The sequence below is a fragment of the Polynucleobacter parvulilacunae genome (assembly GCF_018881715.1).
GTDB classification, from domain to species: Bacteria; Pseudomonadota; Gammaproteobacteria; order Burkholderiales; family Burkholderiaceae; genus Polynucleobacter; species Polynucleobacter parvulilacunae.
The window spans coordinates 57,672-169,836 of sequence record NZ_JACVPW010000013.1; the positions used below are offsets into that span (position 1 = coordinate 57,672).

Here is a 112,165-nt window from a genome sequence, read left to right on the forward strand (position 1 = left end):
GCGAGAGTGTAGCGGGCGATGCCTTAAATGACTTATCCGATGATGAGAGTCCGATTAAAAAGATTTGCGATGCTTTGCATGATGCCGGAGTGGAGGATGTCTTCCGTCACGCGATGTTATTTGATCCAGAGCTCTGCGATGACTGTGGTGCGCCGCTATTTCCAGATCGTTCTGGAGAAGCTGTACATGCTGAGATGCCTGATGATGCGCCATCACAGCAGCCTTTGTTTCACTAGAGAAAATAATGAAATAATAAAGAAACGATGAAGAAAAACTAAGTAATAAAAAAGCCGCAACTAAGCGGCTTTTTTATTTGATGCAATCTCAGAAATTAATTCTGGACAAATGGTTCTGCGCCTGCAAACAAATGTGGCAACTTGCCGGACTTCATTTCTGCTGTTTGGCAGAAATCAGCAAGACGTACACCTGCTTTGATGTTGAATAGCATTGCTTTATTGCCCAACACTACAAGGTCGTAACCAGAGTTCGTATTTTTATAACGCAAGCTGCCTGGCAATGAAGTTTGGCGCTCTAAATCATAAGACTTAGATTCCCAAGTTAAGCGAACATTTTCAGTAGAGCCGGTAGTTTTGAACTGCTTGCTTTCCTGACAGGTCCATGTAACTACTTCTTCATTAGCGCTAACATTTGCGGTGCCCAAAAGGCTTGCAAGTGCCAAGCTAATAGCGAGAAGGTTTTTCTTCATCTGTGTTGTCCTTATGAGAGCAAGTGCTTAACGCCAGCTTGCTCTTCGAGTAATTCATTCAATGTGTGTGTCATGCGCTCACGTGAGAATGCATCGATCTCTAAACCTTCGATCATTTTGTATTCGCCGTTTTCGCAAACCACTGGGAAGCCATAAATAACTTCAGCAGGAATCTCGTACTCACCTTTAGAAGGGATGCCCATCGTTACCCACTTGCCGTTAGTGCCAAGAACCCAGTCATGAATATGATCAATTGCTGCATTCGCTGCAGAAGCTGCAGAAGAAAGGCCGCGAGCTTCAATGATGGCTGCACCACGCTTACCAACAGTAGGAATGAATACATCTTTGTTCCATGCTGCATCGTTGATAGAGTCTTTTACTGACTTGCCATCGATTGTTGCGAAGCGATAGTCAGGGTACATAGTTGGGCTGTGGTTACCCCATACAACCAATTTCTCAATATCAGCAACAGGCTTGTTTAACTTGCTAGCCAATTGTGAGAGAGCGCGGTTGTGATCGAGACGCAACATTGCTGTGAAGTTCTTCGCAGGAATATCTGGAGCAGATTTCATCGCGATGTAAGCATTGGTGTTTGCTGGGTTACCAACAACCAATACTTTTACAGTCTTCTTAGCAACTGCATTCAATGCTTTGCCTTGAGCTGTGAAAATTTGTGCATTAGCGGAGAGTAAATCTTTACGCTCCATGCCAGGACCACGTGGGCGTGCACCAACCAAAAGGGCAACGTCGATGTCTTTAAATGCAGTCATTGGATCGGAGTGCGCTGTCATGCCAGCCAACAATGGGAATGCACAGTCTTCCAATTCCATCATCACGCCAGTTAAGGCCTTTTGCGCTTTTTCATCTGGAATTTCAAGTAATTGCAGGATTACGGGCTGATCTTTGCCCAAAAGGTCGCCATTGGCGATACGGAATAAAAGGGAATATCCGATTTGACCGGCTGCACCGGTTACGGCGACACGCATTGGGGCTTTTGCCATTACTAATAACTCCAGAAGAAGGTTAAGAGGGTTAAGAAGGTAAATTAATGAAAACTTTTCTATTATCCATTCAAGTGTAGGGACTTTAGCTTTACACTGTCAATGATGTCTTATATAAGACTAGAATTATCAAGAATTTTATCTAATTGACGCGGTCTGGAGTTAATTTGTCTGATGTGACTTTGCCTGTTGCCTCATTTAGCCCTCTGTATGAACAGATTAAGGCGATGATTTTGGCTAGTTTGCAAGCCTCGGAATGGCTTCCGGGGGAGGCTATTCCTAGTGAAATGGAGCTTGCAGCCCGTTATGCCGTCAGCCAAGGCACGGTCCGTAAGGCTATCGATGAGCTTGCTGCCCAAAACCTCCTAGTTCGTCGCCAGGGTAAGGGCACTTTTGTTGCCACCCATCAAGAGGACGACTGGCAATACCGTTTTTTACGATTAGCCCCGGATTCTGGTGAGAAATTCCACCTTACTAATCAATTTTTGACCTGCGAAACGACTAAAGCTACCCCTTATGTGGCCGAACTGCTTAAATTAAAGGCAGGTGACCCCATTATTCATATTGATCGTATTCAGAGTTTTGCGGGCAAACCTATTGTTTTTGAAGAGATTTTTCTGCCGGGTACCCGTTTTAAGGGCTTGGATCTTGAGGCGCTCAATGATTGGCATGGCCCTATGTATGCCTTTTATGAGGGGCAATACGCTACCCACATGGTGCGTGCAGAGGAAAAAATTAAGGCTGTTGCTGCTGATGAGGCTTTGGCCAAACACCTCCATCTAAAAGATGGGGCACCACTACTTTCTGTAGAGCGGGTGGCATTTACCTACGGGAATAAACCAGTAGAAATTCGGCACGCTAGGTATGACACTTTAGAGCAGCATTACGAGAACAAATTGAACTAACTTTAATAAACGCTAAATCAGTAAAAACCAGTAATTCACCCCTTTAAACGCTAAAAAATCCCCACCACCCCTAAGGTTTCCAATAGAATATGTTGCGATACAACAAAACCACACTGAACCTCCACCTAAAGATAGAGATTACCCATGGTTGATTCACAGCAAAACGTAAAAAAAGATAGACCGGTTTATAAAAATATTGGTCTTGCGCAATTGATTAAGTACCGCCTTCCTTGGGCCGGTAAAGTTTCAATTCTTCATCGTATTAGCGGAGCAGCACTGTTTTTAATGTTGCCTTTCTTGCTATATCTCTTGGATCAAAGTCTTGCTTCAGAAGTGAGCTATCAAAAGTTCCAGGCAATCACTGGTCACGTTCTAGTGAAAATTATTTGCCTTGGTTTGATCTGGTCCTTCTTGCACCATTTCTGCGCCGGTATTCGCTATCTCCTCTTGGATTTAGAGATCGGCGTTGAAAAGGTTGATGCAAACCGCTCAGCGATTTTTGTATTTTTCTTGGGTCTCGCTTTGACTGCGGTTGTTGGTCTCAAATTATTCGGCTTGTACTAAGCGCACATCATTTAAGGAAATTTCATGCCTATTTATCAAATTGGACCAAAGCGCTTAGTTGTAGGCGCGCACTACGGACTTAAAGAATGGATCATCCAACGCGTTACTGCGATTGTGATGGTGGTATTCACAGTTGTTTTGTTAGTTGACTATTGCGTTACCGGTAGCGCAACTTATGAAGGTTGGGCTGCTTTGTTTAGCAACCAATTCATGAAGTTATTGACGCTATTGGCATTCATTAGCTTGTTCTATCACGCATGGATTGGTATCCGTGACATCTGGATGGACTACATCAAGCCTGTCAGCATTCGTTTGACACTTCAAGTGTTGACCGTTCTGTATCTCGTAGCCTGTGCGGCCTATGCCGTTCAAATTTTGTGGAAAGTGTAATTCGATGACTGCGATTAAAAAATCATTGCCACGCCGCCGTTTTGATGCGGTGATTATTGGAGCAGGTGGTTCAGGTATGCGTGCATCATTGCAGTTGGCTGAAGCCGGCTTGAATGTTGCTGTGCTGACTAAAGTTTTCCCAACACGTTCACATACTGTTGCTGCACAAGGTGGTATCGGTGCTTCATTGGGCAATATGAGTGAAGACAATTGGCACTATCACTTTTACGACACCATTAAAGGTTCCGACTGGTTAGGTGACCAGGACGTGATCGAATTTATGTGCCGCGAAGCTCCAAAAGTTGTTTATGAGCTAGAGCACTTTGGTATGCCGTTTGACCGCAACCCAGATGGCACCATTTATCAGCGTCCATTTGGTGGCCACACTGCAAACTACGGTGAGAAGCCAGTACAACGTGCTTGTGCTGCTGCTGACCGTACTGGTCATGCAATGTTGCACACTTTGTATCAGCGCAACGTACGCGCAAAGACTAATTTCTTTGTTGAGTGGTTAGCCCTCGACTTAATTCGTGATGATACTGGTGACGTTGTTGGTGTTACCGCTCTCGAAATGGAAACAGGTCAGGTTTACATCTTGGAAGCCAAGATTGTGATGTTGGCTACTGGTGGTGCAGGCCGTATTTGGGATGCATCAACAAACGCATTTATTAATACCGGTGACGGTATGGGCTTAGCTGCTCGCGCAGGCATTCCATTGGAAGATATGGAATTCTGGCAATTCCACCCAACTGGCGTAGCTGGTGCGGGTGTGTTGTTGACAGAAGGTTGCCGCGGTGAAGGCGGTATCTTGCGCAATAAAGATGGTGAGCGTTTCATGGAACGTTATGCGCCAACACTAAAAGATTTGGCTCCACGCGATTTCGTATCTCGCTCAATGGACCAAGAGATTAAAGAAGGGCGCGGTTGTGGTCCTAACGGTGACTATGTTGTGCTCGATTTGACACACATTGGCGCCGACACCATCATGAAGCGTTTGCCTTCTGTTTATGAGATCGGCATTAACTTTGCTAACGTTGACGTTACTAAAGAGCCAATCCCAGTTGTGCCAACCATTCACTATCAGATGGGCGGTATTCCTACCAACATCAATGGTCAAGTAGTTGTACCCGCAAATGGTATTAATAATGAAATCGTGAATGGCTTGTATGCCATCGGCGAGTGCTCATGCGTATCAGTGCATGGTGCAAACCGTTTGGGCACTAACTCATTGCTCGACCTCTTAGTATTCGGTCGTGCAGCTGGTAATCATATTGTTGGTCTTGACCTTAAGAATCGCGAATTCAAACCATTGCCTGCCAATGCTGGTGAGCAAACATTGGAGCGTATTGCGAAGTTGGATAACTCTACTTCTGGTGAATACGCACAAGACGTTGCTAACGACATTCGTAAGTGCATGCAGAAATACGCTGGTGTATTCCGCAATCAAGAGTTGATGGACGAAGGTGTTCGTCAAATGGCTAAATTGACAGAGCGCGCTAAGCACTTATGGGTTAAAGACAAATCCGAAATTTTCAATACAGCCCGTATTGAAGCTTTGGAAGTGGCTAACTTGGTTGAGACTGCAAACGCAACCATGATTTCTGCAGCGGCTCGTAAAGAAAGTCGTGGCGCTCATTCACATGATGACCATCCTCATCGTGATGATGAGAACTGGATGAAGCATACCCTTTGGTATAGCGAGGGCAATAAGCTTGCTTACAAGCCGGTTATTTTGAAGCCTTTAACAGTTGACTCCTTCCCACCTAAAGAACGTACTTTCTAAGCGAAGAGAAATAGAAAATGAGTGATATCCGTATATTCGAAATTTACCGCTACGATCCAGATGTCGATGCAGCTCCACGCATGGAACGTTATGAGTTAGAACTCACTGGTGAGCGTATGTTGTTGGACGCTTTGATTTCCTTGAAGAAGCAAGACGAAACGATTTCTTATCGTCGTTCATGCCGTGAAGGTGTGTGCGGTTCAGATGCAATGAACATCAACGGTAAAAACGGTTTGGCTTGTTTGACCAATATGTTGACTTTGCCTAAGGTCATCACATTGCGCCCATTACCTGGCTTGCCAGTTGTGCGTGATTTGATCGTCGACATGACTTTGTTCTTCAAACAATATTTGTCTATCAAGCCTTACTTGGTAAACGACAATCCACCTCCTGAAAAAGAGCGTCTCCAGAGCCCTGAAGAGCGTGAAGAGTTGAATGGTTTGTATGAGTGCATCTTGTGCGCCTCATGCTCCACTTCATGCCCATCTTTCTGGTGGAATCCAGACAAGTTTGTTGGCCCAGCTGGTTTGTTACAGGCCTATCGCTTTATTGCCGATAGCCGTGACGAAGAAACTTCTCAGCGCTTGGATAACTTAGAAGATCCGTACCGCTTGTTCCGTTGCCACACCATCATGAATTGCGTGGACGTATGTCCTAAGCACTTGAATCCAACGAAGGCTATTGGCAAGATCAAGGAGTTGATGGTTCGTAGGGCAGTATGACCCTCGGCAATGCAGAGTTATATCGTTTAAAGAGTGATGCTCGCAGGGGCTTGCTAGAGAATGATTTAATTCTGCAGCGTTTCTTTGAGCGTTATGGCTCTCAGTTAAGCGCAGAAGATGGAAATGTTTTAAGCCAGTTATTAGCTTTAGATGACAACGACCTAATGGATTTGTTGATAGGTCGCAAAGATTCTGTGGAAAGTCTGGAGAAAGAGATGCAAACAGACTCTTTCAAGATAGTCTTACAAAGGCTGAGAGAGAAGTAATTCAGTCTTTTGGTGCAGTAAAGAAATAGATGCATGAATGAATAGTGTATTAATCATAATTTTGAATGACTAAGGATTAGAAATGATTGAATCGGACATCAAAGCAAAACTCTCGTTTTCGGATGGCACACCAGATATTGATCTGCCAATTTACAAGGGGACAGTAGGTCCTGATGTAATTGACATTCGCAAGCTCTATGGTCAGACCGGTAAGTTCACTTACGATTCAGGCTTCCTTTCTACTGCGTCATGCAATAGCAAAATCACTTATATCGATGGCGATAAAGGCGAGCTGCTCTATCGCGGTTATCCAATTGAAGATTTGGCAAACAACTGCGACTTCTTGGAAGTTTGCTACCTTTTGATCAATGGCGAATTGCCAAACGCGAAAGAGAAAAAAGACTTTGACGAAATGGTTATGCATCACACCATGGTCCATGAGCAAATGCAATTCTTCTTGCGCGGCTTCCGTCGTGATGCACATCCAATGTCTGTATTGACTGGCTTGGTTGGTGCAATGGCTGCCTTCTACCATGATGAGATTGATTACAGCGATCCGCATGCTCGTGAAGTTGCACAAATTCGTTTGATCGCAAAGATGCCTACATTAGTAGCGATGGCTTACAAGTATTCCGTAGGACAGCCATTTATCTACCCAGATAACTCTTTGTCATACACAGCAAACTTTATGCGCATGATGTTTGCAACACCATGTGAAGAGTACAAAGTAAACCCAGTATTGGTTCGTGCTTTGGATCGCATCTTCACATTGCATGCAGACCATGAGCAAAATGCCTCTACCTCTACAGTCCGTTTGTGCGGCTCTTCTGGCACAAATCCATTTGCTGCTATCTCTGCTGGTATTGCTTGCCTCTGGGGCCCTGCACACGGTGGCGCAAACGAAGCTTGTTTACAGATGTTGAATGAAATTCAAGCTCAAGGTGGTGTAGATAAGATTCATGAATTCATCGCCCAAGTAAAAGACAAGAACTCTAGCGTTCGCTTGATGGGCTTCGGTCACCGCGTTTACAAAAACTTTGACCCACGCGCTAAATTGATGCGTGAGACTTGCTATGAAGTGTTGAATGAACTTGGTCTCCAAGATGACCCATTGTTCAAGTTGGCGATGACTCTCGAGAAGATTGCTTTGGAAGACGACTACTTCGTAAGTCGCAAGCTCTATCCAAACGTAGACTTCTACTCAGGTATCGTTCAACGCGCTTTAGGCATCCCAACAGAAATGTTTACTTGTATTTTTGCTTTGGCAAGAACAGTAGGTTGGATCGCTCAGTGGGAAGAAATGATTACTGATCCTGAGTACAAGATTGGCCGTCCACGTCAGTTGTATGTTGGCGAAACAGCGCGCAAGGTTCCAAACATCACAGTTCGTAAATAAGGTAACCAAGGTCTCTCATGTCTCGTACGCTTTATGACAAATTGTGGGATGACCACGTTGTTTACTCAGAAGAAGATGGCACAGCTACGATCTATATTGATCGTCAGCTGTTGCACGAAGTAACTAGTCCGCAGGCCTTCGAAGGTTTAAATTTGGCTGGCCGCCCAGTTTGGCGTATCTCTGCCAATTTGGCCGTCTCAGATCACAACGTACCAACGACTGATCGTTCGGAAGGCATTACTGATCCAATCTCCAAGTTGCAAGTGGACACTTTGGATCAAAACTGCGATGCCTTTGGTATCACTCAATACAAGATGAACGATACCCGCCAAGGGATTGTTCACGTTATTGGACCAGAGCAGGGCGCAACGTTGCCTGGCATGACTGTGGTTTGCGGTGATTCTCATACTAGTACCCATGGCGCTTTTGGTGCCTTGGCGTTTGGTATTGGCACCTCTGAAGTGGAGCACGTATTAGCTACGCAAACTTTGCTCATGAAAAAGAGCAAGAACATGTTGGTAAAGGTTGATGGCCGTTTACAGCCTGGTTCAACTGCGAAAGATATCGTGCTTGCTGTGATCGGCAAGATTGGTACTGCGGGCGGCACTGGTTACACCATTGAGTTTGCTGGCGAAGCCATTCGCAACCTTTCGATGGAGGGTCGCATGACCCTTTGTAATATGGCGATTGAAGCTGGCGCACGTGCTGGTTTAGTTGCTGTAGATGAAACCACGATTGAATACATTCAAGGTCGTCCATACGCTCCTAAGGGTCCTGCGATGTTGCAAGCTTTGCAATATTGGAGAACTTTGCATTCGGATGCTGATGCGAAATTTGATGCTGTAGTTGAATTGCGTGCAGAAGAGATTGCTCCACAAGTGACGTGGGGAACTTCTCCTGAGATGGTGCTTGCAATTAGCGAGCGTGTTCCTGATCCAGAAAAAGAACGTGATCCTAACAAGCGCTCAGCAATGGAGCGTGCTTTGGAGTACATGAACCTCGTACCCAATACGCCATTGAGCAGTATCTCTGTAGATAAAGTATTTATTGGCTCATGCACTAACAGTCGCATTGAAGATATGCGTGCTGCCGCTAAGGTGGTAGATCGCTTAGGTAAAAAAGTTGCTGCTAATGTGAAGTTGGCATTGGTTGTGCCTGGTTCTGGTTTGGTAAAAGCCCAAGCAGAACGTGAAGGCTTGGATCGTATTTTCAAGGCTGCTGGCTTTGAATGGCGCGAGCCAGGTTGCTCCATGTGCTTAGCCATGAATGCAGACCGCCTTGAGCCAGGTGAGCGTTGTGCCTCAACATCGAATCGTAATTTCGAGGGTCGCCAAGGTAATGGTGGTCGTACGCATTTGGTAAGTCCGGCAATGGCTGCTGCTGCAGCGATCGAAGGCCACTTTGTTGATGTACGTAAGATTTCATAAGGAAACGAATCAATGAAATTTTCTTCACTCTCTTTAATTTCTAGGCTAGCAATTGTTGGCCTCGTTGGAGTCATTATTTCTGCATGTAGCAGCACCATGGAAGGTGTTGGTAAGGATTTGCAGAACATGGGAACTTCCATGGGCGGATCTAATACACAACAAAATAATCAATCTCAAACCAAGGGTAAAGACGTTGTCGTTACTCCTGTGAAGTAAATCAATAGAGCAAATAGAGTAAAAGTCGAATCATGGAAAAATTTACGGTATACAAAGGTTTAGTTGCTCCGCTTAATCGCGAGAACGTGGATACCGATGCCATTATTCCGAAACAATTTCTAAAATCGATTAAGAAGACTGGTTTTGGTCAAAACCTATTTGATGAGTGGCGCTACTTAGATCATGGTGAGCCTGGTCAAGATTGCAGTAATCGCCCCATCAACCCTGACTTTGTTCTCAATCAACCGCGCTATAAAGGTGCCGGCATTCTCTTGGCTCGTAAGAACTTTGGATGTGGCAGCTCACGTGAGCATGCTCCATGGGCATTGGATCAATTTGGCTTTAGAGCAGTGATTGCACCCAGTTTTGCAGACATCTTCTATAACAACTGCTTCAAAAACGGTGTTTTGCCGATTGTTTTGACTGAAATGCAGGTGGATCATCTTTTTAACGATACCCAAGCGTTTAACGGTTATCAACTCACTATCGATCTCGAGGCTCAGCAGGTAATTGCCCCTGATGGCACAGCCTACAGCTTTGAAGTAGCCCCTTTTAGAAAATATTGCCTACTCAATGGCTTAGACGATATTGGCTTAACTCTGCAACATGCAGATAAAATCAAGGCTTATGAAGCCGAGCGCATTCTGAAGATGCCTTGGCTTGCGACACAATTGCCGTAATTTCGTTGATTTAAAGGCCTTTCATGAAAATTGCAGTTCTCCCGGGCGATGGTATCGGCCCGGAAATCGTTGCTCAAGCCGTTCGAGTGCTCCAAGCGCTTGGCCCAAAGTTTGATTTAGAAGAAGCTCCGGTTGGGGGTGCTGCCTATGACGTTGCTGGCCATCCTTTGCCACCAGCCACTTTAGAGCTGGCTAAAAAAGCAGATGCTATTTTGTTTGGCGCAGTCGGTGACTGGAAATACGACACACTTGCGCGCGAACTTCGCCCTGAGCAAGCCATCCTGGGTTTACGTAAACACCTCGAGTTGTTTGCGAACTTCAGGCCCGCTATTTGTTATCCGGAATTGACTGCTGCATCGAGTCTTAAACCAGAAATTATTGGCGGTTTGGACATTTTGATTGTGCGTGAACTCAATGGCGACATCTACTTTGGTCAGCCACGCGGTATTCGTACTTCAGAGTTGCCACTATTCAAAGGTGCACGTGAAGGTTTCGACACCATGCATTACAGCGAGCCAGAAGTAGAGCGCATTGGTCACGTTGCTTTTGAGGCGGCACGTAAGCGCGGCAAGAAAGTTTGCAGCGTAGATAAAGCAAACGTATTGGAAACTTCACAACTTTGGCGTGAAGTAATGATTCGTATTTCTAAAGAATATCCAGATGTTGAGTTGTCCCATATGTATGTAGACAACGCGGCAATGCAATTGGTTAAAGCGCCTAAAGCGTTTGACGTGGTGGTGACTGGCAATCTCTTTGGCGATATCTTGTCTGATGAGGCGGCTATGTTAACTGGCTCTATTGGTATGTTGCCATCAGCCTCTTTGGATAAGAACAACAAGGGCTTATACGAGCCAAGCCACGGTTCAGCGCCTGATATCGCTGGTAAAGGCATCGCCAATCCATTGGCAACGATTTTGTCTGCTGCAATGATGTTGCGCTATTCCTTAGGAATGCCTGCTGAGGCGGACCGTATTGAAAAGGCGGTTCAGAAAGTATTGGCGCAAGGATTACGTACGGCCGACATTTATACCGAAGGCACAAAAAAAGTATCAACGGTTGAAATGGGCGATGCTGTAGTTGCAGCGCTTGCGTAAGACATTAAATAGAAATAAGTAGAAACAAAACAAGAAACAAAGCAAGAAACAAAATAAACACATTTACTAGATAGTTAAAGATCATGGCAAATTCACAAACACCTTTGGTTGGTTTAGTTGGCTGGCGCGGTATGGTTGGTAGCGTTCTTATGGAACGTATGCTCGCTGAGAAAGATTTTGATCTGATCGAGCCAGTATTCTTTAGTACCAGCCAGGCGGGTGGCGAAGTGCCGCTCCTCAATGGTAAAAAAGTAACGAAGAGCGAAAGCACTTTGCAAGATGCAAATGACATCAAAGCATTGTCACGTTGCGACATTATCTTGACTTGCCAAGGCGGTGATTACACCAATGACATCTTCCCTAAGCTGCGTGCAGCAGGGTGGAATGGTCACTGGATTGATGCAGCTAGTGCGTTACGCATGAAAGATGATGCGGTATTGGTATTAGATCCTGTTAATCGCCCGGTAATTGATAAAGCTTTGGCTGCTGGCGGTAAGAATTGGATCGGCGCTAATTGTACTGTGAGTTTGATGATGATGGCTATGGGTGGCTTGGTAAAGGCTGACATGGTTGAGTGGATCAGTGCGATGACTTACCAAGCGGCTTCTGGTGCTGGTGCTCAAAACATGCGCGAATTGCTCCTACAAATGGGCGCATTGCGTGACAGCGTAGCCACTGAATTAGCTGACCCATCTTCATGGATTTTGGATATTGACCGCAAAGTAACTGAGACATTGCGCTCTGCTGATTTTCCGAAAAAGAATTTCCGCAACACTGCACTAGCGGGTAGCTTGATTCCTTGGATCGACGTGCCTGTTGAGAATGGTCAAACTAAAGAAGAGTGGAAGGGTGGCGCTGAGTTCAATAAGATCTTAGGTCGTCCTGCTTTCCGTACGCCTGGAAGCATTCCAATTGATGGCTTGTGCGTGCGCGTTGGTGCTATGCGTTGCCATTCACAAGGTTTGACTGTCAAGCTCAAAAAAGATATTCCGCTCAAAGAGATCGAAGCTATCTTGGCTGCAGATAATCAATGGGTCAAAGTGGTTCCAAATGATCGCGAGACTACGGAGCGTGATTTGTCTCCAGCTGCTATCAGCGGAACATTGACTGTTCCTATTGGTCGTTTACACAAGATGGCGATGGGCCCAGAGTACTTAGGCGCTTTCACTGTTGGCGATCAACTCTTGTGGGGTGCTGCTGAGCCATTGCGCCGCATGTTGCGCATCTTGCTTGAGAAGTAATTTAGCCTTTATGTTTCGTATTAGCCAGCTGGGCTTAAAGCTTCTTTGCGTTGTACTGCTTGGCTGGTCTTCATTTGCTAGCGCCATTTCTTTGGGCGCTCCACAACTGCAATCGCGTCCCGGTGAGCCACTGCGTGTTGAGATCCCCATTCGGGTTGGGACTGACGAGCAGGGTGCTTTATCTAGTCTTAATGTGGCGATGCCGAATAAGGCAGCTTACGAGCGCTTAGGAATTTCTCAAAAGATTCTTGAACTCAACCCACAGGCAATGGTTTACCGCAATCGCCAAGAGAAACTCATGGTGTTGGTGGAGACAGTGAACTCTGTGCCGATGACCGACGATCCATTCTTGGATGTATTGGTAAACCTCAATTGGTCTAGTGGCAGTCTTACCAAAACATTCACATTGCTACTGGGTGATGTTCAGAAGGTCACAGTAAAGCCCGGACAAACATTGTCTGAAATTGCGGCCATCATGACCCCTCAATTGGATGGCGCCACTCTTGATCAAACCATGATGGCTTTATACAAAGCCAATCCTGATGCATTTGCCAGTGGCAGTATCAATCGTTTGGCTGCTGGTGCTGAGTTGTCTAAGCCAAGCCAAGCGCTATTACGCTCAATCAGTCCCGCAGAGGCAAGCCAGTTTGTTGCGGATGCTAATGAGCAATGGCGCCAAGAGCATGCAGAAAAGGACGGAGCCTCAGGCACATCCAAGTCTACAAATTCCAAAACAACTGAAGCATCACCTAAAGATCGCTTAAAGATTGGCTCAAGTGCTGACGGCAATGAACAAGAGCGTCGTTATACAGAAGAGTTAGTTGCCCAAGAGAAGATGTTGGAGCAAACCAAGGCTCGTGTTGCTGAATTGGAAAAGAATATTGCTGACCTGCAAAAGCTCTTAGACAAATCTAAAGAGAAAAAGGCGGTAGACAATAACTTTGGCCTAGGTGGCTTCGGACCAGCAATACTGGCTGTGACCCTAATTGGATTAACGGGTTTATTGCTCTGGGGTTTAGCTCGCAACGCGCGTCGCTCAGAAGTGCCGACATTCCAGACTACACACGATCATGCTGCTAAAGGGCTTGATAAAACTGAAAAGCCAGTTGCTGGAGCCCCATTTGAAATGCCGGCACGTGCAAAGGCGCTCTTTGATGGGATTGATCTTGATCTCTCCAAGCCCGCAAATGAAGCGCCGGCAGCAACCATTCCTGTAGCAACTACCCCTGTAGCCAATCATTTGGCTGATACCTTGCGTGTCAAACTAAATCTTGCGCGTGCCTACATCACAATTGAAGACTTCTCTGCAGCAAAAAAATCTTTGGATGAAGTGCTTCGCATCAGCAATTCGGTAGATCCAGCAATTACGATTGAAGCGCAAGGCTTGTTGGTAGAGATCTCGCACCGTAACGCCTGATCATGCGTATAGCCCTTGGCCTTCAATATGACGGCAGCTCTTATTCTGGCTGGCAAACGCAGGTCAATCACAACACAGTACAAGACGAGCTAGAAAAAGCGATATCTGCTTTTGTTGGTGAACAATCTTCTGCACAGCATCCTATTCATACGAATACCGCAGGCAGGACCGATACGGGGGTTCACGCCTTAGGGCAAGTAGTCCACTTTGATACCAATGTAGAGCGTGAAGACTTTTCATGGGTAAGGGGGGTGAACTCATTCTTGCCGTCATCGATTGTGGTGAATTGGGCTAAGCCCGTTTCCGATGAGTTCAGTGCACGTTTCTCTGCTTATGAGCGTGAATACATTTATGCCTTACAGGCAGGACCATGTCGTTCGCCGATGTCGCATTCTCGTGCTGGTTACTTAATGCTGCCGCCAAATCATTGGCTTGATGTTGAGGCAATGAAGAAGTCGGCCGAATGTTTAATTGGTGAGCATGATTTCAGTTCTTTCCGTTCATCGGAGTGTCAAAGTAAAACGCCGATTAAAACGCTTTACTCCATTGAGATTATTTCCGAGCAACCCTGGGTGTACTTTCGGATTCGGGGTAACGCCTTTTTGCATCACATGATTCGTAATGTGGTCGGTTGTTTTTTGCAAATTGGTCAGGGTAGACAAAAGCCCGAGTGGATGGCTGAAGTCTTGGGTGCTAAGAATAGGCAAATCGCTGCCCCTACCTTTATGGCGGATGGCTTGTATTTGGCCAAAATCACCTATCCAGAGGAATTTGCCATTCCCCAGCCTTGGCTGGAAAACTCCTGGCTGCCAGCTCAGGTCATTGGATAGCACAAGAAATAAAGGGCCTCAGGCCTTATCATTCATTTATGGGCTTACTGACATATTCTCCGGGTCGAACTAGGGTCAAAATCTGCGGATTAAAGACCTCAGCAGATATTGATTCTGCAGTTTCTGCAGGGGTGGATGCGGTTGGCTTTGTCTTTTACCCGCCAAGCGTGCGTGCTGTCAGCCCCAATATCGCTGCCCAGCTCATTTCTAGACTCCCAGCAGGGGTAGATGCCGTTGGCCTCGTCGTCAATGCCACAGATGAGCAATTTGCTGCTATTCGGGCTGCTGCCTCGATCACCTTATGGCAGTTTCATGGGGATGAGACCCCAGAGCGCTGTGCCCAGCTTGCTGCAGGCGAGCCTTGGATGAAGGCTGCCCGTGTAGGAGCCGCCTTCGCATTTGATGATTTTTCCCTACAATATGGGGATGCAAACGCTTTTCTGCTGGATGCCCTCGTTGAGGGATATGGTGGCGGAGGCGTTCCTTTTGATTGGCAAGGAATTCCACAGACATGGGTAAGCGAAAACGCGCCTCGGGTCGTTTTGAGTGGTGGATTGAACACGCACAACGTGGGCGAGGCCATAGCACGCCTACATCCTTGCGCGGTTGACGTCAGCAGTGGCGTAGAAAGCAGCAGGGGTGTTAAAGATCCTGCGCTCATGACTGAGTTTATAAAAGCAGTGCGCGCAGCAGATGCCAAAGCATCATCCCAATAATTTGCTGTAGATAAATCAAAAGAGGTAGCTATGTACGACAAGCCAGATGCACGAGGACACTTTGGTCCCTATGGTGGCGTGTTTGTTTCTGAGACATTGATGTTCGCATTAGATGAACTCAAAGAAGCATATGCAAAATATCAGAACGATCCAGAATTCATTGAAGAGTTTCATTACGAGCTCAAACACTTTGTAGGTAGACCATCTCCGGTTTATCACGCGAAGCGTTGGAGTGAAATGCTCGGTGGTGCGCAGATCTATCTCAAGCGTGAAGATTTAAATCACACTGGCGCACACAAGATCAATAACGTGATTGGCCAAGCCATGCTCGCTAAGCGCATGGGTAAGCCTCGCATCATTGCTGAGACAGGCGCTGGTCAACACGGTGTTGCTACTGCTACCATCTGTGCTCGCTTTGGCCTTGATTGCACGGTATACCAAGGCTCTGTTGACGTAGCTCGTCAAGCCCAAAACGTGTTCCGCATGAAGTTGTTGGGAGCCAAAGTGGTTCCAGTCGAGTCAGGCACTAAAACTTTGAAAGATGCACTCAATGAAGCAATGCGTGATTGGGTGACTAACGTCGATAACACTTTCTACATCATTGGTACTGTTGCAGGTCCTCATCCTTATCCAATGATGGTGCGAGATTTCCAAAGCGTAATTGGCGAAGAGTGCAAAGTGCAAATGCCAGAAATGACTGGTCGTCAACCGGATTATGTTTTAGCTTGCGTTGGTGGTGGTTCAAATGCAATGGGCATTTTCTATCCTTATATCGATTTCCCAGAAGTGAAGCTCATTGGTGTTGAAGCAGCAGGGCATGGTTTAGGAAGCGGCTTACATTCGGCAGCCCTTTGCGTTGGATCGCCTGGGGTATTGCACGGCAACCGTACTTATTTATTACAAGACAAGAATGGCCAGATCTCTGAGACGCATTCTGTTTCTGCTGGCATGGACTATCCAGGCGTTGGCCCTGAGCATGCTTGGTTAAAAGATTCTGGTCGCGCAGATTATGTTGCGATTACTGATGAAGAAGCGCTAAAAGCATTCCACGACTGCTGTCAGATTGAAGGCATCATTCCAGCACTGGAGTCCTCACACGCCATTGCCTATGCCTGCAAGCTTGCTAAGACCTTGCCAAAAGACAAGACCATCTTGGTTAACCTCTCAGGTCGTGGTGACAAGGACATGCATACCGTTGCGCAGGCAACGGGCTCAGAAGGCTGAGTAAAAAAATAAAACGAAAATAAGAATAAGAAAACAAAAATAGAAAAACCAATTAGCTATGTCAAAAATTACTGCGCTCTTCAAAGAGCTTAAAGCAACCGGTAAAAAAGGATTAATTCCTTTTATTACTGCAGGTGATCCAGATCCTAAGCAAACTGTTGAATTGATGCATGCATTAGTGCGTGGTGGTTCAAGCGTGATCGAATTGGGTGTGCCATTCTCCGATCCAATGGCCGACGGCCCTGTGATTCAAAGATCATCTGAACGCGCTTTAACGCACGGGGTAACTTTGCATTCTTGCTTAGAGATGGTGAAAGAATTTCGCAAGGAGGATGCCAACACGCCAGTTGTTCTGATGGGGTATGCAAATCCGGTTGAGCAAATGGGAGCAGAGCGTTTTGCAACCGAAGCAAAAGCCGCTGGTGTTGATGGTGTTCTTATTGTGGATTACCCACCAGAAGAGTGTGTAGATTTTGCTGCTCGCATGCGTGTTGCAGGCATTGATCCAATTTTCTTGTTGGCACCTACCTCATCACATGATCGTATTAAAGAGGCCGCCAAAATAGCTTCTGGTTATATCTATTATGTTTCGATGCGCGGTGTTACAGGAGCATCCAACCTCAATACCCAAGACGTGGCCAGCATCATCCCAAAAATCCGTGAAGAAACCGATATTCCGATTGCTGTGGGCTTTGGAATCAGCGATGCTGCTAGCGCTAAGGCCGTGTCTGCCAGTGCTGATGCTGTGGTGATTGGTAGCCGCATTATTCGTCTTTTGGAGGATGCGCCCCCTGGTCAGGCAGTACAATCACTGGAAACCTTCATTCGTGAGATTCGCGACGCATTGGATAGTTAAAACTAATGAGCTGGATAGATAAATTACTCCCACCCCAAATTCAACATACTGACCCTGCAAATCGCAAGTCAGTACCGGAGGGATTGTGGGTTAAGTGTCCAAGTTGTGAAACGGTGCTCTATAGCACTGACATTGAAGCGAATTTATCAGTATGTCCAAAATGCAGTCATCACATGCGTATTGGAGCGCGTCTGCGTTTAGATAGTTTGCTTGATGAAAAAGGTCGCTATGAAATTGGTGCAGATATCTATCCAACGGATCCACTGAAATTTAAAGACTCCAAAAAATATCCAGATCGGATCAAAGAAGCGAATGATGCTTCTGGTGAATCTGAAGCCTTGATTGTGATGGGTGGCAAGATTGAAGCCATTCCGGTAGTAGCTGCTTGTTTTGAATTTCAATACATGGGGGGCTCAATGGGCTCTGTAGTCGGTGAGCGTTTTGCTCGCGGCGTACAGGAAGCAATCAATAAGAAGTGCGCATTTATTTGCGTAACTGCCACTGGCGGTGCGCGTATGCAAGAGAGTTTGTTGTCTCTCTTTCAGATGGCTAAGACCAACTCGATGTTGACCTTGTTGGCCAAAAAAGGCTTGCCTTACATCAGCGTGCTTACTGACCCAACGATGGGTGGTATCTCTGCAAGCTTTGCCTTCATGGGTGATGTGGTGATGGCTGAACCAAAAGCCTTGATTGGTTTTGCTGGTCCACGCGTGATTGAGCAAACTGTTCGTGAAAAATTGCCAGAGGGATTCCAGCGTTCGGAGTTCTTGATGCAAAAGGGTGGTATCGACATGATTGTCGATCGTCGCCAGATGCGCGGTGAAATTGCCCGTTTGTTGGCGTTGCTGCAAAAGCTTCCTGAGCCTGCGATCGCGGGTAGCGCAGCCGTTTAAGCGCTTGAGCTCAGTACACCAAGCCCCCATTTTATTTTCTAGCCTAGAGGCTTGGCTTAGTCACCTCGAAACTGCTCACCCTGTTGGTATCGACATGGGGCTTGAGCGCATTAATCGTGTGAAGGCTGCACTCAATCTTCATTTCGATTGTCCGGTGATTACTGTCGCCGGTACAAACGGCAAAGGATCTACCTGCGCTTTCTTGGAAAGTATTCTCTTAGCCTCAGGCTATCGCGTCGGCTGTCACACATCTCCACACCTTCTTAAATTTAATGAGCGTGCTCGCATCAATGGTGAAGATGTTAATGACAACATCTTGCTTGAGCATTTTGCTGCTGTAGAAAATGCTCGTGTGAGTCTTATTGATGCACCAACCCTGACGTATTTTGAGTTCACCACTTTAGCCATCATGCATCTATTTGCTAAATCGAATTTAGATGCGGTTGTATTAGAGGTTGGTATGGGTGGCCGTCTTGATGCGGTCAATATAGTGGATGCAGATTGCGCCATCGTCACTAGTATCGATATTGATCATGCGGATTTTTTGGGAGGTACGCGCGAAGCCATTGGTCTAGAGAAAGCGGGCATTTTCCGTCCTGGACATATTGCGGTATGCGGTGATCCTATGCCGCCGCAATCACTCATTGACCATGCTGAGAAGCTGGGCTGTGATCTCTGGTTGCAGGGACGCGATTACAACTTCCAGGGTGACAAACAACAATGGGGTTGGGCAGGGCGTAAAAAACGCTTTAGCGGGCTTGGTTACCCAGCGCTTCGTGGCGCAAATCAGATTCTGAATGCCTCTGCTGTCATCGCCGCCTTAATGGCATTGCACCAGCGCCTGCCAGTTAGCGCCCAGGATATTCGCAATGGCTTTGCCTTGGTAGAGTTGCCAGGCCGTTTCCAGGTCTTACCAGGGCAGCCTACCGTTGTCTTAGATGTTGCCCACAACCCCCATGCTGCTGCTACCTTAGCTCAGGGGCTCGATAAGATGGGTTATCACCCTTACACCTATGCCATTTTTGGGGCTATGGCTGACAAGGATATAGAGGGCGTCATTAAACCCCTTCTGAATATCGTAGATTTCTGGTTTTGCACGGATTTGCCTACCCCTAGGGCTGCTTCTGCGCAGTTCCTTGCTCAGAAGCTTGAAAGCATGGGCGTTAAGCCAAAAAACGGGGCAGATGGCGGGATCGAAATCTTCGAAAACCCTGCTTTAGCGTATCAAAAAGCGCTTTCTCAGGCTGGTGAGGGTGATAGAATTGTCACCTTCGGATCCTTCTATACCGTTGCAGGCGTAATGACTTACCGAAACAACCAGGCCCACTGATCCATGATTCGTTTACCAAGCTTTTTTAAGCGAAAAACCCAGTCTGATGATCTTGAACTCGGTTCAAGGGGCGGTCGCACCGCCAAAAGAACGGCACCACGCAGTTTTCAGCGCGCAGCAGAAGCTGAAGAACTTGCCCTAACCGAAGATCCAGAACAACAAAGAGCGCGCCATCGTCTTATTGGTGCAGCCGTTTTAGTCCTCATTGCAGTCGTTGGTCTACCCCGAATTTTGGATAGCAAGCCAAAGTCAGCGCCAAACGATATTGCCGTCAATATTGTGACCAGCTTGCCTATCCCAGGAACAGAAACAAAGCCTGAAGAGAGGCCAAAGGCTGAGGTCGTGGCAGATTCAGCAAAAGAGGCCCCTAAAGCTGCAGTAACTCCTGAGGTAAAGACCGAATCAAAGCCAGAAGTGAAAGCTGAAGCCAAGGTGGAAAATAAGCCAACAGCTCCAGCAGCAAACAAGTCTGGCGCATTGGGCTTGGCGGCAGGTGAGGAGGTGGTTGCTGCAAGCACTCCTAAAGCAGATCCTAAGGTAGACACTAAGTCTAAGGCGGATGATGCCGTCAAACCTGCTGCATCAAACGGCTCAGGCAAATACGTTATTCAGATCGGCGCCTTTGCATCGGAAGAGCGCGCCAAGGGTTGGATCGCCAAACTAAAAGATCAAAAGATTCCTAACTATGTCTTAAATAAGACAGGCAGTGACGGCACAAAGTTGTATGTGCTACGTGCAGGACCATATACCGATAAAGATGCTGCAGAAGCGGCGGAAAAGAAAATTAAGGCGATGGGTCTTTCACCAAGACTCGTCGAATCCGGTAAGCAGTAATGGAATATTTATCCACCCTCAAGCTAACATCGGTGGATTACTTCACCCTAGTTGTGCTCTTGGTATCCGCCTTAGTAGGCATCTCACGCGGTTTATTTAAAGAGGTGCTTGCCTTAGCTTCTTGGTTTGCCGCAGCCTGGGTTGCATATCACTACAGTAATTACCTCTCAACAGAATGGTTGTCGACTTTTCATCTGGATGAGCTTCTTAGTCTGGGTGTTAGCTTCCTAATCCTCTTTGTCCTTACTCTGATAGTTTGCGGTTTATTTGGCGGGGTGGTGCAAAAAATTATTCTATCGGTTGGTCTGAGTTTGACTGACCGTTTTTTGGGTTTGATATTTGGTGTGATTCGTGGCGGCTTAATCGTAGTGGTACTTGCTACCTTAGCTGCACTCACACCTATTCCGCAAAGTATGGCTTGGAAGAATGCAATCACCAGGCCAGCAATTGATATGGCAACCGGTTTAATTAAAGGTTGGCTTCCTGCCGACTGGGCAAAGCAATTGGGTGATGCTATGCCTAAAGTTACCCCTACCATTACTCCTAAATTAACAATAGGAATCTAGAGATATGTGCGGCGTCGTCGGAACTGTTTCTCACTCACCAGTAAATCAACTTCTCTATGATGCTTTGTTGCTTTTGCAACATCGCGGTCAAGATGCTGCAGGTATTGCAACGATGAACGGTAATTCGTTCACGATGCATAAAGCCAACGGCTTAGTTAGAGACGTCTTTAGAACTCGCAATATGCGCAGCTTAGTAGGCAGCGCTGGTATCGGCCAAGTGCGTTACCCAACTGCTGGCTCTGCCAGCAGCGAAGAAGAGGCACAGCCGTTTTATGTAAGCGCACCATACGGCATCATCTTGGCTCATAACGGTAATCTGACCAATGCACCAAGTTTGCGTGTGGAGATGGCTTATCGTGATCGTCGTCACATCAACACCAGTTCAGACACCGAAGTATTGCTCAACGTTTTAGCTGACGAACTTCAAAAAGAAACGAATAGCGCGGCTCTAGATGAGGGCGCAATGTTTAATGCTGTGACTGGGGTTACTAATCGCGTTAAAGGTTCATATGCGGTTGTTTCTTTAATAGCAGGTTATGGTTTATTGGCTTTCCGTGATCAATACGGTATTCGTCCTCTGTGTATTGGCCGTATCGATACTCCTCAGGGTCCTGAGTGGATGATTGCATCAGAGTCCGTAGCGCTAGAGGGATTAGGCTTTACATTCGTACGTGACGTTAATCCAGGTGAAGCAACCTATATTGACTTGGATGGCAATTTTTATTCACGTCAGTGCGTGCCCAATGCAGTATTAACACCTTGTATTTTTGAATACGTTTACATGGCAAGACCAGACTCCACCATTGATGGCGTCACTGTCTACAACGTTCGCATGCGTATGGGTGATTACTTGGCTGAGAAGATTCGCAAAGAGACTGATGTCTCCGAGATCGATGTAGTCATGCCAATCCCAGACTCAAGCCGTCCAGCGGCAATGCAGGTGGCTAAGAACTTAGGTGTAGATTACCGCGAAGGCTTCTTTAAGAACCGATACATTGGCCGTACCTTCATCATGCCAGGACAGGCTGTTCGCAAGAAATCTGTTCGTCAGAAATTGAATGCGATGCGTATTGAGTTCAAAGATAAGACTGTCTTGATTGTGGATGACTCTATTGTTCGTGGAACCACTTCATTTGAGATCGTGCAGATGGCTCGTGAATCAGGCGCCAAGAAAGTAATCTTTGCATCTGCTGCGCCGCCTGTACGCTTCCCGAACGTTTACGGTATTGATATGCCAACTCGTAGCGAATTGGTTGCCTATGGCCGTACTGATGAAGAAATCAACAAGATGATTGGTGCCGATCAGTTGATTTATCAAAGTATTGAAGATATGAAGCAGGCGGTAAGGGATGTTAATCCTGATATTAAGAATTTTGAGGCCTCTTGCTTTGATGGCTTCTATGTAACTGGTGACATCACTGAGTCCTATTTAGACGCTTTGGAAGCTGCCAGAAATACCTCAGACGCTAAGGCGGATCGTCAGAAGGATTCCAGTGACTTTGCCCGCTCACAGCTCCATCTGCATTTGGCTACCGAAGACTAAAAAGCGACAGGAATTTGCCTCAATCGAGGCAAATCCCCATTTCGGTGTCAAAATAGCAGTATGAAGAGTAAAACCACACGCAAAAAACCCGATTTTTCTAAGCTAGCGCTCGAGACCTTGGCTGTCCGCGCTGGTACTCGTCGTACAGCAGAATACCAAGAGCACTCAGAGGCGATGTTCCTGACCTCTAGCTTCTGCTTTGATAGCGCAGAGTTGGCTGCCGATGGTTTTGCACATGCTGATCAAGGCTTCATCTATTCTCGCTTTACCAATCCTACAGTCAGCATGTTCCAAGACCGCTTGGCGGCCCTAGAGGGTGGTGAGGCATGTATTGCTACAGCATCAGGCATGTCAGCCATTTTGACAATGACGATGGCTCATCTACAAGCAGGTGACCATGTTGTTTGTTCGCGCTCCGTATTCGGTGCAACGATTCAGTTGTTTACGAATATCCTGGGTCGCTTCGGCATTACAACAACTTATGCTGATTTGGCAGATATCAAGTCATGGCAGGCTGCTATCCAACCAAATACCAAACTCTTTTATTTAGAGACGCCTTCCAATCCATTGACTGAGATTGCGGACATTAAAGCAATCTCCAAGATTGCTAAGAAGGCGGGCGCATTGTTTGCTGTTGATAACTGCTTCTGCACACCAGCATTGCAAAAACCATTGGCCCTTGGTGCTGATGTCGTCATTCATTCGGCAACCAAGTACTTGGATGGGCAGGGTCGCATGGTAGGTGGTGCAATTGTGGGTAGCAAAGACTTCATCATGGGAAAGGTATTCCCATACGTACGTACTGCTGGGCCAACGCTATCTGCATTTAATGCTTGGGTTTTCCTCAAGGGCTTGGAGACTTTGGAGCTTCGTATGAAGCAACAAAGCCAGAATGCACTCGCCTTAGCGCAATGGCTAGAGAAGCAGCCTGGTGTTGAGCGCGTTTACCATCCTGGCCTCAAATCACACCCTCAACATGCTTTGGCAATGCGTCAGCAAAAAGAGGGCGGAGCAATTTTGTCCTTCACCTTGAAGGGTGGTAAGAAAGCTGCATTCAAGCTCATTAATCAAACTAAGCTTTGCTCGATTACTGCAAACTTGGGTGATACTCGTACGACCATTACGCATCCAGCTACAACAACGCATTGCCGAGTAACCTCAGAGGCCCGCAAAGCCGCAGGTATCTCTGATGGCTTGGTGCGTATTGCGGTTGGTCTTGAAAATATCAATGACTTAAAGAGCGACCTCGTTGGTGGACTCAAAAAGTAATCAAGTTCATCAGGATAGGTCTATGAGTTTTGCGGATGCCACCCAGTTCTGGAATGAGCGCTTCGATAAAGAAGAGTTCATCTTTGGAAAAGAACCCAATGAGTATCTAGTTGAAAAAGCGAAGCAATACTTAAAGCCAAAAAATAAGGTCTTATGTATTGCTGATGGCGAAGGACGCAATGGTGTCTGGCTTGCTAAGCAAGGTATGCAAGTGGTTGGTTTTGATGCATCAGATATTGCGCTTACTAAGGCAAAGCAGTTTGCCAAAGACAATCAAGTAGAGGTTGATTACTCTTTCTCTGATACTGATAGCTATGCTTGGCATGAGAATACTTATGACGCAGTGATTGGCATCTTCATACAGTTCGCTGATCCAGCAATGCGCGCCAGAATCTTCCAGCAAGCATATAAAGCGACTAAGCCAGGCGGACTCTTTATCCTTCAGGGCTATACCCCTAAGCAGCTCGAATACAAAACTGGTGGTCCAAGCCTAATAGAGCATCTGTACACAGAAGAGTTGATTAGAGATCTTGCTAAAGAATTTGAGATCTTAGAACTCGTTAGCTACGAGAAAGAACTCTCTGAAGGTCCAAGACATACTGGTATGTCAGCAATACTGGGCTTGGTTTGCAGAAAATGAGTAGTTTCGTATGAAGACTATCGAAATAAAAAGTGCATGGCAGGGCAATAGCGATTGCAATGCGTGCTCTATTCGCAGCTCTGCGCTTTTTGCCGAATTAAATGAGGACGATTTTTCTAAAATCCATTCGCCGATTGATGATTTAAGGTATGAGGCTAATTCAGGTATATACACGCAGGGGGATTCTGCAGAACATTTGTATACCTTACGCGAAGGCTATATCAAGTTGTTGCATATCAATTCCGACGGCTCAAATAGAATAGTGCGACTAGTTATGCCTGGTGATTTGTTTGGTATGGAGGCTTTGTTAGGTGAGACTTATACGCATTCTGCTGCAGCACTATCCAATATCCACCTGTGCCGCATTCCAAAAGCGATTATTTCCAGCTTGGGTGAAGAGTCCCCACGCTTACATCGTCAAATTGTAAAAAAATGGGGTGAAGCCCTGACTCAGTCGGAGTCATGGTTTTCTGAAATTAATACCGGAAGAATTGAAGTGCGTTTAGCGAGATTTTTCTTGCGTGTGGCTAAGATCTCTGGGGATATGGCAGTTGCGCCACTCTTTAAGAGGGAGGATATGGGCTTGATGATGGACGTGAAGTTTGAAACTATCAGTAGGGCGCTTGCTTCTATGGCGGAACAGGGCTTAATTTCCAATATCGGAAAGTTAAGCATTCAAATTCCGAGCATAAAAAAACTTGAAAGCTTTTCTCAAGCGGGCTCTTAAAATTTAAATCAATGAAAAAGACCGCCATAGCGGTCTTTTTTGTTTTCTAATCTAACTTAGCTGAGAATAAATTCAGATTCTGAATTAAGCCTTCTTAGCGTAAGCAGAACACCAGCCTTTGCCAGAAACTTGCTTACCAGCAAACAATGAGCAACCGCCAGCAGCCGCATCCGCTTTGCCTTGGAACAATGCACAGTTGCTGCATTGTTGTCCGGCGGCATACTTAGCGTATTTGGCCTTATCGACAGTTGTTGCATTCGCCTTGTAGCCCAAAGCAGCGGCTTGCGGATCAGTTTCTGCAACCATTGCTTGAGCTTGAACTTTACCGTTCAATGCCAAAGTGCAAGCACCAGCAGCAGACAAAATCATAAATTGACGACGACTATTTTTCATAAAGACTCCAGTGTTCGGATGAATAAAAAGCTTAAATAACTAGCTATAAGGGATATTAAAGGGGATAACACCATCAACAATAGGGGTTTCTCAGTATTAAGTTTAGCAACTCTTGGGCTCACACTGTAGGAATATGCATAAATGCGTATATAAGCATTTAAATCAATGGTTTTACTCAAATTAATAAAAAAGAGGGGTTTTATGAAAAAGCTTTTTTCACTCGGCCTGATGTTGTTTTCAGGTATAGCCGCCGCACAAACCGCTGCGCCTGCCAGCCCAGAATTACTGCAGATTATTGATAAGTCCACTAACTTCGTTGTCAAAACCTCAAAGGGGCCGATTGAAATTACCCGCGTAATGACACCTTGTGCCAAAAATAAAGGATGGTTGCAGCCATTAATTCCAATCAAGGGTGTTGTGCCAGTTGATGAAATTGATGTTCTCAACGCCTTGAACGACAAAGATTCGCTTGTAGTTGATATGCGTGTAATTGATGACCGCGTCAAAGGAACTATTCCTGGCTCTATTGGCATTCCTTACACTGAAGTTGCAATGCGCATGGATGAATTGGGTTGCAAAAAGCCTGCAGCAGGATCAACTAAATGGGACTGCTCCAAAGCTAAGAAGGTTTATGCATTCTGTAATGGTCCAGTTTGTCCACAAAGCCCAATGGCAATGGCCGCTATGACTCGTGATGGTTTTCCTGCAACTAAGATCTACTACTATCGCGGTGGCATGTTGGACTGGGATGCGCTTGGCTTGACAACGGTAAAGGGTGAGTTTTAAGTCTTCCTTATTCCTTGATATTAAAAAGGGAGCCCAGGCTCCCTTTGTTTTTGTGAGGATAAAGACGAAGGTTATTTAACGCCTTTACCTATAAGTACACCGTCAACAACTGAGCCATACAGGTTTACGCCATCATCAGCATGGAATCTTTTGCGAGTTTTTTCAATATCCCCATCAATTATGCGTGGGTCTTGGGGGCGTTCATGCATATTTATAAAAGCAGCAACATCCCAGGACTCCACGTCGGTTAAGGTTTCGCCTCGACCTAAAGGCATATTGTGTTGTATGAATCCAGCCGCAGTATTGATGCGATGCATGCCTGCTCCCCAGTTATAAGAATTCTTACCCCAGAGTGGAGGGAAAACATAGGTTGCCCCAACCTTTTGTCCTTCACCGTTTGAACCATGGCAGATTTGACATTGCTTTTCATAAACTACTTTTCCACGAGCAATGTCATAACCACCTTTAGGGGGAGGAGGTTCGTCGAAGCCTCGCCCTGGGAGTGCTTTGCCAACAGGTGCACCAGTCGATAGCCAATATGAATAAGCCGTTAGGGCTAAGATAACTTCGCTATCAGCTGGCGGCGGAGTTCCGTTCATACTGAACGTGAAGCATCCTTGAAGTCTCTCGGCATAGGTATTCACTTTATTATTTTTCTTGCGGTAGGCTGGATACATAGGATACGCAGCCCACATTGGAGAAGAATTTGCAAGACGCCCTCTATCAATATGACAATTCACGCAATTCATCTCATTGCCAACGTATTGGGGTGCCAGTGCTTTTGTATTTACAAAGATAGCCTCTCCGCGCCGAACTAATTCGCCAAAGGCATTATTTTGTAATTCAGAGTCTGTTGGTGGTGTGAAGTATTGTGTTTTGCCAACCTTGTGGGTATTTGAGGGAATTTGGGATTGGTCCTCTAGTTTTGATTTATCCACTGCAAACGTAGTTGGCGAGCTAAGGAGTAGGCATAAGACTACTAAACTGCTAATTGAGATTTTCATAGATATATTTTTATTCATGCGATGTCTTTAAATTACCTAAGTCTGTGCTGGGATTCATCAAAAGGTTCTGTTGCATCGCCTAAATTTCCAAAGTACTCCGAAACTGCTTTTATTTGTGCATCAGTAAGGCTGGCGGCTATATGTTGCATTAACCCATTGGGATCGTTGCTTCTCGTAGGCGGCGCTCCCTTTTTATTGGCAGCAGTAGGTTTTTCTGCCTTCCACGCCTTAAGTTGATTTTCTAGGTACAAAGGGGATTGACCGGCTAATGGTGGAAAAGAATCACCAACACCAACGCCATCTGGCCCATGACATAAAGTACATTCAGGAATATTTTTACTCCATTCGCCACGCAGGGCAATCCAGGCGCCAGTACCGGGAACGGGCAGTCCAGCTTGTTTGGTGTTTACGTTAACTTTTGGCCGCTTAGAGTAGGCGTTAGCCACTGCAATAATTTCCTCGTTTGTTAGTGCGGAAGAAATACCTTGCATCAGAGGATTTTTTCGACTGCCTGACTTAAAGTCGTAAAGTTGCTTTTCAATATATGCCGCAGGTAATCCTGCGAGCCGCGGAAATCCCGCTGATGGCATGCCTTTGCCATCTGGGGCATGGCAACTAATACAGGGCATCGCAGCAGGATTTGCTCCACCATGAACCATGATCGCTTCGCCGTCTAAGGCAAACGAAAGAGTTGGCATGATCATGCATAAGTACGCGATGTACTTTGAGGTGCGTATAAATAGTGTAGATGTCATGTTCATTATCAAAATCAGAAAGACTCAATTGGTGGAATAGCGCGACCTATGTTGGGAATAAATCATCATTCCCAAGGATTTCAACGGACCTTGTAATTGTGCATGAGTTTATTTTCAATTTAGTATCTTGAGCCCTAAAAACAAACTAGATTTGATCTATGTCAAGTTGCCGATATGGGTTTACCCCATACTGAGTGGGTAAAGAGCAATTGGACTCATTGCGATCAAGATACTCAGGGCTATATGATGCGATTCTTTAAGACCATTATTTTTTGTGTTGCATTTAGCCATAGTTTTTTCTCCTTCGCAGTGGACAATTCGAGCTCAACAGAGTCTTCCATAAAGCGGGGTGAATATTTATCGCACCTTGGCGACTGTGTTGCATGTCATACCGAAAAGGGTGGCAAATTAATGGCCGGTGGCTTGGAGCTAAAAACACCTTTCGGAGCATTGTATTCAACAAACATTACGCCTGATAAAAAGACTGGAATTGGTGGGTATAGTTTTGAACAATTCGATAGGGTTATGAGAAGGGGTGTTACCGCTGACGGCCATAATTTATACCCCGCTATGCCGTACCCATCCTATTCAAGAATGTCTGTCGAGGATATGCAGTCACTCTATCAGTATCTAATGCATGGTGTATTGCCCGTAGAAAAAGTGAATATCCAAAGTCAGATGAAATGGCCATACAACATGCGTTGGGGCCTAAGCTTTTGGAACATTCTCTTTGGCGGCAGCAAGCCTTATCAGCCAGAGGCAAGTCAAACCCAACAATGGAATCGTGGCGCATATATTGTTCAAGGCATGGGTCATTGTGGATCGTGTCATACCCCTAGAGGCCTTTTGTTCCAAGAAAAGGCAATGAGTCAAGCCGGATCACATGGTAAGTATTTTTTGACTGGATCTACGGTTGATAGTTGGCATGCAGTGAATCTCCGTAATTTATGGACGCCATCAGAAATTGTAGCGTTCCTGAAAACTGGTAGAAATCAACATGCAACCGCATATGGAACAATGACTGAAGTCATTGGTTTAAGCACACAACATTTCACTGATGAAGATCTTACTGCAATTGCTGTATATCTTAAATCACTGAGTCTAGATGAGAGCAATCAGGCCCAGCCAATAATAGCTTTGGAAAAATCGCAGCTATATAAGTCTAAAAATGGTTTGGCTTATGTGCAATTTTGTTCCACCTGTCATCGCAATGACGGGAATGGGGTTTCAAAGATATTTCCTCCTTTGGCTGGTAACAAATCAATTCTTTCTGACGATCCAACTTCAGTAATTCACGTTGTTTTGAGCGGTTGGAAATCGGCGGCTACAAAAACAAACCATCGCATCGTTGGTATGCCCGAATATGGCTCACTCGGAGATGAGGAGTTGGCGCGAATTATTACCTTCATACGTTCTTCATGGGGGAATTCTGCATCTGAGGTTTCAGTTAATCAGGTTAAGGCAGTTCGGGCACAGCTAAATTTAACTTCACAAGATGGCTCTAAATTTGTAACGCCTCGATTTTCAAATATGCTAGAAAAATCAAACTCAGGGCAGCTAGTCTACGGTATGCGACTAATAGCAGAGACGGGCACTTTGCTTCCTGATCACGTTGGCAACAGCCTTAACTGCAGTAGCTGCCATACCAATGCTGGAACTGTAGCGAATGCATCCCCATTTATTGGTGTAGCGGCACAGTTTCCTGCTTATGCCCCACGTGCAGGGAAAATCATTGATCTTGAGGATCGAATTAATGGATGCTTTAAACGATCGATGAACGGTAAGGCGTTAGAAAAGGATTCGGTTGAAATGAAGGCAATGGTCGCCTACATGAAGTGGGTTAACGGGCCTTATAAAAAGGATGAGCAGATTCCAGGTAGAGGCATTGGGAAAATTGATAAAACGCTAATTCCAAATATTGAAAATGGCAAGGTTGTTTACCAAGCTCAATGTGCTGTTTGCCATGGGTCTAATGGAGAAGGCGTAAAACAATCTGATGGTCGGTATGTGTTTCCAATGGTGTGGGGTGATGAGTCCTTCAATTTAGGCGCTGGAATGGCGCGTACCTTTACTGCTGCGGCATTTATCAAGCAAAACATGCCGATGGGTCACAACACCAAATTTCCTTTAGGGCAGGGAGGTAGTTTAGGTGATCAGGAGGCTCTTGATGTTGCTGAGTACTTTGCTCATATGGCTCGCCCAGACTTTATTGGTAAGGATAAGGACTGGCCTAATGGCGGCAAGCCCAAAGATGCGCGCTATTAATTGGTGGCATCCATCTGTAATTGAGGGCCATTTATTGAAATCTTGATTGCAGATGTCCAAACCATATAGATCTGAATCTACTATTTATTGATGTGGATCAAATTTGCCCCCTGTTATCAGTCCTAGCGGGCTTGACATACCAATTCTAAGTAAATAATATATAACTTAATATATTATTAAAACCTTAAATGAGGTGGCTAAAAATGGTTAACAAAGTAGAGCGGGCTATACCGGCCCCTTATATGAATCCTTTATTGGCGGGAATCCTTCTCGGAATGGTTTTGTTGGCCACTTTTGTTGTTACAGGTCATGGGCTAGGAGCTACAGGCTTTACAACGCGCTTAACAGCCTGGTTTGGAATGTATATTGCTCCAGTTGCAACAAATGCAAACGATTACCTGGGTGGGATGGTTGAAGATGGCAAGCCACTAAATGCATGGATTACTTGGCAAGTCATTGGCGTAGCTCTTGGAGCGTTTATTTCTGCATTTTTTGCGCACAGAATTCAATTCAAGATGGACGGAGCAAAGTTTTTAGGTGGATCTAAGCGTCCATGGACAGCCCTTTGTGGGGGTGTGCTTGCAGGTTTTGGTGCAAGGATTGCGGCTGGCTGTACTAGTGGACTTGGTTTATCCGGTGCGGCGGTTCTGAGTTTGGCCGGCTTTACTTTCCTGGGAACATTCTTTGCGGTAGGTTTATTGACAAGCCGCTTCTTGAGAGAGGAGAAATAAGATGAGTGAAATTCTCTCTGGGCTTCTATTGGGTGGTGCTTTTGGCTATGTCTTGGAACGCGCCGGATTCGGCAATCCTAATAAGTTGACTGGCCAGTTTCGATTAACCGATTGGTCTGTATTTAAGGTGATGTTCACCGCGATTGTGTTTGCTGCTGTTGGCCTCTTAGTTTTGGAGCAGGTGGGCTTTGTAGATGCTGGTAATTTATTTATACCACCTGCATTTTTAGGCGCCGCTGCTCTTGGTGGAGCATTTGTTGGCGCAGGTTTTGCAATTGGTGGATATTGCCCTGGAACCTCAGTTGTCGGTTTGATGTCTGGACGGATTGATGCGGCCATATTTTTGCTCGGCTTATTGTTAGGGACCGTATTGTTTGCTGGTATCTATCCAAGTATTGAGTTCATGACGACTATGGGTGAATACGTAAAAGCGGATGCACTGTCTGATGCTTTCCACATATCGGTTTTATCAATTGATGTTGGTATGGTTATTGCGGCAGTCGGAGTATTTATCTTGGGTTCTTGGATGGAGAAGAGGTCCAGGGGTCCCGTTAGTTCCCAGGTTTAATTATTTAAAAGGAAAGTTATGTCCAAAAAATCAACAGTAGCTGCGTTAGCAATGGCTTTAGCTGGATTGGCGGCTGCACCATTGGCACATTCAGCAGATGCTCCTGCTAATCCATCAGGCGCAGAGCAGAAGAACCCCTGCAGTCCTAAAAAAGAGTCGGCAAATCCTTGTGGCCCTGCAAAGAAAAAAGCAGCTAACCCATGCGGCCCTGCAAATCCATGCGGCCCTAAAAAGCGTAAAGCTGCAGAGTAACTAAATAAATGCTTACTCAATCTAATCTTTGGTTGGCCGCGCAAGCGCTAGCAAATATTCAGATGCGATATGCCGAAACCGGGCGCACCTTGAATGAAGCTGCTTTATGTGGAGCCAAGGATTATATTGAGTGGCAGCACTATCCAAGTAATGATCTTGTGGATAAGCATAGTGGTTATGAGTTCTACTACCATGCGCATTCTGCAGATGAAATGCCCAATGGTGAGCATGGCCATTTTCATGTAATTAAGCGTGATGCAAAAAGCTTTCATCACCTCATTGGCATTTCTTTAGACCAGAAGGGTTTGCCAGTTCGCTTATTTACTACTAACCAGTGGGTCACCGGTGAAGAGATGGCGAATTCGGACGTTGTCATCAAATTCGCTAAAGAATTTCAAGTGACCATAAAAGGTCGCATGGCTCCAGTAAGCAATTGGATCAGCGCTTTGATTCAGTTATTTGCTGCAGAGATTGAAGGGTTGCTTTTGGAGCGAGATCAAAAGATTGCGCGACTAGCTGCAGAGAAGGGCAATCGTGAGCTGGTATTGAACTCAAAAAAGTATCATGTATTAACGGAATGCAAGATTGATTTGATGGGCCGTCTTTCAGACAATTTGTTAGCTGTAAATTCATAAGGGAGTAGAGATGAAAAAAATTCAATTGCTTTTAGCATTTGCCCTAACCGGCTTGGTGAGCCTAGTTCAGGCAATTACTTTGCCTGGTCCTGTAGTCAGTGCCGATTGGTTATCCAATAATCTATCTGATGTTCAGGTAATTGAAGTTAGAACAGATTTAGCAAGCTACCTCAGAAACCCTGAATTTGATACCGACAAAAAGACTGGAAAGAAGTTCCTGGTAGAAGTTGGCGGCCATATTACTAATTCCACTCTCTTGGATTTTAAGAGGGTGCGTGTAGAGCGTCTGGTTGATGGAAAAAAGATTAAGTTTCTGATTCCTGAAAAAGCAGATTTTGAGAAGTTGGTTCAATCTTTAGGCATCAACTCTGATAAGCCAATTGTGCTCGTGCCTATTGGGCAGGATATGTCAGATATCGACGAGGCATTAAGAACCTATTGGTCATTCAAGGTGTATGGCGAAGATCAAGTAGCTGTATTAGATGGCGGAATTGCTGGTTGGCTTGGTGAGGGGCGTGAATACGTAACTACTAATGCTCAAAAGGCAACTGGTAATTGGTCTGCAAAAGCATATCGCAAAGAATTAATCGCCAGTTCAGATGATGTAGCTGCTGCGTCCAAAGCAGGTAAGCCGCAATTATTGGATGCGCGTCAGCCTGCCCAATACTTGGGCCTTTCAAAACGTCCGGATGTATTAACCTTCGGCCATATTGCTGGTTCAAAGGAGCTGGCCCCTGAGTTATTGGCAAAGCCAAGCAATGGCGCACTGTATTTCTGGCAAAAGAATACCTACGATGCATTGATGGCAGCTAATGGTTTAAGTATTAAAGTGCCAACAATTGCCTATTGCAATACCGGCCACTTAGCGGCTGGTGGTTGGTTTGTTATGTCAGAGCTCGTAGGCAATAAATCTACTAAGTTATACGATGGCTCTTTGTATCTTTGGACGCTTGAAGGTCGCCCATTGGTCGGTGTTCCACTGAACTAAGAGCGCCCATCATGCCAGTACTTAAGGACAGTATCAATCTAGAGAGGATGCAGTCATCAGCAGACGATGCTTGTCGCTTGATGAAAGTACTCTCAAATAGAGATCGTATGTTGTTGTTATGCCAGATAAGTCAGGGAGAGCTGTGCGTTGGTGAGCTCGAGGAGTGTCTAGATATTCATCAGCCTACCTTATCTCAGCAACTCACCGTTCTTAGAAATGAAGAGCTGGTCCAAACCAGAAGAGATGGTAAGCAAATCTATTATTCACTTTCTAATCGGATTGCTTTGGAAGTGATGAATGTGCTTTATCAAAATTACTGCAGTAAATAACCAAAAGGGGTCTTAATATGAAATGCAATGTCGGTGGTGTTGATCGTATGTTACGTATGGTGGTTGGCTTAGTGTTAATTGGCCTAGCCGTAACCGGAACTGTTGGTGTATGGGGTTGGATTGGTGTTGTACCTCTCGCAACAGGCCTATTTAGATTTTGCCCAGCGTACCCACTCCTAGGAATCAATACTTGCGGTACTGATTCTTCATGTGGTGGCGGCGGTTGCTGTAAATAAGTTGACTATATAAAAAAGGGCAACTGAGGTTGCCCTTTTTTATACCCAAATTTAATTACCGCCACAGTAGTCCTATGAGTAATAGAAGGGAATACAGATGTATCGCCACTAAATTGTTCAAAATAAGTTTCTTCATTGCATCTTTTCGAACCATTACCCCTGATATTTGATTGGCGCAAAATATAAATACTGGAAGTGCAGACAAGGTAATCAACGTTTGAATTGGAATCCCATAAAAATAAATTCCAATTATTTGAAGGGTATAAGCTGCAATTGATATGCCTGTATACCAGGCACGCAATTCATGGGGGCTACTCTTTGCAGCAAGAGTTAACTTTTGCGCAAGCCGATCTGCCTCAATATCTGGGATCTGATTTATTAGTAGGATATTGGAGGCCATTAATCCATATGCGAGTCCAATCGGGATTATTTGGTATGTAATATTGGTTGTTTGCATAAAGGCGAATCCGATAACCACAAGCGACCATGCAATAGCTATAGATAACTCGCCGAGAACCCCCCTAGACATCAGCTGCAGTGGTGGTGCGGAGTATGTCCATGCGGCGGTCACTCCAATGAACCCCAGCGGTATCAAGAGCCATGTAGTTTGCGAGCAAATATATAAGCCAATGAAGACGCTAAGTGTGATTAGCGCAAAACCAAGCTGATATATTTCGCTTGGCTTTATTAAATGGTTTTGTATAAAGCGGCTGCCGCCAGTAAACGGTGAAATTCGATTGCGATTATTTTCATCGCTACCATTGAGGTGATCAAAGTAATCATTTATTAAATTCGCTCCAGCATGTATGCAGAGGGCTAAAGTCACAGCAAGCAGGTTGATTGCCATAGACTCTTTTCTAGAGCTTGGAATCGAAAGCCCAATAAGGCAGCCTAAAAGGGTAATTGTGAGAAATGCGGGCCGAGTTGCTAGAAATAACTTGAGGACCATACTCATGGCGATGTAGAGCTATGCAGATTAGTGACCAACAAATCGCCTAGGATCATTGATTGGTCGTAACGGCATGATGTGAATTTGATTGCCATCTAATTCAATATGCATTTGACTGCCAACTTCCATATTTAGTCTTTTCACTTCAGATGCCGATGCCACCCATTCAATTTTATGTGCGCTATTTTGAATTTGTAGTTGGATCACCGCAATTTGACCCAAGACACTAATCTCTGCGGCAATGGCAGGTGTGCTGGTCGGGGTTGGTGCGTTATGGACACTTAAACCATCTTGCGGAATCACCCAAGCCACTTGCGCATTTGGAGGAATTTTGCCTTTATCGGCCACGGCAAAGGTTTTATCGCAGCCATCCCAAGTGAGATTGCCTGCATTAAATATTCCATGAAATAAATTGCTGATGCCAACCAACTCGGCTACACGGGAGTTTCTGGGTCTTTGAAAGACTACTTGGGGCGCAGCCGTTTGCAAGCTGATGCCGTTATCAATCACTGTAATACGGTCGGCAAGCAAGTCGGCTTCACGCAAATCATGTGTAACTAACACAATCGGAATGTTTAAATCCTTGCGTAAATCGGCAAGAGTTTTATATAGACCTTGTCGCGTTGGCGCATCGACAGCGGAAAATGGCTCGTCTAACAACAAGATCTTTGGCTGTCGTGCCAATGCGCGAGCGAGGGCTACGCGTTGTTGTTGTCCGCCTGAGAGTTGGTGTGGAAAACGATGGGCAAGTTCAGCAACTCCCATACGACCAAGCCAGTCCTGAGCAATGGCTTTACGTTCAACCACCTTATGCGCAGAATTCTGCAAAGGGATGAGGACATTCTCAATCGCCGATAGATGCGGAAAGAGGGCGTATTGCTGAAATAGAAATCCGCAAGAACGTTGTGCGGGTGACAGGTTCTGCATTACTCCTACAAGTTCATTAGCCTCAAACCAGGTTTCACCATCACATTCAATTTTGCCAATCGTAGCTTGGCTAAGGCCGGCAATAGTTCTTAGAGTGCTAGTTTTGCCGCTACCAGATGGCCCCACAAGAGCATGTAATTGACCGGCCGCACATTCCAGGGTGATCTGAAGAGGGTTAGGAAGGGCTTGGCTTATTTTGAGTTTAAGCATCAGACCCTCCGTTGGCGCTGTTGGGGGACGCTTTTGCCAAAAACACCATATGAAAGGGCAATTGCAATCAGGGATATGCCGAGTAGCAATAAGGCCAGTGCGCCCGCGCCTGAGGTATCAAAACTTTGCACTTTGTCGTAGATCGCAATCGATGCCGTTTTGGTTTCGCCGGGGATCGCACCACCAACCATAAGGATGACTCCAAACTCGCCCAAGGTATGCGCAAACGTCAGTACAGCAGCGCTAGTGATGCCGCGCCACGCCAAAGGTAATTCAATCAGACGAAATATTTGCCAATTGGATAGACCGCTGACTTGTGCAGCCTCAATAATCTCTGGGTTGATAGCTTCAAATGCGCGCTGAATCGGCTGTATTGCAAAAGGCAGGCTAACGATAAGGGAGGCAATGAGGATTCCGGTAAAGGAAAACACCAGTGGAATGCCTAAAAAAGTCTTGCCGCCTAAGCCAACTAAAAGGTAATAGCCCAAAACCGTGGGGGGCAAAACGAGTGGCAGGGCTAGGGCAGCTTCTACCCAGGGTTTGCTTCTATTTAGGCCTAAGAGGCTATGGGCAACCCAAACTCCAAATGGAAGGATGAGGACCAGAGTCCAAAGCGCTAGCTTAAGCGAGAGAAGGATTGCATCCGTATCCATAGCTTGATTGTATTGCTAAGCAATATAGGGTATCTCACTATACCGATTTACCTGCTTAAAGGGTCAAATATATGCGTATACATGCATATATTAAAAGGCTGATGGAATTGAAAGCAAGGGTTCAAAAGGCGACAAAAAACTTATCTCCAAAACAGATGGAGAAGGTCTTTGCACATGTGGCTGCTTATTTCAATGTACTTTCTGAGCCGGCACGTTTACGCATCATGTATGCGGTCTGTAGCGGTGAAAAATCCGTCTCTGAGGTTGTGGAGATGTGTGGCACGAGTCAGGCCAATGTATCCAGACATTTATTAGCGCTTCATAAAGCTGGAATTTTAATGAGGCGAAAAGAGGGCATTATGGTTTATTACTCGATTGCGGATAGCGCAACCGTAGAGATGTGTCAGACAGTCTGTGCAAAGATTGCCGAAGGCATTCACTAAAAGTAGTTAATAAGTTTTGCAGTAAATCACTTTTCAAGTAGAGGTCAAATGACTAAGAAGCAAATTGAATTAAGTGCCGAGGATATCTCGGCGGTTGAGAAGCCGGCCAATAGAGCTCGCTTGGTGAAAGCGCCAGAGCACTTTATCTCTCAAGAGTTAATTGCTGATATCAATTCCAATGGTCTGGATGAAACGCGCCGTGGCTTCTTGCGTAAAGGGTTTTTATCGGCTATAGGTGGTGCGGCTGCTGGCTTGGCTGCCCCAATGGCTTTTGCTGCTGGAGAAGGTGATCCTGCCATTCTGGAGAAGCAAGAATGGCAGACCACTCTAGGTAAAAACGTTGCCACCATGCCATATGGCGTGCCATCAATTTATGAATCAAATCTCATTCGCCGTGAATCACCTGGATTAACGCGTGTATCTGCAGCATCTGTTGCATTTACTCCGTTGCAGGGTTTGTTTGGAACTATTACTCCAAATGGTTTGCACTTTGAGCGCCATCACCAGGGTTGGTACAACCTGAATCCTGAAACCCATCGCCTCATGGTGAACGGTTTGGTGAAGAACGCTCGCGTCTTTACGATGAATGATTTAATGAGATTGCCTTCAGTTTCTCGTACCCATTTCATTGAGTGCGGTGCTAATACTGGATTGGAGTGGGGTAACGTTGCGGTGCCAACCGTGCAATATACCCACGGCATGCTATCTTGCTGCGAATTCACAGGTGTACCTCTTAAGGTATTGCTTGAAGAATGCGGCGCAGATTTGAAAAAAGGCAAGTTCATGCTTGCCGAAGGTGGTGATGGTTCTGGTATGACTCGCACCATCAATTTAGAAAGCTGCTTGGACGATACGATTGTTGCTTGGAGTATGAATGGTGAGATGTTGCGTCCAGAAAATGGATTCCCATTGCGCCTAGTAGTTCCAGGCGTCCAGGGTGTTAGCTGGGTGAAGTGGTTGCGCCGTCTAGAAGTTGGCGATATGCCTTGGAACGCCAAGGACGAGGCGGTTCACTACATTGAACTCATGCCAGATGGCATGCATCGTCAATATGCATCCATTCAAGAGTGTAAATCTGTAATTACTACCCCTTCTGGCGGTCAGCAATTGCTAGACAAAGGTTTTTATAACGTGAGCGGCATGGCTTGGTCAGGTCGCGGCAAGATTAGGCGTGTAGACGTCTCATTTGATGGCGGCAATAACTGGCGTCAAGCGCGCCTGGAGACTCCGGTGCTCACTAAGTCAATTACCCGTTTCAATATCGATTGGGTGTGGGATGGTTCACCGGCAATACTGCAGTCAAGAGCGGTAGATGACACTGGCTACATTCAGCCTTCTATTAAGGTATTGCGTGATCTGCGCGGCAACCGCTCCATTTATCACAACAATGCAATTCAGTCCTGGAAATTGGATTCAAATGGTGAGGTGAGCAATGTACAAGTTGGATAAATTATTTGCTCGCTTGACTGTTGCTGGCTTGGCAGTCTTATCAATTCAATGTGCTTATGCGCAAAATACCCAGGGGTCTGTAAAGTTCCCTGGTATTGGTCGTAATGCCACGCCCGCCGAAGTCATGGCTTGGGATATCGATGTGCGTCCAGACTTTAAAGGCCTACCAAAAGGATCTGGCTCGGTAGAGCAGGGCCAAGCGATTTGGGAATCTAAATGCGCTAGTTGTCACGGTGTCTTTGGCGAGTCGAATGAGATCTTTACACCGATCGCTGGGGGAACAACTACTGATGACGTAAAGACCGGAAGAGTTGCTTCTTTGGCTGATCGTAAGCAGCCTCAGCGAACTACTTTGATGAAGGTGTCAACTGTATCAACATTGTGGGACTATATTTATCGTGCCATGCCTTGGAATGCGCCGAGATCACTTACCCCGGACAATACTTATGCGCTGGTGGCATATATTCTCAGCTTGGGTGAAATTGTTCCTGATGATTTTGTATTGAGTAATACCAATATTGCCGATGTACAGAAGAAGATGCCTAATCGCAATGGTATGACGCGCAATCATGGCTTTTGGAGTGTGAACGGTAAACCAGATGTGAATGGTTCGGCTTGCATGACTAATTGCGTGAAGTTTGTACAAATTGGTTCTACGCTTCCAGACTTCGCCAGAAATGCCCATGGCAATATTGCAGAGCAAAATCGCTTGTATGGGCCATATCGTGGCTCAGACTCAACCAAGCCGCCGCTTGCTAAGTTGCCTGGAACAACTGGCGAGGGATTGGCCCATGCGTCTGATACTCATGCCGCCTCTAATAAGGGACCTGCCGCGCTATTTAAGAATGAGAACTGTTCAGCATGTCACGCACCAAATGCCAAATTGGTTGGCCCATCCATTGCTGATATTGCAGCCAAATATCAGGGGCAGAGCGGTGCTTTGGATAAATTGATGGCTAAAGTTAAAAATGGTGGCTCTGGCGTATGGGGCTCAATTCCAATGCCGCCACAGTCGCAGTTATCTGATGAGGATCGCAAGGCCTTGGTTACCTGGGTGCTTTCTGGTGGTAAATAAATAAGGTGTATCGGTACTAACCAGCATGCTTTATTAGTTAGCAGGTAATATATTCACAGTAAATGATTATTAAAGGAGTTTTTATGAATCAGCAGCGACGCAGTTTATTGAAATATTCAGCGGTTTTCGGCTTAATGGCCTCTGCGGGTCTCATTAGTGTGGCCCAAGCGCAAGAGTGGAATAAGGCAGCATTTGAAGGCAAGAGCCTTGATGATGTATTTAAGATTCTAGGTGCAGGCAGTCCAGATAAGTCTGGCGCAGTTACTTTGAATGCCCCCGATATCGCAGAAAATGGTGCGGTAGTTCCGGTTGGTATTGTTACAACTCTCAAAGCAGAGCAAATGGCAATCTTGGTTGAGAAAAACCCAAGCGCCTTGGCTGCGCAGTTCTATATTCCTGCAGGTACTGAGCCTTTTGTTACTACTCGTATCAAGATGGGTCAAACCTCTAATGTGTATGCCTTGGTAAAGGCTGATGGCAAATGGAGTATGGCTGTTAAAGAAGTGAAAGTGACTTTAGGTGGTTGCGGCGGTTAATCAACCCCAATCCGAATAAAAACCATTAATTAATTACTAGATTACAAGAGGAATATATGTCTGATCCAATGCGCGTAAGAGCAGCCGAAAACGGCGGAATTGTGGATGTAAAAATTTTGATGAAGCATGATATGGAATCTGGTCAGCGCAAAGATGCTGCTGGTAAAGTCATTCCTGCCTGGCACATCACTACCATCAATGTCAAAGCAAACGGTAAAGATGTTTTGAATGGTCAGTTTGGCCCAGCAGTTTCTAAGGATCCATTCTTGAACTTCAAATACAAGGGCGCCAAAGGCGACAAGATTGTTGTGAGTTGGATGGATAATAAAGGCGACAAACGTACTGATGAAGCTACTGCTTCTTAATATCAATACGAAAATATATCTAAAAGGGTTACCTATGAAGACACGCATCTATTGTGGACTCTTGGCGGCGGGTTTTTTTGTCCTCCTACAGGGCTGTACCAGTCCCGGAAAAAATGAAGATAAACCTGTCGTTGGCGGTAGCGCAGCAACTCAAGAGATTGAAAAATATCGTGCGATGCTTGCTGATGGTAACCCTTCTGATTTATATGAGGCATCTGGTGAGGATATTTGGAAAAAGCCAATGGGGCCCAAAAATGCCTCACTTGAAAAGTGTGATTTGGGTATGGGGCCTGGTGTTGTTAAGGGTGCCTATACTCAATTACCAAAATACTTTAAAGACACAAACAAAGTTCAAGACCTTGAGTCACGCTTAATTACTTGTATGAGCAAAATGCAAGGTTATGACGCTAACGACATCATTAAGGCTGGTTTTGGCAAAGGTAAGCGTAAAGATATTGAGGCTGTAGTTGCTTACGTTGTTGCTGAATCAAAAGGTATGCCAATTAATGTTGTTGTTAAGCACCCTAAAGAAAAGCAAGCCTTTGAGATGGGTAAACAATCCTTCTTCTACCAAGGTGGCCCAATGGACTTCTCATGCGCCTCATGTCATGGCTCGGACGGTAAGCGTATTCGCTTGCAGGATCTGCCTAACATCACGACACAAAAAGGTGCGGCAGCAGGTTGGGGTTCATGGCCGGCTTACAGGGTTTCAAGCGGAACTTTTTGGACTATGCAACAGCGTTTAAATGACTGCTATCGTCAGCAGCGTTTCCCTGAGCCAATATATACCTCTGAAGATACCATTGCGGTTTCAATGTATATGGCTGTGACAGCCAAAGGTGGCACTATGACTGCACCAGGACTGAAGCGTTAATCGCTGGAGATAAATAATATGAAAAATAAATTATCCTTATTGGCGTTAGCGCTATTTATATCCGCCGGTGTTGCTCATGCTGCAACGCCTTTTGAAAGTATGATGTCCTCTAGTTTTGAGGCAAAAGGTCAAGCTGGTCTCGATCGTTTGGTGCAGGATTCTGCGCAGAAGTTTTGTTCTAACCCGGCCAACTTGGATGGTGGTGGCGATCCAAAGGTGAGGGAGAAGATTCAGAGCGAAAACATGGCTTCCATTAAGCAGCCATCTGACGGCAAGTACATTGGTAACTGGAAAAATGGGGAAAAGATTGCTCAAAGTGGTCGCGGAGCCACTTGGTCAGATAAAGCAGGTTCAGAAATAGGTGGTGGCTGCTACAACTGTCACCAGATCGACCCTAAAGAAATCTCCTATGGAAATATCGGCCCATCTTTAACTGGTTATGGAAAGTTGCGCGGTTACTCACAAGAAGTAGTTACCTATACCTGGAATCGTATCAATAATTCCAAGGCATACAACGCATGTAGCAATATGCCTCGGTTTGCACACTTCAAGCTCTTAAATGAGCAACAGATTCAGGATGTCATGGCATTGCTGCTGGATCCTGCTTCACCAGTTAATCAATAAAGTATAAAAACAGGCCGACAGGCCTGTTTTCACAAAAGGAATGTTATGTCTTTAAGTCGTCGCGATTTTCTACAGGCTTTAGCTATTGCATCTGCAGGTGGAATGAGTTTGCAATCAAACTTTGTTAACGCCCAAACTACTGCGCAAAAGTTTTATGACTTACCTAAATTTGGTAACGTCCACTTTTTGCATTTCACAGACTGCCATGCTCAGCTTTTACCAATTTATTTCCGTGAGCCCAATGTAAATCTTGGAATTGGTGCGCAGGAAGGTAAGACACCGCACTTGGTTGGTGAATATTTCTTAAAAGCGAATGGTATTGCACCGGGAACTCGTGATGCTCATGCGTTTACCTATTTAGATTATGTTGCTGCTGCACAGAACTACGGCAAGATGGGTGGTTTTGCTCATATGGCCACACTGATCAAGCAGATGAAAGTCAGTCGTCCTGGCGCCTTATTGCTTGATGGCGGAGACACATGGCAAGGCTCTGGCACTGCGCTTTGGACTAATGGTCAGGATATGGTTGATGCCGCCCTTGCCTTGGGTGTAGATGTCATGACGCCACATTGGGAGATGACGCTTGGTGAAAAGCGCGTTATGGAAATCGTTAATGGTGATTTCAAAGGCAAGGTTTCATTTGTAGCGCAAAACATTAAAACAGCAGATTTCGGCGACTCAGTATTTAATCCCTATGTCATGAAAGTCCAGAATGGCATTCAGGTTGCCATCATTGGACAAGCATTCCCGTATACGCCCATTGCAAATCCCCGCTACTTCACTCCTGATTGGACCTTTGGTATTCAGGAAGAGAATATGCAAAAGACTATTGATGAGGTTAGATCAAAAGGCGCAAAGGTAGTGGTGCTTCTATCTCACAACGGCATGGATGTAGATTTGAAAATGGCCTCCCGCGTACGCGGACTAGATGCTATTTTGGGTGGGCACACCCATGATGGTGTGCCTATTCCAGTTAAGGTAAAAAATGCTGGTGGTGTAACTCTCGTTACTAATGCAGGATCCAATAGCAAGTTCCTTGGCGTGCTCGATTTTGACGTGAAGGGCGGTAAGCCGGTAGATTTCCGCTACAAGCTATTCCCTATCTTCTCCAATATGATTCCGGCAGACTCAACAATGAACAAGTTGATTGCTAAAGTAAGGGCACCGTATGAGGCTAAGCTGAATGAGAAGTTAGCAACTACTGAAGGTCTCTTATATCGTCGAGGTAACTTCAACGGGAGTTTCGATCAGCTCATCTTGGATGGATTAATGGCGCAGAAGAATGCAGAGATTGCTTTCTCACCAGGCTTCCGCTGGGGAACAAGCTTATTACCTGGTCAAGCAATTACTCGCGAGAACTTGTTGGATCAAACCGCGATCACCTATCCATACACAACCGTTACTAATATGAGTGGCGAAACCATTAAAACCATTCTTGAGGATGTGGCTGATAACTTGTTTAATCCAGATCCGTATTACCAGCAGGGTGGTGACATGGTCCGGGTTGGTGGAATGCAATACACCATTGATCCAGCCCAAACCGCAGGTAAGCGAATTACAGACATGCGTTTGAATGGTAAGCCGATTGAGGCTAGCAAGACCTACAAGGTTGCTGGCTGGGCTCCAGTAAGTGAAGAGGCAAAGAACGCTGGTGGCGAAGCAATCTGGGATGTGATGGAGCGACACTTGCGCGACGTCAAGATCGTTAAAGCAGTTAAGCTGAATGAGCCAATTATTAAAGGCGTTTCCAATAATCCTGGCATGGCCCCAATTTAATTGACTATAAAACTACACGAGATTTAAGCATGAAAAAACTACTTTCCATCATTACTGCTTTAGCGCTGACATTGGGATTTTGCTCTGTCGTTTCAGCTCAATCTTCCGGCCCCACTAAAGTGGTCTATCACATTGATGATGCAGAAACTCAGGGTCTAAAAGGCCTGCGCAACATTCGCAATCATTTGGATACCTCTCCCAATACCATCATCATCGTTGTGACCCATGCCAATGGCGTTGACATGTTGATGGAGGGCGCCAAGGATAAGAAAAATAATGTGGAGTATGCGCCATTAGTTGGAGCCCTTAAATCTCGTGGTGTGAAGTTTGAAGTGTGTGAAATCACGCTGAAGAATCGCAACCTGAAGAAGGACCAATTTATTCTGGATGCAGATTTCACGCCATCAGGTGTCGTACGTGTAGCGGATCTGCAATATAAAGACGGCTTTGCATACATTAAGCCTTAAGCAGCATCATGAATTGTTTTAAAAGTCTTCTTAGGGTCCTTTTGGGATCCTTTGTATTTTGTGGCCTAGTCTTTGGGGAGGGTAGGCCTGCCGATGCCGTTCAGTTAAAACCCATTCAGGTGGCGCCACATACGTATTTTGTTCAAGGCTTTCCAGAAATGGGAAGTAGCGCTAACCAGAATTTCATATCCAATGCTGGTTTTGTTGTAACTCCTGCTGGCGTAGTGGTTGTTGATGCTCTAGGCTCACCTGTTCTTGCGCAAAAGCTAATTGCAGAAATTAAAAAAATTACTCCGCAAAAAGTGGTTGCACTCATCGTGAGTCACTACCATGCAGATCATGTGTATGGTTTGCAAGAATTTAAAAAAATTGGTGCAAAGATTTATGCACAAGGAGAAGGGCGAAACTATCTTTCTTCAGAAACTGCAAAGCAACGTTTGATCGCATCTAGGATCGACTTTGCTCCTTGGGTAAACGCCAATACGAGGTTGATTGCTGCCGATGAGTGGATTGATCAAAAAGCAAAGCTGACGATTGGTGGCATTGATTTTTTTATAAGCAGAGTGGGGCCTGCTCATGCTCCTGAAGACCTCATGGTGTATGTGCCCTCTGAGAAGGTACTGTTTGCTGGTGACTTAGTTTTCAGGGGGCGCATTCCATTCGTGGGGAATGCGGATAGCAAGGGTTGGTTAATTGCGCTTGATGAGATTGAGAAACTGAATCCCAATATTGTGATTCCTGGGCATGGAAATTATTCGGTTAAGCCTGCTGAGGATATCGCCTTCACAAGGGATTATCTGAAATATTTGCGCGAATCGATGTCCAAAGCGGCCATCAACATGGATCCCTTTGAGGATGCTTACAAGCAGGCCGATTGGTCGGAATACGAAGGAATGCCTTTATTTAGGGCGGCTAATCGCATGAATGCCTATAACGTCTACCTGTCCATCCAGGCTGAATAAGAGAGTCTCGAGCGCAAATTCATCCATTGGGCCTTAAAATAAGGAATTAATGCTAAATCCTTGATTTGTAATGAAAATGACTTTTCCTCAGACGCTTTCTGTAATCCTATTGGGCGCCCTCATTAGTGCACCAGTGATTGCTGCTCCGGATTTGGCAAATGGTAAGGCCATTGATCAGCAAAAGTGCTATGCCTGCCATGCTAAGAAAAGTGGCTTTGGAAATGGCGACATGATCTACACCCGCTCGGATAGCAAGGTGAAGTCGCTGGCTGACTTGAAAAAGATGGCTGGCCTATGCAATACCGAACTGCGGCTTGATCTGTTCCCGGAGGATGAAGCGGACGTTACTGCTTTTCTCAATAAGCAGTTTTACAAATTTAAACCTTAATTTTTCAAGATACAGTCGCTATGGATGTTGTTGATATCAGCTCTTTAAGTAAGTCAGTTCTTTGGGCAACCTTTGCTATTACCTTTTTTCTTGGTGCAGTCATGCAAAAGACAGGTTTTTGTAGCATGGGTGCTGTATCTGACGTTTTCATTATGTCTAGCTGGGATCGCTTAAAGCAGTGGTTCTTGGCAATTGGCGTTGCCATAATTGGATTCACATTCATGTCTTATTTTGGATTGATTGATCCTCTCAAGAGCATGTATACCGGCAGTAAATTTTTATGGTTATCTACCATTGTAGGAAGCATCCTTTTTGGCACTGGAATGGTTTTAGCTTCCGGTTGCGGTAGTAAAACATTGATCCGTATCGGCGGCGGGAATTTGAAGTCTATCGTTGTGTTTATGGTGCTCGGTTTAACGGCCTATATGACAATGCGTGGGTTTTTGGGTGTAATCCGTATTAATACTCTGGATACATTCTTTATTGCTTTTAATACACCGCAGGACTTGCCTAGTCTTTTAAGCTCTCCCCTTGGTATTGCGCGCCCGAATCTTCATTTGGCTCTTGGCTTAATCATTGGTGCTGCATTTATTACCTATGCCCTGGTAAGCAAAGCATTTTGGACGGCTGAAAATCTCTTTGCGGGTGTTGCTGTAGGGCTGGCCATCTGTGCAGTGTGGTGGGTAACTGGAAACCTCGGTTATGTAGCTGAAGATCCAAATACTCTAGAAGAAGTGTTTTTAGTTACGAATTCAGGTCGCATGGAGAGCTTATCGTTTGTTGCTCCGTATGCCTATTCTTTGGATTGGTTAATGATGTACAGCGATACCTCTAAGGTTTTAACTGTCGGCATCATGGCTGTTTTGGGAATGATTCTGGGATCTGCGGTTATATCAATTGCAACAAATTCATTCCGCTGGGAATCTTTCCGCAATACTGAAGATACTGCCAATCATTTAGTTGGCGCTGCTTTGATGGGCTTTGGTGGCGTCACTGCATTGGGTTGTACAGTAGGGCAAGGCTTAAGTGGTATTTCTACGTTAGCACTTGGTTCGCTCATCGCTTTGCCTGGGTTTATCTTTGGTGCTTATTTGGGGCTACGGTACCTGCAGGTTCGTCTTGCCCCTAATCCTTGCAGTTAATTTTATAGATCGATAGATTACACAATGCAAATTGACTGGTTCTCGTTCACACCCATTCCTTCATTGTTGGGCGGAATGATTCTTGGCGTTGCTGCAGCCTTATATGTTTTATTGCATGGACGTATTTTGGGTATCAGCGGAATTATTTCCGGATTACTGCATCCAAAATTAACCGATACAGCGTGGCGCCTGACTTTAGTTATGGGCTTAGTCTCAGCCCCATTCATGGCGGCTTTGTTTTTTGGAATATTCCCCGTTGTGGAAATCGAGTCTGACTGGATTGTTATTGTGATTGCTGGTCTTTTGGTGGGCTTTGGCGCCCAGTATGGATCAGGTTGCACAAGTGGTCATGGTATCTGTGGGCTGTCGCGTTTATCGCCGCGCTCACTGGTCGCCACGCTTTCGTTTATGGGTGCAGGATTCCTGACTGTTTTTGTTCTTCGCCATTTAATTGGGCTCTAAGATGAAAAAACATTTTGGCCTTTTTAGTCAATACGCTATTGGCGTACTTTTTGGTTGGGGTTTAATCATCTCGGGCATGAGCAATCCTCAGAAGATATTAGGGTTTTTGGATTTGGCCGGATCTTGGGATCCATCATTGATGTTTGTGATGTTGGGTGCGGTGATAGTAGGGCTTGGCGGCTTTTATTTAGTTGGTAAAAGAACAGAAGCATTTTTTGGTGGTGCCTTACATATCCCAACCCGTAAGGACATTACAAAACCCCTGATTGTTGGTAGCCTGATCTTTGGAGCGGGCTGGGGGATCGCTGGTTTTTGCCCTGGTCCAGCTTTAGTTGCTTTGGGTGCTGGACATCTCAAAGCCCTGGTTTTTGTTGTCGCCATGCTGGTTGGCATGGAGATCTGCGAGCGCTTCTTTACTGCCCATAGAAATACGCCAAAAGCCTAACTCCAACCCTTAACTCAACCCACAACTCAACCCTGATTTAAAATCATTCCTATTACAAAATTATTGAATGTAGAGGGTTTTATGAGTCTTCCTATTTCTTGCCACACCGACCAGTTCGGTACCCTTGGTCAAATTGAGCCAGGTCACTTAGCCGAGATCGCTGCCCAAGGCTATAAAAGCGTGATTAATAATCGTCCTGATGGCGAAGGCGGTCCAGATCAACCTACTAACGCAAGCATTCAAGCGGAAGCAGAAAAATTGGGATTGAACTACGCCTACTTACCAGTCGTGCCTAGCGCTATGACTGTTGAGCAAGTGAGGGAGATGGCTCGACTCTTAAAAACGATGCCCGGTCCTATCTTGGCTTTCTGTCGCTCTGGTGCCCGCTCAACAAACCTGTATCAACTTGCTTTGCAAGTTGCTTAAATTAAGCAGGCACTCTTCCAACTATGCGCATCGCCATTCCGGAAGAAAGAAAGCCTGTTCATGAAATGATCATGCCCATTCGTTGGGGTGATATGGATGCGTATGGCCATGTGAACAATACTGTGTACTTTCGGTATATGGAGCAAGCGCGCTGTGAGTGGATTACGGCTATGGGTTATGAAGTTGCGCCCGGTCGTGAGTCGATGTTGATGCTCAATGGCTTCTGCAATTTCTATCAACAACTTACCTTTCCGGGTGATTTAATTCTTAAGACTTCTATTGGCTCCATTGGAAGAACAAGTTTAGATGTCTATACCAGCATGGCGCTAACCACATCGCCTGAAGTAGAGGCGGCTATGGGTGGCGCCACCATGGTGTGGGTAGATCTCACTACCAATAAATCAGCTCCTTGGCCTGAGCATATTTTGCAAAAGTTGCGCTAGTCCATCGTGCAACCCAGCAATCCACACATCTTAAGATCCGAACAATTTCTATCAGAGCTAGATAGCTTTGATGTAGTCATTGATGTCAGATCCCCAGCAGAGTTCGCTTTAGATCATATTCCAGGGTCTGTGAATTACCCGGTACTAAGCAATGATGAGCGTGTAACCATTGGCACGCTGTACAAGCAAGAGTCGCCATTTGCTGCTAAGAAACTCGGTGCTGCATTGGTTTCGCGCAATATTGCCAACCATCTTGAAAATCATTTATTGGAAATGCCGCGTGAATGGCGTCCATTGATTTATTGCTGGCGTGGTGGTGAGCGTAGCGGCGCCTTTACACACATCCTTAATCGTATTGGCTGGAAAGCTAAGCAACTTGAGGGCGGCTATCAAGGTTTTCGTCGCACTGTCATTGATGGCTTGGATAAATCTGCAGGTCAATTTTCTTTTCAAGTCATTTGCGGGATGACGGGTAGCGGCAAAACCAGAGTGCTCCAAGAGATAGGTGCCTTAGGCGCTCAAATCCTTGATCTCGAGGGCTTGGCTGTGCATCGCGGTTCCGTATTGGGCAACGAGCCCAATGAAGATCAGCCTTCTCAAAAAGGCTTTGAGACTGCCTTGTGGAATGCGCTACGCTCACTTGATCCCACCAAGCCGGTGTTTGTGGAATCCGAGAGCAAGAAAGTAGGGGGCTTACATGTGCCCGATGCCTTAATGGAAACGATTCGTAATGGCGCCTGCGTTGAGTTGCGCTCGAGCGCGAAGACAAGAGTTTCTTGGTTGATACGTGAATACCATCACTTCCTGACTGATACCGATAACTTCAAACAAAAGCTGGCTTTGCTTACTACCCATTATGGAAAAGTACAGATTGCCAAATGGAATGAAGCTATTGATGCAGGTAATTTTCCGGAGCTGGTGGAGGAGTTGCTCGTAAAGCATTACGACCCCTCATACCAATCATCAATTGTGCGTAATTTTCCGCAATACAAGATTGAGAATTTTGTACAGCTAGAGAATGATAGTGATGAGGCCTTCACCAAAGCGGCAAAGGCCATCGTCACAAAACTAGGTTCTTAGCTAACTAGCTAAACGCCTGAATGCCAGTTTGAGCGCGGCCTAGAATGAGGGCGTGAATATCGTGAGTACCTTCATAGGTATTTACAACCTCTAAGTTCAGCATGTGACGAACAACGCCATACTCATCAGAGATGCCATTACCACCGTGCATATCACGTGCCATACGAGCGATATCCAAAGACTTGCCGCAAGAGTTGCGTTTCATGATGGAAGTAATTTCTGGAGCAGCAATACCTTCATCTTTCATGCGGCCTAAACGTAGGCAGCCCTGAAGACCGAGAGTGATTTCAGTTTGCATGTCAGCCAATTTCTTTTGAATCAGCTGATTGGCAGCCAGTGGCTTGCCAAATTGCTTGCGGTCCATGGTGTACTGGCGAGCGGCATACCAACACCACTCAGCTGCGCCTAGTGCGCCCCAGGCAATGCCGTAGCGTGCAGAATTTAGGCAGGTGAAGGGGCCTTTGAGGCCTTCAACTTCAGGGAATTCATTTTCAGCCGGGACGAATACTTCATCCATGACAATTTCGCCAGTGATGGAAGCGCGTAAACCCATCTTGCCACTGATCTTAGGAGCGCTTAAGCCCTTCATACCTTTTTCAAGGATGTAGCCACGAATGATGCCTTCATCATTTTTTGCCCATACTACAAATACATCAGCAATCGGAGAGTTCGAGATCCACATCTTTGAGCCGGTTAATGAAAATCCGCCTGGAACTTTCTTGGCGCGAGTAATCATGCCGCCTGCATCTGAGCCATAGTTTGGTTCAGTTAAACCAAAACAACCAATCCATTCTCCGCTAGCTAATTTAGGCAGGTACTTTTGCTTTTGCGCTTCGCTACCAAATTCATTAATAGGAACCATCACTAAGGAGGATTGCACACTCATCATTGAACGGTAGCCAGAATCAACACGTTCAATTTCACGAGCAATTAAACCGTAAGAGACATAGTTCAAATTCGCTCCGCCGTATTGTTCTGGGATCGTAATGCCCAAGAGGCCAAGCTCTCCCATTTCGCGGAAGATGGCAGGGTCGGTTGTTTCATTGCGATAAGCATCATGAATGCGCGGCATAAGGCGTCCTTGAGCATATTCGGCTGCTGCATCGCGGACCATACGCTCTTCTTCAGTAAGCTGGGTATCCAGTAATAGAGGGTCTGCCCAGTTAAAACTTGCCTTACTTTTGCTCATTGCTTTGTCATCCTATATTGGTTTTATCTTCACGTTTGGCCTGCTCCCTGCGAATTTTCAGGAATGCAGATATTCTTGTTTCTATTATCCATTTTTCTGCGCTTATGGACTTGCCTAGACGCCACCACCGTTATTACGACCTCATTCTGACCGCCTTTGTGGTTGTTTTGTTGTGCTCGAACTTTATCGGCGCTGGTAAGGCTGCTGTAGTTGATTTGCCGTACTTTGGCAGCGTGCCATTTGGCGGAGGAATCCTCTTTTTCCCTATCGCCTATTTCTTTGGCGACATTCTCACTGAGGTCTATGGTTATGCCTATGATCGCAGAGCGGTTTGGGCTGGTTTTGCGGCTCTTGCGTTTGCGGCCATCATGGCACAGATTGTTATCGCCTTGCCGGTTGCTCCCGGCGATTACATGGCGAATTATCAACATGGACTTGAAACTGTTTTTGGAAACTCTTGGCGCATTGCTTTGGCCTCTATGTTCTCTTTTTGGTGCGGCAGTCTCGTCAATAGCTACGTGTTAGCCAAAATGAAAGTTTGGACTCAGGGGCGTTTTCTCTGGATGAGAACCATTGGTTCAACTGCAGTAGGGGAGATGGTGGATTCCTCATTCTTCTATGTGCTGGCCTTCTACGGCATTTGGCCAACCCATGAAGTGATCCAGGTAGCACTCGCCCAATATGTGCTCAAGACCTCCTGGGAGGTTCTGGCAACCCCGATGACCTATTGGGTCGTTAACTTCCTTAAGCGCAAGGAAAATGAGGATTTTTACGATATTCATACGAATTTCACCCCATTTAGGGTCAAAGTCTAAGCAAGACCACGGGCTTCCTGCCAACAAAGACCTCTAAGCCGTTAAAATAACGGTCTTTGCCCCCAAAGTCGGGGGTAACTATTGAATTGAATTTCAGAAAGCTAGAAAACATCCGTGCTGTCAGCATCTAATATCACTATGCAGTTTGGGGCAAAGCCTCTGTTTGAAAACATTTCCGTTAAGTTTGGCGGCGGTAATCGTTATGGCCTCATTGGTGCAAACGGTTGCGGTAAATCCACCTTCATGAAGATTTTGGGTGGCGAGCTCGAGCCAACCAGCGGTAATGTGAGTTTGGATCCTGGCATTCGTTTAGGTAAGTTACGTCAAGATCAATTTGCCTACGAAGATGCACGTGTACTCGACGTAGTCATGATGGGTCATGAAGAGATGTGGAAGGCTGCTGCCGAGCGCGACGCGATCTACGCTAATCCAGACGCAACTGATGAAGATTACATGAAGGCCGCTGAGCTCGAAGGTAAGTACGCGGAATACGGCGGCTATACCGCAGAGGCTAAAGCTGGTGAGTTGTTATTAGGTATTGGTATTCCTATCGAGCAACACAACGGTCCGATGAGCAACGTTGCACCAGGCTGGAAATTGCGAGTATTGCTTGCACAAGCACTGTTCTCTGATCCAGATGTATTGCTGCTGGATGAGCCAACCAATAACTTGGACATTCACTCCATTCATTGGCTTGAAGACGTCCTTAATCAAATTAAGAGTACCATCGTCATCATCTCCCATGACCGTCACTTCCTCAATGAAGTCTGTACGCACATGGCCGACATGGACTATGGGACTCTAAAGGTCTACCCAGGTAACTACGACTCTTACATGCTTGCTTCTGTGCAGGCAAGAACACAACAGCTCAGCAATAACGTAAAAGCTAAAGAAAAAATTGCTGAATTAGCAGCTTTCGTAGCGCGCTTCTCTGCAAATGCTTCTAAAGCACGTCAAGCGACTTCACGTCAGAGGCAGTTAGAGAAAATTGAGATTGTTGAAGTCAAACCTTCTTCACGTCAAAACCCGTTTATTCGTTTTGATACCGAGAAAAAATTACACAATATGGCGGTAGAGTGCAATGCACTTACCAAGGCCTATGACCGCGTCATCTTCAAGAATTTCAAGCTTGGCGTTCGCGCTGGCGAGAAGATTGCCATCATTGGTCAAAATGGCGCCGGCAAGACAACACTTCTCAAAACTATCTTGAGCAAACGCTTTGACGGAATTGCGGCTGACAGTGGTGATGTGAAGTGGGCTGAAAATGCCAACGTTGGTGTGATGCCTCAAGACAACACGGAGATGTTCGCTAAAGACGAATTGCTCATGGATTGGATGAATTGGTGGCGTAATACTGGTGACGATGACCAAGTGATTCGTGGCACATTAGGTCGTCTCTTGTTCTCTGGTGACGACATCGGCAAGTCCGTCAAAGTCCTTTCCGGTGGTGAAAAGGGCCGCATGATTTGGGGCAAACTCATGCTCCAAAAATATAACGTACTAGCAATGGATGAGCCAACCAACCACATGGATATGGAATCTATCGAGAGTTTGCAAATTGCGCTTGAGAAATTCGATGGCACGCTCATATTTGTTTCTCATGACCGTGAGTTCGTATCTGCTCTAGCAAATCGCATCCTAGAGGTGAAGATGGATGGCACGGTGGTGGATTACTCTGGAACTTATGAAGAGTATCTACGCAGCCAGGAATTGGCTGGTTAACCTGCTAGCTAAAGATTAGCAAAAAGTAAGCCCATAAATAAGCCCTTAAGTGGGCTTATTTTCTTTGGCCTGTCGTTGAAAGCGAGTCGCAGTACCTTCCGCACGAATTCGTTGCCAGACTGAATCTTTTTCTTCCTGAGAAAAGAACACCCAATTACTCACTTCACCAAGAGTGCGACCACAGCCCTGGCAGATTTCATCGTAAAGAGTAGTGCATACACCAATACAAGGCGAGTCAGAGTCCGCATCCCCAGTGGAGAGGGAGTGCGAGCCATCTTGTACTGGCGGTTTGGTGTCTTCAGAATTCATGGCTGTACTTTAGACGATTTCAGAGGACTGTGCTCGGCAAGCTCATCGACATAAGCGCCAATACCTTGATGCTCGCGATTCAAGAAGTGCTGTACTGCCTTTGCAAACTGAGGGTCCGCAATGAAATGCGCAGATTGAATCGTGGTTGGTAAGAAGCCACGTGCCATCTTATGTTCGCCTTGCGCGCCACCTTCAAAGGTTTGAATCTGATTAGTAATGCAATATTCAATCGCTTGATAGTAGGCTGTCTCAAAATGCAAGCAGGGCACATGCTCAATGGCGCCCCAATATCTGCCGTATGCTTTCGAGTCTTTAGGATCGACTACCAGCATAGATGCAGCAATAGGATTGCCACCGCGCTCCGCAATAATTAAGTGCAAATTCTCTGGCATACGCTGAGCCCATAGTTTAAAGAATGTCTCGCTTAAATAGGGATTAGAGCGATGTTCTAGATAAGTATTTTCATAACAGCGATAAAAGAATTCCCAATCAGCATTGGTTGATGCATTTCCAGATACGTGCCTAAAGCTAATTAATTCACGCGCAACCTGCTCACGTTCGCGCCGAATATTTTTGCGACGTTTCATCGTCAGAACAGCTAGAAATTGTTCAAAATTCTCAAAGCCTTGGTTATGCCAATGAAATTGCACCGAATCTCGCAACATAAAACCCTGGTTCTTTAGTTCCTTTACTTCCCCAGCATAGGGAAATAAGACATGGGCTGAAGACAGATTATTTTGTAAAACTACAGTTTTTAGACCCTCAATGAGGTGTTGTGCAGCTAAGCCGGCATCAATATCTCCAGCACTCAGAATTCGAGAGCCCTGAACGGGGGTGAATGGAACGGCGCAAAGGGCTTTCGGAAAGTATTGCATTCCTTGTTGCTCATAAGCTTGCGCCCATGACCAATCAAACACAAACTCTCCATAAGAGTGTTGCTTTAAATATAGAGGCATTGCGCCAATGAGTTTGCTACCTTCCTTCAGTAATAAGTGAGCAACTTGCCAACCAGTATTGCCTCCAACACAACCAGTTTCTTCTAGCGCACTGAGAAATTCATGACGAAGGAATGGTCCTGCATCTGCAGGAAGCAGGGCGTTCCAGTCGTTACAGGGGATATCGCTTAAGCGATCTAGGATTTCTAAATGAAATGAATCGGGCTGAGCCACGATTAGCGCTGAATAAGTTCTATTTTGTAGCCGTCAGGATCGGTAACAAACGCGATGATGGTGTCACCGCCAGCAACTGGGCCAGCCTCACGGGTAACATTACCGCCAGCTGCCTTAATAGCCGCGCAAGCTGCGTAAGCGTCGGGCACTTCGATTGCAATATGTCCGTAGGCTGTGCCCATTTCATAGCTATGAACACCATGGTTATAGGTAAGCTCAATCTCAGATTGACCATCGCCATTGCCTTTACCAAAGCCCACAAAAGCAAGCGAGTACTTTTGCTCAGGACGCTCTGTAGTGCGCAGTAAATTCATACCCAATACTTTGGTGTAGAAACCAATCGAGTGATTCAAGTCGCCGACGCGAAGCATAGTGTGTAGGATCATCATGGCTTAAATATAACGCTATTTATTTAATTGTGTTGAGATGAAAAACCCCGGTATCTAGCCGGGGTTTGTTGTGTTGCATTGCTTTACATAGACGCATAGTTTGGACCGCCGCCACCTTCTGGCGTAACCCAGACAATGTTCTGGGTTGGGTCTTTAATGTCGCAGGTTTTGCAATGAACGCAGTTCTGCGAATTAATTTGCAAGCGGGCTTTGCCGTCGGTTTCGACAAACTCATAGACACCAGCGGGGCAGTAGCGTTGCTCAGGGCCTGCATAGGTTTCAAGGTTCACGCCTACAGGAACCGAATCATTCTTCAGAGTTAAATGAATGGGTTGATTCTCGGCATGGTTTGTATTTGAGATAAACACAGACGAGAGGCGATCAAACGTAAGCTTGCCATCAGGCTTTGGATAATCAATCGTCTTATGTTTTGCTGCTGGCTCGAGGCATTCATGATCTGCATGCTTTAAATGCACAGTCCATGGCATATTGCCGCCCAAAAGCTTTTGCTCCAATCCAACCATCAAGGTGCCAACATAGAGCCCCTTGGACATCCATGGTTTGAAGTTACGGGCTTGATTGAGTTCGGTATGTAACCAGCTGTTTTGGAATGCAGTAGGGTATGCAGACAAAACATCTTTAGAACGATTTTCATTGATTGCTGCAACTGCCGCTTCGGCAGCAAGCATGCCGGTCTTAATTGCGGCATGACTACCTTTGATGCGTGATGCATTCAAATAGCCAGCATCACAACCAATCAGTGCACCACCTGGAAATACAGTTTTAGGAAGACTATTTAATCCGCCGGCAGTCAGTGCACGTGCACCATAAGCGATGCGTTTTCCGCCTTCAAATGTTTCACGAATCTTCGGATGCAATTTATAGCGTTGGAATTCTTCAAAAGGAGAGAGGTATGGATTCTTATAAGAAAGGCCTACCACCAAGCCAACTGCAACCTTGTTATCACCAAGGTGATAGAGGAAGGATCCACCATAGGTATCGCTCTCCAATGGCCAGCCAGCGGTATGCACTACCAGTCCAGGCTTGCTCTTGGAAGGCTCTACTTCCCATAGCTCTTTAATGCCAATGCCATAACTCTGCGGGTCAGCATCTTTGTCTAGTGCAAACTTAGCAATCAGTTGCTTGCCAAGATGGCCGCGTGAGCCTTCAGCGAAGAGAGTGTACTTGCCACGCAATTCCATACCAAGCTGGAACTGATCCGTTGGATTACCTTCTTTATCCAGACCCATTGATCCAGTAATGACTCCGCATACAGCACCATGCTCGTTATAAAGAATTTCTGCAGCAGGAAAGCCCGGGAAAATTTCAACACCGAGATTCTCGGCTTGTTGTCCGAGCCAGCGAGTGACGTTCGCGAGACTGACAATGTAGTTACCTTCATTTTTAAAGCAGTGCGGCAACATCCAATTTGGAACTTGATACGAGCTATCACTCGTTAAGAATAAAAACTGATCTTGCGTGACCTCTGTATCTAGTGGGGCACCTAATTCTTTCCAATCGGGGAATAGTTCGGTCAGTGCTTTCGGATCCATGACTGCGCCAGAAAGAATATGGGCGCCGATCTCAGAACCTTTTTCCAGCACACAGACGCTAATCTCTTTGCCGGATGCATTTGCTAATTGCTTTGCTTTGATAGCTGCCGACAAGCCAGCAGGCCCACCCCCGACAATGACAAGGTCATAGTCCATAGAGTCTCTAGGTCCAAATTGCGCTACCAGCTCTGCAGCATTCATTCAAATTCTCCGAAATATCTCAAAAATAGGGCATTTAAGCCCTAATAGTTTAGTTCTAACTGATAAAAACCGATTTAGTGCCAAGACCGCCTAGTTTAGGGAGTCTGAAGCGTTATGATTGCTTTTTTACTCATTTTGGCAATATTAGGACAAATGTTATGAACAAAACTTACCCATCGGCGGTTGATGCCCTACGGGATATCTTAAAAGACGGACAAAAGTTGGCTGTTGGCGGTTTTGGACTTTGTGGCATTCCTGAGGCTTTAATTCAAGCAGTTAAGGATTTAGGCGCTCAGAACCTGACAGCAATTGCTAATAACGCTGGTGTAGATGGCTTTGGTTTGGGGTTATTGCTCAATTCACGCCAAGTTAAAAAAATGGTTGCCTCATATGTAGGTGAGAACAAAGAATTTGAGCGTCAGTACTTAGCAGGTGAGTTGGAGTTGGAATTTACTCCGCAAGGAACCTTGGCCGAAAAATTGCGCGCTGGTGGTTGCGGCATTCCTGCTTTCTATACCAAAACCGGTGTTGGTACTTTGGTTGCTGAAGGTAAAGAGGAAAAAGAATTTGATGGCGAGAAATACATCATGGAGCGTTCAATCGTTTCTGATATCTCTTTAGTAAAAGCTTGGAAGGCAGATAAGTCTGGTAACTTGGTCTATCGCTATACAGCGCGTAACTTCAATCCAGTTGTAGCAATGGCTGGCAAGATTACTGTTGCTGAAGTTGAGGAGATCGTAGAGAACGGACAGTTGCATCCTGATCAGATTCACACACCTGGTATCTATGTGCACCGCTTGGTACTGCATAAGACGCCAGAAAAGCGCATCGAGCAGCGCACTATGACTGCAAAAGCGTAATCCCCCGAACACTAAAGCAATAGAACAGCAATAGAACAAAATACTTAGGAAGATTGAAATGCCTTGGACTAGAGATGAGATGGCAGCACGCGCTGCTAAAGAATTAAAAGACGGTTACTACGTGAACCTTGGTATTGGTATGCCAACCCTAGTTGCAAACCATGTACCTAAAGATATGGAGGTATGGCTTCAATCTGAAAATGGTTTATTAGGTATCGGACCATTTCCAACGGAAGAAACTATTGATGCGGATTTAATCAATGCCGGTAAGCAAACTATTACGACTTTGCCTGGCTCATCTATTTTCTCTTCTGCTGACTCATTTGGAATGATTCGTGGCGGCAAAATTAATATTGCGATTTTGGGTGCCATGCAGGTAAGCGAGCATGGTGACTTGGCCAACTGGATGATTCCAGGAAAAATGGTTAAAGGCATGGGCGGTGCGATGGACTTAGTGGCTGGCGTGAAGCACGTTGTTGTTCTGATGGAGCACGTTGCTAAGAAAAAAGACGGCACTGAAGAGCTCAAAATTTTGCCGAAGTGCACATTGCCATTGACTGGTGTGGGTGTAATTAGCCAGATCATTACCGATCTGTGTGTTTTGGATATCACCCCTAAAGGTTTGAAGTTAACTGAACTGGCTCCGGGCGTGACCAAAGAAGAGGTTATTGCTAAGACAGGAGCCCCTGTCGACACAACGGGTTTCTGAGCAATTTATTCAGATGAATGAAATAATGGGATCACTATGTCAGGATCCCATTTTTCTCATTCAAAACCCTCTGCGCCAAAGATGAGCACCGGTATCGATCCTTCGCTCCACGCCCATAAAAAGGGTGATGCAAAACACACCCATAGCAAGCAAGTCTCAAATCAAAATCTGTTGTTGATTGCTTTAATCCTCACCCTAGGATTTTCAGGGGTTGAGGGTGCCGCCGCGTATTTTGCTAATTCTCTAGCGCTGATCTCGGATGCTGGTCATATGGTGACCGATGCTGCAGCTTTGGGCCTGGCTTTGTTGGCGCAAATTATTTCTCGTCGTCCACCATCTCCGAAACATTCTTTTGGTTTTGGACGTGCGGAAGCTCTAGCCGCGTTTGTCAATAGTATTGCGATGCTTGCCTTAGTTTTATGGATTGTGATTGAAGCTGTAAGTCGTTTCGCCAATCCCCATAAGGTCGATGGCTTAACTGTGACTGTTGTGGCAACAATCGGCCTTCTGATGAATATCGTAGTGGCATGGGTGCTTTCTCGCGACAAGAAGAGTGTAAATACCCGTGCAGCGCTCGTCCATGTGATGGGTGATCTCTTGGGGTCCGTAGCCGCGCTGATTGCCGGTATTGTTATTCAGCTTACCGGCTGGATGCCGATTGACGCGATTCTCTCTATTCTGGTCTCACTCCTAATTCTGAAATCAACGATCTCTATTCTTCATGAGTCCTATCACTTCCTAATGGAAGGGGTGCCTCTTCATATTGACTACTTGCAAGTGGGTACTGATTTAAGAAATATTCCTGGCGTGCTCGCAGTCCATGATTTGCATGTCTGGGAAATGACGCCTAGCTTTCCTGCATTGATTGGGCATATAGAGATCGCTAATATGCAAGAGTGGCCCGCAATCATGGCTCGTATTAATGCAATGCTTCTAGATAAGCATGGTATCGATCACGTGACTCTGCAGCCAGAAGAGGTGGGCGATGATCACGATCATGAGCATGGCCATGCAAGCCATGAGGTGCATAACGAAGCTCAGGCGGCAAATGTATTTCATGATGGAGAAACTTTTTATGTAGAGTGCTCCAGTGGCGATGAGAAATACCGCATGGCTTATCACGTTTGGGGAAATCCAGGTAATAAAGTATTGCTATGCGTTCATGGCTTAACAAGACGCGGCAGTGACTTTAAGACGCTCGCGCAGGCCATGTGCAAAGACTATTACGTTGTGTGCCCAGATGTCGTTGGTAGAGGCGACTCTGATCGCTTATCTAATCCAATGATGTATGCCGTACCTCAGTACGTTACAGACATTGCTACGCTCGTTAAAAAGCTCGGCGTTACTCAGGTTGACTGGTTTGGTACATCTATGGGCGGCCTCATTGGTATGGTGTATGCCGCTATACCGAACTCCCCTATACGTCGCATGTTGATTAATGATGTGGGTCCGAAGATTGAGCCAGAGGCAATCAAGCGTTTGGGTTCTTATGTTGGTCAGCCATTTGCCTTTGCAAGTCGCACTGATGCACTTAATCGCTTAAATGAAATCTGCGCTAGTTTTGGCGAACACACTCCGCAGGAATGGGAAATCTATAACGGCCCGATATTGGTTCAAAAAGAGGGCAAATGGATCATGCATTACGACCCAGATATCTCAGTGCCATTCGCATCAGTAAATCCCATCATGGCCAAGGCTGGTGAGATGGCGATGTGGCATGCTTTTAAACAAATTCACATTCCGATGTTGATTGTTCGTGGCGGAGTTTCTGACTTACTATCCGCAGCTACTGTTGCAGAAATGTGTAAAGTCAATCCTTATGCGCGCAGCATTGAGATTCCAAATGTGGGTCATGCGCCTGCATTCGTGAAGCCCGAGCAGATTGCTTTAGCAAAAGAGTTCTTTAGTTAATTACTCCCCAATCACTTTAGTTGCCGATGGCAAACAACCCTAGCAATTTAGATAAAGCACCAATCTTTGATGATGCTTGGTACGGCGAGCCGGCGGAAGTACATGCTGCTGGCGTATTGCAAATATTGCAAACCCTCAATCTTGATGAAGCAAGCTTAACTGCTGCAAGCAATATTGCTCGGACACACGGCAAAGAGGCGCTCATCAAGCTCATTGGCGAGGAGCCTGCGAAGTTACTGATTGGCTATCGAGGCTTGCGTCAAGCACAGGCAAAGTTAGTGCGTGATGATGGTGGCTTAAGTGTTACGGGTCAAGAAGAGATGTTGCGCAAAATGCTTTTGGCGTTTGGTGATGATCTTCGAGTAGTTCTAATCTATCTTGCCTCCCGCTTGCAAACCCTCCGCTGGATCACACAAGAAAAGATAGACATGCCTGCTGCTTGGGCGCAAGAGATACTCAATATCGATGCCTCATTGGCTAATCGCCTAGGTATCTGGCAAATGAAGTGGGAGATGGAGGACTTAGCATTTCGAGCTTTGTCACCAGTGACTTATCGCGAGATTGCCAAAATGCTGGATGCAAAACGCATTGAGCGCCAATCTTTCATTGATCAAATTGTCTTGCAGCTAAAAGAAGAATTAAAAGCGGCGCAAATTGATGGCGAAGTGCTTGGTAGGCCAAAACATATCTATAGCATCTGGAAAAAGATGGAGGGTAAATCTTTGGACTTTGCTAATCTGTATGACGTCAGAGCATTTCGGGTATTGGTAGACGATGTTAAATCTTGTTATGCCGTATTAGGTATCGTGCATAACGTTTGGCAGCCAGTGCCCAGGGAGTTTGATGATTACATTGCGCGTCCTAAACCGAACGGATATCAATCCCTCCATACAGTGGTGATGAATGAGGATGGCACTGCGTTTGAGATCCAGGTGCGCACACAAGAAATGCATCAGCAGGCTGAGTATGGTTTGGCTGCGCACTGGCGCTATAAAGAAGGTGCATACGCAGGCATGGCAACGCCACCCAATCCTGCAAAAACCAATAAGCCCAGCGTCAATCATCAGCAAGGCACACATAGTGCTGAAGTTGCCTATGAGCGGCAGATTGCTTGGGCCCGTCAGCTAATCTCCTGGAAAGAAGATGCTTGGGAGCAGCTAAAGCATCACGAGATTGATGATCATATTTATGTGCTCACTCCATTGGGAAAGGTGATCTCTTTGGAGAAGGGTTCAACGCCAATAGATTTTGCTTATGCGGTGCATACCAACTTAGGTCATCGCTGTAGAGGTGCTCGAGTCGATGGCGCTATGGTGCCGCTAGAGACCGCATTAAAAAATGGTCAAACTATTGAGATCATTGCGGTTAAACATGGTGGCCCTTCACGAGACTGGATTAGTCCTGATAAAAACTACGTACGCTCACAAAGAGCGCGTCAACGAGTACGCGCTTGGTTTAATGCGCTGGATGATGAAGAGGCTGGCCAATCTACTAAGTCTGTAGAAAATAAACTTGAGGTCAACCCCGAGAGCAAGATTGCTCCAGTGATACCCGAAATTGTTTTGCGTAATAGCACCCACAAACCGGGAAGAGGTGGAGATGTCTTGGTTGTTGGGGTGGATTCACTGCTCACGCAGTTGGCGCGTTGCTGCCGACCAGTTCCTCCGGATGCGATTGCAGGTTTTGTGACGCAAGGCAGGGGTGTCTCGATTCATCGTCGCTCCTGCAAAACCTTTAGGGGTTTATTGGAAAGGGCGCCTGAGCGTGTAATTCAGACGGCTTGGACTGCTTCTGCGGCGGATCCTGTAGCGCAACAAGAGCAAAAACGGGTATTCCCCGCGGATTTGGTGGTAGCTGGTTTAGATCGCCCCGAGTTAATGCGGGAGCTCTTTGAGATTCTCACCAGGCAGGGTGTCCACGTCATTGATCTACGTAAATCCGCCAAAAAAGGTCTTGCTCAGATCCTTTTAACGATTGAGGTCAAGGATTCCGAGGTGCTTCGACTGGTTCAAAACAGCTTAGAAGAGGTCAAAGGGGTCACCCAAGTGCGTCGCCGGTGATAAACTCTATGGCTGTATAGGCTCGTAGCTCAGCTGGTTAGAGCACCACCTTGACATGGTGGGGGTCGTTGGTTCGAGTCCAATCGAGCCTACCAACGAATAAGACCCAAAAAGGAGCTCCATCAGGAGATCCAAAGAGGCGCGGATGCCCAAAAGCTACCGCGCTTTCTTTTTGGGAAAGATGTCAGTAATGAAGTTCAGTAAATAAGATGGGGTCATCATGCTTGTAGTTACTCTGCCCGATGGATCAAAACGAGAGTTTGAGGCACCAGTTCGCGTAGCGGATGTGGCTCAAAGTATCGGCAGTGGTCTTGCAAAAGCTGCTTTAGGTGGCATCGTAGATGGCAAGATGGTGGATACCGGCTTTGTGATTAATAAAGACAGTCAATTAGCCATCATCACTGACAAGAGTCCGGAAGCGCTCGAGATTGTGCGTCACTCTACTGCGCACTTATTGGCATACGCCGTTAAAGAATTATTTCCTGAAGCGCAAGTCACAATTGGTCCAGTGATCGAGAATGGTTTTTACTATGACTTCTCCTATCACCGTCCATTCACTCCGGATGACTTAGTTGCTTTAGAAAAGAAAATGACTGAGCTCGCTAAAAAAGATGAGCCAGTAACCCGCACTGTAATGCCGCGCGATGAAGCTGTTGAGTTTTTCAAGAAACAAGGCGAAAACTACAAAGCGGAATTGATTGCGAGCATTCCGCAGGGTGAAGATGTTTCCTTATATGCCGAAGGCAAGTTCACCGACTTATGTCGCGGTCCCCACGTACCTTCTACAGGTAAGCTCAAGGTATTCAAGCTCATGAAGCTTGCTGGTGCTTACTGGCGTGGCGATAGCAAGAATGAGATGTTGCAGCGTATTTACGGTACCGCTTGGTTGCGCAAAGAAGACCAAGACGCATATCTGCATATGCTTGAAGAATCTGAGAAGCGCGATCACCGCCGTCTCGGCAAGCAACTCGATTTATTCCATTTCCAAGAAGAAGCGCCGGGTTTAATTTTCTGGCATCCAAAAGGTTGGTCAATTTGGCAAGAGGTTGAGCAATACATGCGTCGCGTGTATCAGCAAGAAGGCTACCAAGAAGTTAAAGCTCCACAGATTTTGGATCGCGGTCTTTGGGAAAAATCTGGCCACTGGGAAAACTACAAAGAAAACATGTTCACGACTGAGTCGGAAAATCGTGCTTACGCATTAAAGCCGATGAACTGTCCTGGTCACGTACAAATTTATAACTCAGGGTTGCATAGCTATCGTGAGTTGCCATTGCGCTTTGGTGAATTTGGTCAGTGCCATCGCAATGAACCATCTGGTGCATTACATGGTTTGATGCGTGTGCGTGGTTTCACACAAGATGATGGTCATATTTTCTGTACAGAAGATCAAATTCAGTCTGAGGTTGCAGCATTCGACAAAGCAGTGCGGGCTGTGTATCAAGATTTTGGCTTTACCGAAGTAGCTGTAAAGCTCGCTTTACGTCCCGCTAAGCGCGTTGGTGACGACGCAATTTGGGATAAAGCGGAAGAAGCCCTGCGTGGCGCTCTGAAGGCTTCTGGCCAAGAATGGGAAGAATTGCCAGGCGAGGGTGCTTTTTATGGCCCCAAGATTGAATATCACCTCAAAGACTCCATTGGACGTACTTGGCAATGTGGCACGATCCAGGTCGATTTCTCCATGCCAGCCCGTTTAGGTGCTGAATATGTTGCTGAAGACAATAGTCGTAAGACTCCAGTCATGCTCCATAGGGCAATTGTGGGCTCTTTAGAGCGTTTTATCGGCATTTTGATCGAAAATCACGCTGGAAACATGCCAGTTTGGCTTGCTCCGACCCAGGCTGTAGTCCTCAATATCTCCGGAAATTCTGCTGCATATGCACAACAAGTGCAGCAATTGCTGAAAAAACAAGGGTTTAGAGTCGAATCGGATTTGCGGAACGAGAAAATTACGTATAAAATACGCGAGCACGCATTACAGAAGATCCCATTTTTGCTAGTTGTAGGGGATAAAGAATCTGAAAGTAATACGGTGGCCGTTCGTGCCCGTGGCGGAGTGGATTTAGGTGTAATGCCTCTTGATGCCTTCGTTGCCCGACTCCAGCAGGATATATCCCAGAAAGTCGGACCCGAGCCTAGCTAGGGTTAGAACAGTCTTTATTGTTTTTTTATAGGAATTAAGAAGATCGCTACTGAAAAATTGCAGCGCATTAACCGGGAAATTACTGCTCCTGAAGTGCGTTTGATTGGACTTGATGGGGAACCCATCGGTGTAGTTAAGTTGAGTGAAGCCTTGGCTTTGGCAGAAGAGAAAGAAACCGATTTGGTTGAAATTGCTCCGACGGCTGTGCCACCTGTAGTTCGCATCATGGACTTCGGCAAATTCAAATACCAAGAAGCTAAGCGGATGCATGAAGCTAAGCTGAAGCAAAAGGTAATTCAGGTGAAGGAAGTTAAATTCCGCCCTGGTACTGATGATGGTGACTACGGTGTGAAGCTACGCAATCTAATCCGCTTTTTAGAAGATGGCGATAAGACAAAGATTACGCTGCGGTTTCGGGGCCGTGAAATGGCCCACCAAGAAATCGGAGTGAGAATGTTGGAACGTTTGAAGTTGGACCTCGTTGAGTACGGCCAAGTTGAGCAGTTTCCAAAGATGGAAGGCCGCCAGATGGTGATGGTATTGGCCCCCATTCGTAAGGCTAAGTAACTAGGTTCTACCTGGTTCTTATGTAGGGAGGCGCTGAAAGGCGTCGGTAGTTTGAAGTGCTTCTGGGTACAGGAAGAGTAACCGTCGGTTACCACCTATGTTGCACAAGTAATTGAAGGGGTGCTTTATGCCCAAGATGAAGAGCAAGAGTAGCGCTAAAAAGCGCTTCACGGTTCGCGCAGGCGGAACGATTAAACGAGGTCAGGCTTTCAAACGCCACATCCTCACCAAGAAGACCACAAAGAATAAGCGTCACCTCCGTGGTTCCACAGAAGTTGCGAAAGCTGACGTTAAGTCAATTCGCTCCATGCTTCCATACGCTTAACCTCAGACTAGATTAGGAGAATTAAATGCCAAGAGTCAAACGTGGGGTTACAGCAAGAGCCCGTCATAAGAAAATCACCGATGCCGCTACAGGTTATCGTGGCCGTCGTAAGAACGTATTCCGTATTGCTAAGCAAGCGGTTATGCGTGCTGGTCAATATGCATATCGTGACCGTCGTAATAAGAAACGTGTATTCCGTGCTTTGTGGATTGCTCGTATCAACGCGGCAGTTCGTCAGCATGACATGACCTATAGCGTATTCATGAATGGTATGAAGAAAGCTGCGATCGAACTCGACCGCAAAGTACTTTCTGATATGGCCATTGCTGACAAAGCGGCTTTCGCTGCTTTGGTTACTCGGATCAAATCCGTAGTAAACGCTGCAGCTTAATCTTAGTTTTCTAAACTAAGCTGCAATGGTTTCTCTCGACCACATTGTCGAGGATGCTAAACGCGATTTCCTTGGAGCTGCCGATGCGGCAGCTCTAGAGGACGCGAAAGCCAAGTATCTCGGTAAGTCAGGTGTTCTCACTGAGCGTTTAAAAGCGCTGGGTGGAATGTCGCCTGAGGAGCGCAAGAGTGCTGGCGCCCAAATTAATCAAATCAAAACCCAAGTAGAAGCTGCATTACAGGAGCGTCGCCAAGCTTTGGCTGATGCTGTGTTGATGCAACGTCTTGCGGCGGAGTCTATTGATGTTTCCTTGCCTGGCCGTGGCCAAGCAGTAGGTAGCTTGCATCCTGTGATGCGCACCTGGGAGCGCGTTGAAGAGATCTTCCGTTCGATTGGTTTTGATGTAGCAGATGGCCCTGAGATTGAAACCGATTGGTTTAATTTCACCGCCTTAAATAGCCCTGAGAATCATCCTGCTCGTTCCATGCAGGACACTTTTTATATCGACGGCAAAGATTCCAATGAGAAGCCTTTGTTATTGCGTACGCATACCAGCCCAATTCAGGTTCGTTATGCGAGCGAGCACGTTAAGAAATATGCCAACGCCGATGTAATGCCACCTATCAAAGTGATTGCACCAGGCAGGACCTATCGTGTTGATAGTGATGCAACGCATTCACCCATGTTCCATCAGGTCGAAGGCTTGTGGATTGCTGAGAGTGTTTCATTTGCAGATCTCAAAGGCGTCTATACAGACTTCTTAAGAACCTTCTTTGAAACGAATGCATTACAAGTTCGTTTCCGCCCATCCTATTTCCCGTTTACAGAACCTTCTGCTGAAATTGATATGGCTTTCGGTAGCGGCAAGCTTGCCGGCCGTTGGTTGGAAATCTCCGGGGCAGGGCAGGTTCATCCAAACGTTCTCCGCAATATGGGTATCGACCCAGAGCGCTATACCGGATTTGCCTTTGGATCTGGTTTAGAGCGTTTAACTATGTTGCGTTACGGCGTAGATGACTTACGCCTTTTCTTTGAAAATGATCTTCGTTTCTTAGCGCAGTTCCCTGCATAACAAATCAATATTACAAATTTATATAGAGCGCTATGCAATTTTCCGAATCTTGGCTTCGTCAGTATGTAAACCCATCACTCGATAGTGATGCGCTTGGTCATGCAATGACAATGGCCGGTTTAGAGGTTGAAGAGCAACACTCAGTTGCGCCCGCATTTACGAAAATTGTTATCGCTCAAATATTATCGGCCGAGCAACATCCTGATGCTGATCGCTTACGTGTTTGCAAAGTAGATGCTGGCACAGGCCAAGAATTGCAAATCGTTTGCGGCGCGCCCAATGCACGTGCTGGCATCAAGATTCCATGCGCTATGGTTGGCGCTGAATTGCCACCTGCTGAAGCTGGTGGCAAGCCCTTCATGATTAAGGTGGGTAAACTGCGTGGCGTAGAAAGCCAAGGCATGTTGTGCTCAGGTCGCGAACTTGGTTTAGGTGATGATCATGAGGGCATCTTAGAGTTGCCTGCAGATGCACCAGTTGGAAAAGATATTCGTGAATACCTAGATTTGGATGATCAAATCTTTGTTATTAAGTTAACTCCGAATAAAGCAGATTGCCTGTCATTGATGGGTATGGCAAGAGAGGTTTCGGCGATTACTGGTGCTGCACTCTGTGCTCCAAAGTGGACTCCACCAGTGGTAAGTATTCAAGATCAGCGCAAAGTGACTGTTGAGAGCAAGGAACTTTGCGGTCGCTTTGCCGGTCGTGTAATTCGTGGTGTAAATCCACAAGCCAAAACGCCTGAATGGATCGTGCAGCGTTTAACTCGTGCAGGCCAAAGAAGTATTTCTGCATTGGTAGATCTTTCTAACTATGTCATGTTAGAAATGGGTCAACCTACTCACGTATTTGATATTGATAAGCTGAATGGTGATATCACTGTACGCTGGGCTAAGCCAGGTGAAACGCTTGAGCTATTGAATGGTCAAACAGTGGCTTTGCAGGGCCCAGACTCTGCAGGCAAGATGCAAGATGCAGGTGTAGTTGCTGACCAAGCTGGTCCTGTTGCATTGGCCGGCATCATGGGTGGTAATCACTGTGCCGTATCTGACGACACCAAGAATATCTATGTTGAAGCAGCTTATTGGCTGCCTTCAGCCATCCAAGGGCGTGCCCGTCGCTTTAATTTCAGTACGGATGCAGCGCATCGCTTTGAGCGTGGCGTTGATCCGCAAAATACCGTTAATTGCTTAGAGTATCTTAGCGCCTTAATTATTGAGGTTTGTGGTGGCCAAGCGGGCCCGGTAGATGATCAAGTATTAAATGTTCCAGAGCGTAAGCAAGTCAAGATGCGCTTGGCCAGAGCAGAAAAGGTTATAGGTATTCCACTTACAAGTGAAGTGGTTGCTGATGTATTTAAACGCCTTGGTTTTGAATTCAAACAAGAGAGCGAAACATTTATCGTTACGCCTCCAAGCTATCGTTTTGATATTGAAATCGAGGAAGATTTGATTGAAGAAGTTGCACGTATGTACGGCTTTGAAAATATTCCAGATCAACCTCCAGTAGCCTCATTGAAAATGAGCGCTAAAGCGGAAGCAAAGCGTGGTGTTCATTTATTACGCCAACGTTTAGCTTTGCAAGGCTATCAAGAGGCAGTGAACTTTGGCTTTACCGATCTTGAAAGTGAAAAGCGTTTAACTGGCGCCACTGAAAAAGACGTCATTGCAGTGCTAAACCCGATTGCCAGTCAATATGGTGTGATGCGCAGCACTCTATGGGGTGGTTTGCTAAATAACCTCAAGGCTAATTTAAACCGTGGAGCAGGGCGTGTCCGTTTGTTCGAGACTGGCCGTGTATTCAAGCGTGATACCGCTGTACAAGAAGAAGCAGGCAAAGTAGCTGGCTTTCATCAACCGCAAAAAATTGGCGGCCTTGCTTACGGCCCCTTCGTGCCTGAGCAATGGGCTAATGCAACACGTGCGGTAGATTTCTTTGATGTGAAGGGTGATCTAGAGCGCGTTTTGGATCCTCTCCATTTTCTAACGGAAGCTGCACAGCATCCCGCATTGCATCCAGGCCGCTGTGCTCAGGTTTTATTAAAAGCTGGCAAGAATACTATTTCCATCGGTTGGATCGGCGAATTGCATCCTGGTTTGCAGCAAGCCTATGAGTTGCCACAAGCACCAGTTCTATTTGAGTTAGATTTAGATCCGATTCGTGAGCTTGGTTTGCCTGTGCCTGAAGAGTTAAGCAAATTCCCTGCGGTACAACGCGATTTGGCTTTGGTGGTGAAGCAAAGTGTTTCTGCACAATCTTTATTAGATGCAATGGCTGCTAGCAAACAAAACTTTGTGCGCAATATTGAACTCTTTGATGAGTTCAAGCCCAAAGCAGGTTCGAGCAGCATGGCGGATGATGAGAAAAGTTTAGCTTTCCGCGTCACCCTGTTAAACCCTAATGAAACATTGCAAGATCCCCAAATTGATGCAGTAATGGCTGCTTTATTGGGCGCCGTTGAGAAAAAGTGCGCAGCCCGTTTGCGCTAGGTTTAATATTAGGTATAAATCGAATAATTAATTAGTTACCAAAGAGACAAGCAATGACTGAATTGATTTCTAACGACACCGTTACCAAAAATGAGCTATCTGAAGCTCTTTTTGATCAAGTGGGCTTAAATAAGCGCGAAGCAAAAGATATGATTGATGCCTTTTTTGATCGCATTGGTCAATCGCTTGAGTCTGGTGTTGAAGTCAAGATTTCAGGCTTTGGTAATTTTCAGTTGCGCAATAAATCGGCTCGTCCTGGCCGAAATCCAAAGACAGGTCAAATGATTCCGATTGCAGCTAGACGCGTAGTTACTTTTCACGCAAGTCAAAAGCTTAAAGATGTAGTGGAGTCACATGCTCGAGAAAACCGAGTTTGATGCTAGCTCAGCACTGCTGAGCTCTCAACTTCCCCCCATACCAGCTAAACGCTATTTCACTATTGGTGAAGTAGCGGATCTTTGCGGTGTTCGTTCACATGTCCTGCGTTATTGGGAGCAAGAGTTTTCTCAGCTCAGCCCCCAGAAGCGTCGTGGTAATCGTCGCTATTACCAACATCATGAGGTTGTCTTAATTCGCAAGATTCGCTCACTTCTATATGAAGAGGGCTTTACGATCAGCGGCGCTCGAAATCGCCTTGAAGAAGCGCGTGGTGACCTGCGTCTTCGTGAAGAATTGCAAGCCGTTCTGCAGATTCTCTCTAAATAGTTACTGCTACAATTTTGTCTTTCGTCGGGGCGTAGCGCAGCCTGGTAGCGTACATGCATGGGGTGCATGTGGTCGGAGGTTCAAATCCTCTCGCCCCGACCATTCATTTTCAATTTCACTCCATAAAAGCAATACTTCCATGACAAGTACAGATAAATCCATCGAATATTTCGGTCTCAAGATTCCATTTTTAGCCCACTTAGGTGTGGTTCCTGAATATGCAAAAGATGGTAAATCACGCATTAGCCTAGAAATAAGGCCGGAGTACGAGAACAGCTTTGGTATTGCTCATGGGGGCGTCATCATGACTCTGTTGGATTTTGCGATGGGGGCAGCCGCCAGAAGCACCACAGACGTTCCTTTAGGGGCTATGACAATCGATATGACTGTCAGCTTCCTGCGCCCGAGTATTGGCAAAATAGCGGTGGAAGGCGCCATTCTGAAGTCGGGCAAAACAATTAACTATTGTGAAGCGATTGTTTTGAATGAGGCAGGGGAGATAACTGCTAAATCTAGCGGTACATTTATGCTCAGAAAATCAAGCGCACTTTAATTAAGCATAATATTTATAAAGATTATGTCTTTTATTAAACTTAATTGAAATAACACCAATAAATATAGGTAATTAATTCGAATAATATATATTGCTTACCAGATTAGTTTATATATAATCCAATGCTAATACGGATTTTATATATTCCGTGTACATAAACCATTATTCGGAGAGTGAAAACAATATGCCTTCTTATAAAGAGCTTTTAGCCCAACGCGAGCAGTTGGATAAACAGATTAAAGAAGCAATCGCGCTAGAAAAAGCTGATGGCATTGCCAAAGCGAAGCTAATTATCGAGCAATACAACCTTAGCGCTGCTGATTTGTTTAGTCGTAAAGCGGGAGTTAAGAGTGCTGGCGGCAAGGTTGCCCCCAAATACCGCAATCCATCTACAGGCGAAACCTGGACTGGTCGCGGCAAGGCGCCAAAGTGGATTGAGGGCAGAGATCGTAGCAGCTATTTGATCTAAGCACTTGTTTTACTTAAGCTTTAATATAAAAGGCCGCTATTAGCGGCCTTTATTGTTACATCTTCTTAATCCTTGAATTGATCTCTAAGCACATTTTCTAGCCAGAGCCTCAATAAAGAGGGGTTCCAAGAGCTCGTGCCTGGCGCCCTGGACCCAGGATCCCTCTGCCTCAGGATTGGTAGCGGGGTAGCCAATAATGAGTGGATTAAGGTCAATTAGACCGTTTTCAAGCTCCTTTTTGATGCTTTCACTCAGAGGGTGCTTCCCGCCAGAATTCTCATCCGCCAATGCAACAACACCGGGATGAAGTTTGATGAAGCCTTCATCTACTAGAATAGGTATACGCTGTGTGTCCTTGTTTTTACTCAAATAATGTATTAAATGAACTTGCTCAACAGGCGGAATAAGAGCATCCAAAAAGATGAGATCAGGGGCGATTGAGACTGCTTTCATTAAGCCCTCTAGGCTATCCACTGCCATTTCCATGTCTACCTTAAGTTGCCAATCGGCAATGGATTCCATTAATTCTTGGCCATTTTCTGACCTTCTAAATATGCCCATAGCTACACAGTTTTGGGTGGTCTTTTGCCGCATAGCTCTTTTTCTGCGTTGCAATTGTTGCTCTAATGAGCTTGCCAATATCCGACGGTGTCCTCCCCGAGTCTTCCAGGCAATTAATTCACCCAATTCCACCATTTTCTGAACGGTGCCCAAGGAAACTTGTAAAACCTTGGCGCTTTGGCGGGTGCTGAGATATTCCGTTTCGGGGGTAATTGATTTCATATTTCCCTTAATTTCATTTAATTGTTTGAAGATTTAGAGAATAAAAATCAAAATCATTTGAATCTGTCGGGAAACCTTTAAAGCGAGGTAGGAAAGTTCTTATTAATTGCTCTAAATAGGGAGATACCCCCAAAACCCCTTAAATCAGGGAAAGCCCTTTATGTATCAATGGTCATTCGTGTTAAATTACTGTCGTAGTACCGGTATTTGCACAGATCAATTCGTGAAGCGGTATAGCCGTATAGCGGATGGTTTTAACCACAGTTTTTAATCGGGAAACCCGATGAAAGGTGAGCATCATGATGCAGGATCAAAGAGATAATTCCTATCTCTTCGGCGGAAACGCCCCATACGTAGAAGAACTCTACGAATCCTACTTGCACGATCCAGCTTCCGTAGCTGATCATTGGCGAGATTATTTCGATAACGTGAAACAGATTCCAGCAGTCGACGGTTCATCTCGAACTGACATTGCACACGGACCGATTGTTGCTTCATTTGCTGAACGCGCTAAGCAAGGTCCTATCAGAACGATTTCTGATTCGGCTGACTCAGAAATGGGCCGTAAACGCGTTGCCGTTCAGCAGTTAATTGCCGCGTATCGTAACGTTGGCAATCGCTGGGCTGACTTAGATCCATTAAAGCGGACAGAGCGCCAGGACATTCCTGAGTTAGATCCCGCTTTCTATGGTTTCACTGATGGCGATATGGATATCGTCTTCAATACAAGTAATACATTCTTCGGTAAGAATGAAATGTCCTTGCGCGACTTGCTGCAAGCATTGCGCGAAACATATTGCGGCACGATTGGTGTCGAGTTTATGTTTATTGCCGATCAAAAGATTAAGAAGTGGTGGCAAGAGAAGTTGGAGTCCATTCGCTCAACTCCGCAATTTAATGTGGACGAGAAGCGTCAGATTTTGGACCGTATTACCGCTGCTGAAGGTCTAGAGCGTTACCTCCAGGCTAAGTATGTAGGTCAAAAGCGCTTTTCCTTAGAGGGTGGCGAGAGCTTTATTGCTTGTATGGACGAGTTGATTCGTGATGCAGGTAATAAAGGCGTTCAAGAGATCGTTATTGGTATGGCCCACCGTGGTCGTCTCAACGTATTGGTAAACACCTTGGGCAAAATGCCTAAAGACTTGTTTGCTGAGTTTGAGCACAAAGGCCCAGAAACATTGCCTGCGGGTGACGTGAAGTATCACCAAGGTTTCTCAAGCGATATTTCTACACCTGGCGGTCCAGTTCACTTGTCATTGGCATTTAACCCATCCCATCTAGAAATCGTAAACCCAGTAGTTGAAGGTTCTGCACGAGCTCGTATGGAGCGTCGCGGCGACATGTTGGGCGAGCAAGTAATGCCAGTTTTGGTTCATGGCGATGCTGCGATTGCAGGTCAGGGCGTAATGCAAGAGACTTTGGCGATGTCTGAGGTCCGTGGTTATTCCACCGGCGGTACAGTCCACATCGTGATTAACAACCAAATTGGTTTCACAACTTCTGATCCACGTGACTTGCGTTCTAGCTTGTATTGCACGGACATCATGAAGATTGTGGATGCTCCTGTATTGCACGTGAACGGCGATGATCCTGAAGCGGTAGTTTTAGCTACAAAGTTAGCTCTCGAATTCCGCATGAAGTTTCATAAGGATGTTGCGATTGACATCATTTGCTTCCGTAAGCTTGGCCACAATGAGCAAGATACGCCTGCAATGACTCAGCCTTTGATGTACAAAATCATTGCTGCGCATCCTGGAACGCGTAAGGTTTATGCTGACAGATTAGAAGCGCAAGGCGCATTGCCTGCTGGTACTGGTGACCTGATGGTTAAAGAGTATCGCGCTGCAATGGATGAGGGTAAGCAGACATCTGATCCAGTATTGAGCAACTTCAAAGGTAAGTTTGCGGTGGATTGGTCTCCATTCTTGAATAAGAAGTGGACTGATGAAGCGGATACAGCGATTCCACTGACTGAATGGAAGCGTTTAGCAGAAAAGATTTCTACTATTCCAGAGGGTTTCAAAGCGCATCCATTGGTTGCTAAGGTTTATAACGACCGCGCAGCAATGGGACGTGGTGAGGCAAATATTGACTGGGGTATGGGTGAGCACATGGCTTTCGCATCCTTAGTTGCCAGTGGGTACCCAGTTCGCTTGTCTGGTGAAGACAGTGGACGCGGCACCTTTACCCACCGTCACGCGGTATTGCATGAGCAAAACCGTGAGAAGTGGGATACCGGTACTTACATCGCACTTCAGCATGTCACTAAGGATCAGGCGCCGTTTGTGGTGATTGACTCGATTCTTTCTGAAGAAGCTGTACTTGGTTTTGAATACGGCTATGCCGCTGCAGAACCAAATACCTTAACGATTTGGGAGGCCCAGTTCGGTGACTTCGCTAACGGCGCACAGGTTGTTATTGACCAGTTCATCGCTTCTGGCGAGGTGAAGTGGGGTCGTGCCAATGGTTTAGTAATGATGTTGCCGCACGGTTATGAAGGTCAAGGCCCAGAGCATTCTTCTGCACGTCTTGAGCGCTTTATGCAGTTATGCGCTGATACCAATATGCAGGTGATTCAGCCGACTACCGCAGCTCAAATCTTCCACGTATTGCGTCGTCAGATGATTCGTCAGTTCCGTAAGCCGCTGATCTTGATGACACCAAAATCATTGCTGCGCAATAAAGAAGCTGCATCACCTTTATCTGAATTTACAAAAGGTGGTTTCCAAACTGTCATTGGTGAGCGTGATGAGTCTATCGACGCTAAACAAGTCACTCGTTTGGTAATGTGTTCTGGCAAGGTCTATTACGACTTGGTTAAGCAACGTGCCGAGAAGAAGATTGGCGATGTTGCCATTATTCGCTTGGAGCAGCTGTATCCATTCCCGCACAAAGCAGTGACTACTGAAATGAAGAAATATCCAAAGTTGGAAGATGTGGTGTGGTGTCAGGATGAGCCACAAAACCAAGGTGCATGGTTCTTTGTACAGCACAACATCTTGGAAAACATGTCTGATGGCATGAAGTTGGGCTATGCAGGCCGTCCTGCATCAGCATCACCAGCTTGTGGTTATGCCCATCTCCACCAAGAACAGCAGAAGTCATTACTGAATGCGGCATTTGCCAAACTCAAAGGTTACGTGATCACGAAATAATCGTTTTCATCACTAAATAAACACACATACATATAAACAGGATTAATCATGGCTATTTTCGAAGTTAAAGTTCCACAACTCTCCGAGTCAGTTGCAGAAGCAACTTTGTTGCAATGGAAAAAGAAGGTTGGCGACGCTGTAGGTCAAGACGAAATCTTGATCGAAATCGAAACAGATAAAGTGGTTCTCGAAGTTCCGGCACCATCCGCTGGTGTTTTGACAGAAATCGTTGTTGCTGACGGCGGCACTGTTATTGCTGAGCAGTTGATTGCAAAGATCGACAGCACTGCTGTTGCAGCCGCAGCTCCTGCGGCTGCCGCACCGGCACCAGCTGCCGCTCCTGCAGCCGCAGCCCCAGCAAAAGCTGCAGCTCCTGCTGCTAAAGCTGGCGCAGCCGCAGCTCCATCAGCAGCAAAAATTCTGGCTGAGAAGGGTGTCGATGCTGGTCAAGTTGCTGGTTCTGGGCGCGATGGTCGTATCACTAAAGGTGATGCATTAAATGCCTCAGCTGGCGGTGCTAAGTCTGCTGCATTGCCAAGCGCTCCAATTCCAACTGGCGATCGCCCGGAAGAGCGCGTTCCAATGAGCCGCTTGCGTGCTCGTATTGCTGAGCGTTTGCTCGAGTCTCAAGCAAACAACGCTATTTTGACTACATTTAATGAAGTCAACATGGGTCCAGTGATTGCTTTGCGTAACAAGTACAAAGATCAATTTGAAAAGACTCATGGCGTGAAGTTGGGCTTCATGTCTTTCTTCGTAAAAGCAGCTACACACGCTTTGAAGAAATTCCCACTCTTGAACGCTTCTGTTGATGGCAATGACATCGTTTACCACGGTTACTTTGATATCGGTATCGCTGTGAGCTCACCACGTGGCTTGGTAGTTCCAATTCTGCGTGACGTTGACCAAATGAATTTGGCTGACATCGAGAAGAAGATTGCTGAGTTTGGTACTAAGGCTCGTGAAGGCAAGTTGTCTATTGAAGAGTTGACTGGCGGTACATTCTCCATCTCTAACGGTGGCGTATTCGGCTCCATGCTCTCTACTCCGATCATTAACCCACCGCAATCTGCGATCTTGGGTATCCACGCTACTAAAGACCGTGCTGTAGTTGAAAACGGTCAAGTAGTTGTTCGCCCAATTAACTACCTCGCTTTGTCGTACGATCACCGCATCATTGACGGCCGTGAGGCTGTGCTTGGTTTAGTTGCAATGAAGGATGCGTTGGAAGATCCTTCACGTCTTCTCCTTGATTTGTAAGAAGGGAAGATCATGAGCCAAGTTTTTGACGTAGTAGTTATTGGTGGTGGCCCCGGTGGCTATATCGCCGCAATTCGTGCAGCGCAACTCGGTTTCAAAGTTGCCTGTGCTGAATCGCAATCCTATGATGACCCAAAGGGTGAGCCACGTTTAGGCGGCACTTGCTTGAACGTTGGTTGTATTCCTTCTAAGGCCTTGTTGGCTTCTTCTGAAGAATTTGAGAAGATTAATCATCACGCTGCTGATCACGGAATTAAAGTAGGTGCAGTTAGCATCGACTCTAAGAAGATGATCGCTCGTAAAGATGACATCGTTACCAAAATGACCGGTGGTATTCAGTACTTGTTCCGTAAGAACAAAATCACTTTGTTAAAAGGCCATGCTTCATTTGAAGGCAAGGGCGCTGATGGTTATCAAATCAAAATTGATGGCAAAGATAAAACTACAGTTATAGGCAAGAATGTAATCATTGCAACTGGTTCTAAGGCACGTCATCTTCCAGGTATCACTGTAGACAACGTATTGATCTGCGATAACGAAGGTGCCTTGAAGTTTGATTCTGCGCCTAAGAAATTAGGCGTAATCGGTGCAGGCGTCATTGGCTTGGAGTTGGGTTCTGTATGGCGTCGTCTCGGTGCCGAAGTGACTGTACTCGAAGCAATGCCTTCATTCTTAGGCGCTTGTGATATCAGTATCGCTAAAGAAGCGCAAAAGTTGTTTGCTAAGCAAGGCTTGAGCATTAACACTGGCGTCAAAATTGGCGATGTGAAAGCTGACAAGAAGGGTGTAGTGGTTAATTACACCGACAGCGCTGGTAAAGCTGCTAAGTTGGAATGTGATCGCTTAATTGTTTCTGTTGGTCGCGTACCAAACACCGATAAATTAGGTTTAGACAAGATTGGCCTCAAGGTGGATGAGCGTGGCTTCATTCCTATTGATGATCACACTTGCGCAACTGCAGCACCTGGCGTTTACGCTGTTGGTGACGTAGTGCGTGGACCAATGTTGGCACATAAAGCAGAAGACGAAGGTGTCTTGGTTGCTGAAGTGATTGCCGGCCAAAAACCACATATCGATTACAACTGCATTCCTTGGGTTATCTACACTGATCCTGAGATTGCATGGGTTGGTAAAACTGAACAAGCGCTCAAAGAAGCTGGCGTTGCTTACAAAGCAGGTCAGTTCCCATTTGCCGCTAACGGCCGTGCCTTAGGTATGGGTCGTGCTGATGGTTTCATCAAAGTATTGGCTGATGCTAAGACTGATGAGATTCTTGGTGTTCATATTATTGGTGCCAATGCTTCTGATTTAATTGCTGAAGCAGCGGTTGCAATGGAATTCAAAGCAGCAGCAGAAGATATTGCTCGTATCTGTCATGCACATCCAAGTTTGTCCGAAGTGATGCGTGAAGCAGCATTGGCGACAGATTCACGTGCATTAAATATGTAATTGAAAACCATTGAGTTTTACCAACAAGAGTTAAAGGCGCGCGGGTATCAAAGCGATCCCGCGCAGCTTCGTGCTGTTGAGCGTCTGCAGGAATGTGAAGATCAATGGATTGCTTACAAAGAAATCCGCAGCAATACCCTAAAGAAGAAAATATTTAAACCAACACTTCCCCGTGGTTTGTACCTGTGGGGCGGTGTGGGTCGTGGCAAATCTTTCTTGATGGACTGCTTTTATGCAGCTTCACCGCTAGAGAAAAAGATCCGCATTCATTTTCATGAGTTTATGCGGGAAGTGCATCGCGAATTGCATGAGCTATCAGGTCTATCTGATCCGCTTGATGAGTTAGCAAAGCGCATCTCTAATCGCTATCGCCTGATTTGCTTTGACGAGTTTCACATCAATGACATTGCCGATGCGATGATTTTGTATCGTTTGCTTGATGCACTCTTTGCTGATCGAGTGCAATTTGTTATGACTTCAAACTATCGTCCAGACCAGCTTTATCCCAATGGTCTGCACCGCGATAGATTGATACCAGCGATTAAGTTGCTAGAAGAAAAGTTAGACGTACTGAATGTGGATGCGGGCAATGATTACCGCCGTGTACAAATGGCACAAGTTGAAGCGTATCTCACTCCAGTCAATGCGGAAACTCAAGCTACGCTTGGGCAGATGTTCCAGACCTTGATTGGTAATCAAAAAGAAGCACGCAATCCCGTCCTTAATATTGAGTCGCGAGAATTACGTCCCTTGCATATGGCTGATGGAGTGGTGTGGTTTGACTTTAAAACACTGTGCTGTGGCCCACGCTCGCAAAACGATTACCTGGAGATTGCCAACCAGTTTCATACGGTGATTCTGTCTGGGGTGCCTTATATGCCACCCAGAATGACCAATGAGGCTCGTCGCTTTATATGGTTAATTGACGTCCTGTACGACCATAAAATCAAACTCATCATCTCCGCTGAGGTTCCAGCCCCGGATTTGTATACCGAGGGCCAAATTACCGCCGAATTCTCGCGAACCGTGTCCCGTTTGATCGAGATGCAGTCGCGTGACTACCTAGATGCGCCGCGCCGGGTAATTGACACCAGCTTGACCTAAAATAGGGTCATGAGTAGCTTTTCACCCCTAAATGCCGACTTGCATTGCCATTCAGTGATTTCTGATGGCACTTTGACGCCTGAAGAATTAGCGGAACGTGCTAAATCTAATGGTGTACATTTGTGGGCACTGACTGATCATGATGAATTGGGTGGTCAGAAGCGCGCTAAGGAAGCGGCTAGCGCATTAAAGATCGATTACCTTGCTGGTGTAGAGATCTCGGTTACTTGGATGGGTGAAACTATTCATATCGTTGGACTTGGGATTGATGCTGAGCATGCTGGAATTATTGAAGGCTTGCGTTCTACTCGAGAAGGTCGCGGCAATCGTGCACAGCTGATGGCTGAGCAATTATCTAAGGCGGGTATTGAAGGTGCTTATGAAGGCGCACTTCACTTCGCCGGTAATCATGATTTGATTTCTAGAACACACTTCGCGCGCTTTTTGGTGGAGCAGGGTGTATGCCGCAATACCGAGCATGTCTTTAAAAATTATTTAATTGAAGGTAAGCCAGGATATGTGCCTCATCAGTGGGCCAGCCTAGATAATGCTGTTCAATGGATTAAAGCAGCGGGTGGCGTGGCGGTGATTGCGCATCCCGGCCGTTACAGCAGGCTCAATGCCATGCAAATGGATGAACTCTATAAGCACTTTAAAGATCTTGGTGGTCTTGCAATTGAGGTCATTACCGGCAGCCATAGTCCGGATCAATATAAAACTTTTGCAAAGATTGCCCAGCAGTACGGATTTTTAGCTTCTCGCGGCTCAGACTTTCATGATCCGAATGAGAGTCATATTGATTTGGGTAAGCTCCCACACTTACCAGACCATCTTACGCCAGTATGGTCTGTCTTCCATTAAGAATTTAAGCTCTTTACCAATTAACCACTAAGAAAAAGAAAACAGATGTTTGCTGAACGCGTTCTCTCAGGCATGCGACCAACTGGTAGTTTGCACCTAGGCCATTACCACGGTGTACTAAAAAATTGGGTGCGCTTGCAATCCGAATACCCGTGCTTCTTTTTTGTAGCAGATTGGCATGCTCTTACAACCCATTACGAAACACCCGATGTGATTGAGCAATCTGTTTGGGATATGGTGATTGATTGGTTAGCTACAGGCGTAGATCCAAATCAAGCTACCTTGTTTATTCAAAGCAAGGTGCCTGAGCACGCTGAGCTATTCCTACTGCTCTCCATGGGAACCCCATTGGGCTGGCTTGAGCGGGTGCCTACCTATAAAGATCAAATTGAGAAGCTCAAGGAAAAGGATCTCCAAACATACGGCTTCTTAGGTTATCCATTATTACAAGCTGCAGATATTTTGATTTATCGTGCGCAGTTTGTACCCGTTGGTGAAGACCAGGTTCCTCACGTAGAAATGACCCGTGAGGTAGCGCGTCGCTTTAACTATTTGTATGGTCGTGAGCCAGGCTTTGAGGAAAAGGCTTTAGAGGCAGTTAAAAAGCTCGGCAGCAAGCGTGCCAAGATGTATGCTGAATTACGCGTTGCTTTTCAGGAGCGTGGTGATGACGAGGCTTTAGAGCAAGCCAAGGCTTTGCTGCAAGAAGCGCAAAGTCTATCAATGGCTGATCGCGAAAGACTCTTTGGTTTCTTGGAAGGTGCACGCAAAATTATCTTGCCTGAACCACAGGCATTGCTTACAACAGCATCACGTATGCCAGGTATTGATGGGCAGAAGATGTCCAAGTCTTATGGTAATACGATTAGCATTCGCGAAAACCCAGAAGACGTAATCAAAAAGATCCGCACGATGCCTACCGATCCTGCACGTGTTCGTAGAACGGATGCGGGTGATCCAGCGCGTTGCCCAGTATGGCAATTGCATACTGTTTACTCCAATGACGAGACCAAGCAGTGGGTGGATAAGGGTTGTAAATCTGCTGGCATTGGTTGTCTCGAATGCAAGCAGCCAGTGATTGATGCTATTTTGGCTGAGCAGCAACCGATGTTTGAGCGTGCTCAGAAATATCTGGATGATCCAAGTCTATTGCGCTCCATCATTGCAGATGGTTGCGACAAGGCACGTAAGGTTGCTCAAGAAACAATGCGCGAGGTTCGTGAGGCAATGGGCCTTGCTTACGATTAAGGTTTGATCTTGCCAGATGCGCACGATGTCATCCTGAATGCCTCTCCATGGGTGAGGCGTTTTGCTCCGCTCATTCCTAAGGGTGGGTCGGTTCTTGATTTGGCTTGTGGATCTGGACGCCATTCCGAGCACATTGCCGGCCTGGGTCATGAAGTCTTGGCGGTCGATCAAGATATCTCAGCGATAGAGTCTAATCACCATCCTTTGGTCACCCCTAAGCGACTTGATCTTGAGGGGGCTGATTGGCCCCTCAAGGATGCCAATTTTTGTGCAATCGTAGTCACCAACTACCTCTATCGTCCGCACCTCGATCAATTGCCCAAAATGCTACAAATGGGCGGTATTTTGATCTATGAAACTTTCACTATAGGGAATGGTGATTTTGGTAAGCCATCCAACCCTAATTTCCTTCTAAATCCAGGGGAATTACTCGCTTTTGCCGCTCGCCATGGGCTTAAAGTGCTGGCTTATGAGGATATTTATGTGGATCAGCCCAAACCAGCTATGGTTCAGCGCCTGTGCGCTGTAAAAGGTGAGCTAAAACAGCGCATTCCGTTACAATTTCAGGGTTAAGACAGCAAAAATTCGGTGCATATTCGGTGACAAATTCAGCTCATTCCAAAGGCAGTAAAAAGACCATCGCTGGCAGCATGCCGGCTATTGTTACTCCGATGTTCGAGGATGGGAGTTTGGATTTCGCTAGCTTGCGTTCTTTATTGGATTGGCATGTAGCAGAAGGCACTGATGGGATTGTGATTGTCGGGACTAGCGGCGAGTCCCCAACGGTTTCCGTTGAAGAGCATTGCGAACTAATTCGTGTGACAGTTGAGCAGATCGCTGGACGCATCCCGGTGATTGCTGGTACTGGTGGCAACTCAACAATCGAAGCGATTGAGTTAACTAAATTTGCAAAACAGGTTGGTGCAGATGCCAGCTTGCAAGTGGTGCCGTATTACAACAAGCCTACACAAGAAGGCATGTTTGCGCATTTTAAAAAGATTGCCGAGTCCGTAGACCTTCCGGTAATTTTGTATAACGTTCCAGGTAGGACGGTTGCCGATTTAGCTGGTGATACCGTAGTTCGTTTGGCAGGTGTGCCCGGCATTATCGGAATTAAAGAAGCAACCGGCAGCCTAGAGCGTGGCACCTTATTGATCAATGACCTGAAGCGTGCTGGTCATGAAGATTTTTCCGTATTTTCTGGTGACGATCTCACTGCTGCCATGTTGATGTTGATGGGTGGCAAAGGGAATATTTCAGTAACCGCCAATATTGCTCCGCGTTTGATGCATGAGCTTTGCGTAGCTGCGATGTCTGATGATGTTAAGCGAACCCGTGAAATTCAGTATCAATTAATTGCAGTTCATAAAGCCATGTTTACAGAGGCTAATCCAATTCCAGTTAAATGGGCTCTTCATGAGATGGGTAAGATTACCGCAGGCATTCGTTTGCCATTAACACCTTTAAGTAATTCATTGCGCGAGCCTTTGAAGGCGGCGTTAAAACAGGCCAATTTATTATGATGAATTTGTTCCAAATATTTCGTCGATTCCTATCGATCTTGGCTTTTATTTTTATTGCTTCTGCAGCATTGACTGCTTGTAAGTCTGTTACTAGTAGCGATACTGTTGACTACAAGAGCTCCGGCGCTGTTCGTGGTCCTAATTTGTCCTACCCTCCAGATCTCATCACGGCTCAGGCTGATCGCCGCTACATCGTGCAGGACGGCACCGCCACGATGTCTGAATACAATACTGCTGTAAAAAAGTCATCTCAGATGCGCAGTAATGTAATGACAGGTATTCCGGGTATGCGTATCGCCAAAGATGGCGAACGTCGCTGGTTGGTAGTTGAAAAGCCAGCCCCAGAACTCTATCCGCAAGTGAAAGATTTTTGGCAAGAGAATGGTTTCTTGTTGGTTGTTGACTCTCCATCCACCGGCATCATGGAAACCGATTGGGCGGAAAATCGTGCAAGGATTGCTCAGGATTGGATTCGTTCCACGATTGGCGGAGCCATTGATTCAATTTACGATACTGGTGAGCGCGATAAATATAAGACCCGTTTAGAGGTTTCTAAGCCTGGCGAGACTGAGATTTATATTACTCAACGCGGCGCAATCGAAAAATGCGTTAGCGATACTACCGGTGCATGTATTTCCACTATTTGGACTGGCCGTCCAAACGATCCAGAATTAGAGGCTGCATTCTTGGCGCGCTTGATGGAGCGCTTAGGTATGACCCAGGAGCAAGCTAAAGCAATGGTAGCTGCACCGCTTGGTCCTAAAACACCTAAGGCAAAGTTTGTTCAGGAGGGTAATAACCAAGGCTACATTGAGTTAAGTGCTGGTTTTGATCGTTCATGGCGTGATGTTGGTTTAGCGCTAGATCGCTCAAACTTTACTGTTGAAGATCGTAATCGCTCTACTGGTGTTTATTATGTTCGCTACGTTAACCCAAAAGACTTGGGTGATACCAAAGGATTCTTCTCCAATCTCTTTAGCAGTAAAGATGAGTCTGGTATGAAGGCTAAGAAATATCAGGTGGTAGTGAAGAGTACTGGAGATAATTCTGCAAACGTTTATGTGCAGAGTGCGGAAGGTAAACCAGAAAATACGCCGGCTGGTTTCCAGTTATTGACCCTGCTAACGGATCAGCTGACAAAGTAATTCATCGTATTCAATTTTTAACAGCCAATAAAAAAGCCGCTTTTCAGCGGCTTTTTTTCTTCATGAAGAAGATTACTTCTTAGCGTCAGCAGCAGGAGCAGCTGGAGCAGCAGCAGGAGCTTCAGCAGCTGGAGCAGCTGGAGCAGCAGCAGGAGCTTCAACAGGCTTTGCTTCTTCTTTTTTACCGCAAGCGGCCAAGGCGATTGCTAACATAGCAGCGAAAACGAGTGACTTCTTCATTTGTAAATTCCTTTAAAAAATTAACAACAATTACCGGTAATTGTTTTCTGGATTCACCGAGGGATTATCCCTAAGTAGTTTCCAGCATTTATTATATCCATGTCGAAATTCAGCGTCCAAAAACAAGCCATCCAGCTAAATAGGCTTCATAAAGGCTAGATTTATCAAGGTTTTGTAGTTTGGTGGTTTGGAGGCCCTTTTTGGCCGAGAGGGTTTGCCAGGCCTTAAGAATAGCGGGCAGTTGCTCCTTGCTCACATCATCCCCATTGCAATAAACCTGCTTTCCTAGGCTCAAAATGCGCGTTTGTGGGTGTGGCTGCAGCTGGCTGGAGGCTAGCGTTCTGTGGAATTCCTGAGGCTTAAGAGGGTTTTGAGGGGCATCAAATAGAGCCGCTTGTTTAGGCTCCGATAAGTAGGCGGTAATGCCTGGCAAAAAACTATCGATTTGATCTAACTTTAATTCCTTGAGCTTTGAGCTAAGTTGTTGAATGAGCTCTTCCGGGAGCTGTTCGGGAAGTCGGGTTGCCGCTTGTTTTGGATCCGCAAATTTATTCTCCAATGCAGGGATATCCTCTAGGGATTCGGCAAGCCGCCACAAACCTTCTTGTAGCAATTCCTTAAAGCTGGGTGAGCGAAAACCTACAGACCAAGTCTGGCAGCCCGGATCAAGGGCAATGCCATCATGAGCCACATGAGGTGGTAAGTACAACATGTCACCAGGCTCTAGAACCCATTCTTGCTCGACCTTAAAGTTCTGCAGAATTTTTAACGGGAGCTTTGGATTGAGACTCAAATCCTTTTGCTCTGAAATGCGCCACTGCCTCCTGCCTGACATTTGAATTAAAAATACATCATATGAGTCGAAGTGGGGGCCAACGCCACCACCAACTCCGGCAATGCTGATCATTAAATCGTCTAAGCGGGCATCTGGAATAAAGCGAAACCATGAGAGGATTTTTGCAGCAGCAGGGTGATGCGCTTCCATGCCCTGTAAAAGCAAAGTCCAATTGGGTTTATCAATCGAGGGAATTGCTTTTTTGGAGAATGGCCCCTGGTCAAAACTCCAGGGCATAGATTTCACTAGGCGCGATTCGACCTCGTCATGCAGGGCAAATTGAATTAACTCATTTGATGGAATTGGGCTATCGAGCGATTCTCCATGGTGAGCCGAGAGGTCGAATGCCGGTATCGCCCCACGTACCAAGAGGGGCTTTTTATGCCAATAGCGCATCATGAACTGCTCGGGGCTAATCCCACCAAATAGGGCCCAGGGCTTACTCAAGGGGAGTTTTGCGGGGGCTTGGGGCGGATCGTAGGGTTTGCTCAAGTAAAATGAGGTCATAAAGTGAAAGTTAAAAGCTTTTTAGAAACTGATTAGAAACGAATGTTCGACAAATTCCGCATGAAGATTGAAAAAAATACCATCGTATCCCTTCGTTATAAGTTAACCGATGCGCAAAATAATGTCATCGAAGAACCAGATTCTCCGATGGTATACCTGCACGGCGGCTATGAAGGCACTTTTCCAAAAATTGAGACGCTGTTGGATGGTCAGGATATTGGCTATGAAGCCACGATTCAGCTCGAGCCAAATGAAGCTTTTGGTGAGTATGACCCAGAGCTTTTGAAGATTGAGCCGCGCACCCGTTTTCCTGAGCCACTCGAAGTGGGTATGCAGTTTGAAGGGGTTCCTGATGCTGAAGAAGATACCAGCGCGGATGATGCGGATGACGAGCCTTTGATCTACACCGTAACTGATGTTGCAGACAATCAAGTGGTATTGGATGGTAATCATCCTTTGGCAGGTATGGCCCTGCGTTTTTGGGTTCAGGTAGAAGACGTACGCGCTGCTACAGATGACGAAATTGAAAACCGTCACCCTGAAGGTGGTGAGAGTTTTTCATTTGGGATGCCGAATGATGACGGCGATGATAATGACGATGAAGAATTTCCGGGTGGTGCATTAGGTGGTGGCAGCACAGGCCCGCGTACCTTGCATTGATTCATATCGCTACTGGAAAAAAAGGAATAGCTTGCTATTCCTTTTTCTTTGGGTGCCTAGCTATTCACTATGCACTTTTGTATTCACTTTATTCCCTAAGCCATTCTTTAATGGCATCCAGATCGCGCTTGGTATCGCTTGAGCCATCTGCGTCAGCCCCAGCGGGTGTATTGCTTAGCTTGGCAAGCGCCTTCTCTAGAGCTGCAATTTTGGCTTCTTGCTCGATAGTGGCATCAATCAATCCCTTCAGTGCCATCGATACGGGATCATCTACATTCGGTGTAACGCCGTATGCAGAAAAGTAATCTTTTGTTTTGCTATCTGGGCTTTGTGGTAAGTCTGGATGCAAGATTCGCGCAGGTATACCCACTGCAGTAGCGCCAGCAGGAATTTCTTTGAGCACCACTGCATTCGAGCCAACGCGAGCACCGTCGCCCACGGTAAATCCACCAAGCACTTTTGCACCTGCGCTGATCACAACGCCTTTGCCAAGCGTAGGATGACGCTTCATGCCTTTGTAAAGTGATGTACCGCCTAAAGTAACGCCTTGATAGATGGTGCAATCATCACCAATTTCTGTAGTCTCGCCGATCACAATGCCAAGCCCGTGATCCAAAAATACTCGACGACCAATCTTTGCGCCGGGATGAATTTCTATGCCAGTGAAAAAACGTGCAAACATCGACAGCACGCGAGCAATCCACTTCAGTCCAATATTCCATAAAAAATGTGAGATGCGATGCAGCCAAACTGCATGCAAACCTTGGTAGCAAGTAATGACCTCGAGACGATTCCGGGCTGCTGGGTCTCTGGCAATAATAGAGTCGACTTGGTCGAAGAGGGAATTAGACATGGCTTGATTTTAACGGGATGTGCTTATTTTCTCAGGAGCATCTGTTTGGCGATGCCACGTAATAGATCAATCTCTTCCTTATGAAGGCGGCTTCGGGCAAATAGCGCTTGGATGCGAGGCATCAGCTTCTTAGGATTAGCTGGGTCTAAATAGCCAATAGCCTCGAGTCCTTCGCGCCAATGCTCCAGCATGGCAGCGACTGCAGCGGGATCGGCAAAATCCGCCGTTTCTTGACGCATTCCAAGAGAATTCCCACCTTCGCGCTTGCTCAGCAGTGATTCTCTGAGGGTGTAGGCGCAGACCATGATGGCCTGAGCTAGATTAAGCGAGGGATAAGCGGGATTGGCGTCTAGCCAGACTCGATGGGTGCATAAAGCCAGGTGATTGTTATCTAAGCCAGTTCTCTCTGGGCCAAATAGCAGTGCGACCTCATTTCCTCCTAAGGCGGAATCAGCAATTAACCTTCTGGCACTCTCCCAATCCATGGCAGGAGGTCCAAATTCTCGATCACGGCTAGTTAGACCCAAAACTAGCGAACACCCCTCAACCACAGAGCCCAAAGAATCACTTTCTGAGGATCCTTCTAAGATATCTGCTGCGCCGCTAGCCAGGGCTATAGCTTCTGGGTTGGCGGCAACACCCTTAATCTTGGGGTTGATTAGGCGAAGATCGCTAAAGCCCATGGTTTTGAGGGCGCGAGCAGCCGAACCCACGTTACCGGGGTGACTGGTTTCCACTAAAACCCAGCGAAGTAATGCGGAGGTATCAAGGTTCATTGATGCGCTTTTAGGCCGTTAAAAGGGGGTGATGTAGGGGGTATTGGACGCTAATCGTTTAGAATCAATCTGTTAGCTTCGTATTGTCGTGCAATTTAGCCTAGTTGTCGGCATTACAAGGAGCTTGTTCTTATTTAATTTGTCCATCAATACTATGCATCCCATGTTAAATGTGGCCGTAAAGGCCGCCCGTCGCGCTGGAACAGTCATCAATCGCGCTTCCTTAAATTTGGAGCGCTTACAAGTTGACCGTAAGCAACATAACGATTTTGTAACCGAGGTGGACAAAGCCGCAGAAGCGGCCATCATTGAAACGCTCAGCGAAGCCTATCCAACCCATGGATTTTTGGCTGAAGAAACTGGTGAGCGCAACGCGGATGCAGAAAACGTCTGGATCATTGATCCATTAGATGGCACAACCAATTTCATACATGGCTTTCCACAATACGCGGTATCGATTGCATTAGCCGTAAATGGAGTAACTCAGCAAGCCGTGGTCTATGACCCAACCCGTGATGAGTTATTTACTGCTACTCGTGGCGCAGGTGCGTACTTAGATCGCCGGCGTTTACGCGTTGCTTCGCAAGATCGCTTAGCGAATGCATTGTTAGGTACGGGCTTTCCGTATCGCGAAGATCAAGACCTCGATAAATATTTAAAAATCTTTGGCGAGATGTCACGTCAATGTGCTGGCCTACGTCGTCCTGGTGCTGCATCTTTGGATTTAGCGTATGTGGCAGCTGGTCGTTACGATGGTTTCTTTGAGAGCGATCTCAAGCCATGGGATATGGCTGCAGGTGCATTGCTTATCACCGAAGCTGGTGGTCTGATTGGCAACTACCGCGGGGAAGAGGGCTTTCTAAAAAGCGGCGAAGTGATGGCAGCTAATCCGCGCATCTTTGCGCAGATGGTGCAGTCACTTTCTAAATACTCGGCTTCTTAATTCAGTAGAAAGATTGATCTAATTATTTAATTGAATGATTATTTAATTAGATCGATAAATTTTGCGCCAGTGCTATCGATGAGCAGGGCGCTAGCTCGAGGGCGGCCGCTCTCTGGGTGATCCAGATCCCAGTCGGATAAAACCCAGCGCTGCCAATGCTGCTCACCCAAAGACTCTTCATGGTGAGCTGGCAAGTGGGTATGCCCGTGGATTAATCTGTTTCCAGATTGTTCTTTCAATACAGCAGCACAGGCTTTGCGCGTGACATCCATTTTGAGTTGATGTGAAGCAGTGCGTTGCTGCGATTGGTATTGGCTATGACTATTGGTTCTTAGATGTTGCGCAACACCTTTGCGCCAATTGAGCGGCAGGGTTAAGAAGATTTTTTGAACCCATGGTTTTCTAACCCAACTGCGAAAAACTTGGTAGCCAAGGTCTGCAGTACATAAAGCATCGCCGTGGGCGAGTACCCATTTTCCTGAAGCGATCTCCACGGTAGTTGGATCTGCTAGGAGCGTCATCCCAGTTTTTTTAAGAAAACTTTTGCCGATTAAAAAATCTCGATTGCCATGCACGTAGTAAGTTTTGACTTTGGCCGACAAATTGGCGATTGCACGCTGTACTTCTTGCTGAAAAGGTGAAGATGCGGATGCATCATCACCAATCCAGTATTCAAATAAGTCACCCAGAATAAATACCGCCTCAACTTTTGGTGCTTCTTTTTCACAAAAGTCAAAAAAGCGTTGCGCCGTCAAGGGCATTGACGGTGTGAGGTGTAAATCGGATATGAGCAGTGCGCTCGCGTATTGCGGAATCATTCCTCGAGAACTGTTGCCTTCTCAATAACAACATCTTCCGCTGGAACGTCTTGATGAAAACCGGAGCTACCAGTCTTTACCTTTCGAATGGTATCAACGACATCCATGCCATCGGTTACTTTGCCAAAAACTGCATAACCCCAGCCTTGAGCATTTGGCGCTGTGTGGTTTAAGAAATCATTGTCATTCACGTTAATAAAGAATTGAGCTGTAGCAGAATGTGGATCACTAGTGCGTGCCATGGCAACGGTATAGCGATCGTTCTTGAGGCCATTATTGGCTTCGTTTTCAATCTCTGTGCCTGTTGGCTTTTGTTTCATGCCCGCAGTCATACCACCGCCTTGAACCATAAAGTTATCAATGACGCGATGAAAGATCGTGCCGTCGTAATGACCGCTTTTTACATACTGCAAGAAGTTGGCAACGCTTTTAGGTGCCTTAGCTGCATCAAGAGTGAGGGTGATATCACCCTTATTGGTTTTTAAGAGTACTTTCGCCATTATTGGGTCTGCTTTCTGGAAGGTTGGTGGATGGATTATTACTTGGCAAAGAATCCGAAGTATTCAAAGTTGAACTTCCTGCCGGACTCACTGTGGGATTGAGGGTGCGACTCACGGGACGCTTAGCTGGCGGCTTCAATACATCTAACAATGCTTTTGCGCGGTTGGCGTACTGACGCTGATTCAGAGCCGCATTTTTAGCAGCATCTTCATAAGCTTGGGCACCAAGGCGAACGTAGATTTCACCCAAGTTAGCTGAAGCAATAGCGTAGCTAGGACGGAGTTTTAAAGCGAGCTCTAAATAATCTCTTGCCTCAATCCACTGACCTTGATTTGCTGCGATAGCCGCAAGATTGTTGTAGGGCTCAGGCAACTCTGGAAATTGTTGAGTAATTTCAATCAAAGTCTTTTTGGCTTGATCAAATTGGCGCATCTCTATTTGCAAACGTGCTTTTACAAATCGCAATTGCACATTGCGTGGCGTTTTCTTTAAATCAGAATTAATTTGCGTTACTGCATCTTGATATTTGCGCGCCTTAATGAGTTTTTCAACATCTGAAGGAACGGCATTTTTGGTAATTGGATCCGGCTCAATAATCAGAAAGGATAAAAACGGCACACCAACTGTTTCGGATAATTCTGGATTCAATGGGTCATAGCCCATGTCCGCAGAAAGTCTGGGGGGATCAGTCGGGCTGTAGCCCCCTAAATAGGGCTGTGGGGCTAGCTGGCCAGATTTCATTTCCTGGGCATTTAATGCCGTTATTTCAGCATCAGCGCGCTGCTGGGCAGGGGTGCTACAGCCTGTTATCAAAGCCAGGGCTGCCAAGGCGGCAAAAGTAGCAAAAGCTGGTGCTAAGGCGGTAATGAGGGCTGGACGCGGCGCTGGAGCTTTATGGGGCATAGGGGAAGGGGTGTGAAACGGGCTCATTCGATATACTCAGCGCTCAGTCTAACAAATTGGCGCTACTTGCCCCACCTTTATAGCTCTATGCTGCAAATCTATAACACCCTTAGCCGTTCAAAACAGGTCTTTAAGCCCATAGTTCCGGGCAAGGTGAAGATGTACGTCTGCGGCATGACGGTCTATGACTTTTGCCATATTGGCCATGCCAGAGTCATGATTGTCTTTGATATGGTGGTTCGTTGGCTCAGGGCTAGCGGTTATGAAGTCCTCTATGTACGCAATATTACGGATATTGATGACAAGATCATCAATCGCGCCATTGAAAATGGTGAGCCGATTTCTGCGTTAACTAATCGTTTTATCGATGCGATGCATGCCGACTCCGATGAGTTGGGTTTAATGCATCCCGATCAAGAACCGCGCGCTACCGATTACATCCAACAAATGCAGGGCATGATCGGCAAACTGATTGAAAACGAATTGGCTTATCAAGCGAATGACGGAGATGTTAATTTTGCTGTGCGCTTATTGCCACGTTACGGTCAACTTTCTGGAAAGACGCTAGATGAACTCAACGCTGGCGAGCGAGTTGCTATTGGTGATGGCAAACGTGATCCACTAGATTTCGTTTTATGGAAAAGCGCCAAGCCAGAAGAGCCCGCTGATACACGCTGGAAATCACCTTGGGGTGAAGGGCGCCCTGGATGGCATATCGAATGTTCAGCAATGTCCTGTGACTTACTGGGCGAACACTTTGACATTCATGGTGGCGGTGCTGACTTGCAGTTTCCGCATCACGAAAATGAAATTGCCCAAAGTGAAGGCGCCCTGTACGGCAAAGACCGCAAAGAGGACGATGCTCCTTTTGTAAATTATTGGATGCATAACGGCCACATTCGTGTGAATGAAGAAAAGATGTCTAAGTCGTTAGGCAATTTCTTCTTAATTCGAGATGTCCTGAAAAGCTTTGATCCTGAAGTATTGCGCTTCTTCATGTTGAAGGCGCATTACCGCAGTCCGATTAATTACAGCGATTCTCAGTTAGAAGAGGCGCGCTCAGGATTAGGACGCCTCTATACCGCTTTGTCTCAGGCGCCTAAGGCTGAATCATTAACCCTGGACCCCAATAACCCATGGGCTAAGCGCTTCGCCGATGCCATGAATGATGATTTCAATACGCCAGAAGCGATTGCGGTCTTATTTGACTTGGCAAGTGAAGTTAATCGCGCACAAGGTGACGAAAAGCAATTGCTTGCAAACGTCATGAAATCGCTTGGAAAAACATTGAATTTCTTGCAGCGGGATCCAACGGCATTTTTGCAAGCAGGATCTAAAGATCAGGGCGGTTTGAGTCCAGAGCAAATTGAAGAGCACATTGCGGCGCGTGTTGCTGCTAAACAAGCGAAAGACTTTGCAAAAGCAGACTCGATTCGTAAAGCATTGCTTGAGCAAGGCATCGTTTTGGAAGATAAACCCGGCGGCTTAACAGAATGGCGTAGGGCTTAATGACTGCAGTAAAAGTAGATAAAGCAGAAAAAGTAGAATCAATCCTGGAAGAGGTGGCCCCGGAATACTGGGAGCAAGCTTGTAAAGAATTGATGAAGCAAGATCGCATTCTGAAAAAACTGATTCCTAAATATGGCTCAGGATTTTTAGTTACTCGTGGCGATCCATTTAATACTTTGGCAAGAGCAATTGTTGGGCAACAGATTTCAGTGGCGGCAGCGCAGTCGGTTTGGAATAGAGTGGTTGCTGCTAGCAAAAAGAAAGTCACCCCTAAAAATATCCTGGCACTCTCCGTTGAAGAATTGCGTGCCGCTGGTTTGTCTGGGCGTAAGGTCGAATACATCCGCGATTTAGCTGATCATTTTGATTCTGGCCGTCTTCATGCCAATCAGTGGAAAGATATGGATGATGAGAGTGTAATTAAAGAATTAAGCTCAATTCGGGGGATTGGCCGCTGGACGGCGGAGATGTTCCTCATTTTCAACATGATTCGCCCCGATATTCTGCCTCTGGATGACGTAGGTCTCATTAAGGCTATCTCCCTCAATTACTTCAGTGGAGAGCCTGTCAGCCGCCATGAAGCCCGTGAGGTGGCTGCTAATTGGGCCCCATGGCGTACGGTTGCCACCTGGTATATGTGGAGAAGTATCGACCCGATCCCGGTTGAATATTAAAATCAGACTATGAAAACGACTTTCCTGGATTTTGAGCAGCAAATCGCCGAATTAGAGTCAAAGATTGAAGAGTTGCGTTTTGTGCAAGATGAGTCATCGGTAGACATCTCCGATGAGATCAAAACGCTGGCTGAAAAAAGTCAGCAGCTTACAAAAGACGTTTACGCCAATCTCACCCCTTGGCAAGTATCTCAAGTAGCGCGTCATCCGCAGCGTCCTTATACGCTAGATTACGTTGGTGCTTTATTTACAGACTTTCATGAGTTGCATGGTGATCGAACGTTTGCAGATGATCAATCGATCATCGGTGGCTTGGCTCGTTTTGAAAACCAACCTTGCATAGTCATTGGCCATCAAAAAGGTCGCGACACCAAAGAGCGTGCCCTACGAAACTTCGGCATGAGTCGTCCTGAGGGTTATCGCAAAGCAATGCGTCTCATGCGCCTTGCAGAAAAGTTTGGCATTCCTGTTTTCACATTCGTTGATACGCCTGGTGCATTTCCGGGCATTGATGCAGAAGAGCGCAATCAGTCTGAAGCGATTGGCCGCAATTTGTATGTTCAAGCTGAACTCGAAGTTCCCATCATCGCGACCATCATTGGTGAAGGTGGTTCCGGGGGTGCATTGGCTATCGCGATGGGTGATGTAGTGTTGATGTTGCAAAACTCTACTTACTCAGTGATCTCGCCTGAAGGCTGTGCCTCCATCCTCTGGAAGACGGCTGATAAGGCTCCAGAGGCGGCTGAGCAGCTTGGCTTAACGGCACAGCGCTTAAAAGCATTGGGTTTAATTGACAAGATTGTTGCCGAACCTATTGGCGGCGCACATCGTGATTACGACAATATGATGAGCAATATGCGCAAAGCACTTGCTGAATCCTTAAAAACTTTTGATGGCATGAAAGTGGATGCATTGCTTGAGCGTCGTCATGAGCGTTTGATGAGTTATGGCAAGTTCAAGGAAATCACAGCAAAGTCCTAAGCCAGGAAAACGAATTGCGGTTGCCCTCAGTGGTGGCCTCGATTCGGTTGTATTGCTCGACACAGTTTGCAAAGCGCAGGCTAAAAACCATAATCAAGTCTATGCCTTTCATATTCATCATGGCTTACAAAAGCCAGCAGATGATTGGTTGATCTTCTGCGAAAAGCTCGCAAAGCAGTACAAAATTCATTTTGATTTCAGGCTTCTTCATCTCAACGCTGCAGAAGTAAAAGGCAACATTGAGGCGAGAGCAAGAGCAGGGCGCTACGAAGCGCTTGCTGATCTTTGCGAAGAATATGGCATCGAAGATTTACTCTTGGCGCATCACCAAAATGATCAAGCTGAAACGGTTCTTCTGCAACTCCTTAGGGGCTCTGGCGTAGCGGGCTTATCAGGCATGCCCCTCAGCAGGCAGCTAGAGCTCAATGATCACAACATTACACTTTGGCGACCACTCTTAAATCAAAGCAGACAAGAGCTTGAGGCTTACGCCAGTGAGCAGAAGCTCAAATGGATTGAAGACCCCAGCAATAAAGACACAAAATATCGTCGTAATGCTGTTCGTAAGAAAATCATTCCCGCTCTAGAAAATATTCAACCCGAAGCATTAGCAAATATGGCGCGGAGTGCTGAGCTGCTTGGAGAGGCGCAAGCCTTGCTAAATCGCTTGGCTCAACAAGATAGCAAAAGTATTCTCAACAAAGGTCAATTGAAAGTGGCGTCGCTACTTGCTTTGGCTAATGATGACTTACCTGCGGCAAATAATGTTTTGCGTTATTGGCTCCAAACACAGCAGTTAGCGATGCCATCTCAAGAGCGCTTACAAGCTTGGTGGCGTGATCTTGCGAAAGTCAAAGCTGATGCCAATCTGGAATGGCTTCATGATGAGAGAAAGATTTACCTTTGGCGTGGCATGCTCCAAGTTGCCAATGCGGAAGCGGGACGCTGGATTCTCAAAACATTGCCAGCCAATTCCAAGCAATTGGGGCTTCCGGCGGATTGGGTAAAAACTGCCCAAGACAATAATCAAATTACCCTCAGAGAGCGTATTGGCTCCGAGAAGATTCAGATTAAGCCTAAGACCCCTCGTAAAACACTCAAAAACCTCTACCAAGAGGCCGATGTGCCTCCCTGGGAGCGTCAGGCACCCTTACTCTATATTGGCGATGCACTGATCGCTGTAGCGGGGATTGGGCTTAGTTACCCACATATCACATCCACGGGAAGGCGAATACTCCCGGAATGGGTGCAAAACCCTGTAAAATAAGCCCTTTTTATACCCTCAAGGATTCATTTCCTTGTTACAGACAGTTAAATAGACGGTTTTTATGGCTCTTATCGTTCATAAATATGGCGGCACCTCAATGGGCTCAACAGAGCGCATTGCCAATGTTGCTAAACGCGTAGCCAAATGGATGCGCGCTGGCCACCAAGTGGTGGTTGTGCCTTCAGCTATGTCAGGCGAGACAAATCGCCTGCTAGGTCTTGCAAAAGAAATTAACCCAGATGCAAGCCCACGCGAATTAGATCAAATCGCCTCAACCGGTGAGCAAGTGAGTTCTGGCTTGTTGGCTTTGGCATTGATGCGCGAAGGTATCGATGCAGTGAGTTACGCCGGTTGGCAAGTAACGGTGCATACCGATTCATCATTTACTAAAGCGCGTATCAAGAGTATTGAGAGCGAAAAGATTCTGAAAGATCTTAATGCTGGACGTGCAGTAGTGGTTACTGGCTTCCAAGGCGTTGATCCGAACGGCAACATCACCACATTAGGTCGTGGCGGTTCTGATACATCAGCAGTGGCGATGGCTGCAGCCTTAAAGGCAGACGAGTGCTTAATCTACACCGATGTTGATGGTGTTTACACAACCGACCCACGCGTCTGCGAAGATGCTCGTCGCTTAGACAAAATTACTTTTGAAGAGATGCTAGAAATGGCAAGCTTAGGTTCAAAGGTATTGCAGATTCGTTCAGTCGAGTTTGCAGGTAAGTACAAAGTTAAAACCCGGGTTCTGTCTTCTTTGACAGACCCATTGATGCCTTTAGCTGATGAGATGAGCTCAGGCACCTTGATTACATTTGAAGAGGACAGCACTATGGAAGCCGCAGTTATTTCCGGCATCGCCTTTGCGCGTGATGAAGCGAAGATTACCGTTCTTGGAGTTCCTGATCGCCCAGGTATTGCATATCAAATTCTGGGGCCGATTGCGGATGCCAATATTGATGTGGACATCATCATTCAGAACCAGTCTGTAGAAGGTAAAACAGATTTTACTTTTACAGTGCCGCGCTCTGATTATCAAAAAGCATTGGACTTGCTAAAGAACACTGTACAAGCACATATCGAGGCAAAAGAAATCTCTGGTGATCCAAAGGTTTCTAAGGTTTCAGTAGTGGGCGTAGGCATGCGTTCACACGTTGGTATCGCCAGCAAGATGTTCCGCACCTTGTCAGAAGAGGGCATCAATATCTTGATGATCTCCACTAGCGAAATCAAGATCTCAGTAGTGATTGATGAGAAATACATGGAATTGGCTGTACGTGCCCTACACAAGGCATTCGAGCTGGACCAGAAGTAAGTAAAAGAGTAATAAACCCCTCAGAAGCGGTTATCCGTTAAACTGTGGGGCGTTGTAATAGTAAGAAGTACGGAGACGTGGCCGAGCTGGTCGAAGGCACTCCCCTGCTAAGGGAGCATCGGGGCTAAAACTCTGATCGGAGGTTCGAATCCTCTCGTCTCCGCCAGCACTTTTGGCATTTTTTCCTCTTTTTACTATATGCAACATAGACTTAGCCCCTTAACCGGGGCTTTTTCTTTATTACTCCCGCTTACCAGTACGCTTACCACCCAAATAATATGTGGTTGCAGATATGTGGCCAATACCATTTAAGCCAATAATCGCTTGTTGCATCTTGGCAGCATGGTTAATTAATTGAATGCACTAGATTTAAATATAAAAACCAAGATCGTGTCTTATCCAATTTATGAAACTTCATGTACTGAGTGATTTGCATCTAGAGTTTGCTGACTTTACCCCCGGATCAAATGCAGCAGATGTGATTATTCTGGCGGGTGATATCGGCCTTCGCGCGGAAGGTGTAACTTGGGCCAGGAAATCTTTTTCGGATCAAGAAATTATTTATGTGGCTGGCAACCATGAGTTCTATGGTTCTCAGCGTTCTCATGTCATTGAGGACATCCAAAATACATGCGCAGAAAACGGCATTCATTTCCTTGATGACTATGGGGTTGAGCTATATGATTCGCAGTTAAATACTCCCGTTCGTTTTTTAGGGGCTACTTTATGGACAGACTTTTTATTATTTGGCGAAGATCTTAAATCTAAATGCTTATCGTATGGCGAGCTTTACTTAAATGACTTCAGAAGAATCCGTGACGGAGGTAGAAATTTTTCCCCGAAAAAGTCTATCCAATTGCATGAAAAGTCACTGGCTTGGCTGCAAAAAGAGTTAGAGAGTCCCTTTAGTGGCAAGACGGTAGTGGTTACTCATCATCTACCCTCAATGAGTTCAGTAGCGGAGCGATATAAACCGGATCTACTATCCACCTGTTTTGCCTCCGAGTTAGCCCATCTCTTTGGAAAGATGTCTTTATGGATTCATGGGCATACGCATGACTCCTGTGATTATCAAATGCATGGCACTAGGGTGGTTTGTAATCCTCGCGGTTATGTGCGATCTAATCATGCTGAGAACCCAGCATTTAATCCATCTTTAATAATTGAAATCTAGTTACCCACCATACGCTTCATAATGAGAGCTTAGTTTTTGGCTAAAGTCTTGATTAATTCAGGGCTGCAAATATCATCGATACGCCTAAAGGCTAGAGAGATTTCTTCGATTTGATCTGCAGCAATTCCAAGGCTTTCAAAGTGAGTTTTCCATTGCCTAGTTACTCGCCATACACGATCGATAATGTCGCTTGCTTGCTGCGCGGAAAGGCCAAAGCGCTCTTTGGCACCATAGGCATTATCTAGTGTGGCCAATTTACCTTGTGGTCCAACACCTAGATGTTGATAACGCTCACTTGCAATGACTGCATGAGGCATCACGTCATAGAGTGGGCTCAGGCTCCAACCTTTAAGTGCATGGCTCCATAAGAATGCATGATTGCGTAGATGATCATCATCGTTACTAACAAAAATATTAAAGATCATGCGTGCATATAGTTCTTCAATATCAGCTTTGACTGTTTGAACCACGCAATATCTGCGGATGGTATCCGCAATATCCATATAGCTTTTTGTGTTGGATTCTGATTCGTGACAGGCAACTAAGGTGAGGGCGCTAACGACATGATGACGAATTTCTAGTGACCGAGCAAAAGCAGTCCAAGAGCGATCAAAGCGTTTGACCATCAACACTTTTTTCTTGCCAACTTGTTCTAATTGCGTTTGCGCTACATTAAGACCGGCTAACTGCGCAAGTTTGAGTGTGGCGTATTCAATGCTTGGTACATCTAAAGCGCCATCTGCGTTACCTGGGAACTTGGCCATCCATAAAATGTTGTCATCATCACGCACGCTTGCCTTAGGACGCATGCCCCCAAGACCGCTACCTACAATCAAAATTCTCGATAACGCTTCTGATACAGGTAAGCCAGCCTCAATCTTTTGTGCACCTTCCAGTACGTAAGATAGATTGTGAATACTTTCATGAGCAGGGCGCTCCTCTTGATCTAAAGAAGACCGAATGTCTAAAGCCCCAACACGATCACTGCCCGCTTCGAGTAGATAGGTTGATTCTGGCAGGCTATTGGCTGGAACCTTAAGCCTAGCTTCAATCACTCTTCTTCCCCAAGAATCAGGAGCAGCATCCCGAATTCCACCAAAAGCCTCTAAGCCGTTAGGTGGAATGAGGCGTTTACCTTTGATCTCACTTTTACTCTTAAGACTAAGGGCGACTGGATCTACTTCTTGTGCGTTGCTCCTATCTAAGTAACGCAAGCCATAAGCAAATGAAGAGGCAATAAGTCTTGAGCCTTCTTCATCTACTTGCAGTTGTCCTGCTGGTACAAATTGCCCATCAAGATTGGCAAAGACAAAAAGATCCTTAGTGGTATTGGCCATCAGAAATCAAGCGCTTTCATTTCCGCTGCACTTAAATCACGCACGCGTTGTGGACGTGAGCGACGCTCTAAAGCAATGATCGCAGGATCATCTCCGCTTAAGAGTTGCAACAAGTTCATGCCTGGAGCGATTGCATCTAAGTAACGCAGGAGCGCGCCAACGGCTACACCAGGATCACCCTTTTCAATGCGCTGTGCAGTGGCGCGAGATAGGCCGGCACGGACTGCTGCTTCACCTTGGCGAACACGACGCGCAAGACGCAAAGAAACAAGGCATTGCGCTATTTCAGCGGATTGGCCAAGTTGCTTTGATGTTAGGGTCAGCTCTTGATCTACGCGCATAGTTGCCTCATGCATTTTGTTAGGTATGAGGCTTTAATATACCTGTTTATACGCCATAGATCAATAAATATGACTCATAAAAGAGTCTTTAAGTGTTTTAATGACTTATTTATAAGTCTTTTAATGGTTTAGAGTAGAAAATGTAGGCTTGTAATTCCGCCAAAGGGACGCCTCTTTACTGGACAGATTTTCCATGCATTTTTCTATAAAGCCCTCCCAGTCGCTCATCAAGCAAACCCGTTTTTCCAGCTGATCTTGCCTTCTATAGGCCGCCTCCGCCTTATTCTGAATCGTGTGCGCCAAAGCTAACTCGACAGTCTCATTTGAGTATTCAGTAGTCTCGGCAGCCCAGTCACGAAATGTAGATCTAAAGCCATGCGGCACAAAGTCTGCGTACTTAGGCATCTTTCTCATCATTGCAAGTAGGGCCATATTAGATAGAGCGCGCTCCTTATGCAAAGAGCTAGGGAATAAATAGGAGTTCACTCTGATTGTCTTCAAATGCTTGAGGGTTTCTATAGCCCTGGTATTTAGCGGTAGTGGAAGCCTCCCGAGCACAGGCGTTTGTCAAGAGATCTAACTTATGAAAATTCAATACCTATTTGTATTGCTCGGTGCTAGCTTATTGGTGGCATGCGGTGGTGGTGGTGGAGGAAGTAGCTCCTCTAGTTCAGCGCCATCCCCAGCACCAGCACCATCCGCTCCAACCGTAAACCAAAATGCAACTGCTGCAACTTCTGCGGTTATCTTGGTTGGAATGTAATCTTGAAATATGAGTTAAAGAAAAAGCCCCTGACGGGGCTTTTTCTTTGCTTAATTACTGATTGCGCCAACGGCCTGCATATAGCCTTGGATATATTGTGGTGGCACAAAGAGTTCAGTCTTCACTCCATTCTTGGCGGAAAGGGTGATGATGAAACCTTTCTTCATTTTTTCTTTGAGGAATGCTTCAGTAATTTGAATAGAGACTACCTCTCTAAAGATGCAGCCTCTATCGCCGCAAGCACCAGCTTCTCTACCTATAACTTTAAATGTAGTGGCAGGGGTGTTTTCTAAGATCGCGGAATCGTAATAACGCCACTGCGAGAAATAGGTTAGTTGTGCATTGAGCTCATATGTCTTAGCTCCTTGCTTGGTTTGCTCGGCTCTTAAGCTAAACATTTCATAGGTATTGGCTTCATCCATCGTATTGATAGGAGGGCCTTGATAAGTCTTGCCACCCGTTGCTGAATTCGGCGTGATGATCGTCGAGTGGTAAACATCATTAATTTCCCAGCCGCTAATCTTTCTGTCATTCATATTGCAGGCAAGAAGGCCGGCACTAACTGTTAGTAATAAAACAACTCGATAAATGTTTCGTTGCATATAAAGCCCCCTAAGTTCCCCAAATAATACTATTTCTAGTTAAAGCCCAGTTTTACTGACTTACAGCCTTTGTCAGTAAAGGCCTTAGGCCAAGCCCCCAGTCAATTTTCCTCATTAGGGTATCTCACTAGACAATTAATATACTTCACAAGTTCACAACTTCAGATGTTGTGTTATAGTGCTAGAACTGGGAGATGGAATGAAGAGACAAATACCGAAAACACATCAAGCCTTGGAGTGGGTAGGGAAGGGCATGACCGCTGCTCAGGCAGCAAGAAAAATGCAAATTTCAGAATCCAGTGTGTATGCCGCCCTCAGAAAGACGAAGGCGAAAGAAGTAGGTTGTTGTCCAACGTGTGGTCACAAAATAAGGAACTAAGATGAAAAAGACTCTATTAGCAGCCGTAACAATCTCTGTTGCTGCATTCGCGTACGCGAATACATCTCCGTCAGATTCTTCTGAGTTAGTAAATCAGCAGTGCAAGATTTCTGCTGAAGCAGTATCTACGTTGAAAGGCTTGCGTTATGGCAACACTTCAATTCGTAAAGATGTATCTACATTAATCAACGCTAGCCTAAAGACTCCAGAGAATCGCGATCTTGCACAAAAGACTCTAAATATGATGGTTGACGATAAGTCGGCTGATGTTAGAAGCCTAGAAGGTAAGTACTGCTCTTAAGGAGTTCAGTCGAACTGAAGCAAATTGGCGCATAACGCAGAATGTCCTGACTGTGGGAATGTGCGGGCATTGTTTAATCAGTGCCCGCATTGTGGTTCTGACAATTTGCCAATATTGAGTTCAGACACGATTGAGCTCAATATTAAGCAGGATGGCCCTTATGTTGATGAGGCGTTAGAGCGTTTAACTGACTATTTACGAAAATCCCTAGAAGTAGGCATTAAGGCGATTGTCTTGATTCATGGCTATGGATCAAGCGGTGAGGGTGGTCGGATTAAATGGGCAATTCATGATGCGCTAGAAAACAACCGCTATTCCGATCGGGTAGATGAATACCACTTTGGCGAAGATGTCGCCTTTGGAAGCGAAGCCTATCAAGCTCTGCTTAGGCGCCGTCCTGGTCTAAAACGTTACCTTAAGCGCTTCAAAGAAGGCAATGCAGGAATGACTGTTCTATTGTTGGGAAGTCAGGTTAGAAGTGCTTAGAATAGGGTTATATCTGCAATTCATGTATTACCCATTAGGAATTTCTCTATGACCGCTAAGAAAATAGACCACTCTGAATTACATGATGACAAGCAAACAGGCTCAGAAAGCTTAATTGCTGAATTCAAATCTTTAATGGTTGATGCTGAGGCTTTAATCAAGGCTACCGAAGATCATCCCGGCGCTGCAATCAGTTCCATTCGTAATAAGGCTCTTGAAACGCTGGCAGGGGCTAAAGAAAGTATTTCTAGTGTCGAAGGTAAGCTGCTGGATAAAGCAAAGCTAGCTGCGGAAGGTGCGGATGACTTTGTTCATCGAAATCCTTGGGAAGCTGTTGGCGTTGCAGCAGGCTTAGGCTTGCTTATTGGTTTATTTATTGGACGCCGTTAAATCTCTATGTCTCAAGAAAACTTACTTTCTTCTATTAAGGGTCTTGCTTCAACTGGAGCATCGATAGCCCAAACGCGCTTAGAGCTGTTATCTCTGGATGTTCAAATTGCCAGAAGCAAATTCATTAGCTTGCTAGTAATGATTGTGAGCGCTTTATTCTTTTTATTTTTCGGCCTGGTAATGTTGGCACTATCCATTGTGATTTACAGTTGGGAAACTAATCGAATGATGGCCTTGGGTTTATTAACTGGGGCCTTTCTATTCGTTGGAATTATCTTGGCTCTGCTGATTAACCAGTCATTACGAAAGATGCCAAGATTGTTTGAGGCGTCAATTACTGAGTTGGCCAAAGATCGCGAAGCGCTTTCAAAATGAGCGAGCATTTAAAGGCATTAGAGGATCGCCAGCACGAGCTAAAACTTCAGGCGCACCGAGAGCGCAAGGAGTTCGCTGAACACTTTGAGGCTTGGGAGAAGCCACTCTCTTGGGCCGATAAAGGGGTTGATGCTGTCAACTTCTTGAGGAGTAATCCGATCCTATGGACTAGCGCCTTTGCAGCGCTAGCGCATTACAAACCTAAATTAGCGAGCAAGGCACTTGCAGTGGGTTGGGGAGCTATGAAGGTCATTAAGAGCGCTAAAAAGCTAATTTAGCTCTTTAATACAGACTGATGGCGAATACCATTCTGACTTAAAAGCACATTGCCATTTAAGAAGGTAATTTCTAGCAAAGTAATTGCGCCACTGACTTTAAAGCCAGCATTGCGAATTAACTTATCAGCAGCAACCAATGTTCCGCCGGTAGCTAGAACATCATCAAGCAGCAATACTCTGGCATCTTTAGGTAGAGTGGATTGCTGTATTTCTAAAGCATCATTGCCATACTCAAGCCCATAAGCTTCACGATGACTTGCCAGTGGAAGTTTGTTCGGCTTTCTGGCCAAAGCTAATCCTTTGTGCGCATGGTGGGCTAAAGCGGAGCCAAAGATAAAGCCCCGTGATTCAATGCCTAGAATGTGGGTGTAATCAAATTGCTTGGCAATCTCATCTAGCTGGCGAATAGCCTCTTTAAAGGCTGCTGGGTTGGCTAGTAAAGGGGATATGTCCCTAAAGAGAACGCCGGGCTTTGGAAAATCAGGAACTCCGGGTAGATAATCTAATAAATTCATTACAAGCCAATATGAAAACAGAACTTCTCATTATTACCGCATTAGAGTCTGAGCTCAAGCGTGAATCTCTCCCGAGCGGCGTAGAGATTGTGTACTCCGGCATTGGCAAAATTAATGCTGCCATGACTAGTATCAAAGCAGTACACCAATACTCGCCAAAACGAATCTTGAACTTTGGTACCGCAGGGAAAATCAAATCAGAATTACAGGGCTTATTGGAGATAGGTAAAGTCATTCAACGCGATATGGTCGCTGAGCCACTAGCGCCGCGCGGCAGCACTCCATTTTGTACTCGACCGCAGGAATATCTCTCTACGGGAAAATTTCTCTGTGGCACGGGCGATAGTTTTGTGACTGCTCACGATTCTTGGTTGCATAGCCAGGGTGTAGATGTGGTGGATATGGAGTTATTTGCAATTGCTGCAATCGCACATGTGCACGGTATACCTTGGCAGTCCTTTAAATACATCACCGATGAAGCCAATGAGAGTTCTGGTAAGGACTGGCAGGCAAAAGTGCATCACGGCCAAGACCTTTTCCTAGAAAAAATTAGGGATATATTACGTAATTAGTTTTGGTGGCATTATGGTATTTATTCATTACCGTCTTTAGCTAGCACCGGTCTGCTAAAGCAATCCAAAGGGGTAATTAGTGCGTATTGCAACTGCACCTGCTAGTGAGTCTTGGAGCGATAAGCGCTGGCTTTGGCTGTTGAGCCCAAGCATCCCATTTGCATTTACTCTTTCCATTTTGGCGTTCGCATTCACCGGGCAATGGCTCTGCTTACTCTTCGCGCCATTCATTATTCATGTGGCCATTCCGATTCTTGATCTGACCTTTGGTGAAGACTTTAGTAATCCACCGGAATCCGCTGTCGAGAACTTAAACAAAGATTTCTTCTATCGCATTTTGGTTTGGCTCTATGTGCCGTTTCAGTTAATCGGCACAGTCTATGGGGCATGGTTAGCAGCAACACAATCTTTAGACTGGTATGCCTATATTGCACTAGTGCTTACCGTTGGGTCTACCAATGGTATTGGTATTGGGACCGCTCATGAGTTAGGGCACAAACAAGAATCCCTGGATCGCTGGCTTTCAAAGATTGCACTGGCTCCCAGCATGTATGGCCATTTTTTTGTCGAACATAATCGCGGCCATCACAAACGCGTTGCTACCCCAGAAGATCCTGCTAGCGCACGTATGGGCGAAGGTTTCTGGGCTTTTCTGCCTCGTACCGTAATGGGTAGCCTTATTTCCGCTTGGGATCTCGAACGTCAACGTCTAAAACGAAAAGGTAAGGGTGTTTGGAGTATCCAGAATGAAAATCTCCAAGCATGGACGCTCAGCATTCTTTTGTATGGTGCCCTAATCCTTTGGCTTGGATGGTCCGCCCTCATTTTTCTTGTCCTCCAAGGTGTTTACGCGGCCTCGATGTTAGAGGTGGTGAACTATGTGGAGCATTACGGTCTGCTGCGTCAAAAAGAGGATAGTGAGTATGTGCGCTGTGCTCCCGAGCATTCTTGGAATAGTAATCACATAGTAGGTAATATTCTCCTATATCACCTTCAACGCCATTCAGATCACCATGCTCATCCAACCAGACGTTATCAGGCGCTACGTCATTTTGGAGAAGCTCCTCAATTACCCGGTGGATACGCATCTATGATTACTATCGCTTACCTTCCGCCACTCTGGTTTGCCTTAATGGATAAGCGGGTAGTGCGGCATTACGCTGGTGATATGAGCAAGATAAATATGCAACCCTCGGCAAGCTCAAGGCTTATAAAGCGGTGGAGAATTCAATGATGCAGTCTCAGGCCTTTGATTACATTGTTATAGGTGGTGGGTCTGCTGGCAGCGTAATGGCTGGACGACTGAGTGAAGATGCTGACACTAGCGTCGCATTGCTAGAGGCTGGAGGTAAGGGCGATAGTTGGGTAGTAAAAACTCCTGCTGCTGCTGTTGCGATGTTGCCTACATCAATCAATAACTACGCTTTTCAAACAGTGCCTCAGAAGGGCTTGAATGGCCGACGTGGCTATCAACCGAGAGGCAAATGCCTGGGTGGTTCTTCGGCGATTAATGCCATGATTTACACCAGAGGCCACCGATCCGATTACGACCGCTGGGCTGCGTTAGGTAACGCGGGATGGTCCTATGATGATCTACTGCCATACTTTAAGAAAAGTGAAGGCAACACCACTTTTAAGAATCAATTTCACGGAAATGATGGCCCCTTATCCGTATCGAACCTTCAGTCACGCAATCCTTTCCAGCAGCTGTATCTGAATGCGGCTAAAGAGGCGGGCTTTCCGATTACTGAAGACTTTAATGGTGCCGAACAAGAGGGTTTAGGAATTTACCAAGTCACCCATAAAAATGGTGAACGCTGGAGTGCGGCGCGTGGCTATTTACATCCGCATATGGGTAATCGATCAAACTTGAATATACAAACTGGCGTTCAAGTTGAGCGTATTTTGTTTGAAGGAAAACGTGCAGTAGGTGTGAGCTATACCCAAGGAGGTAAACAGCACATCATTCGCGCCAATAAAGAAGTTATTCTGTGTGCAGGCGCTTTCCATTCACCACAACTGCTCATGGTTTCAGGAATTGGTCCCAAAGATCAATTGAGTCAATTTGGAATACCGCTAGTTCATGAACTCCCTGGAGTAGGGCAAAACTTACAAGACCATCCTGACTTTATTTTTGGATATTCGGCGGATAGTCTTGATTTAATCGGGATTTCTTTAGGCGGTACGGTTAAGTTAACTGGTGAAATCATGAAGTACATCCGTTCGCGTGAAGGGATGATAGCTACCAATTTTGCAGAGGCAGGCGGCTTCCTTAAAACAGATCCTAACCTTGAGGCGCCCGACGTCCAGTTGCATTTTGTAGTTAGTCTAGTTGAGGATCATGCCCGTAAGCTGCATATGGCGCATGGCTATTCCTGCCACGTGTGCGTATTAAGGCCAAAGAGCCGTGGGCAGATAACGCTAGCTAGTAACAGTATGAAAGATGCGCCCTTAATTGATCCTGCATTCTTGGCTGAAGAAGAGGATTTGCAAACTCTAGTTAACGGTTATAAGCTGACCAAACGACTAATGGATGCACCTACATTCACGAAGATCCGTAAGAAAGATGTCTTCACTCCAAATGTAAAAACGGATGATGATATTCGAAAGATTATTCGGGAGAGGGCAGATACCGTCTACCACCCAGTGGGAACTTGCAAAATGGGGAATGATCCCATGGCTGTGGTGGATTCCAAGCTGAAAGTTCATGGCATTGAAGGACTCAGGGTTGTCGATGGATCGATCATGCCAACCCTTATTGGCGGTAATACCAATGCTCCTATCATTGCTATCGCTGAAAAAGCAGTAGATCTGATCCGAGCAGATCGCTAATCTAAACCTTCAAAATTAGGCACACGCTTTTCTAAGAAAGAGCTTAGAGCTTCTTTGGCGGCTGGGCCATGGAGCCTATCAATGAAGAGCTTACCTTCAATATCAATTTGATTGAGTACTGCAGTCTTTAGGGCACCATCTTTTAATAAAGACTTAGTACGTAAAACAGACCCCAAGGAGAGGGCGGTTAGTTTCTTGGCCTGCTGTTCTGCATAAGGCAGGGCAGATAGCTCTGTAATCACTTTGTTTACAAATCCAATTTGCTGAGCATCGTCAGCACTGATGGGCTCACCGAAAAGTAAAATCTCTGACGCTCTTTGATGGCCAACGAGGCGTGGAAGTAATAAAGAGATAGCTCCCTCTGGAACCAGGCCCAAGGAGACAAATGGAAAGATAAAGCGCGCATCCTTTTGTGCATAAACCAAGTCACAATGAAATAGTAATGTTGCCCCTATGCCTACTGCAACCCCATCAACCGCCGCGATTAACGGCTTAGTTAATCCTGCCAGCGCTTTCAATAGGTTGATGGGAGGGGCATCTTCATGGGTAATAGGGGATTTCATGAAATCGGCAATATCATTTCCGGCAGAAAAGGCATTACCAGCGCCAGAAATTAATATCACCTTCACTTGGGGGTTTTGATCCCCATCTGAAAGTATCTGAGTGAGCTCCCGATACATTGCATTGGTAAATGCATTCTTCTTCTCAGGGCGGTTAAGTACTACCTTAAGAATGCCGTCCGCTAGATGATGATTAATCATAAGATCTATACAGTACCTTAGAGCAGATTTGCTTTGGTTTGATCATATTCGGCCTTCAAGCGAGCAACAAATTGCGCCGTAGGTGTAATCGCCTTCACAGCACCAATGCCTTGACCACAACCCCAGATATCTTTCCAGGCTTTCTGAGCTGCACCACCAAAGTTCATCTTGCTTGGATCGCTCTCGGGCAGATTATCGGGATCCAATCCAGCATTGCGGATGGATGGCGCCAAATAATTTCCGGATACACCGGTAAAAAGATTGCTCAAGACAATATCATCAGAATTGCAATCAACCACCGCTTGCTTGTAAGCATCGCTTGCGCGTGCTTCTTCAGTGGCAATGAACGCAGAGCCAATATAGGCATAGTCTGCACCCATAGCTTGAGCGGCTAAAACAGCGCCACCAGTAGCTATGGAGCCACTCAATACCAAAGGCCCCTTAAACCATTCTCGAATTTCCTGAATCAATGCAAAGGGACTTTTAATACCAGCATGCCCACCAGCGCCAGCTGCAACCGCAATCAAGCCATCAGCACCTTTTTCAATTGCTTTTTTGGCAAAGGTATTATTAATGATGTCATGCAATACGATGCCGCCATAACTATGTGCGGCTGTATTAATTTCTTCACGAGCACCTAGAGAGGTGATGATGATGGGCACTTTGTATTTAACGCACAGCGCCATATCATGCTCAAGACGATCATTGCTCTTATGCACAATTTGATTAATGGCAAATGGTGCTGCTGGCTTATCGGGATGCTCTTGGTTATATGCCTCTAATGCGGTAGTAATTTCAATCAACCATTCTTCTAGTTGCTCGGCTGGTCTAGCATTGAGTGCTGGCATGGAACCAATCACACCTGATTTGCACTGGGCAATCACCAATTTTGGATTGCTAATAATAAAAAGAGGGGCAGCGATGACAGGTAAGTTACCACCCGCCAAATGTTTACGTAGAACTTCTGGAAGGGGTTGATTGCTCATATATATTTTCAGTAGTGACGTAGATTACTGCTCGGCTTTGTACCAAACTTGGGTACGACCTAATAGCGGGACGCCAATATAGCCACGGACATCCATTTTCTTGCCATCTTCAGTGGTAACTTTGACGCGATAGATTTCACCTTCTTCAGGGTCTAAGATTCTGCCATCAGTCCAAACGCCCGGTTTATCACGCTTTAGATCGGTCATGATTTTCATGCCAAGGATAGGCTTATCCTTGCGATCATCTTTACATAGCGTGCAATATACCAAAGGCTTTTCATTCGACTTAGGGAATGTTTTGATGATGGTGCCTTCCAGTTTGCCGTTCACTTCATCAATCTTAATTAAAGACGAGGGCTCATTGGTTTTGTCATCAATCGTTTTCCAAACCCCAATAGCTGGGTCCGTGGCTTGAGCATATGCATTACTAGCAATTAGACCAAGTACGCAGGCCGATACGAGGAATTGTGTTTTTAGCATTCGATTGTCTCCCAATATTGATTGATGTTGATTGACGCTGATTAGCAACGTTCAAATATTCCAGCAGCACCCATACCAGTACCAACACACATAGTCACCATCGCATGCTTCAGATTGCGTCTCTGTAAAGCATGAATAGCAGTAGCTGCACGGATTGCACCAGTTGCACCTAGAGGATGTCCTAGGGCAATAGCACTACCCAATGGGTTGACCTTGCTTGGATCTAAGCCCAGATCTCGCATAACCGCTAAAGACTGTGCAGCAAAGGCCTCGTTCAATTCGATCCAATCCATATCCTGTAAATTGAGTCCTGCTAGTTTGAGAGCTGCTGGAATCGCCTCTTTAGGACCAATACCCATGATTTCAGGGGGAACACCTTTAACGGCAAAGCTGACAAAGCGTGCCAATGGTGTGAGGCCAAAAGTCTTGATTGCCTTTTCACTCGCCAAGATCAGTGCACCAACACCATCAGAAGTTTGTGAACTATTGCCAGCGGTAACACTACCTCTTGCGGCAAAGGGCGACTTCAATTTAGCCAAGCCTTCGAGTGAGGTATCAACCCTCGGACCTTCATCCTTCAAAAACTCACGCCATTGAACATCTACTTGACCTTTAGCAAGATCCATTGCGCGATGGGCTACTTTGACCGGAAAGATTTCAGAATTAAATTCACCGGCAGTTTGTGCGGCCATGGCTTTCTGGTGAGAGTGAAACGCAAAAGCGTCTTGATCTTCGCGGCTAATCTTCCATTGCTGCGCAACCTTCTCGGCAGTTAAGCCCATGCCATAGGCAATACCAATATTTTCATCGCCCATAAAGATCTCAGGTGACATGGAGGGTGAGTTTCCACCCATAGGTACCATACTCATGGACTCAACACCACCTGCAATCATGACATCCGCTTCGCCAACTCGAATGCGGTCAGCTGCCATGGCAATCGCATTTAAACCGGATGAGCAGAAGCGGTTAACTGTGATGCCACCAACGGTATTGGGTAATCCACCAAGGAGTAATCCTATGCGCGCCACATTCAAACCCTGTTGGGCTTCCGGCATAGCACACCCAATAATGGCATCCTCAATGGCTTTGGGATCCAGGGTAGGGACTTGCGTCAAGATGTGTTGCAGGGCATTACCAAGCAAGTCATCGGGCCGCGTATTTTTTAATGCGCCTCGACCAGACCTGCCAACAGCACTGCGAGTAGCGGCAACGATATATGCGTCTTGAATATTTTTCATAGTGATATCTCAGTCAATTAGTTTCTAACAGGCTTGCCAGTTTGGAGAATGCCCATAATTCGCTCCATGGACTTGGGGTGACCAATGAGCTCTACAAAAGCTTGACGCTCAAGTTTGAGGAGCCAATCTTCTGTGACTAGCGTTCCCGCGTCGACATCACCACCAGTAATAATCTCGATAATTTTTTGTGCAATATGGGCATCGTGCTCAGAGATAAACCCGCCGTCCCGCATATTGACTACTTGACCCATTACTGTGGATGCTACAGATCGACCACCAACCGGTATTAAGGTTTGAATAGGCGGCCTATATCCGGAGTAGCGCATTGCCTTCACTTGATTTTGTGCTTGCGCCAGTAATTCATAGACGTTAGCAACAATAATGTCACCTTTTTGTAAGTAAGCCATCTTCATTGCCTCTTGGGCAGATGAAGAAACCTTGGCCATCGCAGCATTCTCAAAAGCAGCTTTGGTGAAATCCAAATAATTGGTATTGCCGGCAAGTGCAACACCTTGAGCAGCCCGAATAGCTGCTTCTTTAAGACCTCCGCCAGCAGGTAATAGACCAACACCAACTTCTACTAGGCCGATGTAGCTTTCCATTGCGGCAACTCTGCGAGCTGATTGAAGAACGAGTTCACAACCACCTCCTAAAGCGATGCCAGAGACTGCTGCTACAACAGGTACTTGGGAGTATTTGATTTTCATCATCGTGTCTTGAAACTCTTTGACGAATGGCTCAACTCCAGCGGGGCCGCCTTTCATAACCATCGGCATAGCAGCTTCCAAATTAGCACCTGCAGAGAAGGGTCCGCCAGGAGTACCAAGCTTTAAGGATGTTGGCTGCCAGATTACTAATCCCGCGTAGTTTGCTTCTGCGATCTCAACAGCTTTTTGCAGTCCACTTAATACGTCTGGGCTGAAGGTATTCATCTTCGAGCGGAAAGATGCAATTAAGACCTCAGGTTGATTGGCATCGACCCAAGCGCGGAAGTCCGTATTTTCAAAAATGGTAGTGCCGGCTGTCTTTGGATCAGGTGAACCATCCCCTAATAATGGCGCTCTGAATACTTGCTTCTGGTAAACCAGCAAGGAAGAGCGTGGAATGTATTTATTCTCAGATGCAGACCATGAGCCTTCAGGAGTATGGAAAGCTTGTTTATCGGCAACTGGCCCGCTAAAGAGCCAAGCAGGCAATGGTTCTTTGCTGAGTGTTTTGCCAGTATCAATATCTTCTTTTATCCAGTTGGCAACTTGCGTTACGCCTGCCGCCTGCCAGTCTTCAAAGGGTCCTAAATTCCAGCCATAGCCCCAACGCATTGCAAAATCAATTTCACGAGCAGATTGTGCAATCTCGCCCAGGTGAATAGCGCAGTAGTGGAAGATATCGCGATAGATAGACCATAGGAACTGAGCTTGAGGTTCATCGGTGTCACGCAACAACTCAAGACGCTCAGCAATTGGCTTTTTCAGAATGCGCTCAATCAGCGGTTCAATCGTTGCGGTAGAGGGCTTGTACTCACCAGTAGCCGCATCCAGCACGAGAACATTTTTGCCATCTTTGCGATAAAAGC

At 46.0% G+C, this 112,165-nt stretch carries 125 protein-coding genes and 3 tRNA genes (2 of these 128 only partly in view); 97 read left to right on the forward strand and 31 right to left on the reverse strand.

The window, feature by feature from the left end; all coding sequences use genetic code 11:
- A protein-coding gene (locus ICN18_RS08675; RefSeq protein ID WP_216190114.1) for a DUF2863 family protein crosses the window boundary here: on the forward strand, positions 1-236 show its 3' end. Its footprint begins 976 nt before the window's first position; the window shows 236 of its 1,212 coding nt (coding positions 977-1,212); its start codon lies beyond the left edge, outside the window; its stop codon occupies positions 234-236.
- A gap of 95 nt (positions 237-331) precedes the next feature.
- On the opposite strand, the gene ICN18_RS08680 is transcribed toward ICN18_RS08675, so the two are convergent.
- On the reverse strand, positions 332-706 hold the full coding sequence (locus ICN18_RS08680; RefSeq protein WP_216190115.1) for a hypothetical protein: 375 nt from the start codon (positions 704-706) through the stop codon (positions 332-334).
- A gap of 11 nt (positions 707-717) precedes the next feature.
- Positions 718-1,707 carry a malate dehydrogenase gene (locus ICN18_RS08685; RefSeq protein ID WP_216190116.1) on the reverse strand — a complete coding sequence of 330 codons (990 nt, stop codon included), beginning with the start codon at positions 1,705-1,707 and terminating at the stop codon, positions 718-720.
- Positions 1,708-1,883: 176 nt separating this feature from the next.
- Between ICN18_RS08685 and ICN18_RS08690 the strand changes: the two genes are divergently transcribed.
- The 25 genes from ICN18_RS08690 to ICN18_RS08810 all read left to right on the forward strand — a co-directional run bounded on the left by ICN18_RS08690 (position 1,884) and on the right by ICN18_RS08810 (position 25,236).
- A complete protein-coding gene (locus ICN18_RS08690; protein WP_369411892.1) occupies positions 1,884-2,612 on the forward strand; it encodes a GntR family transcriptional regulator in 729 nt (242 codons plus the stop codon).
- Positions 2,613-2,756: 144 nt separating this feature from the next.
- On the forward strand, positions 2,757-3,176 hold the full coding sequence (gene sdhC / locus ICN18_RS08695; protein WP_216190118.1) for a succinate dehydrogenase, cytochrome b556 subunit: 420 nt from the start codon (positions 2,757-2,759) through the stop codon (positions 3,174-3,176).
- Positions 3,177-3,200: 24 nt separating this feature from the next.
- Positions 3,201-3,566 carry a succinate dehydrogenase, hydrophobic membrane anchor protein gene (sdhD, locus tag ICN18_RS08700; RefSeq protein ID WP_216190119.1) on the forward strand — a complete coding sequence of 122 codons (366 nt, stop codon included), beginning with the start codon at positions 3,201-3,203 and terminating at the stop codon, positions 3,564-3,566.
- 4 nt (positions 3,567-3,570) lie between these two features.
- Positions 3,571-5,349 carry a succinate dehydrogenase flavoprotein subunit gene (gene sdhA / locus ICN18_RS08705; RefSeq protein ID WP_216190120.1) on the forward strand — a complete coding sequence of 593 codons (1,779 nt, stop codon included), beginning with the start codon at positions 3,571-3,573 and terminating at the stop codon, positions 5,347-5,349.
- A 17-nt stretch (positions 5,350-5,366) separates the two neighbouring features.
- Entirely contained in the window at positions 5,367-6,071 is a 705-nt protein-coding gene (locus ICN18_RS08710) for a succinate dehydrogenase iron-sulfur subunit (RefSeq protein WP_087909832.1), read from the forward strand.
- Positions 6,068-6,337, forward strand: a complete 270-nt coding sequence (locus ICN18_RS08715) for a succinate dehydrogenase assembly factor 2 (protein WP_216190121.1) — start codon at positions 6,068-6,070, stop codon at positions 6,335-6,337. Before ICN18_RS08710 ends, ICN18_RS08715 begins: the two co-directional genes overlap by 4 nt.
- Before the next feature lie 82 nt (positions 6,338-6,419).
- Positions 6,420-7,733 (forward strand): citrate synthase, encoded by a 1,314-nt coding sequence (gene gltA, locus ICN18_RS08720; protein ID WP_216190122.1) that lies wholly within the window; start codon positions 6,420-6,422, stop codon positions 7,731-7,733.
- Between the two features lie 17 nt (positions 7,734-7,750).
- Entirely contained in the window at positions 7,751-9,160 is a 1,410-nt protein-coding gene (gene leuC, locus ICN18_RS08725) for a 3-isopropylmalate dehydratase large subunit (RefSeq protein ID WP_216190123.1), read from the forward strand.
- A gap of 12 nt (positions 9,161-9,172) precedes the next feature.
- Positions 9,173-9,376 carry a hypothetical protein gene (locus tag ICN18_RS08730; RefSeq protein ID WP_216190124.1) on the forward strand — a complete coding sequence of 68 codons (204 nt, stop codon included), beginning with the start codon at positions 9,173-9,175 and terminating at the stop codon, positions 9,374-9,376.
- 32 nt (positions 9,377-9,408) lie between these two features.
- Positions 9,409-10,056: a 3-isopropylmalate dehydratase small subunit gene (gene leuD / locus ICN18_RS08735; RefSeq protein ID WP_216190125.1), complete on the forward strand. Its 648-nt coding sequence runs from the start codon at positions 9,409-9,411 to the stop codon at positions 10,054-10,056.
- A gap of 23 nt (positions 10,057-10,079) precedes the next feature.
- Positions 10,080-11,150, forward strand: coding sequence for a 3-isopropylmalate dehydrogenase (gene leuB, locus ICN18_RS08740; protein WP_216190126.1), 1,071 nt, complete (start codon positions 10,080-10,082; stop codon positions 11,148-11,150).
- An 83-nt stretch (positions 11,151-11,233) separates the two neighbouring features.
- Complete coding sequence (gene asd, locus ICN18_RS08745; RefSeq protein ID WP_216190127.1) at positions 11,234-12,391, forward strand: aspartate-semialdehyde dehydrogenase; 1,158 nt, start codon at positions 11,234-11,236, stop codon at positions 12,389-12,391.
- A 10-nt stretch (positions 12,392-12,401) separates the two neighbouring features.
- Entirely contained in the window at positions 12,402-13,808 is a 1,407-nt protein-coding gene (locus ICN18_RS08750) for a FimV/HubP family polar landmark protein (RefSeq protein ID WP_216190128.1), read from the forward strand.
- 2 nt (positions 13,809-13,810) lie between these two features.
- Positions 13,811-14,638: a tRNA pseudouridine(38-40) synthase TruA gene (truA, locus tag ICN18_RS08755; RefSeq protein WP_216190129.1), complete on the forward strand. Its 828-nt coding sequence runs from the start codon at positions 13,811-13,813 to the stop codon at positions 14,636-14,638.
- A 38-nt stretch (positions 14,639-14,676) separates the two neighbouring features.
- The gene (locus tag ICN18_RS08760; protein WP_216190130.1) at positions 14,677-15,354 is read left to right on the forward strand and encodes a phosphoribosylanthranilate isomerase; all 678 of its coding nucleotides are present in this window, start codon (positions 14,677-14,679) and stop codon (positions 15,352-15,354) included.
- Between the two features lie 30 nt (positions 15,355-15,384).
- A complete protein-coding gene (trpB, locus tag ICN18_RS08765; protein ID WP_216190131.1) occupies positions 15,385-16,578 on the forward strand; it encodes a tryptophan synthase subunit beta in 1,194 nt (397 codons plus the stop codon).
- Positions 16,579-16,636: 58 nt separating this feature from the next.
- Positions 16,637-17,434, forward strand: a complete 798-nt coding sequence (gene trpA, locus ICN18_RS08770; protein WP_216190132.1) for a tryptophan synthase subunit alpha — start codon at positions 16,637-16,639, stop codon at positions 17,432-17,434.
- A gap of 5 nt (positions 17,435-17,439) precedes the next feature.
- Positions 17,440-18,327: an acetyl-CoA carboxylase, carboxyltransferase subunit beta gene (accD, locus tag ICN18_RS08775; RefSeq protein WP_216190133.1), complete on the forward strand. Its 888-nt coding sequence runs from the start codon at positions 17,440-17,442 to the stop codon at positions 18,325-18,327.
- 4 nt (positions 18,328-18,331) lie between these two features.
- Positions 18,332-19,657, forward strand: a complete 1,326-nt coding sequence (gene folC, locus ICN18_RS08780) for a bifunctional tetrahydrofolate synthase/dihydrofolate synthase (RefSeq protein WP_216190134.1) — start codon at positions 18,332-18,334, stop codon at positions 19,655-19,657.
- Between the two features lie 3 nt (positions 19,658-19,660).
- Complete coding sequence (locus tag ICN18_RS08785; protein ID WP_216190135.1) at positions 19,661-20,491, forward strand: SPOR domain-containing protein; 831 nt, start codon at positions 19,661-19,663, stop codon at positions 20,489-20,491.
- Complete coding sequence (locus ICN18_RS08790) at positions 20,491-21,057, forward strand: CvpA family protein (protein WP_216190136.1); 567 nt, start codon at positions 20,491-20,493, stop codon at positions 21,055-21,057. Before ICN18_RS08785 ends, ICN18_RS08790 begins: the two co-directional genes overlap by 1 nt.
- A gap of 4 nt (positions 21,058-21,061) precedes the next feature.
- The gene (gene purF / locus ICN18_RS08795) at positions 21,062-22,600 is read left to right on the forward strand and encodes an amidophosphoribosyltransferase (RefSeq protein WP_216190137.1); all 1,539 of its coding nucleotides are present in this window, start codon (positions 21,062-21,064) and stop codon (positions 22,598-22,600) included.
- A 60-nt stretch (positions 22,601-22,660) separates the two neighbouring features.
- Positions 22,661-23,869 carry an O-succinylhomoserine sulfhydrylase gene (locus tag ICN18_RS08800; RefSeq protein ID WP_216190138.1) on the forward strand — a complete coding sequence of 403 codons (1,209 nt, stop codon included), beginning with the start codon at positions 22,661-22,663 and terminating at the stop codon, positions 23,867-23,869.
- Positions 23,870-23,891: 22 nt separating this feature from the next.
- Entirely contained in the window at positions 23,892-24,509 is a 618-nt protein-coding gene (locus ICN18_RS08805; protein ID WP_216190139.1) for a class I SAM-dependent methyltransferase, read from the forward strand.
- A 10-nt stretch (positions 24,510-24,519) separates the two neighbouring features.
- Positions 24,520-25,236, forward strand: coding sequence for a Crp/Fnr family transcriptional regulator (locus ICN18_RS08810; RefSeq protein WP_216190140.1), 717 nt, complete (start codon positions 24,520-24,522; stop codon positions 25,234-25,236).
- An 84-nt stretch (positions 25,237-25,320) separates the two neighbouring features.
- On the opposite strand, the gene ICN18_RS08815 is transcribed toward ICN18_RS08810, so the two are convergent.
- Complete coding sequence (locus tag ICN18_RS08815) at positions 25,321-25,629, reverse strand: high-potential iron-sulfur protein (protein WP_215363311.1); 309 nt, start codon at positions 25,627-25,629, stop codon at positions 25,321-25,323.
- A 201-nt stretch (positions 25,630-25,830) separates the two neighbouring features.
- Here ICN18_RS08815 and ICN18_RS08820 point away from each other — a divergent pair, with 201 nt between their 5' ends.
- Entirely contained in the window at positions 25,831-26,415 is a 585-nt protein-coding gene (locus ICN18_RS08820; protein WP_216190141.1) for a rhodanese-like domain-containing protein, read from the forward strand.
- Between the two features lie 71 nt (positions 26,416-26,486).
- On the opposite strand, the gene ICN18_RS08825 is transcribed toward ICN18_RS08820, so the two are convergent.
- Together ICN18_RS08825 and ICN18_RS08830 are read right to left on the reverse strand one after the other, a co-directional pair.
- Positions 26,487-27,419 (reverse strand): c-type cytochrome, encoded by a 933-nt coding sequence (locus tag ICN18_RS08825; protein WP_216190142.1) that lies wholly within the window; start codon positions 27,417-27,419, stop codon positions 26,487-26,489.
- Positions 27,420-27,451: 32 nt separating this feature from the next.
- Complete coding sequence (locus tag ICN18_RS08830) at positions 27,452-28,174, reverse strand: c-type cytochrome (RefSeq protein ID WP_255532179.1); 723 nt, start codon at positions 28,172-28,174, stop codon at positions 27,452-27,454.
- Between the two features lie 174 nt (positions 28,175-28,348).
- Between ICN18_RS08830 and ICN18_RS08835 the strand changes: the two genes are divergently transcribed.
- The 8 genes from ICN18_RS08835 (at position 28,349) to ICN18_RS08870 (ending at position 34,178) form a co-directional block, all read left to right on the forward strand.
- Positions 28,349-30,439, forward strand: a complete 2,091-nt coding sequence (locus tag ICN18_RS08835; RefSeq protein ID WP_255532180.1) for a c-type cytochrome — start codon at positions 28,349-28,351, stop codon at positions 30,437-30,439.
- A 203-nt stretch (positions 30,440-30,642) separates the two neighbouring features.
- Positions 30,643-31,170, forward strand: coding sequence for a YeeE/YedE thiosulfate transporter family protein (locus ICN18_RS08840; protein WP_216190143.1), 528 nt, complete (start codon positions 30,643-30,645; stop codon positions 31,168-31,170).
- Between the two features lies 1 nt (position 31,171).
- Positions 31,172-31,738: a YeeE/YedE thiosulfate transporter family protein gene (locus ICN18_RS08845; RefSeq protein WP_216190144.1), complete on the forward strand. Its 567-nt coding sequence runs from the start codon at positions 31,172-31,174 to the stop codon at positions 31,736-31,738.
- Between the two features lie 18 nt (positions 31,739-31,756).
- The gene (locus ICN18_RS08850; RefSeq protein ID WP_216190145.1) at positions 31,757-31,990 is read left to right on the forward strand and encodes a hypothetical protein; all 234 of its coding nucleotides are present in this window, start codon (positions 31,757-31,759) and stop codon (positions 31,988-31,990) included.
- 8 nt (positions 31,991-31,998) lie between these two features.
- Positions 31,999-32,625 (forward strand): DUF6969 family protein, encoded by a 627-nt coding sequence (locus tag ICN18_RS08855; protein ID WP_216190146.1) that lies wholly within the window; start codon positions 31,999-32,001, stop codon positions 32,623-32,625.
- A gap of 10 nt (positions 32,626-32,635) precedes the next feature.
- Complete coding sequence (locus tag ICN18_RS08860; RefSeq protein WP_216190147.1) at positions 32,636-33,613, forward strand: sulfurtransferase; 978 nt, start codon at positions 32,636-32,638, stop codon at positions 33,611-33,613.
- Positions 33,614-33,624: 11 nt separating this feature from the next.
- Positions 33,625-33,942, forward strand: a complete 318-nt coding sequence (locus ICN18_RS08865; protein WP_216190148.1) for an ArsR/SmtB family transcription factor — start codon at positions 33,625-33,627, stop codon at positions 33,940-33,942.
- Positions 33,943-33,959: 17 nt separating this feature from the next.
- Positions 33,960-34,178, forward strand: coding sequence for a YgaP family membrane protein (locus tag ICN18_RS08870; RefSeq protein ID WP_215349389.1), 219 nt, complete (start codon positions 33,960-33,962; stop codon positions 34,176-34,178).
- A 55-nt stretch (positions 34,179-34,233) separates the two neighbouring features.
- On the opposite strand, the gene ICN18_RS08875 is transcribed toward ICN18_RS08870, so the two are convergent.
- Genes ICN18_RS08875 through modB form a run of 3 tightly spaced genes read right to left on the reverse strand, consistent with a single transcriptional unit; the run spans position 34,234 to position 36,917 of the window.
- Positions 34,234-35,133, reverse strand: coding sequence for a prenyltransferase (locus ICN18_RS08875; RefSeq protein ID WP_216190149.1), 900 nt, complete (start codon positions 35,131-35,133; stop codon positions 34,234-34,236).
- Between the two features lie 21 nt (positions 35,134-35,154).
- Positions 35,155-36,264 carry an ABC transporter ATP-binding protein gene (locus ICN18_RS08880; protein WP_216190150.1) on the reverse strand — a complete coding sequence of 370 codons (1,110 nt, stop codon included), beginning with the start codon at positions 36,262-36,264 and terminating at the stop codon, positions 35,155-35,157.
- Positions 36,264-36,917, reverse strand: a complete 654-nt coding sequence (gene modB, locus ICN18_RS08885) for a molybdate ABC transporter permease subunit (RefSeq protein WP_216190151.1) — start codon at positions 36,915-36,917, stop codon at positions 36,264-36,266. The genes ICN18_RS08880 and modB overlap by 1 nt, the downstream gene beginning before the upstream one ends.
- Positions 36,918-37,018: 101 nt before the next feature.
- Here modB and ICN18_RS08890 point away from each other — a divergent pair, with 101 nt between their 5' ends.
- The 17 genes from ICN18_RS08890 (at position 37,019) to mnmH (ending at position 49,874) form a co-directional block, all read left to right on the forward strand.
- A complete protein-coding gene (locus ICN18_RS08890) occupies positions 37,019-37,360 on the forward strand; it encodes an ArsR/SmtB family transcription factor (RefSeq protein ID WP_216190152.1) in 342 nt (113 codons plus the stop codon).
- Positions 37,361-37,408: 48 nt separating this feature from the next.
- A complete protein-coding gene (soxC, locus tag ICN18_RS08895; RefSeq protein ID WP_216190153.1) occupies positions 37,409-38,809 on the forward strand; it encodes a sulfite dehydrogenase in 1,401 nt (466 codons plus the stop codon).
- Positions 38,793-39,884: a c-type cytochrome gene (locus tag ICN18_RS08900; RefSeq protein WP_216190154.1), complete on the forward strand. Its 1,092-nt coding sequence runs from the start codon at positions 38,793-38,795 to the stop codon at positions 39,882-39,884. Before soxC ends, ICN18_RS08900 begins: the two co-directional genes overlap by 17 nt.
- 83 nt (positions 39,885-39,967) lie before the next feature.
- A complete protein-coding gene (gene soxY / locus ICN18_RS08905; RefSeq protein WP_216154065.1) occupies positions 39,968-40,420 on the forward strand; it encodes a thiosulfate oxidation carrier protein SoxY in 453 nt (150 codons plus the stop codon).
- Between the two features lie 56 nt (positions 40,421-40,476).
- Complete coding sequence (gene soxZ, locus ICN18_RS08910) at positions 40,477-40,785, forward strand: thiosulfate oxidation carrier complex protein SoxZ (RefSeq protein ID WP_216190155.1); 309 nt, start codon at positions 40,477-40,479, stop codon at positions 40,783-40,785.
- Between the two features lie 34 nt (positions 40,786-40,819).
- Positions 40,820-41,659 (forward strand): sulfur oxidation c-type cytochrome SoxA, encoded by an 840-nt coding sequence (gene soxA, locus ICN18_RS08915; RefSeq protein WP_216190156.1) that lies wholly within the window; start codon positions 40,820-40,822, stop codon positions 41,657-41,659.
- 18 nt (positions 41,660-41,677) lie between these two features.
- Positions 41,678-42,283, forward strand: coding sequence for a sulfur oxidation c-type cytochrome SoxX (gene soxX / locus ICN18_RS08920; RefSeq protein WP_216190157.1), 606 nt, complete (start codon positions 41,678-41,680; stop codon positions 42,281-42,283).
- Positions 42,284-42,328: 45 nt separating this feature from the next.
- The gene (soxB, locus tag ICN18_RS08925) at positions 42,329-44,059 is read left to right on the forward strand and encodes a thiosulfohydrolase SoxB (RefSeq protein WP_216190158.1); all 1,731 of its coding nucleotides are present in this window, start codon (positions 42,329-42,331) and stop codon (positions 44,057-44,059) included.
- Between the two features lie 29 nt (positions 44,060-44,088).
- Positions 44,089-44,526: a DsrE family protein gene (locus ICN18_RS08930; RefSeq protein ID WP_216190159.1), complete on the forward strand. Its 438-nt coding sequence runs from the start codon at positions 44,089-44,091 to the stop codon at positions 44,524-44,526.
- An 8-nt stretch (positions 44,527-44,534) separates the two neighbouring features.
- Complete coding sequence (locus tag ICN18_RS08935) at positions 44,535-45,488, forward strand: MBL fold metallo-hydrolase (protein WP_216860011.1); 954 nt, start codon at positions 44,535-44,537, stop codon at positions 45,486-45,488.
- A gap of 70 nt (positions 45,489-45,558) precedes the next feature.
- Positions 45,559-45,876, forward strand: coding sequence for a hypothetical protein (locus ICN18_RS08940; protein ID WP_216190160.1), 318 nt, complete (start codon positions 45,559-45,561; stop codon positions 45,874-45,876).
- Positions 45,877-45,896: 20 nt separating this feature from the next.
- Positions 45,897-47,018 (forward strand): YeeE/YedE family protein, encoded by a 1,122-nt coding sequence (locus ICN18_RS08945; protein WP_216190161.1) that lies wholly within the window; start codon positions 45,897-45,899, stop codon positions 47,016-47,018.
- 24 nt (positions 47,019-47,042) lie between these two features.
- Positions 47,043-47,480, forward strand: coding sequence for a YeeE/YedE family protein (locus ICN18_RS08950; protein ID WP_216190162.1), 438 nt, complete (start codon positions 47,043-47,045; stop codon positions 47,478-47,480).
- A 1-nt stretch (position 47,481) separates the two neighbouring features.
- Positions 47,482-47,925, forward strand: coding sequence for a YeeE/YedE family protein (locus tag ICN18_RS08955; RefSeq protein WP_216190163.1), 444 nt, complete (start codon positions 47,482-47,484; stop codon positions 47,923-47,925).
- Positions 47,926-48,006: 81 nt separating this feature from the next.
- A complete protein-coding gene (locus ICN18_RS08960; protein ID WP_216190164.1) occupies positions 48,007-48,351 on the forward strand; it encodes a protein tyrosine phosphatase family protein in 345 nt (114 codons plus the stop codon).
- 23 nt (positions 48,352-48,374) lie between these two features.
- The gene (locus tag ICN18_RS08965) at positions 48,375-48,794 is read left to right on the forward strand and encodes an acyl-CoA thioesterase (protein WP_216190165.1); all 420 of its coding nucleotides are present in this window, start codon (positions 48,375-48,377) and stop codon (positions 48,792-48,794) included.
- Positions 48,795-48,800: 6 nt separating this feature from the next.
- Positions 48,801-49,874, forward strand: coding sequence for a tRNA 2-selenouridine(34) synthase MnmH (gene mnmH, locus ICN18_RS08970; RefSeq protein WP_216190166.1), 1,074 nt, complete (start codon positions 48,801-48,803; stop codon positions 49,872-49,874).
- Positions 49,875-49,878: 4 nt separating this feature from the next.
- Here the strand turns inward: mnmH and ICN18_RS08975 are convergent, their stop codons facing one another.
- Positions 49,879-51,063, reverse strand: coding sequence for an acyl-CoA dehydrogenase (locus tag ICN18_RS08975; protein ID WP_216190167.1), 1,185 nt, complete (start codon positions 51,061-51,063; stop codon positions 49,879-49,881).
- Between the two features lie 104 nt (positions 51,064-51,167).
- On the opposite strand from ICN18_RS08975, the gene ICN18_RS08980 reads away from it, so the two are divergent.
- On the forward strand, positions 51,168-51,878 hold the full coding sequence (locus ICN18_RS08980; protein WP_216190168.1) for a queuosine precursor transporter: 711 nt from the start codon (positions 51,168-51,170) through the stop codon (positions 51,876-51,878).
- Positions 51,879-51,992: 114 nt separating this feature from the next.
- Positions 51,993-53,600, forward strand: coding sequence for an ABC-F family ATPase (locus ICN18_RS08985; RefSeq protein WP_216190169.1), 1,608 nt, complete (start codon positions 51,993-51,995; stop codon positions 53,598-53,600).
- 45 nt (positions 53,601-53,645) lie between these two features.
- On the opposite strand, the gene ICN18_RS08990 is transcribed toward ICN18_RS08985, so the two are convergent.
- The 4 genes from ICN18_RS08990 to ICN18_RS09005 all read right to left on the reverse strand — a co-directional run bounded on the left by ICN18_RS08990 (position 53,646) and on the right by ICN18_RS09005 (position 57,221).
- The gene (locus ICN18_RS08990) at positions 53,646-53,909 is read right to left on the reverse strand and encodes a DUF1289 domain-containing protein (protein WP_216190170.1); all 264 of its coding nucleotides are present in this window, start codon (positions 53,907-53,909) and stop codon (positions 53,646-53,648) included.
- Positions 53,906-55,078, reverse strand: coding sequence for a GNAT family N-acetyltransferase (locus ICN18_RS08995; protein WP_216190171.1), 1,173 nt, complete (start codon positions 55,076-55,078; stop codon positions 53,906-53,908). Before ICN18_RS08995 ends, ICN18_RS08990 begins: the two co-directional genes overlap by 4 nt.
- Before the next feature lie 2 nt (positions 55,079-55,080).
- Entirely contained in the window at positions 55,081-55,467 is a 387-nt protein-coding gene (gene gloA, locus ICN18_RS09000) for a lactoylglutathione lyase (RefSeq protein ID WP_216190172.1), read from the reverse strand.
- Between the two features lie 83 nt (positions 55,468-55,550).
- On the reverse strand, positions 55,551-57,221 hold the full coding sequence (locus ICN18_RS09005) for an electron transfer flavoprotein-ubiquinone oxidoreductase (protein WP_216190173.1): 1,671 nt from the start codon (positions 57,219-57,221) through the stop codon (positions 55,551-55,553).
- A gap of 158 nt (positions 57,222-57,379) precedes the next feature.
- On the opposite strand from ICN18_RS09005, the gene ICN18_RS09010 reads away from it, so the two are divergent.
- The 16 genes from ICN18_RS09010 (at position 57,380) to ICN18_RS09085 (ending at position 71,475) form a co-directional block, all read left to right on the forward strand.
- Positions 57,380-58,081 carry a CoA transferase subunit A gene (locus tag ICN18_RS09010; protein WP_216190174.1) on the forward strand — a complete coding sequence of 234 codons (702 nt, stop codon included), beginning with the start codon at positions 57,380-57,382 and terminating at the stop codon, positions 58,079-58,081.
- Positions 58,082-58,139: 58 nt separating this feature from the next.
- A complete protein-coding gene (locus ICN18_RS09015; RefSeq protein ID WP_068321494.1) occupies positions 58,140-58,790 on the forward strand; it encodes a CoA transferase subunit B in 651 nt (216 codons plus the stop codon).
- Positions 58,791-58,826: 36 nt separating this feature from the next.
- Positions 58,827-60,701, forward strand: coding sequence for an alpha/beta fold hydrolase (locus ICN18_RS10535; RefSeq protein WP_369411884.1), 1,875 nt, complete (start codon positions 58,827-58,829; stop codon positions 60,699-60,701).
- A 26-nt stretch (positions 60,702-60,727) separates the two neighbouring features.
- On the forward strand, positions 60,728-62,761 hold the full coding sequence (locus ICN18_RS09025; RefSeq protein ID WP_216190175.1) for a RelA/SpoT family protein: 2,034 nt from the start codon (positions 60,728-60,730) through the stop codon (positions 62,759-62,761).
- An 18-nt stretch (positions 62,762-62,779) separates the two neighbouring features.
- Positions 62,780-62,856, forward strand: a tRNA-Val gene (locus tag ICN18_RS09030).
- A 125-nt stretch (positions 62,857-62,981) separates the two neighbouring features.
- Positions 62,982-64,904 (forward strand): threonine--tRNA ligase, encoded by a 1,923-nt coding sequence (gene thrS / locus ICN18_RS09035; protein ID WP_216190176.1) that lies wholly within the window; start codon positions 62,982-62,984, stop codon positions 64,902-64,904.
- Between the two features lie 27 nt (positions 64,905-64,931).
- Positions 64,932-65,471 (forward strand): translation initiation factor IF-3, encoded by a 540-nt coding sequence (infC, locus tag ICN18_RS09040; protein ID WP_439650829.1) that lies wholly within the window; start codon positions 64,932-64,934, stop codon positions 65,469-65,471.
- A gap of 127 nt (positions 65,472-65,598) precedes the next feature.
- Positions 65,599-65,796, forward strand: a complete 198-nt coding sequence (gene rpmI, locus ICN18_RS09045) for a 50S ribosomal protein L35 (RefSeq protein WP_011902674.1) — start codon at positions 65,599-65,601, stop codon at positions 65,794-65,796.
- Between the two features lie 25 nt (positions 65,797-65,821).
- On the forward strand, positions 65,822-66,187 hold the full coding sequence (gene rplT / locus ICN18_RS09050; RefSeq protein ID WP_011902675.1) for a 50S ribosomal protein L20: 366 nt from the start codon (positions 65,822-65,824) through the stop codon (positions 66,185-66,187).
- A gap of 25 nt (positions 66,188-66,212) precedes the next feature.
- Entirely contained in the window at positions 66,213-67,259 is a 1,047-nt protein-coding gene (pheS, locus tag ICN18_RS09055; RefSeq protein ID WP_216190177.1) for a phenylalanine--tRNA ligase subunit alpha, read from the forward strand.
- A gap of 32 nt (positions 67,260-67,291) precedes the next feature.
- Complete coding sequence (pheT, locus tag ICN18_RS09060; RefSeq protein WP_216190178.1) at positions 67,292-69,748, forward strand: phenylalanine--tRNA ligase subunit beta; 2,457 nt, start codon at positions 67,292-67,294, stop codon at positions 69,746-69,748.
- Between the two features lie 53 nt (positions 69,749-69,801).
- Complete coding sequence (locus ICN18_RS09065; RefSeq protein ID WP_216190179.1) at positions 69,802-70,125, forward strand: integration host factor subunit alpha; 324 nt, start codon at positions 69,802-69,804, stop codon at positions 70,123-70,125.
- The gene (locus tag ICN18_RS09070; protein ID WP_216190180.1) at positions 70,103-70,453 is read left to right on the forward strand and encodes a MerR family transcriptional regulator; all 351 of its coding nucleotides are present in this window, start codon (positions 70,103-70,105) and stop codon (positions 70,451-70,453) included. The genes ICN18_RS09065 and ICN18_RS09070 overlap by 23 nt, the downstream gene beginning before the upstream one ends.
- A 25-nt stretch (positions 70,454-70,478) precedes the next feature.
- Positions 70,479-70,555, forward strand: a tRNA-Pro gene (locus tag ICN18_RS09075).
- Positions 70,556-70,592: 37 nt separating this feature from the next.
- Positions 70,593-71,006: a PaaI family thioesterase gene (locus ICN18_RS09080; RefSeq protein ID WP_216190181.1), complete on the forward strand. Its 414-nt coding sequence runs from the start codon at positions 70,593-70,595 to the stop codon at positions 71,004-71,006.
- A gap of 184 nt (positions 71,007-71,190) precedes the next feature.
- Positions 71,191-71,475 carry an H-NS histone family protein gene (locus ICN18_RS09085; protein ID WP_216190182.1) on the forward strand — a complete coding sequence of 95 codons (285 nt, stop codon included), beginning with the start codon at positions 71,191-71,193 and terminating at the stop codon, positions 71,473-71,475.
- Positions 71,476-71,559: 84 nt separating this feature from the next.
- On the opposite strand, the gene ICN18_RS09090 is transcribed toward ICN18_RS09085, so the two are convergent.
- Entirely contained in the window at positions 71,560-72,258 is a 699-nt protein-coding gene (locus ICN18_RS09090) for a helix-turn-helix domain-containing protein (RefSeq protein ID WP_216190183.1), read from the reverse strand.
- A gap of 299 nt (positions 72,259-72,557) precedes the next feature.
- On the opposite strand from ICN18_RS09090, the gene ICN18_RS09095 reads away from it, so the two are divergent.
- The 9 genes from ICN18_RS09095 (at position 72,558) to bamC (ending at position 84,003) form a co-directional block, all read left to right on the forward strand.
- Complete coding sequence (locus ICN18_RS09095; protein WP_216190184.1) at positions 72,558-75,413, forward strand: 2-oxoglutarate dehydrogenase E1 component; 2,856 nt, start codon at positions 72,558-72,560, stop codon at positions 75,411-75,413.
- Between the two features lie 48 nt (positions 75,414-75,461).
- Entirely contained in the window at positions 75,462-76,673 is a 1,212-nt protein-coding gene (gene odhB / locus ICN18_RS09100; RefSeq protein ID WP_216190185.1) for a 2-oxoglutarate dehydrogenase complex dihydrolipoyllysine-residue succinyltransferase, read from the forward strand.
- A gap of 12 nt (positions 76,674-76,685) precedes the next feature.
- Positions 76,686-78,122 (forward strand): dihydrolipoyl dehydrogenase, encoded by a 1,437-nt coding sequence (gene lpdA / locus ICN18_RS09105; protein ID WP_216190186.1) that lies wholly within the window; start codon positions 76,686-76,688, stop codon positions 78,120-78,122.
- Positions 78,123-79,226, forward strand: a complete 1,104-nt coding sequence (gene zapE, locus ICN18_RS09110; RefSeq protein WP_216190187.1) for a cell division protein ZapE — start codon at positions 78,123-78,125, stop codon at positions 79,224-79,226.
- A 9-nt stretch (positions 79,227-79,235) separates the two neighbouring features.
- Positions 79,236-80,087, forward strand: coding sequence for a 3',5'-nucleoside bisphosphate phosphatase (locus ICN18_RS09115; protein ID WP_216190188.1), 852 nt, complete (start codon positions 79,236-79,238; stop codon positions 80,085-80,087).
- A 45-nt stretch (positions 80,088-80,132) separates the two neighbouring features.
- Positions 80,133-81,335: a tryptophan--tRNA ligase gene (locus ICN18_RS09120; RefSeq protein WP_216190189.1), complete on the forward strand. Its 1,203-nt coding sequence runs from the start codon at positions 80,133-80,135 to the stop codon at positions 81,333-81,335.
- Positions 81,336-81,344: 9 nt separating this feature from the next.
- Positions 81,345-81,908 (forward strand): class I SAM-dependent methyltransferase, encoded by a 564-nt coding sequence (locus ICN18_RS09125; protein ID WP_255532182.1) that lies wholly within the window; start codon positions 81,345-81,347, stop codon positions 81,906-81,908.
- A gap of 77 nt (positions 81,909-81,985) precedes the next feature.
- A complete protein-coding gene (gene dapA, locus ICN18_RS09130) occupies positions 81,986-82,858 on the forward strand; it encodes a 4-hydroxy-tetrahydrodipicolinate synthase (protein ID WP_216190469.1) in 873 nt (290 codons plus the stop codon).
- Complete coding sequence (bamC, locus tag ICN18_RS09135) at positions 82,855-84,003, forward strand: NlpB/DapX family lipoprotein (protein ID WP_216190190.1); 1,149 nt, start codon at positions 82,855-82,857, stop codon at positions 84,001-84,003. The genes dapA and bamC overlap by 4 nt, the downstream gene beginning before the upstream one ends.
- 72 nt (positions 84,004-84,075) lie before the next feature.
- On the opposite strand, the gene ICN18_RS09140 is transcribed toward bamC, so the two are convergent.
- Both ICN18_RS09140 and ICN18_RS09145 read right to left on the reverse strand, forming a co-directional pair.
- Entirely contained in the window at positions 84,076-84,243 is a 168-nt protein-coding gene (locus tag ICN18_RS09140; RefSeq protein WP_216190191.1) for a hypothetical protein, read from the reverse strand.
- A gap of 109 nt (positions 84,244-84,352) precedes the next feature.
- The gene (locus ICN18_RS09145; protein WP_255532183.1) at positions 84,353-85,525 is read right to left on the reverse strand and encodes a cupin domain-containing protein; all 1,173 of its coding nucleotides are present in this window, start codon (positions 85,523-85,525) and stop codon (positions 84,353-84,355) included.
- Positions 85,526-85,645: 120 nt separating this feature from the next.
- Here ICN18_RS09145 and ICN18_RS09150 point away from each other — a divergent pair, with 120 nt between their 5' ends.
- Positions 85,646-86,245, forward strand: coding sequence for an FKBP-type peptidyl-prolyl cis-trans isomerase (locus ICN18_RS09150; protein ID WP_216190471.1), 600 nt, complete (start codon positions 85,646-85,648; stop codon positions 86,243-86,245).
- A gap of 88 nt (positions 86,246-86,333) precedes the next feature.
- On the opposite strand, the gene cysE is transcribed toward ICN18_RS09150, so the two are convergent.
- Positions 86,334-87,098, reverse strand: coding sequence for a serine O-acetyltransferase (gene cysE, locus ICN18_RS09155; protein ID WP_216190193.1), 765 nt, complete (start codon positions 87,096-87,098; stop codon positions 86,334-86,336).
- Positions 87,099-87,121: 23 nt separating this feature from the next.
- Positions 87,122-87,874, reverse strand: a complete 753-nt coding sequence (locus ICN18_RS09160; RefSeq protein WP_216190194.1) for an RNA methyltransferase — start codon at positions 87,872-87,874, stop codon at positions 87,122-87,124.
- A gap of 154 nt (positions 87,875-88,028) precedes the next feature.
- Here ICN18_RS09160 and ICN18_RS09165 point away from each other — a divergent pair, with 154 nt between their 5' ends.
- Positions 88,029-88,817 (forward strand): inositol monophosphatase family protein, encoded by a 789-nt coding sequence (locus tag ICN18_RS09165; RefSeq protein ID WP_216190195.1) that lies wholly within the window; start codon positions 88,029-88,031, stop codon positions 88,815-88,817.
- Positions 88,818-88,855: 38 nt separating this feature from the next.
- On the opposite strand, the gene ICN18_RS09170 is transcribed toward ICN18_RS09165, so the two are convergent.
- The 3 genes from ICN18_RS09170 to ICN18_RS09180 are packed head-to-tail and all read right to left on the reverse strand — an operon-like array spanning position 88,856 to position 91,066.
- A complete protein-coding gene (locus ICN18_RS09170; RefSeq protein WP_216190196.1) occupies positions 88,856-89,635 on the reverse strand; it encodes a UDP-2,3-diacylglucosamine diphosphatase in 780 nt (259 codons plus the stop codon).
- A complete protein-coding gene (locus ICN18_RS09175) occupies positions 89,632-90,135 on the reverse strand; it encodes a peptidylprolyl isomerase (RefSeq protein WP_216190197.1) in 504 nt (167 codons plus the stop codon). Before ICN18_RS09175 ends, ICN18_RS09170 begins: the two co-directional genes overlap by 4 nt.
- A complete protein-coding gene (locus tag ICN18_RS09180) occupies positions 90,107-91,066 on the reverse strand; it encodes a tetratricopeptide repeat protein (RefSeq protein WP_216190198.1) in 960 nt (319 codons plus the stop codon). Before ICN18_RS09180 ends, ICN18_RS09175 begins: the two co-directional genes overlap by 29 nt.
- 60 nt (positions 91,067-91,126) lie before the next feature.
- Between ICN18_RS09180 and cysS the strand changes: the two genes are divergently transcribed.
- From cysS to ICN18_RS09215, 7 genes are all read left to right on the forward strand, one after another.
- Positions 91,127-92,548, forward strand: coding sequence for a cysteine--tRNA ligase (gene cysS / locus ICN18_RS09185; RefSeq protein WP_216190199.1), 1,422 nt, complete (start codon positions 91,127-91,129; stop codon positions 92,546-92,548).
- Positions 92,548-93,222, forward strand: a complete 675-nt coding sequence (locus ICN18_RS09190; RefSeq protein WP_216190200.1) for a DNA-3-methyladenine glycosylase family protein — start codon at positions 92,548-92,550, stop codon at positions 93,220-93,222. Before cysS ends, ICN18_RS09190 begins: the two co-directional genes overlap by 1 nt.
- Positions 93,223-93,231: 9 nt before the next feature.
- Positions 93,232-94,203: an acetyl-CoA carboxylase carboxyltransferase subunit alpha gene (locus ICN18_RS09195; RefSeq protein WP_216190201.1), complete on the forward strand. Its 972-nt coding sequence runs from the start codon at positions 93,232-93,234 to the stop codon at positions 94,201-94,203.
- Complete coding sequence (tilS, locus tag ICN18_RS09200; protein ID WP_216190202.1) at positions 94,169-95,470, forward strand: tRNA lysidine(34) synthetase TilS; 1,302 nt, start codon at positions 94,169-94,171, stop codon at positions 95,468-95,470. Before ICN18_RS09195 ends, tilS begins: the two co-directional genes overlap by 35 nt.
- Positions 95,471-95,531: 61 nt before the next feature.
- Positions 95,532-96,782 (forward strand): aspartate kinase, encoded by a 1,251-nt coding sequence (locus ICN18_RS09205; RefSeq protein ID WP_216190203.1) that lies wholly within the window; start codon positions 95,532-95,534, stop codon positions 96,780-96,782.
- A 71-nt stretch (positions 96,783-96,853) separates the two neighbouring features.
- Positions 96,854-96,948: transfer RNA gene (locus ICN18_RS09210), tRNA-Ser, on the forward strand.
- Between the two features lie 240 nt (positions 96,949-97,188).
- Positions 97,189-97,956, forward strand: coding sequence for a metallophosphoesterase (locus ICN18_RS09215; RefSeq protein ID WP_216190204.1), 768 nt, complete (start codon positions 97,189-97,191; stop codon positions 97,954-97,956).
- 29 nt (positions 97,957-97,985) lie between these two features.
- On the opposite strand, the gene ICN18_RS09220 is transcribed toward ICN18_RS09215, so the two are convergent.
- The 3 genes from ICN18_RS09220 to ICN18_RS09230 all read right to left on the reverse strand — a co-directional run bounded on the left by ICN18_RS09220 (position 97,986) and on the right by ICN18_RS09230 (position 100,135).
- A complete protein-coding gene (locus tag ICN18_RS09220) occupies positions 97,986-99,293 on the reverse strand; it encodes a type II toxin-antitoxin system HipA family toxin (RefSeq protein ID WP_216190205.1) in 1,308 nt (435 codons plus the stop codon).
- The gene (locus tag ICN18_RS09225) at positions 99,293-99,634 is read right to left on the reverse strand and encodes a helix-turn-helix domain-containing protein (protein WP_216190206.1); all 342 of its coding nucleotides are present in this window, start codon (positions 99,632-99,634) and stop codon (positions 99,293-99,295) included. Before ICN18_RS09225 ends, ICN18_RS09220 begins: the two co-directional genes overlap by 1 nt.
- A 120-nt stretch (positions 99,635-99,754) precedes the next feature.
- The gene (locus tag ICN18_RS09230) at positions 99,755-100,135 is read right to left on the reverse strand and encodes a tyrosine-type recombinase/integrase (protein WP_216190207.1); all 381 of its coding nucleotides are present in this window, start codon (positions 100,133-100,135) and stop codon (positions 99,755-99,757) included.
- A gap of 82 nt (positions 100,136-100,217) precedes the next feature.
- On the opposite strand from ICN18_RS09230, the gene ICN18_RS09235 reads away from it, so the two are divergent.
- Positions 100,218-100,397 carry a hypothetical protein gene (locus ICN18_RS09235; RefSeq protein WP_216190208.1) on the forward strand — a complete coding sequence of 60 codons (180 nt, stop codon included), beginning with the start codon at positions 100,218-100,220 and terminating at the stop codon, positions 100,395-100,397.
- 50 nt (positions 100,398-100,447) lie between these two features.
- On the opposite strand, the gene ICN18_RS09240 is transcribed toward ICN18_RS09235, so the two are convergent.
- On the reverse strand, positions 100,448-100,999 hold the full coding sequence (locus tag ICN18_RS09240) for a hypothetical protein (protein ID WP_216190209.1): 552 nt from the start codon (positions 100,997-100,999) through the stop codon (positions 100,448-100,450).
- Positions 101,000-101,379: 380 nt separating this feature from the next.
- On the opposite strand from ICN18_RS09240, the gene ICN18_RS09245 reads away from it, so the two are divergent.
- The 5 genes from ICN18_RS09245 (at position 101,380) to ICN18_RS09265 (ending at position 103,208) form a co-directional block, all read left to right on the forward strand.
- A complete protein-coding gene (locus tag ICN18_RS09245) occupies positions 101,380-101,679 on the forward strand; it encodes a hypothetical protein (RefSeq protein WP_216190210.1) in 300 nt (99 codons plus the stop codon).
- 114 nt (positions 101,680-101,793) lie between these two features.
- Complete coding sequence (locus ICN18_RS09250; protein WP_255532184.1) at positions 101,794-102,165, forward strand: Smr/MutS family protein; 372 nt, start codon at positions 101,794-101,796, stop codon at positions 102,163-102,165.
- A gap of 48 nt (positions 102,166-102,213) precedes the next feature.
- The gene (locus ICN18_RS09255; protein ID WP_216190212.1) at positions 102,214-102,555 is read left to right on the forward strand and encodes an ElaB/YgaM/YqjD family protein; all 342 of its coding nucleotides are present in this window, start codon (positions 102,214-102,216) and stop codon (positions 102,553-102,555) included.
- Positions 102,556-102,561: 6 nt separating this feature from the next.
- Positions 102,562-102,930, forward strand: coding sequence for a phage holin family protein (locus ICN18_RS09260; protein ID WP_216190213.1), 369 nt, complete (start codon positions 102,562-102,564; stop codon positions 102,928-102,930).
- On the forward strand, positions 102,927-103,208 hold the full coding sequence (locus tag ICN18_RS09265; RefSeq protein WP_216190214.1) for a YqjK family protein: 282 nt from the start codon (positions 102,927-102,929) through the stop codon (positions 103,206-103,208). Before ICN18_RS09260 ends, ICN18_RS09265 begins: the two co-directional genes overlap by 4 nt.
- On the opposite strand, the gene ICN18_RS09270 is transcribed toward ICN18_RS09265, so the two are convergent.
- On the reverse strand, positions 103,205-103,723 hold the full coding sequence (locus ICN18_RS09270; protein WP_216190215.1) for an adenine phosphoribosyltransferase: 519 nt from the start codon (positions 103,721-103,723) through the stop codon (positions 103,205-103,207). The two genes, ICN18_RS09265 and ICN18_RS09270, sit on opposite strands and share 4 nt — an antisense overlap.
- Before the next feature lie 11 nt (positions 103,724-103,734).
- Between ICN18_RS09270 and ICN18_RS09275 the strand changes: the two genes are divergently transcribed.
- The 3 genes from ICN18_RS09275 (at position 103,735) to ICN18_RS09285 (ending at position 107,127) form a co-directional block, all read left to right on the forward strand.
- Positions 103,735-104,295 (forward strand): phosphorylase family protein, encoded by a 561-nt coding sequence (locus ICN18_RS09275; protein ID WP_216190216.1) that lies wholly within the window; start codon positions 103,735-103,737, stop codon positions 104,293-104,295.
- An 85-nt stretch (positions 104,296-104,380) separates the two neighbouring features.
- Positions 104,381-105,529: an alkane 1-monooxygenase gene (locus tag ICN18_RS09280; protein ID WP_216190472.1), complete on the forward strand. Its 1,149-nt coding sequence runs from the start codon at positions 104,381-104,383 to the stop codon at positions 105,527-105,529.
- Entirely contained in the window at positions 105,526-107,127 is a 1,602-nt protein-coding gene (locus ICN18_RS09285; protein WP_216190217.1) for a GMC family oxidoreductase, read from the forward strand. Before ICN18_RS09280 ends, ICN18_RS09285 begins: the two co-directional genes overlap by 4 nt.
- Here ICN18_RS09285 and ICN18_RS09290 read toward each other — a convergent pair.
- The 5 genes in view from ICN18_RS09290 to ICN18_RS09310 are tightly spaced (at most 41 nt apart) and all read right to left on the reverse strand, a layout consistent with a single transcriptional unit that may run on beyond the window.
- The gene (locus ICN18_RS09290) at positions 107,124-107,888 is read right to left on the reverse strand and encodes an enoyl-CoA hydratase (RefSeq protein ID WP_216190218.1); all 765 of its coding nucleotides are present in this window, start codon (positions 107,886-107,888) and stop codon (positions 107,124-107,126) included. The two genes, ICN18_RS09285 and ICN18_RS09290, sit on opposite strands and share 4 nt — an antisense overlap.
- A 17-nt stretch (positions 107,889-107,905) precedes the next feature.
- The gene (locus tag ICN18_RS09295) at positions 107,906-108,874 is read right to left on the reverse strand and encodes an NAD(P)H-dependent flavin oxidoreductase (protein WP_216190219.1); all 969 of its coding nucleotides are present in this window, start codon (positions 108,872-108,874) and stop codon (positions 107,906-107,908) included.
- A 24-nt stretch (positions 108,875-108,898) separates the two neighbouring features.
- Positions 108,899-109,354, reverse strand: coding sequence for a DUF2147 domain-containing protein (locus ICN18_RS09300; RefSeq protein WP_216190220.1), 456 nt, complete (start codon positions 109,352-109,354; stop codon positions 108,899-108,901).
- Positions 109,355-109,395: 41 nt separating this feature from the next.
- Entirely contained in the window at positions 109,396-110,592 is a 1,197-nt protein-coding gene (locus tag ICN18_RS09305; protein ID WP_216190221.1) for an acetyl-CoA C-acyltransferase, read from the reverse strand.
- A 17-nt stretch (positions 110,593-110,609) separates the two neighbouring features.
- Positions 110,610-112,165 carry the 3' portion of a 3-hydroxyacyl-CoA dehydrogenase/enoyl-CoA hydratase family protein gene (locus ICN18_RS09310; RefSeq protein ID WP_216190222.1) on the reverse strand. It continues 886 nt past the right edge of the window, so the window shows 1,556 of its 2,442 coding nt (coding positions 887-2,442); the start codon falls outside the window, past its right edge; its stop codon occupies positions 110,610-110,612.

Excerpts from the sequence above, each read along its gene's own strand:
- ICN18_RS08680 (WP_216190115.1), bottom strand. The coding sequence starts at position 706 with ATGAAGAAAAACCTTCTCGCTATTAGCTTGGCACTTGCAAGCCTTTTG.
- ICN18_RS08685 (WP_216190116.1), bottom strand. The coding sequence starts at position 1,707 with ATGGCAAAAGCCCCAATGCGTGTCGCCGTAACCGGTGCAGCCGGTCAA.
- sdhC (WP_216190118.1), top strand. The coding sequence starts at position 2,757 with ATGGTTGATTCACAGCAAAACGTAAAAAAAGATAGACCGGTTTATAAA.
- sdhD (WP_216190119.1), top strand. The coding sequence starts at position 3,201 with ATGCCTATTTATCAAATTGGACCAAAGCGCTTAGTTGTAGGCGCGCAC.
- sdhA (WP_216190120.1), top strand. The coding sequence starts at position 3,571 with ATGACTGCGATTAAAAAATCATTGCCACGCCGCCGTTTTGATGCGGTG.
- ICN18_RS08710 (WP_087909832.1), top strand. The coding sequence starts at position 5,367 with ATGAGTGATATCCGTATATTCGAAATTTACCGCTACGATCCAGATGTC.
- ICN18_RS08715 (WP_216190121.1), top strand. The coding sequence starts at position 6,068 with ATGACCCTCGGCAATGCAGAGTTATATCGTTTAAAGAGTGATGCTCGC.
- gltA (WP_216190122.1), top strand. The coding sequence starts at position 6,420 with ATGATTGAATCGGACATCAAAGCAAAACTCTCGTTTTCGGATGGCACA.
- leuC (WP_216190123.1), top strand. The coding sequence starts at position 7,751 with ATGTCTCGTACGCTTTATGACAAATTGTGGGATGACCACGTTGTTTAC.
- ICN18_RS08730 (WP_216190124.1), top strand. The coding sequence starts at position 9,173 with ATGAAATTTTCTTCACTCTCTTTAATTTCTAGGCTAGCAATTGTTGGC.
- leuD (WP_216190125.1), top strand. The coding sequence starts at position 9,409 with ATGGAAAAATTTACGGTATACAAAGGTTTAGTTGCTCCGCTTAATCGC.
- leuB (WP_216190126.1), top strand. The coding sequence starts at position 10,080 with ATGAAAATTGCAGTTCTCCCGGGCGATGGTATCGGCCCGGAAATCGTT.
- asd (WP_216190127.1), top strand. The coding sequence starts at position 11,234 with ATGGCAAATTCACAAACACCTTTGGTTGGTTTAGTTGGCTGGCGCGGT.
- ICN18_RS08750 (WP_216190128.1), top strand. The coding sequence starts at position 12,402 with ATGTTTCGTATTAGCCAGCTGGGCTTAAAGCTTCTTTGCGTTGTACTG.
- truA (WP_216190129.1), top strand. The coding sequence starts at position 13,811 with ATGCGTATAGCCCTTGGCCTTCAATATGACGGCAGCTCTTATTCTGGC.
- ICN18_RS08760 (WP_216190130.1), top strand. The coding sequence starts at position 14,677 with ATGGGCTTACTGACATATTCTCCGGGTCGAACTAGGGTCAAAATCTGC.
- trpB (WP_216190131.1), top strand. The coding sequence starts at position 15,385 with ATGTACGACAAGCCAGATGCACGAGGACACTTTGGTCCCTATGGTGGC.
- trpA (WP_216190132.1), top strand. The coding sequence starts at position 16,637 with ATGTCAAAAATTACTGCGCTCTTCAAAGAGCTTAAAGCAACCGGTAAA.
- accD (WP_216190133.1), top strand. The coding sequence starts at position 17,440 with ATGAGCTGGATAGATAAATTACTCCCACCCCAAATTCAACATACTGAC.
- ICN18_RS08785 (WP_216190135.1), top strand. The coding sequence starts at position 19,661 with ATGATTCGTTTACCAAGCTTTTTTAAGCGAAAAACCCAGTCTGATGAT.
- ICN18_RS08790 (WP_216190136.1), top strand. The coding sequence starts at position 20,491 with ATGGAATATTTATCCACCCTCAAGCTAACATCGGTGGATTACTTCACC.
- purF (WP_216190137.1), top strand. The coding sequence starts at position 21,062 with ATGTGCGGCGTCGTCGGAACTGTTTCTCACTCACCAGTAAATCAACTT.
- ICN18_RS08800 (WP_216190138.1), top strand. The coding sequence starts at position 22,661 with ATGAAGAGTAAAACCACACGCAAAAAACCCGATTTTTCTAAGCTAGCG.
- ICN18_RS08805 (WP_216190139.1), top strand. The coding sequence starts at position 23,892 with ATGAGTTTTGCGGATGCCACCCAGTTCTGGAATGAGCGCTTCGATAAA.
- ICN18_RS08810 (WP_216190140.1), top strand. The coding sequence starts at position 24,520 with ATGAAGACTATCGAAATAAAAAGTGCATGGCAGGGCAATAGCGATTGC.
- ICN18_RS08815 (WP_215363311.1), bottom strand. The coding sequence starts at position 25,629 with ATGAAAAATAGTCGTCGTCAATTTATGATTTTGTCTGCTGCTGGTGCT.
- ICN18_RS08820 (WP_216190141.1), top strand. The coding sequence starts at position 25,831 with ATGAAAAAGCTTTTTTCACTCGGCCTGATGTTGTTTTCAGGTATAGCC.
- ICN18_RS08825 (WP_216190142.1), bottom strand. The coding sequence starts at position 27,419 with ATGAAAATCTCAATTAGCAGTTTAGTAGTCTTATGCCTACTCCTTAGC.
- ICN18_RS08830 (WP_255532179.1), bottom strand. The coding sequence starts at position 28,174 with ATGACATCTACACTATTTATACGCACCTCAAAGTACATCGCGTACTTA.
- ICN18_RS08835 (WP_255532180.1), top strand. The coding sequence starts at position 28,349 with ATGGGTTTACCCCATACTGAGTGGGTAAAGAGCAATTGGACTCATTGC.
- ICN18_RS08840 (WP_216190143.1), top strand. The coding sequence starts at position 30,643 with ATGGTTAACAAAGTAGAGCGGGCTATACCGGCCCCTTATATGAATCCT.
- ICN18_RS08845 (WP_216190144.1), top strand. The coding sequence starts at position 31,172 with ATGAGTGAAATTCTCTCTGGGCTTCTATTGGGTGGTGCTTTTGGCTAT.
- ICN18_RS08850 (WP_216190145.1), top strand. The coding sequence starts at position 31,757 with ATGTCCAAAAAATCAACAGTAGCTGCGTTAGCAATGGCTTTAGCTGGA.
- ICN18_RS08855 (WP_216190146.1), top strand. The coding sequence starts at position 31,999 with ATGCTTACTCAATCTAATCTTTGGTTGGCCGCGCAAGCGCTAGCAAAT.
- ICN18_RS08860 (WP_216190147.1), top strand. The coding sequence starts at position 32,636 with ATGAAAAAAATTCAATTGCTTTTAGCATTTGCCCTAACCGGCTTGGTG.
- ICN18_RS08865 (WP_216190148.1), top strand. The coding sequence starts at position 33,625 with ATGCCAGTACTTAAGGACAGTATCAATCTAGAGAGGATGCAGTCATCA.
- ICN18_RS08870 (WP_215349389.1), top strand. The coding sequence starts at position 33,960 with ATGAAATGCAATGTCGGTGGTGTTGATCGTATGTTACGTATGGTGGTT.
- ICN18_RS08875 (WP_216190149.1), bottom strand. The coding sequence starts at position 35,133 with ATGAGTATGGTCCTCAAGTTATTTCTAGCAACTCGGCCCGCATTTCTC.
- ICN18_RS08880 (WP_216190150.1), bottom strand. The coding sequence starts at position 36,264 with ATGCTTAAACTCAAAATAAGCCAAGCCCTTCCTAACCCTCTTCAGATC.
- modB (WP_216190151.1), bottom strand. The coding sequence starts at position 36,917 with ATGGATACGGATGCAATCCTTCTCTCGCTTAAGCTAGCGCTTTGGACT.
- ICN18_RS08890 (WP_216190152.1), top strand. The coding sequence starts at position 37,019 with ATGGAATTGAAAGCAAGGGTTCAAAAGGCGACAAAAAACTTATCTCCA.
- soxC (WP_216190153.1), top strand. The coding sequence starts at position 37,409 with ATGACTAAGAAGCAAATTGAATTAAGTGCCGAGGATATCTCGGCGGTT.
- ICN18_RS08900 (WP_216190154.1), top strand. The coding sequence starts at position 38,793 with ATGTACAAGTTGGATAAATTATTTGCTCGCTTGACTGTTGCTGGCTTG.
- soxY (WP_216154065.1), top strand. The coding sequence starts at position 39,968 with ATGAATCAGCAGCGACGCAGTTTATTGAAATATTCAGCGGTTTTCGGC.
- soxZ (WP_216190155.1), top strand. The coding sequence starts at position 40,477 with ATGTCTGATCCAATGCGCGTAAGAGCAGCCGAAAACGGCGGAATTGTG.
- soxA (WP_216190156.1), top strand. The coding sequence starts at position 40,820 with ATGAAGACACGCATCTATTGTGGACTCTTGGCGGCGGGTTTTTTTGTC.
- soxX (WP_216190157.1), top strand. The coding sequence starts at position 41,678 with ATGAAAAATAAATTATCCTTATTGGCGTTAGCGCTATTTATATCCGCC.
- soxB (WP_216190158.1), top strand. The coding sequence starts at position 42,329 with ATGTCTTTAAGTCGTCGCGATTTTCTACAGGCTTTAGCTATTGCATCT.
- ICN18_RS08930 (WP_216190159.1), top strand. The coding sequence starts at position 44,089 with ATGAAAAAACTACTTTCCATCATTACTGCTTTAGCGCTGACATTGGGA.
- ICN18_RS08935 (WP_216860011.1), top strand. The coding sequence starts at position 44,535 with ATGAATTGTTTTAAAAGTCTTCTTAGGGTCCTTTTGGGATCCTTTGTA.
- ICN18_RS08940 (WP_216190160.1), top strand. The coding sequence starts at position 45,559 with ATGAAAATGACTTTTCCTCAGACGCTTTCTGTAATCCTATTGGGCGCC.
- ICN18_RS08945 (WP_216190161.1), top strand. The coding sequence starts at position 45,897 with ATGGATGTTGTTGATATCAGCTCTTTAAGTAAGTCAGTTCTTTGGGCA.
- ICN18_RS08950 (WP_216190162.1), top strand. The coding sequence starts at position 47,043 with ATGCAAATTGACTGGTTCTCGTTCACACCCATTCCTTCATTGTTGGGC.
- ICN18_RS08955 (WP_216190163.1), top strand. The coding sequence starts at position 47,482 with ATGAAAAAACATTTTGGCCTTTTTAGTCAATACGCTATTGGCGTACTT.
- ICN18_RS08960 (WP_216190164.1), top strand. The coding sequence starts at position 48,007 with ATGAGTCTTCCTATTTCTTGCCACACCGACCAGTTCGGTACCCTTGGT.
- ICN18_RS08965 (WP_216190165.1), top strand. The coding sequence starts at position 48,375 with ATGCGCATCGCCATTCCGGAAGAAAGAAAGCCTGTTCATGAAATGATC.
- ICN18_RS08975 (WP_216190167.1), bottom strand. The coding sequence starts at position 51,063 with ATGAGCAAAAGTAAGGCAAGTTTTAACTGGGCAGACCCTCTATTACTG.
- ICN18_RS08980 (WP_216190168.1), top strand. The coding sequence starts at position 51,168 with ATGGACTTGCCTAGACGCCACCACCGTTATTACGACCTCATTCTGACC.
- ICN18_RS08990 (WP_216190170.1), bottom strand. The coding sequence starts at position 53,909 with ATGAATTCTGAAGACACCAAACCGCCAGTACAAGATGGCTCGCACTCC.
- gloA (WP_216190172.1), bottom strand. The coding sequence starts at position 55,467 with ATGATGATCCTACACACTATGCTTCGCGTCGGCGACTTGAATCACTCG.
- ICN18_RS09005 (WP_216190173.1), bottom strand. The coding sequence starts at position 57,221 with ATGAATGCTGCAGAGCTGGTAGCGCAATTTGGACCTAGAGACTCTATG.
- ICN18_RS09010 (WP_216190174.1), top strand. The coding sequence starts at position 57,380 with ATGAACAAAACTTACCCATCGGCGGTTGATGCCCTACGGGATATCTTA.
- ICN18_RS09015 (WP_068321494.1), top strand. The coding sequence starts at position 58,140 with ATGCCTTGGACTAGAGATGAGATGGCAGCACGCGCTGCTAAAGAATTA.
- ICN18_RS10535 (WP_369411884.1), top strand. The coding sequence starts at position 58,827 with ATGTCAGGATCCCATTTTTCTCATTCAAAACCCTCTGCGCCAAAGATG.
- ICN18_RS09025 (WP_216190175.1), top strand. The coding sequence starts at position 60,728 with ATGGCAAACAACCCTAGCAATTTAGATAAAGCACCAATCTTTGATGAT.
- thrS (WP_216190176.1), top strand. The coding sequence starts at position 62,982 with ATGCTTGTAGTTACTCTGCCCGATGGATCAAAACGAGAGTTTGAGGCA.
- rpmI (WP_011902674.1), top strand. The coding sequence starts at position 65,599 with ATGCCCAAGATGAAGAGCAAGAGTAGCGCTAAAAAGCGCTTCACGGTT.
- rplT (WP_011902675.1), top strand. The coding sequence starts at position 65,822 with ATGCCAAGAGTCAAACGTGGGGTTACAGCAAGAGCCCGTCATAAGAAA.
- pheS (WP_216190177.1), top strand. The coding sequence starts at position 66,213 with ATGGTTTCTCTCGACCACATTGTCGAGGATGCTAAACGCGATTTCCTT.
- pheT (WP_216190178.1), top strand. The coding sequence starts at position 67,292 with ATGCAATTTTCCGAATCTTGGCTTCGTCAGTATGTAAACCCATCACTC.
- ICN18_RS09065 (WP_216190179.1), top strand. The coding sequence starts at position 69,802 with ATGACTGAATTGATTTCTAACGACACCGTTACCAAAAATGAGCTATCT.
- ICN18_RS09070 (WP_216190180.1), top strand. The coding sequence starts at position 70,103 with ATGCTCGAGAAAACCGAGTTTGATGCTAGCTCAGCACTGCTGAGCTCT.
- ICN18_RS09080 (WP_216190181.1), top strand. The coding sequence starts at position 70,593 with ATGACAAGTACAGATAAATCCATCGAATATTTCGGTCTCAAGATTCCA.
- ICN18_RS09085 (WP_216190182.1), top strand. The coding sequence starts at position 71,191 with ATGCCTTCTTATAAAGAGCTTTTAGCCCAACGCGAGCAGTTGGATAAA.
- ICN18_RS09090 (WP_216190183.1), bottom strand. The coding sequence starts at position 72,258 with ATGAAATCAATTACCCCCGAAACGGAATATCTCAGCACCCGCCAAAGC.
- ICN18_RS09095 (WP_216190184.1), top strand. The coding sequence starts at position 72,558 with ATGATGCAGGATCAAAGAGATAATTCCTATCTCTTCGGCGGAAACGCC.
- odhB (WP_216190185.1), top strand. The coding sequence starts at position 75,462 with ATGGCTATTTTCGAAGTTAAAGTTCCACAACTCTCCGAGTCAGTTGCA.
- lpdA (WP_216190186.1), top strand. The coding sequence starts at position 76,686 with ATGAGCCAAGTTTTTGACGTAGTAGTTATTGGTGGTGGCCCCGGTGGC.
- ICN18_RS09115 (WP_216190188.1), top strand. The coding sequence starts at position 79,236 with ATGAGTAGCTTTTCACCCCTAAATGCCGACTTGCATTGCCATTCAGTG.
- ICN18_RS09120 (WP_216190189.1), top strand. The coding sequence starts at position 80,133 with ATGTTTGCTGAACGCGTTCTCTCAGGCATGCGACCAACTGGTAGTTTG.
- dapA (WP_216190469.1), top strand. The coding sequence starts at position 81,986 with ATGCCGGCTATTGTTACTCCGATGTTCGAGGATGGGAGTTTGGATTTC.
- bamC (WP_216190190.1), top strand. The coding sequence starts at position 82,855 with ATGATGAATTTGTTCCAAATATTTCGTCGATTCCTATCGATCTTGGCT.
- ICN18_RS09140 (WP_216190191.1), bottom strand. The coding sequence starts at position 84,243 with ATGAAGAAGTCACTCGTTTTCGCTGCTATGTTAGCAATCGCCTTGGCC.
- ICN18_RS09150 (WP_216190471.1), top strand. The coding sequence starts at position 85,646 with ATGAAGATTGAAAAAAATACCATCGTATCCCTTCGTTATAAGTTAACC.
- cysE (WP_216190193.1), bottom strand. The coding sequence starts at position 87,098 with ATGTCTAATTCCCTCTTCGACCAAGTCGACTCTATTATTGCCAGAGAC.
- ICN18_RS09160 (WP_216190194.1), bottom strand. The coding sequence starts at position 87,874 with ATGAACCTTGATACCTCCGCATTACTTCGCTGGGTTTTAGTGGAAACC.
- ICN18_RS09165 (WP_216190195.1), top strand. The coding sequence starts at position 88,029 with ATGCATCCCATGTTAAATGTGGCCGTAAAGGCCGCCCGTCGCGCTGGA.
- ICN18_RS09170 (WP_216190196.1), bottom strand. The coding sequence starts at position 89,635 with ATGATTCCGCAATACGCGAGCGCACTGCTCATATCCGATTTACACCTC.
- ICN18_RS09175 (WP_216190197.1), bottom strand. The coding sequence starts at position 90,135 with ATGGCGAAAGTACTCTTAAAAACCAATAAGGGTGATATCACCCTCACT.
- ICN18_RS09180 (WP_216190198.1), bottom strand. The coding sequence starts at position 91,066 with ATGAGCCCGTTTCACACCCCTTCCCCTATGCCCCATAAAGCTCCAGCG.
- cysS (WP_216190199.1), top strand. The coding sequence starts at position 91,127 with ATGCTGCAAATCTATAACACCCTTAGCCGTTCAAAACAGGTCTTTAAG.
- ICN18_RS09190 (WP_216190200.1), top strand. The coding sequence starts at position 92,548 with ATGACTGCAGTAAAAGTAGATAAAGCAGAAAAAGTAGAATCAATCCTG.
- ICN18_RS09195 (WP_216190201.1), top strand. The coding sequence starts at position 93,232 with ATGAAAACGACTTTCCTGGATTTTGAGCAGCAAATCGCCGAATTAGAG.
- tilS (WP_216190202.1), top strand. The coding sequence starts at position 94,169 with ATGGCAAGTTCAAGGAAATCACAGCAAAGTCCTAAGCCAGGAAAACGA.
- ICN18_RS09205 (WP_216190203.1), top strand. The coding sequence starts at position 95,532 with ATGGCTCTTATCGTTCATAAATATGGCGGCACCTCAATGGGCTCAACA.
- ICN18_RS09215 (WP_216190204.1), top strand. The coding sequence starts at position 97,189 with ATGAAACTTCATGTACTGAGTGATTTGCATCTAGAGTTTGCTGACTTT.
- ICN18_RS09220 (WP_216190205.1), bottom strand. The coding sequence starts at position 99,293 with ATGGCCAATACCACTAAGGATCTTTTTGTCTTTGCCAATCTTGATGGG.
- ICN18_RS09225 (WP_216190206.1), bottom strand. The coding sequence starts at position 99,634 with ATGCGCGTAGATCAAGAGCTGACCCTAACATCAAAGCAACTTGGCCAA.
- ICN18_RS09235 (WP_216190208.1), top strand. The coding sequence starts at position 100,218 with ATGAAAATTCAATACCTATTTGTATTGCTCGGTGCTAGCTTATTGGTG.
- ICN18_RS09240 (WP_216190209.1), bottom strand. The coding sequence starts at position 100,999 with ATGCAACGAAACATTTATCGAGTTGTTTTATTACTAACAGTTAGTGCC.
- ICN18_RS09245 (WP_216190210.1), top strand. The coding sequence starts at position 101,380 with ATGAAAAAGACTCTATTAGCAGCCGTAACAATCTCTGTTGCTGCATTC.
- ICN18_RS09255 (WP_216190212.1), top strand. The coding sequence starts at position 102,214 with ATGACCGCTAAGAAAATAGACCACTCTGAATTACATGATGACAAGCAA.
- ICN18_RS09260 (WP_216190213.1), top strand. The coding sequence starts at position 102,562 with ATGTCTCAAGAAAACTTACTTTCTTCTATTAAGGGTCTTGCTTCAACT.
- ICN18_RS09265 (WP_216190214.1), top strand. The coding sequence starts at position 102,927 with ATGAGCGAGCATTTAAAGGCATTAGAGGATCGCCAGCACGAGCTAAAA.
- ICN18_RS09270 (WP_216190215.1), bottom strand. The coding sequence starts at position 103,723 with ATGAATTTATTAGATTATCTACCCGGAGTTCCTGATTTTCCAAAGCCC.
- ICN18_RS09275 (WP_216190216.1), top strand. The coding sequence starts at position 103,735 with ATGAAAACAGAACTTCTCATTATTACCGCATTAGAGTCTGAGCTCAAG.
- ICN18_RS09285 (WP_216190217.1), top strand. The coding sequence starts at position 105,526 with ATGATGCAGTCTCAGGCCTTTGATTACATTGTTATAGGTGGTGGGTCT.
- ICN18_RS09290 (WP_216190218.1), bottom strand. The coding sequence starts at position 107,888 with ATGATTAATCATCATCTAGCGGACGGCATTCTTAAGGTAGTACTTAAC.
- ICN18_RS09295 (WP_216190219.1), bottom strand. The coding sequence starts at position 108,874 with ATGAGCAATCAACCCCTTCCAGAAGTTCTACGTAAACATTTGGCGGGT.
- ICN18_RS09300 (WP_216190220.1), bottom strand. The coding sequence starts at position 109,354 with ATGCTAAAAACACAATTCCTCGTATCGGCCTGCGTACTTGGTCTAATT.
- ICN18_RS09305 (WP_216190221.1), bottom strand. The coding sequence starts at position 110,592 with ATGAAAAATATTCAAGACGCATATATCGTTGCCGCTACTCGCAGTGCT.